Raw genomic sequence first — 115,343 nt, 5'->3', positions numbered from 1 at the left:
CATGGCCTCGATGCCGCCCGGGCCGAGCGCCGGGAAGGCGTCGGTGTCGAGGACGACCTGCTCCACGGCCACCAGCACGCGATGCCGGCGGCTGGGCGGCGAGGTGATCGCGTCGTCCCACTGCTGCCGCCACATGTTCTCGGCCGCCGGGCCGGTCATCTGCTCCAGCGGTCCTTCGGGAAGGAAGTCCCGGTAGCCGTATCTCCACGCGCGGATCTGGGTGCCCGTCACCGCGGCGACATCATCGTGCCGAGCCGCCCGCACGCCTACGTCTGCCATCTCGGCCCGCTCCTTCTCTGCCGTCTGCCGTCGCCTCGGAACGCGCTGTCTCATGGATCTCGTGCCACGCGAGCGGGCATCAGGCGGGTGGATCCGTGAGACAGGCTCTTACACCGTATCGGGGAATCCGACTCAGAGATGACGTGAACCCGGCTCCATCTGCCGCCGGGCCCGATATGCCCTTGTCTTCGTACGGTTGCCGCAGACCTTCATGGAACACCACGAGCGTGAGCGGTTCTTGGAGGAGTCGACGAACGCCCACTGGCAGGTGCTCTCGGTGCAGACCTTCAGGCGTGGCCACATCCCGTCGGAACGGGTGCCCATCACGGCGGCGACGATCCCGGCCAGTCCTCCGGGAACCCCCGTCGCGACCGGTTCGAGCACCGGCCCCGCGGCGGTGAGGGCGACGCGCAGCGGGAGGGCGGCGAAGGGCCTCGACTGCTCCGCCTCGTGGCCGTCGCCGGTCTCGCCGGGACGGTCGTGGTTGCGACGGAGCGCCTCGCGGAGTGCCTCGCGAAGATCGGCGGCCGTCGCCAGATCCCGCTCGTCGGCTTTGTCCCCGGGGCCGATCAGATCCCGCCCGGCCAGCCAGGCGGTGAGCGCGGCCGGGGAGGGGATCGAGTCGGTCCGCTCCTCGACGTCGTACGTGTTCACGAAGTCGATCACCAGGTCGGAGGGGTTGCCCATGGCGTCGCTCACCTCTTCCCTCTTCGCAACCACTGTACGGCATTAGGGGGTTGTGTTACTTTCAACACCTGTATAACGCGATAGATGGTGTTTTCATGAGGGGTGCGCATGTGGTACCTGGTCTATCTCGCGTTCAAGGAGGCCGGCAGGCGCACGTCGTACCGGAGGAGAGATCATGATCATGAGGGTGTGAAGAGGAGGTCTTCGCGGTCGGCTGACCACTCTCGCGGGGGTTCGGGGGCAGGGGGCGCCTCCGAGCCCCCGCGAGGGTGACCAGACGGTCAGTGGTCGTTGAGGGCCGTCGCCAGCCTGCGTACGCCCTCGACCAGCTCGGCCGTGTGGACGGCCGCCGAGTGGGTCACCCTGATGCGCGGGCCCGGCGGCTCGGCCGGGTAGTAGATGCGCCCGGGACTCACCAGGGCTCCCGCCCTCCTGGCGGCCTCCACCGCACTCTCCTCGTCCCGGTCCTCGGGGAGCCGTACCCACAGGTGCAGGCCGCCGCGAGGAACGAGGTGGATCGTGGCGCCGGGCATCCGGGCGGTGAGGGCCGCGGCGAGGGTGTCCCTGCGCAGCCCCAGCTCGGTGCCGAGCGCGGCGAGGTGGCGCCGCCAGGCGGGCGAGCCGACGAACTCCAGCGCCGTCTCCTGGAGCGGCCTGGCGACGAAGAACGACTCCACGAGCTGGCTCGCCCGGAGGCGCCGCGCGGCGGGACCTCGGGCGACGACCCCGGCGACCCGCAGGTTCGGCGACAGGACCTTGGTCAGGGAGTTGATGTGCACGACCGTGCCGTGGGCGTCCAGCGCGACCATCGGCGGAGGTGCGGGGGCGGTGGTGAAGTAGCGCGCGTAGTCGTCCTCGATCACGAACGCCCCGGCGGCGCGGGCGATCGCCAGCACCTGCTCGCGCCGCTCCAGGGGCAGGGTCGCGCCCGTGGGGTTGTGCAGGGTCGGCTGGCAGAGGAACACCCGCGCGCCGGTCACGGCGAACGCCTCCGCGAGGAGTTCGGGCCGCACCCCCTCGCGGTCCATGGGCACGGCCGTCGCGCGAAGCCCCGCGGCCCGCGCGGCCGCGAGCGCGCCCGGGTAGGTGGGGGTCTCGACGAGTACGGGGGTCCCGGGGGCCGCGAGGGCACGGAAGGCGTGAATGAGCGCCGTCTGCCCGCCGCTGACGATCAGGACGTCCGACGGGGTGACGTCACCTCCCAACTCCTGGGCGAACCACCTGCGCAGCTCGGGCAGACCGCTCAGCGGCGGCATCTCCCAGACGTCGGGACGTCGCAGCGCGCGGGAGGCGGCGGCCGACAGCGCCCTGGAGGGGCGCAGAGCCGGGTTGAGGTAGCCGCCGGTGAGCGGGATGACCCCCTCGGGCGGCGAGGCGAGAAGGCCGCTCACCTCGCTGTCGTCCACCACCCTGTCGCCGAGCGCCACCGTCTGCCATGACATGTCGGCGTTGTCGCCGCCCCGTGTGATTGCCGGAGCCACGTAGGCCCCGCTGCCGGGTCTGGTGATCACCCGTCCTTCGGCGGCGAGCCTGCCGATCGCGCGTGACACGGTCACCGGGCTCACGTTGTGCAGCCGGACCAGCTCCCGGCTCGACGGCAGCCGGTCGCCCGGACGGAGCCGCGACACCTCCTCACGGAGCGTGGCGGTGAGCCGGACGATACTGCTATCGTCATTCATGAGTGAAAAGAGTAGCGCTATCGTGCCAAATCGGATAGCGGCGGGTACGGTCCCGCCCGCGGAGGTGCTGTCCGGCCTCGCCTCACCGGGAAAGGCGCGTCACGATCGGCGGCCGGGGGGCGCGACGCCGCCGGAGGCGCCGGGCAGGGCGTGGCGGGGGACCCTGCTGGCCGGGCTCGGGGTGCTGGCCTTCTCGGGGTCGTTCCCGGCGACGGTCTTCGCGATGGAGGGTTTCGACCCCTACCTGGTGGCCGTCGGCCGGGCCGTCGTCGCCGCGGTCGCGGCCGCCGTGTTCCTGCTCGCGGCGAGAGTGCCGTTGCTGCCGCCCAGGTCCCAGCTCCGGTCCTACGGCGTCATCGTGGCGGGCGTGGTGTTCGGCTTCCCGCTTTTCAGCGGTCTCGCGCTTCACGCCGGGGCCTCCACCTCGCACGCCGCAGTGGTGATCGGGCTGCTGCCCGCCGCCACCGCCGCCTGCGCGGTGCTGAGGGCGGGGGAGCGGCCCAGGGCGCTGTTCTGGGTGTCCTGCGGCCTCGGAGCCGTGTCGATCACCGTCTTCACCCTCAGCATGGGCGGCGGTCACGTCACCGGAGCCGACCTGCTGCTCGTCGGCGCGCTGCTGTCGGCCGCCGTCGGCTACACCGAAGGCGGGCGCCTGTCCCGCGACACCCCCGGCTGGAGGGTGATCTCCCACACCCTCGTCCTCGCCGCACCGCTGACCGTGCCGATCACCGTCGCGCTCGCGCTGGCCACCGATCCGCGCCCCACCACCGCCTCACTCGCCGGGTTCGCGTACGTCGGCCTGGTCTCGATGTTCCTCGGCTTCATCCCCTGGTACGCGGGCCTGGCCATGGGCGGCATCGCCCGCGCCGGGCAGACCCAGCTCGCCCAGCCGCTGCTGACGCTGCTGTGGGCCTGGCTGCTGCTCGGCGAGCTCTTCGGTCCCGTCACCATCGCGGCGGCGCTGGCCGTCCTCGCGTGCGTCGCCCTGACGCAGCGGGCCCGCTCCTGAGGCGTCCCTGACGGATGTGACGCACAGCCGCGAAAAGTGAGACGAAGCTGTCACAGTGGTGCGGCCATGGCGGACCCGACGATCCAGGAGGGCGGTTTCCGGGCGCTCCGGCCGTGCTTCCCGCACGATCATCGGGTCCTGGTGGAGCACGCCCGCGACGCGGGTCTCGCCAGGGAGGCGTCGTACCGGCTGCCCGCGAAGGCGAGAAGCCGGGTGAAACCGCTCTGAGCTGGGAAGATCCACCATGCGCGCACCCGCATGACCACGGAGGACGGCAGATGGCCGATCAGCCCCATGACCCACCGTGAGGGGGAGGACCCCTCGGTGCCACCCGCCGGCCCATCCCCCTCGCCCGCGTCCGACGCGCCTTCCGCGCCTGACACGCCCGACGCGCCTTCCGCGTCCGACGTGCCTTCCGCGTCCGACGTGCCTTCCGCGTCCGACGTGCCTTCCGAATCCGTTTCGGCTCCCGCGTCCGGCGAGCCCGTTCCGGACCCCCTGCGCGGCCCGTCGTCCGCGCCCGTTCCGGCTTCCATGCGCGGTGGTGAGCCCGTTCCGGCGCGAACACCCGAGACGAGGTGCGTACAGCGGCGCGGCCATGCCGCTCTCGTGCTGCTGACGCTGGCGGCGGGGGCGATGGACGCGGTCGCCTTCCTCGGGCTCGGTGGTGTCTTCACCGCGAACATGACCGGCAACCTCATCCTCTTCGCCCTCGCCGGCCGCGAGGACTGGGTGCTCCACGCGTTGCGGTCCGGCCTCGCCTGCGCGGGGTTCTGCGCGGGGCTTCTCATCGGCTTCACGATGCCCGGGCGTCACGAGGGGAACGCGTTGTGGCCGTTGGCCGTCATCAGGCTTCTGTGGGCCGACCTGGCCCTCCAGAGCGCCTTTCTCGCCGGCTGGGCGCTCAGCGGGGGCGCACCCGGCCCGGCCGCGATCCTCGCGCTGATCGGGGTGGGATCCTGCGCCATGGGCATGCAGGCCGCGGCGGCCCGCCGGGTCGACCTCGCCGGTATCACGGCAACGTTCGTCACGGGCACCCTCACCTCGCTGTTCGAGAGCTCGGCGTCGGGCTGGTCCACCGACAACCGGCGTCGCGTCGCCATCGTCGTCGCCCTCGTCCTCGGTGCCCTCTGCGCGTCCCTGCTCCTGCGTTTCGCGCCGCCCTGGGCCGGTGTGGTCGCCCCGGCCTTCACGCTCCTCGCGCTCGCCGTCGCGCACCCGTACGGGTTCCGGGGACGACCGGACCGGGGGAGCCGGTGATGATCCGCCGTTTTCCGGTTTCCGGACGGGAAGAATGGATATTCCACGGTGGGTCGGTTGTGGGCCTGTCGCTCGAACGGTGAATCGCTTAGAAATGGGGTTGGGACTCCGACTCTCAGCCTCGCCGATCACGACGGCCGAGGTGAGCGGAGATCCTCCGGTGAACCTAAGGAGATGACTCGTGGGCATGGGCCTCGCGGTGGGAGATGTGGTCGAGGACTTCGAACTCCTCGACGAGACGGGCACGCCGAGGCGGCTCAGCGAGTTTCTGGCCAAGGGGCCGGTGGTGCTCTTCTTCTATCCGGCGGCGATGACCTCCGGGTGCACGCTCGAGAGCTGTCACTTCCGCGACCTGGCCGCCGAGTTCGCGGCCGAGGGAGCGACCAGGATCGGGATCAGTCGCGACCAGGTCGAGCGGCAGGCGAGGTTCGCCACGTCCAACCAGCTGGGCTTTCCCCTGCTCTCCGACCCCGATGGCACCGTCGCCCGTCGCCTCGGCGCCCGCCGTACCGTCGCGGTGGGACCGTTTCTCACCCGCCGGATGACCTTCGTCATCGACGTGGACCACCGCCTCCTGGAAGTGATCCACAGCGAGACCTCCATGGAGGCGCACGCCGACCACGCGCTCGAAGCCCTCCGCTCCCGCCCACGTCCCTGACCTTCACGGGTCCCGCGGTGCCCTCCCGCCGCGGTGGACGCGGCGGTCAGGGGTGCAGGGGGTGGGTGTACACGAGGCGGAAGCGGTCGCCGGGGATGACGATGTCGCTCGTCTCCACCGGGCGGTCCCCCGCCCAGTGGGTGCGTTCGACGTGCAGGACCTGGACGCCCGCGGGCAGGGCGAGGGCATCGCTCTCGGCCGGTTGCGGGACGCGGGTGTAGACCTGCTCGACGATCTCGGTGATCTTGACGCCGACCGCCGACAGGCGGGCGATCAGGCTTCGGGGGCCCTCCTCCGTGATCTCACCGAACTCGGCGGGCTCGTAGGAGGTGGCGAGCTGGATCGGCTTGCCGTCGCCGCGGAAGACGTAGTGGGTGCGGGTGACCGGGGCCGATTCGTCCAGCCGCAGGCGGTGGGCGATGTCGGGGGTGGCGTCGGCGGGTTCGGCCCGCCAGTCCCAGGTGGCCCGGGTGCCCTGTGACTGGATGTCGGCGCCGAAGGGGGTGGGGTGGTCGTGGAAACGCCATCGGTGCAGCGGGAGCAGCACCGGCTGCTCCCGTACGTAGTGGCCCGAGCCGACGCGGCCGACGATGAGGCCCTCGGCGGCGAGCACGCGCAGCGCGTGCCGGGCGGCCGTCTCGCCCACGCCGTATTTCCTGGTCAGCTGGGCGCGCGAGGGGATCGAGGTGCCGGGGGGAAGGGAGCCGTCGACGATCTGGCGCCGGATGTCGGCGACGACGCGCAGGTAGACAGGATCGGAGCTTGCCACGTGTCCATCCCTGGGGGTCTGGGGCGTTGCCCCATCCTGCCGTATTCGATACGCGACGCAGGGTAATGGACCCGATTTGGAGCTCCAACTTTACCGTTGTCCCCAGAGGGATCCAAAAATATCTCAGAGACCCTGTAACGCCCGCGTAAGGACCGCCGATTCAACGGTAGAGGTCGTCGATGTGTGTACCCCCGAGCACATATCGGCGGCCTCTTTCTCGTTCGGGGAAGTCCGTGTCGCCGCCAAAGTGGACAAAAGCCTTATTTGTCTATAAATGGGTCAAGAGTGTGGTTGCCGGGGTCCGCCGCCGTGACGGCGTATATCCACGTGTACGGTGTGCAGCGGGCACCTCGGGGGGATGTTCGCTCTTGGGCTCATCGGTGGACGGAGGTTAGGCGGGGTGGCGGGGTCCACCGTTTCAGCGGATCCGGGTAGCGTTCGGTCTATGGCAGCGCCAACTGGAACCTCCGACGCCCCCTTCGGCCGCATGCTGACCGCCATGGTCACACCGTTCACACGTGACGGAGCGGTCGACTACGAGACAGCGGGGCGCCTCGCCACCTACCTGGTTGACGAGCAGCGCAACGACGGCATCGTCGTGAGCGGTACGACGGGGGAGTCCCCGACGACCACCGACGACGAGAAGGAGCGTCTCCTGCGCGCCGTCGTCGAGGCGGTCGGTGATCGCGCCACGGTCGTCGCCGGAGCCGGGACCAACGACACCCACCACAGCGTGGAGCTCGCCAGGTCCGCCGAGCGCGCCGGGGCCCACGGTCTCCTGCTGGTGACGCCTTACTACAGCAAGCCTCCCCAGGAGGGGATCTACCGCCACTTCGTCACCGTGGCGGACGCGACGGCCCTGCCGGCCATGCTCTACGACATCCCCGGCCGCAGCGGCGTGCCGATCCTGAGCGAGACGCTCGCCAGGCTCGCCCGGCACGAGCGGATCGTCGCGGTGAAGGACGCCAAGGCCGATCTGTTCGAGGGGACGCAGGTCATCGCGTCCACCGGCCTCGCCTACTACTCGGGTGACGACACGCTCAACCTGCCGTGGCTGTCGGTGGGAGCCGTGGGGTGCGTCAGCGTGATCGGCCACGTCGCGGGCGCGGAGATCGCCACGATGATCGAGGCGTACCGCTCGGGGGATGTCGCGGGTGCGCTCGCCGTCCACCGCAGGCTGCTCCCCGTGGTCTCCGGGATCATGATGCAGGCCGGCGGCGCGATCATGGCGAAGGCGGCGCTCTCCCTGGTCGGACGGCCCGCGGGGCCGATGCGGCCACCCCTGGTGGAGGCGACCGGGGAGCAGCTCGCCAGGCTGCGCGAAGACTTGATCGCGGGCGGTGTGAAGCTGCCCGACGAAGTTGTGACGTGAGACAAGACACCGCGGCCCTCACCGGCCGCATCCGGGAGGAACGAGAGTTTGCGCGAGAGAAGACACAAGGGTCCGCTGGGGGACGGAGTGCTCGGCGAGGGAGTAGTCCTGCTGCCCACGAGGGCTTCCGTCGCATGTGAGACCTCTGAGAGAGGTGTGGCCGGATGAGTCACCCCCATCCCGAACTCGGGCTGCCGCCCGCGCTCGTCGACGGTGCCCTGCGCATCGTCGCGCTGGGCGGGCTCGGTGAGATCGGCCGCAACATGGCCGTGTTCGAGTACGAAGGCCGGTTGCTGATCGTCGACTGCGGGGTGCTCTTCCCCGAGCCCGACCAGCCCGGCATCGACCTGATCCTGCCCGACTTCGAGTACATCCGGGACCGCCTGGACGACGTCGAGGCCGTGGTCCTGACCCACGCGCACGAGGACCACATCGGTGCCGTGCCCTATCTGCTGCGCGAGCGCCGCGACATCCCGATCGTGGGATCGAAGCTGACGCTGGCGCTGATCGAGGCCAAGCTCACCGAGCACCGCATCCAGCCGACCAGACGTGAGGTCGTGGAGGGGGAGCGGCACAGGTTCGGGCCGTTCGAGTGCGAGTTCCTCGCCGTCAACCACTCCATTCCCGATGCGCTCGCCGTCGCGATCAGGACGCCCGCGGGCATCGTCCTGCACACCGGTGACTTCCGGATGGACCAGCTGCCCAGTGACGGGCGGCTGACCGACCTGGGCGGGTTCGCCAGGCTCGGCGCCGAGGGCGTCGACCTGCTGATGTCCGACTCGACCAACGCCGAGGTGCCGGGCTTCGTCACCAGTGAGCGGGAGATCGCACCGGTCATCGACGAGGTCATCCGCACCGCGAGCAAGCGGGTGATCGTGGCGAGCTTCGCCTCCCACATCCACCGCGTCCAGCAGGTCATCGACGCGGCGGAGAAGCACGGCCGCAAGGTCGCGCTGGTCGGCCGTTCGATGGTGCGCAACATGGGCGTCGCCCGCGACCTGGGATACCTGAGGGTCTCGCCCGGTTTGATCGTCGACGCCAAGGAGATCGAGGGCCGTCCGCCGGAGGACGTGGTGCTGATCTGCACCGGCTCCCAGGGCGAGCCGATGGCGGCGCTGTCACGCATGGCCAACCGCGACCACCCGATCCGGATCGCCGAAGGCGACACGGTCCTGCTGGCCTCCTCGCTGGTGCCGGGCAACGAGACCGCGGTGAACAACGTGATCAACGGGCTGTCCCGCTGGGGCGCCCGCGTGGTGCACAAGGGCAACGCGAAGGTGCACGTCTCCGGGCACGCCGCCGCGGGCGAACTGCTGTACGTGCTCAACCTGACGCGGCCGTCCAACTTCATGCCGGTGCACGGTGAATGGCGTCACCTGCGGGCACACGCCAAGCTCGCCGCGCTGACCGGGGTTCCCGACGACCACATCGTGATCGCCGAGGACGGCGTCGTGGTGGACCTGATCGACGGCCGGGCCAAGATCGTGGGTGCGGTTCCCGCCGGTTACGTCTACGTGGACGGCACCTCGGTGGGCGACGTCACCGACTTCGCGCTGAAGGACCGCCGCATCCTGGGCGAGGAGGGCTTCATCTCCATCGTCATCGTGGTCGACACCGCCACCGGCAAGCTCGCCGGGGGCCCGGAGATCCACGCCAGGGGATCCGGCATCGACCCGGCCATGTTCGACGACATCCTTCCGCAGGTCGAGAGGGCGCTGCAGGAGAACGCGGCCGACGGGGTGGTGGACATCCAGCAGGTCCGCCGCGTGGTCCGCAGGACCGTGGGGCGCTGGGTGAGCGACACCTACCGCCGTCGCCCGATGATCATTCCCGTGGTGGTCGAGGTCTGACCTTCGCCCCGTACGGCGGCCTCACCGGCCGCCGTACGGGCCCTGCCGGGGCATGGAAGACGCTTTCCGGCAGGCCAATGGGACATTCGTTGCCCTTCATTGCTTTTTGTGAAGTATCGACCGATATGGCGAAATGCGGCCGAGGGTCGATCGCTCCGGCGAGTCGGCGCGCAATCCACCACCCGTCTCGTTAACCTCCCTAGCATGGCCACCCGTACGTCTAAAGGATCCTCAGGAAAGCCCCCCGGGAAGGGGTCCTCCGGTCGTTCGGGCACCTCCCAGGCCCGTACGGCCTCCGCCAGGCGGCCGCCCGCCGCCCGGAAGAGGAGCACGAGCCAGGCCCGCAGGCCCTCGCCCCAGCACGACCCGATCAGCTGGGTGCTCATCATGATCGGCAAGCTGTTCATGGGCATCTGGATGCTCCTGGCGGGGGGCATCGGCAGCGCCGCGCGGGCACTGGGGCAGAACGCGCGTGAGCTCGACCCCGTCCACCGCCGCGACGGGCTCGGCCTGGCGGTGTTCGCCGGAGCGGTCGTGCTCGCCGCCATGACCTGGCGGAAGAACACCGGCACCGTCTCCACCGTGGTCGACGGCGTCATGCGCGGTGTCTTCGGTTCGCTGACCTGGGTGATCCCGATCCTGCTCGTGCTGCTGGCCTGGCGGCTGCTACGCCACCCCGACCAGAACGCCGACACCGGCCGGATGATCATCGGCTGGTCCGCCCTGACCATCGGCGTGCTCGGCGTCGTGCACGTGGTCCACAACACCCCGTACCCGTCCGGGGGAGAATCCGACGGCATGGACAAGGTCTCGGCCGCCGGAGGCATGGTCGGCTTCATCGTCTCCGCGCCCCCGGCGAGCATCCTGCCGTCCTTCATCACCATCCCGCTGCTGCTGATCCTGTCGGGCTTCGGCATCCTGGTGATCACCGCGACGCCGGTGCACCGGGTCCCCGAACGGCTGGCAGAGATCCGGCACATGCTCTTCAACCGGGATATGCCCCCCGCGCCGCGCGTGTCCAGGAAGAAGCCCTCCACCCGTAAGAAGCCGGAGTCCGAGGGCGACGAGCTCGGCGACCACGTCAAGCCCTACGACACGCCCCTGGTCGCCGAGACGCCCGGCGGGTCCCCGGAACACTCCCCGGAGATCGTGCCCGGCCTGGTGGAGGACGAGGCGGCGGAGGAGGCGGTGGTCAGGGCCGCGCCCCCCGAGCCGTCCCCGGCCCCGCGCAAGGTCGAGCAGCTCGTCCTGTCCTCCCAGGCCGGCCCGTACACCCTGCCCGAGCCGCAGCTCCTGCGTCCCGGCACCGCGCCCAAGCCGCAGACGAAGGCCAACACCGTCGTCGTCAACGCGCTGACCAGCGTGCTGGAGCAGTTCGCCATCGACGCCCAGGTGATCGGCTTCACCCGGGGGCCGACGGTGACGCGCTACGAGATCGAACTCGGCCCGGCGGTCAAGGTCGAGAAGGTCACCGCGCTCACCAAGAACATCGCGTACGCGGTCAAGTCGGCCGATGTCCGGATCCTTTCTCCGATCCCCGGGAAGTCGGCGATCGGGGTCGAGATCCCCAACACCGACAAGGACCTCGTCTCGCTGGGCGACATCCTGCGCTCCCCGGTGGCCCAGGCCGACCATCACCCGATGATCGTCGGACTCGGCAAGGACGTCGAGGGGCGCACGATAGTGGCCAACCTGGCGAAGATGCCGCACCTGCTCATCGCGGGCGCCACCGGCGCGGGCAAGTCGGTCTGCGTCAACGGACTGATCACCTCGATCCTGATGCGCGCCACCCCCGACGAGGTCCGCATGGTCCTCGTCGACCCCAAGCGGGTCGAGCTCAGCGTCTACGAGGGCATCCCGCACCTCATCACGCCGATCATCACCAACCCCAAGAAGGCCGCCGAAGCGCTGGAGTGGGTCGTCGGTGAGATGGACCGCCGCTACGACGACCTCGCCGCCAGCGGCTTCCGGCACGTCGACGACTTCAACAAGGCGGTCCGCACCGGCAAGCTGGTGGCGCCGCCGGGCAGCGAGCGCGTCTACCAGCCCTACCCGTACCTGCTGGTGATCGTCGACGAGCTCGCCGACCTGATGATGGTCGCCCCGCGCGACGTCGAGGACTCCATCGTCCGCATCACCCAGCTGGCCCGTGCCGCGGGCATCCACCTGGTCATCGCCACCCAGCGCCCCAGCGTGGACGTGGTCACCGGTCTGATCAAGGCCAACGTGCCCTCCCGGCTCGCCTTCGCCACCTCCTCACTGGCCGACTCCCGGGTCATCCTGGACCAGCCGGGTGCCGAGAAGCTCGTCGGGCAGGGCGACTCGCTCTTCCTGCCGATGGGTGCGAGCAAGCCCATGCGGCTGCAGAACGCCTTCGTCTCCGAGAAGGAGATCGGCGAGATCGTCGGGCACTGCAAGGCCCAGATGACGGTCGAGTACCGCGAGGACGTGTCCGTCGTGGCGACCGCGAAGAAGGAGATCGACGAGGACATCGGCGACGACCTCGACCTGCTGGTCCAGGCGGCCGAGCTCATCGTGACCACCCAGTTCGGCTCGACCTCGATGCTCCAGCGCAAGCTCAGGGTCGGCTTCGCCAAGGCGGGTCGCCTGATGGACCTGCTGGAGAGCAGGAACGTCGTCGGGCCCAGCGAGGGGTCGAAGGCGAGGGAGGTCATGGTCAAACCCGACGATCTGCCCGGCCTCCTGGCCGACCTGCGCGGGGGCTGACGGCACCGTACAGGGAACGGCACCCCCGCCGCACACCTTCCGCCCGGTTACTGATTGAATAGGTACCGCTACGCAACGTCGGGGGCTGGGAGGCGTGCGCCATGGGCATTGGAAGCGATCTGGCGGATGCCAGACGGTCGATGGGGATGACCGTCGGGCAGTTGAGCGCGCGGACACGCATTCGCGAGGTTCTCATCCAGGCGATCGAGAGGAACGACTTCTCGCAATGCGGGGGAGATTTCTACGCGCGAGGCCATATAAGAAACATCGCCAAGGTCGTCGATCTCGATCCCGAGACGCTGGTGCACCGCTACGACGAGCAGCACGGGGGCGTGCCGCTGCCGGTGCGGGCCTCCAGCGTCTTCCAGGCCGACATGCCCCTGAAGATCCGTGAGCGCCGCTCGCCCAACTGGACGACGGCGATGGCGGTGGCGCTGGGCATCGTGGTCATCTTCGGTGTGGTGCGGACCATGGGCGGGGGAGACACTCCCGTGGCGGATCTTCGTCCCATGCCGGTGCCCGCCGTACCGCCGCCCTCGGCGGGCTCGGGTCACGACTCACCGCGCCGGGCGGCGTCGCTGGCCGAGGGGAAGCGGCGCGACATGGTCGTCCTCCAGGTCAAGGCGAAGCGCACCTCCTGGCTCGACGTGCAGGACGCGGGCGGCCGGAGGATCTTCTCGGGGACGCTCGCGGCGGGCAAGACCTCGACCTGGAAGGCGAAGGTCGGCATGAGGGTCACTTTCGGTGACGGAGGAGCCGTCTCGCTGAAGGTGAACGGTAAGGACGTGGGTGCCCCCGGCCGCCGAGGACAGGTCGTCAACCGCTCCTACGAGGCTCCCGCGGCCAAGAAGCGCTAGGTCAGGCCATGGGGAACGCCTCACGCGCCGCGCGTCCGGGAAGGCCCGCGGAGCCCCGGGACCGCCCGCGACGGCGGCGTGCCCGGGGTGGGGCGGTGCCTGAACGGAGGCCTGGGCGGGGCCTCGATGGGGGCCTCAATGGGGGGAGGTGCATCGGGTAGTGGCCAACTCCCGATACCGTAGTGTTCACCATGTCATCCCGCCGAACCGCATCGCTGATCACGCTTGGTTGCGCACGCAACGAGGTCGACTCCGAGGAACTCGCCGCTCGCCTTGAGGCTGCCGGTTGGCAGCTGGGCGACGACGATCCCGACGTCGTCGTCGTCAACACGTGCGGCTTCATCGACTCGGCGAAAAAGGACTCCATCGACACGCTGCTCGCCGCGGCCGACTCCGGGGCCAAGGTGGTCGCCGCGGGCTGCATGGCGGAGCGATACGGCGACCAGCTCGCCGACGCGCTGCCCGAGGCCGCGGCCGTCATCTCCTTCGACGACTACACCGACATCGGCACGCGTCTCGACGATGTGCTGGAGGGCAGGCCGCTCGTCCCGCACAGTCCCCGCGACCGCAGGACCCTGCTGCCCATCTCCCCGGTGGAACGCGCCGCGGCCCCCAGGACCGGCATTCCGGGCCACGGCGAGCTGCCCGAGGGCCTGGCCCCCGCGAGCGGCCCCCGGCCGCTCCGCAAGCGCCTGGGTGACGGCCCGGTGGCGTCACTGAAACTCGCCTCCGGCTGCGACCGGCGCTGTACGTTCTGCGCCATCCCCGCCTTCCGCGGAGCCTACGTCTCGCGCGGTGCCGAGGAGCTCCTCGGCGAGGCCGCCTGGCTGGCCGAGCAGGGCGTGAAGGAGCTGGTGCTGGTCAGCGAGAACTCCACCTCCTACGGCAAGGATCTGGGCGATCTGAGGGCGCTGGAGAAGCTCCTGCCCTCCATCGCCGCGACCGAGGGCGTCGAGCGGGTGCGCGTCAGCTATCTGCAGCCCGCCGAGCTCCGCCCGGGACTGCTGGAGATCATCGCCTCGACCGAGGGGGTGGCCCCCTACTTCGACCTGTCCTTCCAGCACGCGAGTGGCCCGGTGCTGCGCCGGATGCGCCGCTTCGGTGACCCCCGGCGTTTCCTGGACCTCCTGGAGTCGATTCGTGCCCACGCGCCCGAGGCGGGTGTGCGCTCCAACTTCATCGTGGGTTTCCCCGGCGAGACCGAGGAGGAGTTCGGGGAGCTGGTGGGCTTCCTGGAGGAGGCCAGGCTCGACGTCATCGGCGTCTTCGGCTACTCCGACGAGGACGGCACCGAGGCGGCCTCGCTCCCCGGCAAGCTCGACCAGGAGATCGTCGACGCCCGGGTGTCCGCCCTCACCGAACTGGCCGAGGAGCTCATGGCTCAGCGGGCCGAGGAGCGGATCGGGACCGAGGTCGACGTCCTGATCGAGGAGGACCTGGGCGACGGCGGCTACGAGGGCCGCGCCGCTCACCAGGGGCCCGAGGTGGACGGATCCGTGACGGTCCAGGGCATCGGGCTGGTGCCGGGCCAGATCGTCCGGGCCGTCGTGGTCGACTCGGAGGGGGTCGACCTGATCGCCCGCATCAAGGCGGCCCCATGAGTGCGCCGCCGGGCCGGGAGAGCGTATGACCAACACGCCAGAGACCGGCACCGACTCGACAGCGGCATCCGCGCGCCCCAAGGTGAGCGCCTGGAACATCGCCAACGTCGTGACGGTGATACGGCTGGCGATGGTTCCGTTCTTCGCGGCCTGCCTCTTCCTCCCCGGAACCGGCTGGCGGGCCGCGGCGCTGGTGGTCTTTCTGGTGGCCTCGCTCACCGACCTGCTCGACGGCGAACTGGCCCGCCGTTACGGCCTGATCACCGACTTCGGGAAGATCGCCGACCCGATCGCCGACAAGGCCCTCATCGGCGCCGCCCTGGTCAGTCTCTCCATCCTGGGAGAGCTGCCCTGGTGGGTCACCGCCGTGATCCTGGGCAGGGAGTTGGGTGTCACCACGCTGAGGTTCGCGGTCATCCGGCACGGTGTCATCCCGGCCAGTTACGGCGGGAAGGTGAAGACCGTCCTGCAGATCGCCGCGATCGTCTCCTACATCTGGCCGGGCGTGCCCGACCTGATCCGCTGGGTCGTGATGGGCGCGGCGGCCCTCGTCACCGTCGTCACCGGCCTCGACTACGTGATCCGGGCGATCAAGTTGCGGCAGGTCGCGAAGCGGGCGCGGGCCAGATGAGGACGGGCGCCGAGTCTGTGAGGTGGGCCGGATGAGCCGACGCCCGCCCGTGACCGCCGAGATCCTCTCCCTTCTCGTCCGCAGGGGCGAGACGGTGGCGGTGGCCGAGTCGCTGACCGCCGGGCTGATCTGCGCGGCCCTCACCGGCCCTCCCGGGGCTTCGGCGGCCTTTTTGGGCGGGGTCGTCTCCTACGCCACCGAACTCAAGCACCGGCTGCTGAACGTTCCGGCGGACCTGCTCGCCCGTGAGGGGGCGGTGCACCCAGGGGTCGCCGCCGCCATGGCCGAAGGGGTACGCCTCCTCGTCGGTTCCACATACGGTCTGGCGGTCACCGGGGTGGCCGGCCCTGAGCCGCAGGATGGTAAACCGGTCGGCACTGTGCATCTCGCTGTTAGCGGTCCGGGAGGGCGGGTATGGCACCGGGATCCGCGGCTCTCCGGGACGCGCGATCAGATCCGGGAGGCGACCGTGAATGAGGCCGTAGACCTCCTCCGAGGTGTGCTGGAGGCGAACGTGAGGGAACATTCGGGATGATTACCGCGTTACGTCCCCAGCGAACATGCTCCACATGGTCTGCCGCGTTGTCGGTGGATACAGGTACGGTGGAACTGTGAGTGAGGTAAAGGTCAAGCGATGATGACGGCGAGGAGTATGTACCAAGGGTCGCGTTCGAAGAACGGGCGGCACGAACCGATAGCGCGGAGTGTCGTGAAGACGCCCGCGCCGGGGAGGGAGCGACAGATGGTCCTGCTGCGTCAGCTGCTCGGTGACGTGCTGCGGCGGCTTAGGGTGCGCCAGAGTCGCACCCTTCGTGAGGTGTCCACATTGGCTCGGGTTTCTCTCGGATATCTGTCCGAGGTGGAGCGCGGCCAGAAGGAGGCCTCTTCGGAGCTGCTCGCGTCGATCTGCGGTGCCTTGGGCGTGCCGCTTTCACAGGTTCTCCGTGAGGTTTCCGATCAATTTGCCTTGGCCGAGCTGCAGCATGCTCCGGTCCTGGCCAACGATGTTCCCGAACGGGAGCGTCTGCCGATTCCCGAAACCGTGCCTGATTCCGTGTTCCCCGAGGTCAACGACATGGTCGCCGCCTAGCCGGTCGGTTCTTCCGGCTGGCAGTGACGGCACCAGACGATCAGCCGTTCCTGCGGCTGTTCGCCCATCTCCCCACGACTGATCCGACGCCCGCAGCGCAGGCAAGGCCGCCCGGCCCTGCCGTAGACCCAGGTGCTCCGTCCCGGACGGAGGTCGCCCGTCGTCGTTCTACTCGGGCGTTCCTTGTTGGCGTCCAGCAGCCGCCGTGCGATCGACACGATCGCCCCCAGATCCTCAATGGCTCCTACGGGTCGCCACGGCGACACTCCGGCGAGAAAAAGCGTCTCGGCGCGATAGATGGTGCCGATTCCCGCCAGGTTGCGCTGATCGAGCAGCGCGACCCCGATGCTCGTTTCAGGCCGCCGTGCCAGCCGCCGTACGGCTTCGGTCTCGTCCCAGTCCTCCCCGAGCAGATCGGGTCCGAGGTGCCCGACGAGCAGTTCCTCCCGCTCGGTCGCCACCAGATCGACCATGCCCAGCCGTATCCCCGCCGCCTGCCATTTCGCGTTGGCGAGCACCAGGCGGACGACATCGCCGCCGGGCAGCCCACGTCCCGCGGGTGAGATCTGCCAGTGGCCCTCCATCCGCAGGTGGGTGTGGACGGTGAGCCCGCCCTCGACCCTGGTGAGCAGATGCTTGCCGCGCGAGACGGTCTCCAGCACCGCGCGTCCGGTCAGGTCGGCGGTGGAATGGCGGGGCACGCGGAAGTCCGAGCGGGTGAGCACCCGTCCGTCGAGCGCCCGGCCGAGCCGCAGTGCGGAGCGGTGGACGACGTCACCCTCGGGCACGGCGCCCGCCCCGAGACGTGGGCCGCTCCCGTGCGGTGAGCCGGTCGAGTGAGACGGATGGATCCCGCGAGCCGGACCTGTCTCGGGTGGCGGGGCGGTCGAGTGAGACGAGGTCTCCTGAGATGAGCCGGTCTCGGACGGGAGGCCGGTTCCGGAAGGACCCGGCCGGCCGGAACCCTGTGGGCGGCCACCCCGGCACGGTCAGTCCCAGGCCGCGGGGTCCGCGGACAGGCTGCGGACCCGCTCGGGGAGGGCTCCGGTGGCCACGTTCTCCAGGGTCACCTCCTCCAGGATCGCCCGTTCGCTGGCGCGCAGCGCGATCCAGACCTGCTGCAGTGATTCGGCGGGACCTCGGTATCCGACGTGCTCGGGCCGCTCCCCCCTGACATTGGCGAGCGGGCCGTCAACGGCGCGGATCACATCGGCGAGGCTGATCTCGGCGGGCGGGCGGGCCAGTACGTAGCCTCCCTCCGGGCCGCGCTGGCCGCGAACCAGTCCGGCGCGGCGCATCTGAAGCAGGATGTTCTCAAGATACTTGGGAGGCATGTCCTGCTCTTTGGCCAGCTCACCCACCGTGGTAGGGCCGTCACCCGCGGCGGCGAGTTCGGCGGCGGCACGGAGGGCATAGTCGACACGAGCGGATAGGCGCATGTAGCCGATTATCCCGCCTGCTATTGGTTCCTTACGCGCGAGGGGCCGAAGGAGGTGAAATCACCCCCGTCGCTCTCGGTGACGACGGGCACGTAGAGCGACGCGCCGGTGTGTCCCGGCGGGTGCGTGACACGGTGGTGAGGTGCCGTCGCGGGGGTACGGTCCGGCGGCGGAGCGAGGCGGCCGGTGGGGATCTCCTCGGGTTTTCGGAAGTGATGTCGCAGCTCAGAGGTGTGTCGGGGGTGTGTGCCACGAGGATGAGACGCCTTTGGGTGCTCTCGTGGGCCCAGTGGTACCACCGCGCCGCGGCTCACTCGGTAGGGGGCGGTGTGATCCGTTCCAGATCGTGCCAGATAGGCGAAATTCCCGATATATTCGTAATGTCGGAAGCGTGGACACCTCCGCCCCGGCTCCGGACCGGGTCGTGGCGATGGTGTCCGTGTCGAAGTCTGCCCCACCCCGGCCGTGAGGGCTTGCCGGAAAGAATCTCTGCCGCTTCTGGGAGCGTTCCACGCACCGGGCAGGCGTCGCGGCCCCTCGCCCTACGGGCGTCGCGGCGGCGGGTGCGGGAGACGTGCGGTGAAACGGCGACGAGCGGGAGAGGCGGCGCCGGCGTGTCCTCCGTAGCCCTCGCGGGGTGAGGGCGGGGCTAAACTGTCAGGAAGCCTTATTAAGAATAGAGTTCTTATTCTTGATTGAAAGTAATCGCGACGGGGAAGCGACGAGCAAAAGAGGAAGCGGCGAGCAAGAGAGCATGCGTATGGAGCGACGTCCTGGCGTGCCCAGGCTACTGAGGGAGATCAACGACAGGGCCGCCCTGGAGTTGCTGCTCGCTTCCGGACCGCTGACGCGGGGGCAGATCGGCGAGCTCACGGGCCTTTCCAAGGTGACGGCGTCGCAGACACTCGCCCGCCTGGAAGGGCGCGGGCTGGTGGAGGTGGCGGGGGAGCAGGCGGGAGGCCGGGGGCCCAATGCCGCCCTTTATGGGATTATTTCCTCCTCGGCCTATGTGGCGGGTCTGGACGTCGGCCCGGAATTCGTCACGACCGCCATCGCCGATATCCACGGGGAGATCATCGCCGAGGTGCAGGTGGCACCGAAAGGACACGACGATCCGGTGGCCCTCGTGCACAGCGCGGTGGTCAAGGCGTGCCGGTCGGCCAAGGTCGCGCTCTCCAAGCTGCGCTCGGTCGTCATCGGCACCCCCGGCGTGGTCGACCCCCGCACCGGGGACGTGCGGTTCTCCTTCGACCTGCCGGGCTGGCACGAGGGCATCCACGAGGCGCTCGCCCGTGACCTGCGCCGCGACGTCAGGATAGAGAACGACGTGAACCTCGTCGCCATCGCCGAGCGCACCCTCGGTGCCGCCCGCGAGGTCGACGACTTCGTGCTCCTGTGGGTGGGGCGCGGCATCGGTCTCGGTGTCGTGCTCGGAGGCCGGCTGCACCGGGGCCGCTCCGGCAGCGCGGGCGAGATCGGCTACCTGCCGGTGCCCGGGGTGCCGCTGGCCGAGGACGTGCGGGCCGTGCCGGGCAGGTTGCCGTCGCTCGCCGGGGGCCTGCAGTCCCTGGTCAGCGCCGAGGCGGTCGCCGAGCTCGCCGCGACGTACGGCTTCGAGGGGGAGAGTGCCGCCGAGTGCGTCGCGGCGGCGGTCGCGGCGGGGGAGCGGGGGGAGCCCTTGATCAACGACATCGCCGGGCGGCTCGCGCTGGGGGTGGCGTCGGTGTGCGTCGTGCTCGACCCCGGGCTCGTGGTGCTCGCGGGGGAGGTGAGCAGGGCCGGAGGCGACGAGCTCACCTCCAGGATCGAGGAGGCGGTGGCGAGGAGCTGCCCGGTCAGGCCGCAGGTGGTGGCGAGCGAGGTGGAGGGCAACCCGGTGTTGCGCGGGGCCGTCATCGCCGCACTGGAACAGGCGAGGGAAGAGATCTTCACCTCCTGATCCTCCTGATCCTTCTGACTTCTTGAGGGCCCGAGGTTCTGTCGCCGGGCCTTGAGTCCTCGGCGATTCCTTGGCCGGGAGTTCCTGGGGCCCGGTTCCTGGAGCGGGAGTCCTTGGCCGGAAGTTTCCAAGGTCCGGTTCCTGGAGTCGGAATCCCTGGCCGGAAGTTTCCAAGGTCCGGGCTCCCGAAGCTGGAATCGCTTGCCCGCGACCCCCGTGCCGATGAGTCCGGCCGGTTCGGAGCTCGCGCCGTTCGGTGCGCTCTTTCGGGCATCGCGGACGGTCGTCACCGTGCCCTGACCGGTTCGTGGCAGGTCGCTTGTCTCAGGCGTGTCTCGTGTGTAGCATTCTGGTTGTTTAAATAAACAAGAAACTTTCCTAATAATTAAGCGTCGAGATCGCATGCCGGAGGCGAGGAGGCCCCGGCGCCTGCCCGAGGTGAGCCACCCCCGAGGGAGACGGACAGGATGTCGCACAGTCCTTTCGACCTGCGGGGAATTCCGCTGGCGCTCCACCTGAACGGCCCCGTCGACGTCCTCGCGCTGACGGAGGCGTGCGCCGACGTGGCCGGCAGGCATCCGGTGCTCGGGCGCGTCAGAGTCACCCGCGCGGAGTCGACCCCGGAGCGCTACCCCGAGCTCGCCACGGCGGAGGCCACGCGCCCCTTCGACCTGGAACGCGGCCCGTTCGCCCGGTTCACGCTGGTCACGGTGGGTCCCGAGCGCGTCAGGCTGCTCTTCACCGCGCACGGACGAGTGTTCGACGCGGCCTCCAAGGACGTCCTGGTCCGCGACCTCGCCGACGCCTACTTCTCCCGGGCGACCCTGCCGGTGCCGACGCCACACTCCTCGCCGGTCTCGCCGTCGTACGGCTCGGCGCAGGCCGTCCCGTCCACGCGGACGGGACGGCACAGCGGCTCGGAGGCGGACCACGAGGCGTCTCCGGCGACGCCCTGCGGAGCCGAGGAGTTCTGGGAGGAGCGCGACCGCGAGCCCGCGGAACCGATCCTGCCCGGGCTGCGCACAGTCCCGCGCGGCACCGGCCCCGGAGAGATCGTCGAGATGGTCCTCGGTGGCGTGGAGTCCGGGGCCCTCACCGAGGCCGCCACAGAGCTCGGTGCCACCAGGTTCGAGTTGCTGCTCGCGGCTGTGGGCGTGCTGCTGCGCCGCTACGGTACCTCCGCGTCACCGCTCGCCCTCGATCTCGGCACCCGCACGCGCGAGACGCGCGACCGCGTCGGGCCCTTCGTGGCGAGGGTGCCGTTCGTTCCGCACCCCGGCCTCGAAGAGGGTTTTCCCGGCTATCTGCGTGCGGTCCGGACCGAGCTCCAGGCCATGTACCGCTTCCGGCACGCGCCTCCCGAGCCGCCCTCCTCACCGGTGCTGCTCAGCTACCGCAGAAGGACGGCCGTCCCTGAGTTTCCCGGTGTCGGGGCGGGTGTGGAGTGGACCGTCTTCAACGGGGCCGCCCACGGCGCGCTGCACGTCCAGGCCGTGGACGCCGGGTCGAGCCTCACCCTCGGCCTGCGCTTCAACCCCACCGCGATCGGCCACGACGATGTGTCCGCGATCGCGGGTCACCTGCGCGTGCTGCTGCGCGCCGTCTCCGAGCACCCCCGTGCGAAGGTCGCGGATCTGGTGGCATCGGCCGATTCCATGCCCGGAGAATCGGCCGATGCCACGCTTGAGGAGAAGCCTCCCGCGACCGGCCCACTCGTCCCGGACCTCGGGAAGGTGACGTAACCGTCCGTGAGGGAAAGGGCGATCACCCCGCAGGCGAGGGTGGCCGATGCCGTCAGACGCCCAGGAGCTCGGCGGCGGCCTGGGCGTTGGCGCGGGCGGCGCCGTAGGTGGCCAGGTAGGTGACACCCTCGGGACGCCAGATCGGCAGACCCATCTCGACGACCGTGGCGTCGGGGCGGGCGGCCAGCAACGCGGAGACCACCGACTGGCTGGCCTCGTAGCGATGGGCGTCCTTGACGACGACGATCAGGGAGCGGCCCGAGGCGCGCTCCAGGATGTCCGCCACGTCGGCCATCTCCGGCTTGACCCGCAGCACCTCCGCCTGCGGCAGCAGCGGCGTGAAGCCCCACGGTACGTCGCCGACCGCGATGGTCGGCGGGGTGTCCACCTCGACCACCAGCGGGTCGACCGGGGGCGGGGCGGAGCCGGTGAGGCTGACCGCGCGACGGGCGGCGGTGAGACCGATCACGTCCCGCTCGGCCTCGCCGGTGCGTGGCGTGCCGAACCAGGCGCGCAGGGCGGCGACCCGCTCGGCCGCCGCCTCCAGGCGGGCCACGGGAAGCCGCTCGTCGTGGACGGCCGCGACGATCTCGTCCACGATGAGGCGGACGTCGCTCTCCGTGGGGATCGGGCCGAGACAGAGCAGGTCGGCTCCGGCGGCGAGGGAGAGCACCGAGCCCCCGGCGAGACCGTAGGCGGCGGTGACGGCCCCCATGTCGAGGGCGTCGGTGATGATCACGCCCTCGTAGCCCATCTCGCCGCGAAGCAGGCCGGTGAGGGCGGCGGGGGAGAGCGTCGCGGGAAGCGCGCCGGTGACGGCGGGGACGCGTACGTGCGCGGTCATGATGGATCTGGTCCCGGCCTCGATCGCGGCGCGGAAGGGGGCGAGCTCGCGCTCGCGCAGCAATTCCACGGAAGCGTCGACGAGCGGGACCTCCAGGTGGGAGTCCTGCCGGGTCGCACCGTGGCCGGGAAAGTGCTTGACGCAGGCGGCCACTCCGGCCGCCTGCAGGCCGTGGACCGCGGCGACGGTGTGCCGGGCGACGAGCGCGGTCTGTGACCCGAACGAGCGGGTACCGATGACCGGATTGTCGGCGGCGGTGTTGACGTCCGCGGACGGCGCCATGTCCAGGTTGATGCCGCAGCGGGCCAGTTCGTCGCCGATGGATCGGTAGACCCGCCGGGTGAGCTCGACGTCGTCCACCGCGCCGAGGGCGGCGTTGCCGGGGTACGGGCTGCCGACGTGGTAGGCGAGCCGGGTGACGTCACCCCCCTCCTCGTCCAGCGATATGACCGGATCGGCGGACGCGCGCAGCCGGGAGGTGAGAGCGGACAGCTGGGCGGCGTCGGCGATGTTGAAGCCGAAGAGCGTGACGCCGCCGAGACCGTTCTCCAGCTCCCGCAGGACCCACTCGGGTGCCTCGGTGCCCTGGAACGCGGCGAGCAGCGTGCCGGCGGCGAGACGACGCAGCCCCTGGTCGCCGCGATCCGCGATGAACTCAGACATGGCGGTAGGTGTTCCTTACCTGAGATGTGGGGGTGTCGGACATGGAAGTGAGCAACAGGAAAACGGGCAGGGCCGGCACGGCCCGCGCCTTGTGGGTGCGTGCCGTGCCGGCACCGATGGGGTCAGCCCTTGACGGCGCCCGCGACGAGCCCGGAGACCATCCGCCGCTGCACCAGGAGGAAGAAGACGATGACCGGGATGGTCATCAGCGTGGAGGCGGCCATGATGCCGCCCCAGTCCACCGACCGCTGGCTGACGAAGTAGCGCAGCGCCACGGGCATGGTGAAGTTGCTCTGGTCGCCGATGAGCGTCAGCGCGAAGACGAACTCGTTCCACGCGGTGATGAACGAGAAGATGCTGGTCGCCACCAGCCCGGGGGCCACCAGCGGGAACAACACCCTCCAGAAGGTGGCGAACCGGCTCGCGCCGTCGATCCAGGCGGCCTCCTCCAACTCCTTGGGCACCGCCGCGACGAAGGTGCGCAGCATCCAGATGGCGAACGGCAGCGTCATGGCGACGTTCACCACGACGAGGCCGAGGAGCTGGTCGTACAGCCCGGCCCGCCTGACCATCAGGAACAGCGGGATGAGCAGCGCCTCGCCGGGGACCATCTGCACGATGAGCAGCAGGATGAGGAACGAGGTGCGTCCACGGAAACGGAAGCGGGCCACCGCGGTCGCCGCCAGCAGGGCGAACACCGCGCCGACGAGCACGGTGCCGATGGCGACGATGGAACTGTTGAGCAGGTAGCGCCAGATGGAGTGGCCCGCGACGCCCTCGGTGAAGACCCGCTTCACGTGTTCGAGCGTGGGGTCGGTGGGGAACGGGATGAAGTCCGTCGTGAAGATCTGCTCGCTGCTCTTGAAGGCCGTGCTCACCATCCAGTAGACGGGGAACACCGCGAACAGGAACACCAGGACGGCTGTGGTGTTCAGACCGATCTTGCCGAGCGTCCTGCGCCGCTTGGGGCCGCTCCGCGTCCCGGACGCGGGCCGCCGTCGCCGGGATGCCCGTGTGTCGTAGGTGGTCATCGCACGTCCTCCGTCTTCACGATCTGGCGGACGTAGAAGAAGGTGATGACGAGCAGGATCAGCGTCAGCACCACGGCGATCGCCGCGCCCATGCCCATCTTGGGCGGCGCGCTGAATGCCTGGGTGAAGGCGAACAGCGACAGGTTGAACGCCTCCCGGTTGGACGTGCCGCCCGCGAGCACGAACAGCTGGGTGAAGACCTTGAAGTCCCAGATCACCGAGAGCACCGTCAGCACCGCGAAGACCGGCTTCAGCAGCGGGAAGGTGATCCTCCAGAAGATCCGCCACGCGGAGGCGCCGTCCACCCTGGCGGCCTCGTACAGCTCCTGGGAGATGCTTTTCAGCCCGGCCAGCACCGAGACCGCGATGAACGGGAACGACGCCCAGACCACCGCGATGATCAGTACGACGTAGATGGTGAACGCGTCGTTGAGCCACGGCTCGCCGGTCCAGTCGGAACGGCCGAACAACAGGGAGGAGAACCAGTCGGGCAGCGCGTTGAGCACCCAGTTGATCACGCCGGATTCGGCGTCGAACAGCCAGCGCCAGATGATCGCGGTGGCGATCTGCGGGGTGGCCCAGGCGGCCATGATGCCGACGATCAGGAAGGTCGACATCTTCTTGCCCAGCTTGTGCAGGAGCAGGCCGACCAGCGTGCCGAGGATCAGGGTGCACGCCACCGTGACGACGGCGAAGACGACGGTGTTGCGGAGGGACGTCCAGAACAGCTCGGACTCGACCAGCTTCTGGTAGTTCTCGACGCCGACGAACTCGGCCGGTACCCCCCGGATCTGCCGCAGTCCCACGTTCTGGAAGGACATGACGACCATCTGGTACAGCGGGTAGAGCAGCAGGCCGGCGATGACGATCAGGCCGGGGACGAGCAGCGCGTAAGGGACTGCCCAGGCGGGCAGACCCCTGGACCCGCGCGGGGGCGTGGTGCCTCGGTGCCCCCGCGCCGGGACGGAGGGGGAGCCCCCGTCCCGGGCGATGGTTGAGGTGTTCGCCATGGTTACTGGTTCAGGATCTCTTCGAGTTCCTTGTTGGCGTCGGTCAGCGCGGTGTCGACGTCCTTCTTACCCTCGATGACCGAGCGGGCCGCGCTCTGCAGGACCGCCTTGGTGTCGTTCGCCTCGGCCCAGTTGGTGTCGTTCGGGAAGCCCTTGGCGACCTTGAAGGTCTCGGCGAACGGCGCCTGCACCGGGTCGGCGGCGTACTCGGCCAGAGCCTCGGGGTAGAGCGGCAGCAGACCGCCCTCCTTGGCGTAGCGGGTGCCGAACTCCTTGCCGGCGGCGAGCTTGACGTACTCGGCGGACAGCTCGGCGTTCTTGGTGTCCTTCCAGATGGCGATGTCGTTGCCGCCCTGGAAGGCCGGGGCCGGGCCGCTGCCGTCCTTGGCCGGGAGCGAGAAGAAGGCCATCTTCGAGTCGTCGACCTTGCCGCCGCTCTGCTCCTTGATGGTGGTGATGTCCCAGCCGCCGGTCACGTACATGCCGACCTTGCTGTTGGCGAAGCGGGTCGCGATGTCCACCGAGTTCTGGGTGAGGGCGGACTTGCGCGAGACGCCGTGCTTGGTCACCAGGTCGGTGTAGTACTGGAAGCCCTCCTTGAAGCCGGGGTCGGTCAGCTTGCCGACCCACTTGCCGCCCTCGAAGGCGGCGAAGTCGCCACCGGCCGACCAGACGAACGGCGAGAGCGACATGTTGGCGTCGGAACCGCCGTTGAAGGCGAAGCCGTCGACGTCCTTGCCCTTCTCCGCGACGATCTTCTTGCCCGCCGCGACGAGGTCCTCCCAGGTCTTGGGGACCTCGATCTTCAGGTCCTCGAACCAGTCCTTGCGGTAGAGGACGGCGCGGGTGCCGCCACCCCACGGGGCGGCGTAGATCTTGCCGTCCACCGTCTCGTAGCCCCACAGGTTCTGCGGGATCTGCTGGAAGTCGGGTGCGCTCTTGACGACGTCGGTGATGTCGGTCAGCGCGTCCTGCGCGACCCAGGCGGCGACCTGGTCGTTGCCGAACTCGGTGACGTCGGGGCCCTCGCCGCCGGCGAGGGCGGCGGTCCACTTGGCCTGCGCGTCGGGCCAGGGGACCCACTGGACCTTGACGTCTGCGCCGGTGGTCTCCTTGAACTTGGCGTTCAGGTCGGCCATCAGCTTGTCCTGCTTCTCGTCCGGAGCGCCGAGGCGCCAGACGGTCAGCGTCTGACCTGCGAACTTGGGGCCGGACGCGGCGGGGGCCGTCGCGTCGGAGCCGGCGGCCGGAGCGGCAGGCTCGCTGCTGCCACACGCGGCGAGACCCAGGGCGAGGGCGGCCGTGGTGGCCGTCGTGGTGGCGATTCTCGCGAACTTCACTGGAGTTCTCCCTTTCAGGCTTTCGCCGGGGTTTGCGCTCATCTGTTATGGCCGGGGTCCCCGTGACCCTCTGCACTCAATGGGAGCTGTCGGGTTTACCGCAACCCGCGGCTCCGATCGCTTGCCTGCGGGCTGACTAGGGTTAAACTAACAAGAAACTTTCTTAAAAGAAACGATCGTTAGCGGATCGTGACGGGGAGGACGACCTTGCCCACACGCCCGGGGACCCCCCGGCTGCTGCGCCAGCTCAACGACCGCGCAGCGCTGGAACTCCTACTGTCCAGCGGCCCTCTCACCCGGGCCGAACTGGGAGAATATACCGGGCTCTCCAAGGTGACCGCCGGTCAGCTGCTGTCCAGACTCCAGGATCGCGGCCTCGTCGCGGTGGTCGGCGAGCAGGCGGGCGGACGCGGACCCAACGCCGCCCTCTACGGGGTGGTGCCCTCCTGCGCGTACGTGGCCGGGCTCGACGTGCTGCCGGACAGGATCAGCGCCGGGGTCGCCGACATCACCGGCACCCTCGTCGCCGAGGTCGCCGCGGATCCCAGCGGGCACGACGACCCGGTACGGCTCGTGCGGAGCGCGCTCGGCCAGGCGTGCGAGGCGGCGGGCATCGGCGTCGACCGGTTGCGCGCCTTCGTGATCGGCACCCGGGGCGTCGTCGACCCCGGCACTGGTGACGTGCGTTTCTCCTTCGACCTGCCCTCCTGGCACAACGGCGTGCTCGCCGAGCTCCGCCGCGACCTCGGGGTCCCGGTGACGATAGAGAACGACGTGAACCTGGCCGCGCTGGCCGAACGCGCGTACGGAGCGGCGCTGGGCGTCGACGACTTCGTGCTCGTCTGGGCGGGGGTCGGCCAGGGACTCGGCGTCATGCTGGGCGGACGGCTGCACCGCGGCTTCACCGGCGGCGCGGGCGAGATCGGCTGGCTCCCCGTCCCCGGCGAACCGCTCCCCACCGACGTGAGCGAGCCCCAGTCGGGCTCGTTCCAGCGCCTGGTCGGCGGTGACGCCGTGGCCGGGCTCGCGAGCGCCCACGGCATCGGCTTCGCCCCCGGGGCCGACCCCGACGCCGACTCCGTGGGAGAGCACGTCCGTACCGCCGTCGCCCAGGGTGCCGAGGCGTTCCTGGACGAGCTGGCCGGGCGGCTCGCCATCGGCGTCGCCGCCGTCGCGGTGGTCCTGGACCCCGGGCTCATCGTGCTCAGCGGCGACGTCGGCAGGGCCGGGGGAGACGCGCTCGCCGACAGGGTGCAGGACGCGGTGGCCCGGTTCTGCCCGAGCCGGCCCAGGGTCATGGTCTCCCGGGTCAGGGGAAACCCCGTGCTGCGCGGTGCCTTGGTGTCGGCGCTGCACCAGGCCCGTGAGCAGGTGTTCTCGGACACGGTCTGACGTCCCGCGCGATCTTGCCCGCTGTTCCCGGACACGGTCCGATATCCCGCACGATCTTGTCCGCCGCCGGGCCCACTCCCCGGTGCGCCCTCTCGCTCGTGGCGGGCGGGTCCGCGCACGGTGGTGCTTGGGGAAGAATTACGGTCATGCGCGACATCGTTCTGATCTCCGATGCCCGAGTCGTCTCGATCCCCGTCGAGGAGTCGGGCGAGCGGCTGGTGGATGTCCGGGGACGGCTGCGGATGGACGGGCGGCTCGCCGACCCCGCGGGAGCCTTCGCCCACCTCAGGCTCGGGCTGCTCACCCGGCTGGAGGAGGCCCAGGCGCAGCTGCCGGGGGGATACCGGCTGCTGATGGTGGAGGGGTACCGGCCACCGGCGACGCAGAAGGAGATCTTCGACGGCTACTCGGCGGAGCTCAAGACGCTGTATCCGGAAATGTCGCCCGCGGAGCTGCGAGCCGCGGCGAGCCGCTACGTCTCGCCCGTCGAGATCGCCCCGCACACCGCGGGAGCGGCGGTCGACCTCACCCTGTCCACCGAGGACGGGACCGAGGTCGACATGGGCACCCGGCTCAACGCCACCCCCGAGCAGAGCGACGGCGCCTGCTACACCGACGCCCCCGGGCTGTCCCCCGAGGCCCGCCACCACCGCAAGCTCCTCGGCACCGCCCTGGAGGCGGTAGGACTGGTCAACTACCCCACCGAGTGGTGGCACTGGTCCTACGGCGACCGCTACTGGGCCCTGGCCACCGGCTCCCCGGCCGCTCTCTACGGCCCGGTCTCCATCTGACTCCGTACGGCGGTTGGGCGACGGGACTCCGCACGCTTCGCATACTACGAGCCGGTAAGGACGTAGAGCAGCCCAGCCATGCTGGTGCCGCTCACGACGTCGCCCTTGCCGACCAGGTCGCGGAGATCGTTGAGGGGTACCCACTCGATGCGCTCGGCCTCCCACGCCTCGGTCGGTGGGCCGATATAGGTGGCTCTGTCGGCGCGGAAGATGTGGTGGACCGAGTCCGAGATGCCGTTGGTCGGCTCGACGCGCAGCAGCGGGCGCAGCGGTCCGGGCCGCCAACCGGTCTCCTCTTCGACCTCGCGGGCGGCGGCCGTCGCCGGCTCCTCACCGTCTTCGATCTTGCCAATCGGGATTTCCCAGCCCCAGGAGTCGGTGATGAAGCGATGCCGCCAGATCAGCAATACCCGGTGCCGATCGTCGATGACGACGGCTCCGGCCCCCGGCGCGGTACGGATCAGTCGATGGGCCAGGTGCCTGCCATTAGGAAGCTCCACATCCGCCACTCGGACATCAAGCCACGGGTCGCTATAGAGAGGTTCTTCGGAATTGACCTGCCAGCGCATGCGGCGTGCTCCCAGCGTGGTTACCTGATTTCGGCACCACGCTACAAGGGCACATGTGCGTGCTGGTGCGCCCGCGTCAGAAACTCTTCGACCACGCGGGCATCGAAGGGCCGTAGAACGTCGGCCACCATGGCGACCCGTTCGGCGATGCGTCCGGACTCCATGCCCTGTGCGCGGTCGAGCATCGTCCCAGCTGTAGCGACGGCCTGGTCCAGGTCGCCGCGTTCAGCCAGGACAAGGGCGAGAGTTGCCAGTCGGTGGGTCTGGCCGCGCAGATGGCAGGTATCGGCGGAACGAAGCGCTTCCTCGGCATAGGTCTGAGCGGCCATGAGGTCACCAAGCCGCCGTAGGGCTTCTGCATGCTGACACTCCAGCAAACCCGGCTGCACGTATCCGGTTTCGGGCGGCTCGTCGCCTGGGCGAATTTGAGCGGCGGTGACCTCCGAGCGGCGCAGGTGCGCATGACAGCTTGCCCGATCTCCCATTCGTGCGTATGCCTTGGCTTGGAGCGTGTGCAGGTCGGTGATCAGTGCTGGACTCAGGTGGCCCCGCGCGCCGCGCAACGCGGTCTCGGCGTACTGCAGGACGTACCGGTATTTCGCCCGGGACATGGCCTGGTTCGCCAGCAGGGCGACCACGTAACCACCGAACGCCAAGTTTCCTGATGCTTTGGCCATCCGCAGGGCGTGGAACAGATAGCGCTGAGAAAGCGCATGACGATCGGAGTCATAGGCGCAGATACCCGCGAGCGCGACCAAGCCACCGGCTGCCCGAAACAGCTCCCGGCCTGTGCGGTCGTCATGGCCGCCCTTCAGCAGGGGGGTCACGTTGGCGTTGAGGAAGGCCACGACGCGCGGCCGCACCGGTACGCCTCCAACGCGGCGGTACATCTGTTCGTAGCGGCTGCGTGCGTCCTTGAGGATTTGGACGTCATTCATGCTCACGGAGCGTGGGCCTCGGTGGGAGACGTCCAGCTCGTGAGGCGGGTTCTCCCACTCGAAGACAGGTGCGACAGCGGCCGGTCCGTCGATCATCAAAGCACCCGTCAGGAAGACCTTGTTGCTGAGATCCCCACGCCACAACGCGACGGCCTGATCAACTGCTCGTGACAAATCCGGTTCGTCTTGACTCATCCCGTTGCGCACCATGCCGATGTCCGTGAGCGACAGGGGCCGACGGACCTTAGCTCCGATGATCTCGCAGATGATTTCCGGTACGTCTCCTCGGGGGATCGCCCTGTCTCTGATCCATCGGGCGACGGCGGTATGGTCGTAACGCGTCGGGCGTCGGGCGGTGGATGTGGCCCTGTTGATGCGCGCGGCGAGTCCGGCGTGTGAGATCCCCGCCTCAGCGAGCAAAGAGTCAAGCAGGATGTTCGGCTCGCTCATCGACCCGCCTTCCAAGGGCTGCCGCTCTTGCTCGGAGTGTAAACAGGCTCACGTGCTCCGGACAGGTCATCCGTTCAGGGCGCCTGTCACGGCCGGATCGCTTTCACACGGGGTGTGAACCGACTCCCATACCCACGGTCGATCACACGCTTACGCGCTCCCAACTACAGGCGGTCCACTAGGTGCATGAATCCGTCGATGACCGGTATGGATCTTGCCTCGCTGACTCCCGTCGATATGGCCGAGAGGCTTCGGGCCGAACTAGGGCAACTGAACATCAAAGCCGATGTCCATGACGGCTACGGGCTGGCGCTGGTGTCGGTCTGGGTGGGCCTGTCGTCTGGTGCAAGGACGACAGCTACTGGTGGCGCACCGGCTGGGACGCACAGCGTCACCGGCCCGTCTACGCCCGGCATCCGGCGATGGACGTTGCCCGTGCCGCTCGTCGGATCGCGTTTCGCTATGCGGAGTTGCGCGAGGTTCATCCCCCGTCCGAGCTGGCATCGGGAGCGCGTTGTGATCCTGCTTGATGAGTGCGTGAGCCGCACGTGGCGATGGTTCAGCGAGGGCATGTGCGGTTGGAATGGCGGCAACCGTACGCGGATTCTGTGCTTGAGCGGGTTCGCCCGGTGCTGTGGACCTGCCTGTGCCGCGCCACGGTCTACGAGCTGTACGAGGGCGGCGGACAGGCGTTCATCCGGCGAACCGTCCAACTCGACCGCAGTCCCGAAGTCCACGACACCTTCATTCATTCGATCAGCGAAGCTCGGGCCGTCTGGACAGGGCTCCTGTCTGGAAGTGCCCGTTAGACGGCGTGGCGGCGTGGGGTCTGGAGGGACCCACGCTGCCATGCCTGCTGGAAACCACTTACGGACGCAGGTGAGCCGTTCGTCCCCGGCGGGGTGGGGACGCTTCGGGGAGACGCGTGGCGGAGGGAGAACGGTCTTCAGTTGACACCCCTTAAGGAAGGAGCGCTACGAGATGGAAGGACCGTTGGATTTCAATCGGTGGTTCGGCCAGGCCAAGACCCTGGTACTCCAACCGACCACGCTGTGCAACCTTGATTGCGCGTACTGCTATCTGCCGTTCCGGCGACTCGGCAATGAGATGTCACCTGAGGTGGCTCGGGCCGTTGCCGCCTCGGCTGCGGATCTGACCGGCTCTGGTGACGAGCTGGACATCGTGTGGCATGGCGGGGAGCCCTTGACCCTGGGGCGACGCAAGTTCGCCGCTCTACTCGCGCCGTTCGAGAAACTGCGCCAAGCGGGCCGGATACAACACAGCCTGCAGACCAACGCCACCCTCATCGACGACGAGTGGTGCGATCTACTCGCCCGTTACCAGGTCCGCGTCGGCGTCAGCATCGACGGCCCGGCGGCTCTGAACACCCGACGGGTTGATCTTCGCGGCCGTCCTGCCTTCGACCGGACCGTCTGCGGCATCCACCGCCTCGCGAACTACGGCATCCGCTTCTCTCTGATCGCCGTCGTGGGGGCCGAAGGTATCGAGCAGCCCGAATCCCTCCTGGACTTCCTCTCGGAGCTGGGGCCGCACACCATCGGCCTGAACGTGGAGGAGATGGAAGGCGTCAACAACCAGCGGTGCGGGATCACCCAGGATCAGGCCGAACGCTTCTGGCACCGGGTCCTGAACTGGCACAAGACCCACGACGGAGGGCCTGCGCTGCGTGAACTCGACCGGCTCGCCGGTTACCTGCGCCTCGCCCGCAGCGGGCGAGGCGACGAGTGGTGCCGATACGGCCTCGATCCGATCCCGACAGTGTCAGTGGACGGAGACGTGGTGCTGTTCTCGCCCGAGCTGGCCGGCATCAGCGACGACACCTACGGCGACTTCCTTGCCGGGAACGTCCGCGCTCAGAACATCGCCGACATGCTGGACCAGGCGCACCGGCTGCGCTACGCCCGCGAGTTCATGGCCGGTCTGCGACGCTGCGAAGCCGAATGCGAATTCTGGGACTTCTGTCGAGGCGCCCAGGCGTGCAACCGCTATTTCGAGAACGGCAGCTTCGCCACGACGGAGACCGACTACTGCCGACTTACCCGTCAAGCCCTCATCACCGCTCTGTACACCGCAACCAAAAAGGAGAACGTGGCATGACCATGCTGGAATACCTGGCCGCCACGGATGCGAAAGTGATCGACAAGCTGATCGGTAGCAGCACCCGTGAGAGCCCCGATCCGGTTCAGGCCGCCAAGTTCGACAACAAACCAAGCTGGGACAACCTGAAGGGGGGATTCGACAACAAGCCGAGCTGGGACAACTGGAGCAAGAAGAAATAGCGGACGACCGTCGTGGACGCGGTGAGCACCTACGACGGGACCGCTCCTCTCCCCTGGGAAGTAGGACGATGGATACACGTACCGTGCGCGAGACGAGCGTCACGCTGCCGGGGTTGAACGATGCGGATTTGGACGAGGTCGATTCGCTGGAGGGCGAGCACGGCAAACTGCGCGACTTCCGATACGCCGACGCCCGTCTGCGCGAGCTGCCCCTGTCGGGGACCCAGCTCATGGACGGACGCGTCATCGGCCTCACCACCCAGCGCGCCCGCCTGGACGAGCTGCGCCTGCACTCGGTGGAGTTCTCCGACTGCGACCTGTCCGGCCTCCACTGGGATGACAGCAAGCTCTCCCGGGTCACGTTCACCAACTGCAAGATGCTCGGCACCGTGTGGGAGGGGATCACCCTCGATGATGTGGTCTTCGAGAGGTGCAAGCTCGACCTCGCTGTTTTCACCCGCGTACGCGCCACCGGGTCGGTCATCTTCTCGGCCTGCTCCCTGCGGGAGGCGAGTTTTTCCGCAACCGACCTGAGCGGCGGCGTGGCCATCGACGACTGCGATCTCACGCTGGCCGAGTTCAACGACGGCAAGTACCGCAACCTCGACCTTCGCGGCAACGACCTGTCCGGCATTCGCGGAGTGAGCGCGCTCAAGAACATCATCATCGACCGGCCGCAACTCCAGGGCCTCGCCGAGGCGTTCGCGGCCGAGATGGAGATCACCATCGGTTAGGGCCTGGCAACTACTGCGCGAGAGGCGGAGATATGAGCGTACGGCTGTTGTTCGACCGGTTCGACGACATCCGGGGACGCATCGACATCGGAGATGTCAGGCAGGCGGGTGACGTGCCTGGGTATGACGACGGCACGGCCATCATTCCCCAGGGAAACTGGATGGCACTCAGCAAGGAGGAAGCCGAAGGACTTCGGCCTACGGTCGACACGTTGCCCAGCATGACGGTCGAACTGGTCAGCCAGGATTTACCGGCCTTCACCTCCGACGATCTGCCGGGACGACTGGACGCCGCGACTGTTCTCGACCCGCTGGCAGGCCGCTGGCCGCGTAGGCGCCTCGCCTGCGCGGCCAGCCCGCCCGGACAGCTCACCAGCACCGAAGACTCCACGACCGGTCACCGAATCGGGCTGCACGTCGACAACTTCGACCAACAGCCCTACTCGACCAGGCAGGACAGCCGCCGACGCCTCTGCCTCAACCTTGGACCCGGCACCCGCTATCTCCTGGTCGGCGACCTGGATATCAAGGAGATCTGCCGCGTCCTGGGCTGTGACCAGGACGAGTACTACCCACACACCGATGACCTGCGCCGTTACGCCGCGGAGGGGCACCCGCTGCGGTGCCTGCGCATCAGGCTTGACCCCGGCGAGGGGTATATCGCCCCGACGGAGTTCCTGCCGCACGACGGCTCTACAAGCGACGCCCGAACGTGGTCACTTGCCGCCTTCTGGCTGGGCTGAGCCGAACGTACCTCAGCCCTCCACGGTTCTTTTCAATCACGACGCCGTCGAGACGTTCGTCAACGGTCACGGTGTGGGCGCCGCCTTCTTCAGGAGGTTCGCGCGCCGGAGCAGGGGGCGGTCGGCGGCGGTGCCGATCAGGGTGCCCGCGTGCCCGGTCAGCACGGTGCAGCCGCTCGCGTCGCACAGGTCGGTCCATCCGGCCGGGGTCGCCACCGGCAGTCGCGTGCGGATCCTGCCGTCCGCGTCCGCCAGGTACAGCCGGCCGTTCATCGCGGTCAGGGCCACGGCGCCGGAACCGGCCTCGACCAGGCTCCAGGCCGAGGTCTCCGGGTCGAGCAGCCACAGGCCGTCCGCGGCGGCGGCGAACAGCTCGCCGTTCACCATGCCCAGGCCGACCCCGTCGCGGGGCCCGTCGGCGAGGGTGATCCAGCCGTGCTCGGGGTCGCGGTAGACGAGCCGGTCGTCGGCGGTGAGACCGTACAGGCCGATCGGGTGGACGGCGGTGGCCTCCCTGGGGGTGGCGAGGGCGACGAGGGCGGGGGCGGTGCCCGCGGGACGCCAGCGCAGGTTCTGGCCGGAGACCTCGCGGGCGAGCAGCGAGCCGCCGGAGGTGGCGCCGTACAGCAGGGAGTCGAACACGGTCAGCGCCCGGATCTCGTCCGCGGCGCCGATGGTCTCCCAGTCGTCCGCGCGTATCGAGAGCCGGTCCAGCACGTTGCGGGTGATCCGGTCCACGACCGGGTCGTGCAGGGTGTTTCCCCAGTTCACGGTGGAGGCGGTGAAGACCGTCCCGGCGCCGAGGCCGAAGACGCCCATCGTCGCCATGCCACCCTGGCCGTACCGGTGCCAGTGGCGCAGGTCGGCGGTGGCGAGGATGACGAAGGACGGCGGGGTGCCGTCGCGTCCGGTGGCCACCGGCACGCCGTCCTCCTCGACGAAGTCGCAGGCGTCCGTCTCGTAGCCGATGGCGCCCTTGCCGAACGTGTCGCCCTCGTCCAGCTTGGTGCCCTCGAACACCCAGTGTTCGGGGAAGCGGACGGTGTAGGTCTCCTCGTGCATGAGCCGCATGTACGGGCCCCACGTCCCGGCGCCGCGCCGGAAGCTCACCCCGGTCAGGCCGTTCTCCGGGCGGTTCACCGGCGCGCTCGACCACTCGACCGTGGTGAGGGCGGGATCCACCGCGGCCATCGGGTCGGCGACCGCGTCGCGGTAGCAGACCATGGTGCGCCCCTCGTCCTCCAGCCGGAACTGCCACCAGCAGGTGTTGCCGGAGAAGACGGCCATGTTGCCGCCCCGGCGGACGAACTCCTCCACGCTGTCGCGCATCCCCGCCGACCAGTACTCGTCGTGTCCGCTGATCATCAGCAGCCGGTGACCGGAGAGCAGCTCGCGCCCGGAGTGCAGGTCCAGGGCCGAGCAGTAGTCGACGTCGTACCCGGCGGGGCCCAGCCAGCGGATCATGCCCTCCTCCCAGCGCTCGGGCGGCGGCCCGCCGCCCGGCCGGTCGAAGGAGACGCGCGCGGCGCGGGTCGGCTGCTCGGTCCAGTAGATGGACTCGCCGGGGATGCCCGCCCGGTTGTAGGCCTGCCAGGTCGGGAACGGGATCGACAGCAGGACCGGTGAGCGGGGACGGGCGGCCCGTACGACGAAGTAGACCTCGCTGCTCTCCTCGTCGGCGCTGAAGATCGCCCGGTAGAGCGAGCTGCGCCAGCCGGGGGAGACCTCCAGCGTCCACAGCGGCCCGGTGAACTCCCCGTCGAGCACGGCCAGGTCGGTGGCCACGTCCTCGACCAGCACTGAGCCGCGCAGCGGGGCGCGGGAGGCGCGGGCGAGATGGAAGCGGAGCGCGCCGCCCTGGACGCAGGACGTCGACTCGGCGTAGGCGTGGATCGTCAACCGACCGGCTCCAGCACCTCGCGGAACGCGGCCTCGACCAGCAAGGACTCCAGGTCGAGCAGGTAGCGTTCCATGGCGGGGCGGGAAAGACAGCCGGTGTCGGCGGTGAGCGAGACGCCCAGCCCGCCGGGCTCGTCGGTCACGTGCAGGCAGAAGCGGCAGTTGAGCCGTTCCTGGCTGAGCGGCCAGGTGAGGGTCGTCTCGTCCAGCGCCCGCCGCACGCTTCGCTCGTCGGGGGAGGCGTCCACCCGGTCGGTGAAGCGCATGTCGTTGAAGCAGCAGTACGGGTGGATCCGCACCCCCCGCTCCCGGCCGGCCCGCTCGGTGAGCCGGTCCCGGTCGTCCGGGTCGTGGTAGGCGGACCGGTAGGCGCGCAGCGCGGCGGGCTTGGCCGCGCGCAGCAGCTCGGTGAAGCCGCCCTCGCGCAGGTCCAGCACGAACAGGCCCTCCTGGGAGAGCGTGGTGACCGCGTTGACGGTGTCGCCGCGGAAGCGGTTGCTCACGATCGGCAGCATCACGCCCAGGTCGTGGCCGGTCACCCTTCCGGCCAGCGCGGACGCGGCGGCGAGCAGGACGGTCGAGGTGGCCGCGCCGCGCACCGCGGCGATCCGCCGCACGGCCAGGTCCATCGCCCGGGAGACCAGGTGTGCCCGCCAGATCGGGGGATCCTCGGCGGCGCCGTCCGTCCGCCGCTCGAACACGGTCGGGGGGATGCGCCGGTACTCGCTCGCCCAGTGTTCCGCGGCCACCGCCGCGACCTTCAGACCGTGCTGCGAGCCCTGCCAGCGGGCCAGCTCCAGCGGTGAGGGCGGGGTCGGGCCGGGTACGGAGCCGCGCAGCAGGAGCAGCCGCAGGTCCGTGATCGCCACCTCGGCGCCGAGGCCGTCGGCCGCCAGGTGACAGAAGACGAGCACGATGTGGGTGACCTCGTCGCGGTCGACGACGAGCCCGATCCTGAGCGGCCATTCGCCGCCGTAGTCGAACGCGGTCTTCGCCAGCGCGTCCCGCAGCCGCTCGGGGTCGCCCTCCGACACGGTGACCGGGATGGAGCCGTCGGCGATGAGCACCTGCCACGGCTCCGCGCCGTCGTTTGCGCGAGAGCCGCCTTCGCGGGGTGTCGTGCCGCTCGCGTTGACCGCCTTTCCGTACGGCGTCGTGCCGCCCGCGTGCGCCGCGTTCCCGTGCGGCGCCTCGCCGAGCCTGGTGCGCAGGGACTCGTGCCGTTCCACCAGGGTGCGCAGCACCTCGGCCGCTCCCGCCACGGTGAGCGGCCTGGCTCTCCTGGGTACGGCGAGCACGCGGCCGAAGTTGAAGTAGTGGTCGTCCGGTGCCGTCTTTCTGATCGTGTCCCAGATGGCCCGCTGCCCCCAGGTCAGCGGTGCCATTCCCGAGCGGCTCCCCGAGAACCGGATGTCCATGTGTCTCCCCCGTTCGGAGCTGGGTTCAGGAACGCGCGCTTCGCGCCTCGTTGATGTGGCGTTCCAGCGCGTCGAGGTCGTCGAGCAGGTCGAACCCGTCGCCGGACAGGTCGATCTCGATCCCGAACTCGTTCTCCACCGCGTCGATCAGCCGCATCTGCGCCAGGGAGGTGACTCCCAGCGCGGACAGCGGGACCGTGGCGGCGAGTGCCTCCCCGGCCGTGACCGCTCCGTCGGACGCCGAGGCGACCATCGCCGCCAGCCGTTCCCTAACCATTGCGGGCCCCTCTCCTGCGGTCTCCGGCGCCGCTCGCCGGGATCCGGATCCAGTTGTCGAATATTTCCGGACTTTTCATGAACTTCTCGCGCTGAGCGGGCGCAGGTCGGTCCAGACGCGGTCGATGTGGGCGAGGCACTCCTCCTTGCTGCCGGAGACGCCCTCCTCTCGCCAGCCGTCGGGAAGGTCCCGGCCGTCCGGCCAGATCGAGTACTGCTCCTCGTGGTTGACCACGACGCGGTGACCCATCTCAGCTCCCGGTTTTCATGAGGCGCTCGGCCTCCTCGTCGGACATCTCAGCCAGCTCGGCGACGAGCAGCTCCTCCACCGCCGCCGCGAGGTCGGCCACGGTGCTTCTGGCGAACAGGGTGCGGATCGGCACCTCCACCTCGACGGCGGCGCGGAGCCTGGCGACGGCACGGGTGGCGAGCAGCGAGTGCCCGCCCAGCGCGAAGAAGTCGTCGAAGGCGCCGACCTCCTCGACGCCCAGCACCTCGCCGAAGATCTCGGCCACCAGCTCCTCGGCGTCACCGCGCGGGGCGGTCCTCGTCCGGGAGCCGGCCTCGGGCGTGGGCAGCGCGGCCCGGTCGAGCTTGCCGTTCGCGGTCAGCGGCAGGACGGCGAGACTCACCCAGGCGGCCGGGACCATGTAGGCGGGCAACGTCGCCGCCAGGTATCCGGCCAGCTCGTCTCCCGTGGCCGTGCCGACGACGTAGCCGACCAGCGTCTCCCCGCGGACCGCCACCGCCGCCTGGCCGACGCCCGGGTGGGCGAGCAGCCGCGCCTCGATCTCGCCGAGTTCGATCCGGAAGCCGCGTACCTTGACCTGGTCGTCCAGGCGGCCCAGGAACTCCAGCCGCCCGTCGGACCGCCAGCGCGCCAGGTCGCCGGTCCGGTAGATCCGCTCTCCGCCGAGGGCACCGGGGACACCGGGATCACCGGAGACACCGAGGGTGGGGAAGCGCTCGCCCGTGAGGTCCGGTCTGCCCAGGTAGCCGACGGCCACCCCGGCCCCGCCGACGCACAGCTCACCCGGCGCTCCCGGCGGCACGGCCTCACCGGAGCCGTCCAGAAGCAGGACCGAGGTGTCGGCGATCGGGACGCCGATGGGCGGGCGTCCGGGGGAGCCGTCCAGTTCGGCGGCGGTGGCGATGATCGTCGCCTCGGTCGGGCCGTAGGTGTTGATCAGCCGCACCCTGTCGCCGAAGCGTTCCCGCCAGCGGGTCACGGCCGCCTCGTGCACCTGCTCGCCGCCGAGGATCACCAGCCGCAGCGTCGGCGGCCAGGAGATCTCGTCGATGTCGTCGACCAGCGCGTGCCAGTACGCGGTCGGCAGGTCGAGCACGGTGACCTGGTCGAGGTGGTCGGGCAGGGTGACGCCGCCCTCGGGCAGCAACTCCAGCCGGGCCCCGGCGGCCAGCGCCGGATAGATCTCCTCGGCGTGGGTGTCGAAGCTCAGCGAGGCGAACTGGACCACCCGGTCTTCGGGGCCCAGCTCGTACGCTTCGCGCATCCACGCGACGCGGGCGGCCAGGTTGTGGTGCGAGACCACGACCCCCTTGGGCGTTCCGGTGGATCCGGAGGTGTAGATCACGTAAGCGGCCGAGCCGGGCGCGGGGACGTTCACCGTGCCGTTCAGCATGGCGGGAGGGCGTTCGTTCGTGTGCGCGCGTGGCGTTCCAGGCGGCAGGCGGTCGCCCAGGTCCGCCGAGGTGAGGACGAGGGAGGCGGCGCTGTCGTCCAGCATGAAGGCGAGCCGCTCGGCGGGATGGTCCGGGTCGAGCGGCAGGTAGGCCGCCCCCGCCCGCCAGACGGCGAGCAGGGCCGCGATGGCGTCGGGCGACCTGTCCAGGCAGACGCCGACCACGTCGCCGGGCACGACCCCCCGCCCCCGCAGCAGCGCCGCGAGCTCGTCCGCGCGGGCGTCCAGGTCGGCGTAGCCGAGCGTGGCGCCCCCGCATCCGATCGCCGTCGCGTCCGGCGTGTCCCGTACGGTCGCCGCGAACAGGGCGGGCACCGGGAGCGCGGGTGGTCGCGCGGGTCCCCGCGAGAGGCGCCGCAGCAGGGCGTCGTCCTCCCCGGTGCGCAACGGAAGCTCGGAGATCCGGTCGCCGGACGCCTCCGGCAGCGCGGTGAGCAGCAGGCGGAACCGCGCGGCCATCGCCTCGATCGTGGACCGGTCGAACAGTTCGGCGTCGTAGACGAAGCTGAGCGTGAGCTCGTGCTCGTCCTGCCATGCCTCCAGCATCAGTTCGAGCTTGGCCTGCCGCATGCCGTGTTCGAACCCCGTCGTGGTCAGCCCCGCGAAGGCGTCGCGGGGCCGGCCGACGTCCTGGGTGTGCAGGATGAGCATGGTCTGGAACAGCGGCGTGCGGGTGAGGTCGCGCTCGACCCTCAGGGCCGCCACCAGCTCCTCGAACGGCACGCCCTGGTGGGAGAAGGCGTCCAGGACGCCGATCTGGGTCTCACGGAGCAGCTCGGCGAAGGTGGGGTCGGCCGACAGGTCGCCGCGCATGACCAGGGTGTCGCTGAGATAGCCCACGACCGGTTCGAGCTGGACCCGGTCCCGGCCCGCGGTGGCCGTACCGACCAGGATGTCGCTGTGCCCGGTGTGCCGTGACAGCAGGACCTGGTAGGCGGCGAGCAGGACCATGAACATGGTCGCGCCGTGCTCCCTGCCCAGCCGGGCGAGGGCGGCGGCCTCCGCCGCGTCCAGCCGGACGTTCGCCACGTCGCCGCGCCTGGCGGCACCCGCGGTGCGCGGCCGGTCGACCGGAAGGTCCAGCGGGGTGGGGTCGGCGAGCCTGTCCCGCCAGTAGCCGAGCAGGTCGCCGAGATCGCGCCCGCGCTGCCAGAGGGCGACGTCGCCGAACTGGAGCGGAACCGGCGGCAGGGCGCCGGCGCCGGAGTACAGGTGCGACACCTCGTCGAAGATGAGGTTGAGCGACCAGCCGTCGCCGAGGATGTGGTGCAGCACGACGCACAGGACGTGGTCGTCCTCGGCGATCCTGATCAGTGTGACCCGCAGCGGCGGCCTGGCGCCCAGCTCGAAGGGCGCGTTGGTCAGGGTCGCGACCAGCTCCAACGCCCCGGCCTCGCCCGCCGCGTCCGTCTCCTCGACAGCCACCGGCCCCGGCGGGTCGACGACCACGACCGGCACCCCGTCCACCTCGGGAAAGCGGGTGCGCAGGCTCTCGTGCCTCGCGACGGTCCCGGCGAGGGCGCCGGCGAGCGCGTTCCGGTCCAGTGGCCCGCGCAGCCGCCTGACCAGGCACATGTTGTACGACGCGTCATCGGGATCGAGCCGGTTGAGGAACCAGAGCCGCTCCTGCCCGAAGGAGAGCGGCGGGACGGTTCCCTCCGGCCGAGGTCGCGGCCCGTCGCTCCTGTCGCCGGACGCGGTGGCGATCAGTTCTGCCACGGACGCGGTGGCGATCGGTTCTGCCACGGACGCGGTGGCGATCAGGTCCGCCACGGACGCGGTGGCGATCAGATCCGCCAGCGCGGCGACCGTCGGCCGCAGGAACACCTCCCGCACGGGCACCTCCATCCCGGACAGCGCCGTCAGCCGCGCGGTGACCATGGTGGCCAGCAGCGAGTGGCCGCCGAGGGTGAAGAAGTCGTCGTACGCCCCGACCTCCGCGGTCCCGAGCACTTCGGCGAAGACCTGCGCGACCATCCGTTCGCCCGGGGTGCGGGGGGCGATCGCGTCCGGTGAGGGCGCCGCGTCCACGTCGGGGAGCGCGTTGCGGTCGACCTTCCCGTTGGGGGTGAGCGGCAGCGTCTCCACCTCGACGAACACACTGGGCACCATGTAGCCGGGCAGCTCGCGCGCGGCGTGTTCCCGAAGGCCGTCGAGCGCGCCCGCGCCCTGCGCGCGGCCCGTTTCCGTGCCGTCCGTTCCCACGTGACCTGCTCCGGACCCGCCTGTTTCCGCGCGGCCCGTTTCCGTGCCGTCCGGTCCGGTGGCCGCGGTGTCCGCGTCCGTCTCAGAGAGAGCGGCGGGTACGGCGAAGGCGACCAGGCGGTCTCCGCGCACCACGACGACCGCCTGCCGCACGCCGGGGCAGGCGTCGAGCACGGCCTCGATCTCGCCCAGCTCGATACGGTGACCCCGCAGCTTGACCTGGTTGTCGGTCCGGCCGAGAAACTCCAGGGTGCCGTCGTTACGCAGGCGGACACGGTCTCCCGTCCGATAGTGCCGCGAACCGCCGGGGCCGGGGACGAAGCGCTCAGCGGTCAGGGCGGGGCGGCCGAGGTAACCGGTCGCGACCCCCTCGCCGCCGATGAGCAGCTCCCCGGCCACACCGATCGGGCACGACCCGCCGCCGAGGTCGACGACGTGGACGACGGTGTTGGCGATCGGGCGGCCGATGACGATCTCGCCGGGGTCCTCGGGAACGTCCCAGGCCGTGGACCAGATGGTGGTCTCGGTCGGCCCGTAGACGTTGACGAGCCGGTCGACCCGGGGACGCAGCTCGCGGGCGAGCCGGGGGGCGAGCGGCTCGCCGCCGGTCAGGCCCACCACGCGCGGCAGGTCGCCGGTGAGCAGGACGCGCCACCCCGAGGGCGTCGCCTGGACGTGGGTCACGCCCTCGTCCCGCACGAGCCGGGCGAGCCGTACCCCGTCGCGGGCCGTCTCCGCGTCGGCGACGACCACCCGTCCTCCCGTCACCAGCGGCAGGTAGAGCTCCAGGGCGGAGATGTCGAACGACAGCGAGGTCAGCGCGAGCCACACGTCCTGCGGCGAGGACCGTACCAGGTCACGCATGGCCAGCAGGAAGTTGGTCAGTGCCCGGTGGGGTACCACGACGCCTTTCGGCCGGCCGGTGGATCCCGAGGTGTAGAGCACGTACGCGGTGTCGTCGGGAAGCGGCCGGGCGGGTGCCGCGGGGACCAGCGCGCCGGTCGCTGTGCCGGTCGCTGTGCCGGTCATTGGGCCGGTCGCCTCGCCCGTCACCGCGTCCGTCATCGGGGGGAGGTCGTCGAGGCCGGTCAGGACGAGCGCCGCCGCGGAGTCCTCGATCACGTACGAGACGCGGGCCTCGGGGTAGTCGGGGTCGACGGGAAGGTAGGCCGCGCCGCTCATCGCCACGCCCAGCAGGGCGACGAGCATGTCGGCGCCGCGCTCCATCCGGACCGCGACGAGTGAGCCGCGCCCGATCCCGGCCGCGCTCAGCCGCCCGGCCAGCTCCGCCGCCCGCCCGGCCAGCTCCGCGTACGTCAGTTCCCGCGCGGCGGGTCCGTCCACCGGCGCTCCCTCGCGCACCGGTTCGTTCGCGGTGAGCGGGGTGGTCCCGGCCGGCGTCGCGGCGGGGGCGGGTGTGGCGCGTACCGCGATCGCGTCGGGGGTCGCCGCGACCTGTTCGAGCAGCAGGTCGACGAGTGTGAGCTCCGGTAGTTCGGTCGCGGTGTCGTTCCACTCCTCCAGCAGGTCGAGCTCGGCGTCCGGCAGCATCCGCAGCGAGCTCACCGGAGCGCCCGGATCCGCCACGGCGGCCGTGAGCAGCTCCTGGAAGCGGGCGATGATCCGTTCCACGGTCTCGTGGTCGAACAGGTCGGTGCTGTAGATGGCGGTGCCGTTCAGGGCGCCGTCCTCGCCACGGTAGAGGTCCACCGAGAGGTCGAGCCGGGCGCGGGCCCAGCCGTTGGGGAAGTACGTGGCGTCGAGGCCGGGCAGCGGCTCGTCCGGTTCGCCGTGGGTGTGGAAGGCGAACAGGGTCTGGAACAGGGGAGTGCGGCTCAGGTCCCGTTCCACGTCGAGATCGGCCACGAGGCGCTCGAAGGGGACGTCCTGCCGCGAGAGCCCGTCCAGCACGACCCTGCGAGTGCGCCTGAGCAGCTCCTCGAAGGTGGGGTCGCCGGAGACGTCGCAGCGCAGGGCGAGGGTGGTCGAGAGGAAACCGATCATGGTCTCCAGTTCGGTGCTGCCGCGACCGGCCGAGGGGGTGCCCACGCAGAAGTCGCTCTGGCCGGTGTGCCGGTGCATCAGGACCTGGTAGGCGGAGAGCAGCACCATGAACGGTGTGCACCGGGTGCGGCGGGCGAGGTCGCCGATCGAGGCGGTCAGGTCGGGGGCGATCCGGAAGTCGACCTGGGCGCCCGCGCCGGTCCGCCGGGCCGGGCGCGGCCGGTCCGTGGGGAGTTCCAGGGGAGGCACCCCGGCCAGCCGCTCGGTCCACCAGCGCAGCTCGGAGTCCTCGGGACGCTGGGCGCGGGCGTACTCGCCGTACTGCAGGGGCAGTTCGGGCAGCGGGGCGCCGCCCCGGCTTCCGTAGTGGACGGCGACCTCGGAGCGGAGCACGCTCAGCGACCAGCCGTCGCCGTTGATGTGGTGCAGGACGACGCAGAGCACGTGATCGGCGGGGCCGAGCTCGATCAGCGAGACGCGGAACGGCGGCGCGGCGGCCAGGTCGAAGGCCGTGTTGGTGAGCGTCGAGACCAGAGCTGCGGCTTCCCGCTCGCCGGGGGCGGTGAGGTGCTCGACCGTCACCGGCGACGGCGGCTCGACGATCGCGACGGCCTCCCCGGCCACTTCACGGAACCGGGTCCTCAGGCTCTCGTGCCGTGCCGCCACGGCGGTGAAAGCAGCGGCCAAAGCGATCTTGTCAAGGCGACCTTTCAACCTGTAAACATAGGATGTGTTGTAGGCCGAGTCGCTGGGGTCGAGCTTGTGGAGAAACCAAAGCCGTTGCTGACCGTACGACAGGGGGTATTCCGTCCCTGTTTGACCGGTTGGAACGGTCTCCGGTGGGAACACAAAGGGCTCCTTTGTCGGCCACGGGCCCGTTAGTTCACGCAATCGCGTTGGAGGTTGGTACGCAAAAAACCCACTCTGTGCCTATTTGACCAGTTAAGTGGGCGTCGGGAAAGGTCTCTTTCTGGAAAGAAACCTTTCAGTTAGCTCCGCGGTCGTCAGTGTTACACCTTCGTCCTGAGGGCGCAAGGGTCACTTTCGCGCGTTTTCAGTTCCTTTGTGAACCCCCTCCCCAAAGTCTTGTGTGAGCCTTACGATCATGTAAGACTAGCGCTCGATTTTAAATAGTAAAGATTCTTTCCTGTTGCGCCTTCGGTGCTCGCACACATCGAACGCGCATACATCCGATCTTTAATGGGAGGTTCACTTGGTGAACCTGACCGTCCCCCAGTTGCTCAGGGACCGAGCCCTCGCCGACCCCGAGGGGGTCGCGCTGATCGTGCACGGCTCGGCTCGGCTCACCTATCGCGAGTGGCACGAGCGGTCCACCGCGCTCGCGAACAGCCTGGTCGCACGGGGCGTCACCCGAGGCGACCGGGTGGGTCTGGTGTTCGGGGCCGCGGACTGGGCGGACTACGCCGTGGCGTTCTGCGGGGTGCTGGCGGCAGGGGCGGTGGGCGTACCGCTCTCCGACCGCCTCGCCCTCGATGACCTGCGCCTCATGCTGGAGAACTGCCGCGCGACCGGCGTCGTGCACGCCCCGGGTCTCGCGGTGCCCGAGGTCGGCTGGAGCGCCACGGTCGACGGTCTGAACGTCGAAACCTCCTATGAGAAGGCCGATATCGCGCCTCCGGAGCCCGGAGATCTCGCCCAGATCCTCTACACCTCCGGTACGACGGGCCGTCCCAAGGGGGTCTCGGCGACCCATGCCAATCTGGCCTACGGCTGCGGTGCCAAACGCCGCCCGTTCGCGCACTCCCGGCATCTGGTCCACGCCTTCCCGATCGGGACCAACGCCGGGCAGGCGATGCTGATCAACGCGCTCGACGCCCATCCGGCCGTCGTGACGCTGCCGCGCTTCACCCCGGCCCGTTTCGCCTCGCTGATCGAGTCCTACCGTGCGGGAACGGTCTTCCTCGTCCCCGCGATGGCCATCGAGCTGATCAACGCGAAGGTGGCCGAACGGCACGACCTGTCCAGCGTGCTGCTGCTCGGCTCGGCCGCCGCGCCGCTGCCCTCGGCCGTCGCCCAGGCGCTGACCACGGCCTTCCCCAGAGCGACGATCACCAACTACTACACCTCGACCGAGGCGGCCCCGGCCCAGACGGTGATGATGTTCGACCCGGACCGGCCGGGAAGCGTCGGCCGCGCCATCGCCGGAGGACGGGTCAGGATCGCCACCGCGGAGGGGGAGCCACTGGAGGCGGGAGAGACCGGGGAGGTCTGGATGCGATCCCCCGCGGCACCGCGCGCCTACTACGGCGACCCCGAGAACGGGACCTTCCGCGGCGGCTGGGTGCGGATGGGCGATCTCGGCTACATCGACGCCGAAGGCTATCTCTACCTCGTCGACCGCGAGAGCGACGTGGTGAAGTCCGGGGCCTTCAAGGTCTCCACGATCCACATCGAGGAGGTCGTCTACCGGCACCCCGCGGTGATCGAGGCCGCCGCGTTCGGGGTTCCCCACCCCGTGCTCGGAACCGTCGTCGCGGTGGCCCTCGTCACCGAAGAGGCCCTCGCGCCCGAGGATCTGCGGATCTTTCTCAAGGACCGCCTCGCCCCGCACGAGTTGCCCGCGCACGTCATCACGGTCGACGCCCTGCCGCGCAACGCCGGCGGCAAGGTCGACAAGAAGGCCCTGCGCCGGATGACGGAGAGCGAGTGATGGCCGGTCTCGCCGCCGAGAACACTTCACGGAACGAGGTGGCGGAGACCTCGGAGACCTCGCGGGAGAACACGTCCGCGGGCCTGCCGGAGGTCACGTTCACCCAGCAGGGGATGTGGGTGACCGAGCAGAGCGTGGGCGGGGGCGCCGCCTATCACATGCCGATACTCGTCCACCTGCGCGGCGATCTGGACACCGGAGCGCTCCTGGCGGCCTGCGCGGCGGTGGTCGCCCGGCATCCGATGCTGCGCGATGTGGTGGCGGAGGTGGACAACGAGCTGCGGCTGGTGCCGGGAGCCGAGGTTCCCGTACGCCGAGTGACGATCCCCTCTTCCGCCGACGTCGCCGCGGGGGCGGCGGGGGACACGCGCGACCTTTCGCCCTCGCCGCATTCGCCTTCCCGGGACGGCGAGAGCGGTGAGGACGGCGAGCGGTACGGGCGGGCCGTGCGGGAGGAGATCCTGCGCGCGTTCGACCTGGAGAAGGGGCCGCTGGCCAGGTTCACCCTGTTCGAGATCGGTCCCGGACGGAACCTCCTGCTCTTCGTCGCCCACCACCTGATCTTCGACGGGCAGTCGAAGGACATCCTGGTGCGCGATCTGGCCGCCTTCTACAACGGCGAGCCGCCGCCCCCGCTGCCGGAAATCGACCACGGGCGGGCCGAGCGCGACCGGGTGGCCGCCCTGCTTCCCGCCGCGCGCGAGTTCTGGAAGCCCCGCTGGCGCGATCCCGGCGAGACCGTCGTTCTCGGCCGCGCGCTGAGATCCCGGCGAGCGGCCCAGGGCCGGGTACTGCGGTTCACCGTGAACCCGTCGATCGAGCCGGACCCGTCGCGGGACCTCTCCTCCACCCCCCTCCTGACCCGGTTCGAGGTGCTGCTCGCCGGGCTGCACACCCTGCTCCTCGGCTACGGCAACACCGCGGTCACCACCGCCGTCGACCTGTCGACCCGGACCCCCGAGGCCGCGGGACACATCGGGCTGTTCGTCAACGAACTCCCGGTCGCCTCCGGTCCGTCCCCCGAGGCGACCTTCCGCGAGTTCGCCACCGCGCTGCGCACCGAACTGAGGGAGATCTACCGCTTCCGCCAGGTGCCGCTCTCCCGGGCGATGCCCCGCCTCAGACCACACGCCGCGCTCGTCCCCGTCTCCGTCAGCTACCGCACCCGCCGCGACACGGACCCGGTGTTCACCGGGCTCGACGCGTCGGTGGAGTGGACCGTCTTCAACCACGCGGTACGCGGCGCGCTGCACCTGCAGTGCGTGGACGGTCCCGGCGGGCTGGAGATCAGCCTGCGCCACGACCCCGAGACGGTGCCCGACGCCGCCAGGGTCGCCGACGACCTGCGTCTCCTTCTGGAACGCGCCACGCACAACCCCAACCTGACACTGCACGAAATTCTGGAGGACGAGATGGGTTCCGTCACCACGCTGAACGACCAGGTACGCGAGATCTGGGAAGAGGTGCTCGGCATATCACCGATCGCCGATGACGACGACATCTTCGATCTGGGGGGTCACTCCCTCACCATCACGCAGATCATCGCCCGGATGCGCAAGCGCCTGGACATCGAGGTCTCCCTCGACGACTTCTTCGACAACCCGACAATCGCCGGGATCGTGGACTCCCTCGGCGATGACTGAGATCCTCGACGGCCTCCGTCTCTCCCGCCTCGCCGACGACGACCTGGAACTCCTGCTGTTGGTGAGGCACTTCGAGCTCAAGCTCCTGGAGCTGTACGGCAGGGGCGACCTCAACGGCACCACGCACACCTGCCTCGGCCAGGAGTACGTCCCGGTCGCGCTGCGATCCCTGCTCGGCCCGGCCGACCACGTCTTCAGCAACCACCGGGGACACGGCCACTACCTGTCCAGGTTCCGCGACCCGCACGGCCTGCTCGCCGAGATCATGGGCAGGGAGGGCGCGGTCTGCGGGGGCGTCGGCGGCAGCCAGCACATCCACCGCGACCGCTACATGTCCACCGGCGTTCAGGGTGAGAGCATGCCGGTCGCCGCCGGTGTCGCGCTGCACCTCAAGCGCTCCGAGCCCGGCACCCTCGCCTGCGTCCACATCGGCGACGGCACCTGGGGCGAGGGCGCGGTCTACGAGGCGCTGAACCTCGCCGCGCTCTGGCGGCTCCCGCTGCTCGTCGTGGTGGAGAACAACGGCATCGCCCAGTCCACTCCGACCGCCTCGCAGATGGCCGGGACGGTGGCCGGCCGGGCGGCGGCCTTCGGCATCGCGCACCGGCTGGTCGTCTCCACCGACGTCAACGAGATCCGCCTCTCGCTGGAACGCGAGATCGCGCGGGTGCGCGAGGGGCAGCCCCTGGTGGTCGAGTTCGTCACCCACCGCCTCGGGCCGCACAGCAAGGGCGACGACATCCGCCCGGCCGACGTCGTACAGGCCGCGAGGGAGAACGACTGGTACGCCCGCTACGCCCACGACCACCCCGAGCACTTCCACCGGCTCGACGGCGTCGTCAAGGCCGAGGTCGAGGCCGTCGCCGACGAGGTGGCCGCGCGCCCTCTCTCCCGCTGGGAGGGATCGTGCGTGTAGCGGAGAACCTCAACGCGGCCCTGCACGGGCTGCTGAACGACGACCACACCGCCTACGTGCTCGGCGAGGACATCCTCGACCCGTACGGCGGCGCCTTCAAAATCACCAAGGGGCTCTCCACCCGCTTTCCCGAGCGGGTGATCGGCACCCCGATCAGCGAGGGCGCGCTCACCGGCGTCGCGGCGGGACTGGCGCTCGCCGGTAACACGGCCGTGGCCGAGATCATGTTCGGCGACTTCGTGGCGCTCGCCTTCGACCAGCTGTGCAACTTCGCCGGCAAGTCGGTGTCGATGTACGGCAGGCGGCTGCCGCTGCGAATGGTGGTGCGCTGCCCCACCGGTGGCGGCCGGGGCTACGGTCCCACGCACAGCCAGAGCCTGCAGAAGCACTTCGTCGGCATGCCGGGACTGTCGCTGTACGAGATGTCCCCCTTCCATGACAACCGCGCGGTGTTCGCGGCGATGCTGGAACGGGGCGAGCCGTGCGTGTTCTTCGAGGACAAGGTCCTCTACACCCGGCAGATGGAACGGGTGGACCCGCTGTTCCTGATGCGCCGCGACGGGGACCTGGCCGTGGTGGACATCCGCGACGCGGGTGACCGTCCCGACTGCGTGGTCATCGCTCCCGGCGGAATGGTCCACCGGGTGCTGGGCGCGATGCGCTCCCTGATGATGGAGGAGGAGATCTCCGCCCGGCTGCTCGTCCCCTCCCGGCTCTACCCGCTGGACGTCGACACGCTGCTGCCCCACCTCGGGGATGTCGTCCTGGTCGCGGAGGAGAGCACCGCCGGGGGCACCTGGGGCAGCGAGGTCGCCCACCTGCTGCACGCCCGTCTCTGGGACCGTCTGCGAGGACCCGTCCGCCTCGTCCACTCGCAGGACTCCGTGATCCCCACCGCCGCGCACCTGGAGAACGAGGTCCTGGCCGGGGAGTCCACGATCCACCACGCCGTACGGGAGGCTCTGCGTGGCTGACATCCACGTTCCCAAACTCAACAACAACGACACCGAGTACCTGGTCGTCGAGTGGCTCGTCGGGAACGGAAAGCCCGTCGTCGCGGGAGAGCCGATCGCCGTACTGGAGACCTCCAAGGCGGCCGACGAGCTGGAGGCGGGGGAGAGCGGCTACCTGCACCACGTCGCCGCCCTCGACAGCTGGATCGCTCCGGGCGCGCTCCTCGCCCGCATCACCGCCGAGGCGGTTCCGCAGCCCGCCCCGGTCACCGACGTGCCCGCGCCGGTCACCGGCGTGTCCGCCCCGGTGGTCTCCGAGGATGCGGCGCGGCAGCGGGACGCGCCGGTGGCCGAGCCGGTCGTCACCGCTCCCGCGCGGGTGGCGATGGAGGAGCTCGGCGTCTCCCACGCCGAGGTCGCGTCCCTGGGCCTCGCCGTCGTCCGCAGGACCGACGTGGAGGCCCTGGTCCGCCGCCGTACCGGGCAGACGGCCTCCGACGTGCACGAAGACGTGCACGAAGACGTGCACGAAGACGCGCGGAAGGAGCGGCAGGACGCGCGGGAGTCGGCCGCGGACCCGGGCGCGCACCGCCTCTCGCGGGTGCAGCGTGCCGTCGCGCGTGCCGTCACCACCTCGCACGCGACCATCCCCGCCGCGTACACCGTGGTGAAGTTCGAGGTGGGCCCGCTGCTGGAGCGGGCCAAGGGGCTGAGCAGGGAGGTACGCAGGCCGGTCGGGCCGGCGGAGCTGTTCGTCCAGGCCGTGGCCGCGCTGCACCCGGCGTTCCCGCTGTTCTTCGCCTCGGTCGACGGTGACCGGGTACATCCGGCCGACGCCCCGCGCGTCGGCGTCACCTTCGACATGGGAGAGGGCCTGTACGTGCCGGTCGTCCACGACACCGGCTCGCTCAAGGCCATCGCCGACGCGCTCATGCGCTACCGGCTCGCCGCCACCGAGGGGGACTTCCGCGAGAAGGACCTCACCGGTGCCAACATCGCCGTCACCCTGCACACCGACGCCGATGTCATCCTCGCGATCCCCCTCATCTTCCCCGGTACGGTCTGCGCTCTCGCGATCACCTCGCCGCAGCCCGAACCGCGACTCGCCGAGGACGGCACGGTGACGATGAGAACCGTCGCCAACATCGGCCTCGCCTACGACCATCGGCTGATCAACGGACGGGACGCCGCGCTCTTCCTCGCGGCCCTCCGGATGGAGTTACAAGCGTGACCGAGACAACACTGTCGGACGCCAAGAAGGCGCTGCTCGCCAGGCGGCTCAAGAGCCGCGGAGAGTCACGGGCCACCGTCGCCCGCCGCGCCTCAGGAACCGTCCCGCCCCTGTCCCACGCCCAGGAACGCCTGTGGTTCCTTGAGCAGTATCGGCCGGGCACCACCACCTACACCGTCCCCGTCGCGGTGCGTCTGCGCGGTGAGCTGGACGAAGACGCGCTGCGCCGGGCGCTGGACGAGCTCGTCGCGCGCCACGAGGCCCTGCGGACGCGGTTCCTCACCACCGACGACGGCACCCCGGAACTCGTCGTCGACGAGCCGGGTCCGGCCGCGCTGCGCGTCGTCGAGGCGGACGGCGTGGACGCCGCGATCGAGCTGCTCGACGCCGACCTCGCCGTCCCGTTCGACCTGGAGCACGGCCCGCTCTTCCGCACCGTGCTGGTGAGGATCGCGCCCGACGACCACGTCCTTCTCATCGCCGCCCACCACACCGTCATCGACGGCTGGTCCAGCGACCTGCTCATCCGCGAGTTGCTCGTCCTGCACGACGGCGGGACCCCGCCGTCCGCACCGGTCGGCTACGGCGACTACGCCCTCTGGCAGCGGGGCCGCGACCACCGCCGCGAGATCGACCACTGGCGCGACCGGCTCGCCGGGCTGCCCGCGATCGAGCTGCCCACCGACAGGCCGCGCCCCGCCGAGCAGCGCCACGAGGGAGCCGCCCTCGACGTCCGGGTGGACGCCGACCTCACCAGGCGGCTCACCGAGCTGGGCGCCGAGGCCGGCGCCACGCCGTACATGACGCTGCTCGCCGCCTTCCAGGTCCTGCTGGCCCGTTACTCGGGACAGACGGACTTCGCGGTCGGCTCCCCGGTCGCCGGGCGCGGGCTGCCCGAGCTGGACGGGGTCGTCGGCATGTTCGTCAACACCCTGGTCCTGCGCGCGGACCTGGCCGACGACCCGTCGTTCACCACCTTCCTCGCCAGGACGCGCGAGAGCGCCCTGGACGCCTACGCGCACCAGGAGCTCCCGTTCGACCAGCTGGTCAACGAACTGAACGTGGTCCGTGACGTGAGCCGGTCGCCGCTCGCGCAGGTCACCTTCGCGCTGCAGAACTTCAAGGCGGGCGAGGAGGACGGGCGCGTCTCCTACCTCACGCTCCCGGCGAGGACGACCCGCTTCGACCTCGGCCTCTACCTGTTCGAGAGCCCGGACGGGCTGGTCGGCCACCTCGCCTACAGCACCGCGCTCTTCGACCCGGAGACCGTGGAACTGCTGGCGGCGCGCTTCGAGACGCTGCTGCGCTCGATCGTGGCGGACCCGGACACGCGGGTGGGCGAGCTGTCGCTGCTCTCCGACGAGGAGCGGGAGAGGGTCCTGGGCTTCGGCTCGGGTCCCGCGCTCCGGCCGTCGGGTCACGAACTGCTGCACGACCTCGTCACCGCGCGGGCCGCGCTCACACCCGGTGCGACGGCCGTGGTCCACGAGGGCTCGCCCGTCTCGACCACGCTGCCCGCCACGCGCGGCGGCTCAGGGCCGGGTACGGCGTCGACGGCGGGCGGCTCGCTGACGTACGCCGAGCTCGACGAGCGTTCCACCAGGATCGCCGCCCTGCTGAGGAACCGTCACGGCGTGGGCCCCGACACCAGGGTGGGCGTCTTCCTCGACCAGTCCACCGACCTGGCCGCGGCCGTCATCGGCGTGCTGAAGGCCGGTGGCGCCTACGTGCCCCTCGACCCCAAGCAGCCCCGTGACCGGCTGGCGTACATGCTCGCCGACGCCGGAGCCGTCGCCGTCCTGACCACCTCCGCCTTGTGTGACCTGCTTCCCGACGTCGCCGGCGCCGGCGCGCCGACGATCCGCCTGGACTCCGAGGCGCTTGACGAGACCGGGTTCGAGCCACCGGAGGTGTCGCCCGGCCATCTCGCGTACGTGATCTACACGTCGGGGACCACCGGGCGGCCGAAGGGCGTCGGGGTGCAGCACCGGCAGGTGCTCAACTATCTCGCCGGGGTCGAGGAGCGCTTCGAGGTCGAACCCGGCGGGGTCTACACCCTGCTGCAGTCGCTCTCGTTCGACTTCGGGGTGACGATCTTCTACCTGTCGCTCATGACCGGCGGAGAGCTGCACCTGGCCGACCCGCAGGCCCCCGCCGAGGAGCTCGCCGGGCTGCTGAGCGGCACCGACTACCTGAAGATGACCCCCTCCCACCTCGCCTCGCTGCTCGCCGCGGTGGACGACCCCGCGCAGCTGCTCCCGCGCAAGCTCCTCGTCCTCGGCGGCGAGGCCTCCCGGTGGAGCTGGGCCCGTGAGCTGACCGCGCACAGCACGGTGGTCAACCACTACGGCCCCACCGAGGCGACGGTCGGCATCTCCACCCACGCCGTCACCGGCGAGCACGAGCGGGCGCTGAACCTGCCGATCGGCAGACCGCTGCCCGGGGCCGCGGTCTACGTGCTCGACGAGCACCTGCGGCTGGTCCCGCCCGGCATGACCGGCGAGATCTACCTCGGCGGCGACCGGCTCGCCCGCGGATACCTCGGGCGGCCCGGCCTGACGGCCGAGAGATTCCTGCCCGACCCGTACGGCGGGCCCGGCGCCCGCATGTACAGGACCGGTGACCTCGGCCGGTGGCTGCCCTCGGGCGACCTGTGCTTCCTCGGCCGCCGCGACCTGCAGGTCAAGGTCAGGGGCTACCGGGTGGAGCTGCCGGAGATCGAGTCGGTGCTCGCCGACCAGCCGGGGATCGCCCACGCCGTCGTCGACCTGCGCGGGGACCGGCTGGTCGCGTACGTGGTCGGCGAGGTCGCCGGAGACCAGATCAGCGTCAGCGAGCTGCGGGCGCGGCTCGGTGAGCGGCTCCCCGAGTACATGATCCCCGGGCGGTTCGTCTGGCTGGACGAGCTGCCCCTGAAGTCGCACGGCAAGGTCGACCGGGCCAGGCTGCCCGAACCCGACGAGGCGCGGCCCGACCAGGAAGCCGGATTCGTCCCGCCGGAGACGCCTCTCGAAGAGGCGATCGCCGAGGTGTGGGCGAAGGTGCTCGGCCTGGTACAGGTCGGCGTGCTGGACGACTTCTTCGACCTGGGCGGTCATTCGCTGCTCGCCGCACAGGTGGTCGCCCGCCTTCGGAAAGCCATTCCTGAAGGCGGGCGCCAGGTCACGATCCTGGACCTGTTCAAGCACCGGACCGTCCGCGAGCTGGCGCGGCTCGTCGAGACGGCCGACGACGGCCCGCGCATGCTGTTGCACCGGCTCACCCCGGCCCGCGCGGCCACCTCGACCCTGGTCTGCGTGCCGTACGGCGGCGGCAGCGCCGCCATCTACCAGCCGCTGGCCGACAGGCTGCCCCAGAACTGGGCGCTGCACGCGGTCGCCGTCCCCGGCCAGGAGATGGGGCTGATCGAGGAGACCCGGCCGGTGGCGGAGGTCGCGCAGGGCTGCGTGGACGAGATCCTCAAGGACATCCGAGGCCCGCTCGCGCTGTACGGGCACTGCGGGCTCGGCGTCATGCTGACCGTGGAGATCGCCCGTCGTCTGGAGGCCGCGGGCCGCCAGGTCGAGGCGATCTACCTCGGCGGCATCTTCCCCTTCGCCCGCCCCACCTCGGTGCTGGCCAAGCTGTCGAACCTCACCGACCGCCTCCGCAGCGACCAGGTCTGGGCGAACGCCCTGCAGGCCGCGGGTCTCGACGTGGAGGACCTGGAGCGCGACCAGCTCAAGCTGATGATCGACAACCGTCGCAAGGGCACCAAGGAGGCGGAGCGCTACTTCACCCACCTCTTCGAGGAGGGCGTCGAGCCGCTCAAGGCGCCGATCATCTCCGTGGCGGGCGACCGCGACCCGGCCACCGAGTTCTATCAGGAGCGCTACCGCGAGTGGCATCTTCTCACCGGCTCCACGGCCGTGGTCGTCCTCGACGAGGCCGGGCACTTTTTCCTGAAATATCGGGCGGAAGAGCTCGCGACCATCGTCACCGGCACCCACCGGGCCATCGCCTCGGGTGACACGGCCAAGCTGGCCCGCACCGACCGGTCCACCTGGTGGCTCGGCGGCGTCTCCACCCAGGACGACCTCGCCGAAGTCGCCCCGGCGACGACGGCACCCGCGATCACCGGTGCGGGACCGGTCGCCCCCGCCGGTCCTGACTCCGCCGGTCCTGACTCCGCGGCGTCCTCCCTTCCCGGCTCCGGCACGGGCGGCGCGCCACCGGGGACGACAGACCCGCTCGCGACGGGCACCCCGGCGCGCTCGGGACCTCCGCCCAGCATGAAACGGTTCGCCGTCGTGGCGGCCGGGCAGCTCGTCTCGATCGTCGGGTCGTCGCTCACCGAGTTCGCCATCCCGCTGTGGATCTACATCACCACCGACTCGCTCGCCAGGTTCGCCCTCTTCTCCGTCCTCGCGCTCGTTCCCGGCATGCTGGTCTCCCCGCTGGCCGGAGCCCTCGTCGACCGCCACGACCGGCGCAAGATCATGATCGCCGGAGACATCGGCGCGTTCGGCACCCAGCTGACACTGGGCATCCTGCTGTGGACCGGCAACCTGCAGATCTGGCACATCTACCCGCTCCTGGTGCTGCTGTCGATCGCGCTGACCTTCCAGCGCCTCGCCTACAACTCCGCCATCCCGCAACTGGTGCCCAAACGCTTCCTCGGGCACGCCAACGGTGTGGTCCAGATGGTCACCGGTACCGCTCAGCTCGTCGTCCCGCTGGCCGCGGTCGGCCTGATGGCCGCGATCGGGCTGGAGGGCATCCTCGTCCTGGACGTCGCCGCGTACGTCTTCGCGATCAGCGTGCTGCTCTTCGTCCGCTTCCCGAAGACGATGGCGTGGAAGCGCAGGGAGTCGCTGGTCGCCGAGATGGTCGAGGGCTGGAAGTTCTCCTGGGGCAACCGGGGCTTCCGCGGCATGCTGTTCTTCTTCGCGGTGCTGAACATCTTCCTGTCCCCGCTCTTCCTGCTCATCTCACCGCTCGTCCTGGGCTTCGCCACCCTGGACGACGTCGGCCGGATCTCCTTCTTCGGCGGTCTCGGCGTCTTCCTCGGCGGCCTGACCATGACCGTCTGGGGAGGCCCGCGACGGCAGCGGCTGCGCGGCGTCATGCTCTCCACCCTCGTGCTCGGCGTCTTCTGCCTGGTCACCGGTCTGCAGCAGAACCTGATCCTGATCGGGATCGGCGCCTTCGGCATGTCGTTCTGGCTGACCATGCTCAACGGCGTCTACGCGACGATCATCCAGGTCAAGGTGCCGCAACGCTTCCACGGTCGCGTCATCGCGCTCAACACGCTCGTCGCCTGGTCGACCCTGCCGGTCGGCTTCGGCCTGGTCGCCCCGTACGGCAGCGAGCTGTTCGAACCGCTGATGCTCCCCGGAGGGCCGCTGGCCGACACGGTCGGCCTCGTGCTCGGCACCGGCGAGGGCCGGGGCGTCGGCCTGATGTACGTGCTGTTCGCCGTCGCCATCGTGGTCACGGCGCTGGTCGCGATGCGGACCCGCACGCTGTCCAGGTTCGACACCGACGTCCCCGACGCGCTCCCGGACGACCTGGTCGGCTTCCAGGCCATCCAGAGGCGCCAGGAGCGCGAGCGCCAGGAACGCGAGCGCGGCGAGCCGACAGCCGAGGTGATCTCGATTCGGAGATGACGTCCTTCCCACGCCCGAAGGCGGGGTCTCCACGCTGAAAGCGATCACTTCTCCCGGCCGGCCGGTCGGCAGAGGCGCGGTCTTTCATCAGGACTCAAGGCCCGGGAACACAGAGTGCTCACCTGGCGGCGGCCACCACCGGGAGTCCGCCGGATGGCTTACTCCCGGAACCGATCAGGAAGACGACGACCCCGTCCTGAGCGGCGTAACCCCGGCCCTCTTTCGGAGAGGGCCGGAAGGAACGGGCGAAGAGAAAACGGACGGGGCGCGGTCGACGACCACGCCCCGTCCTCTCATGCCTGTCCGGCTACGCGCGCGGCGTCAGTACGCCCAGCCACCGGGGGCGAAGTCCTCCCAGTGGTAGAAATCCCAGTAGTACCCACCGTTGACCTGCGCGAGCTGGCTCTCCTCCAGCTCGGTGCCGATCCCGGCCAGCTCGGACAGCTGAGGCTTGGCCTTGGCCATCGTTGTTTCCCCTTTCGATCTGACAACGCGGCCAATGTCCCAATCTCCGGTTGCGAACCAGTGGTGGACGACTGCAATCGCCTCGCCGAGCACACGCGCCGACACGGGCAAGACCGGATGACAGGTCATGGAGCGCGCGCGTATCGATACGGGCGGGACCGGACAACGGGGCATGGAGCGCACGTATCGATACGCGGGCCGGATGACAGGTCACGTGGCACGCGCGTCGACGCGAGGTGGGGCCGGACCGGACGACAGGTCACGGTGCTCTATGCCCGCAGACGCAGCCCTCTCGGGGTCGGGTGGAACCCGGCGGACTCCAGGGCCGCGCCCAGGGGGGAGTCGTTGACGGCGGTGCCGTCCGCCCGCTCGACGGTGAGCTTGCCCAGGGCGCCGTCGCGCACGGCGAGCGCGAGGGCGTCGACGGCGGGCTGGAGACGATCGTCACCCGAGAAGGAGAGCAGGGTCTTGCCGCCGCGCTCGACGTAGAGGGCGAGGTGCCCGTCGACGAGCACCACCAGGGACCCGGCCTTTCTGCCCGGCTTGTGGGACACCTCCCCGGGATGGGCGGGCCACGGCAGGGCCGCGCCGTACGGATTGGCCGGGTCGGCGGCCGCCAGCACCACCGCCCGCCGGGTGCTCGCCTCCGCCCTCTCCGGCTTCCGCGTGCTCCACGGGTCGGGCGCCGGCGCCGTGTCCGGCCCGGTGGGGGAGAGGGATGTGGAGCGCATCCGGTCGACGGCGCCGGGAAGGGCGAACTGGGCGCCGCCCAGCCCTTCCACGAAGTAACCCCTACGGCATCGGCCGCTCTCCTCGAAGGCGCGAAGCACCTGGTAGACGGCGGCGAACCCGCCCGGCAGCCGCTCGGCGGTCACCGCCCCCCTGGTCACCACGCCGTGTCGCTCCAGCAGCACCTCGGCCTGGGCGTGGGCGCGCTGGGTGGTGTCCTCCGCGAGGGCGGGCAGTGCCCACCAGCGCCCGCTCACGGTGGGCGGGCCGCTCCTCGTCGGCAGCACCGCCCGACGGCGCCTGGTCGGGGCCGGGCGGTGCGCGGGGCGTCCCGTTCCGAGGACGGCCCGCAGCGGCGCGAGCGTGTCACCGGTGATCCGGCCCGACCACACCAGATCCCACACGGCGGCGGACAGGGCGCGGTCATCCGGGACGGAACCGGTCAGGAGCGCCCCGACCCGGCTGCCCAGCTCGCGGAAGAACAGCGCGCCCCCGCCGCCGAGAACCTCCAGCACCGCCTCGTGCACCGGCGTCAGGGTGACGTCGGAGGGAGGGAGCATCAGCAGCGGCGCGGTGTCGGCGAAGTAGAGCGACACCCAGCCGTCACCGCCTGGCAGGGACCCCTGCCCTGCCCAGACCACTTCGCCCGAGGCGGTCAGCTCGTCCAGGAGCGACGGGTCGTATCCGGGCACCCGCGAGGGCAGGATGAGCGTCTCCAACGCCGACGCGGGCACCGCCGCACCCTGCAACTGCTCGATCGCGCCCACCAGCGCGTCGATCGGCGGCCTGCCCCGTGGGGGAGAGCCGCTGATGCCGTGCCAGGCGGGCGCGAAGGCGGCCAGGGTCTCCGGGGAGACCGGCTCCACCTCCTTGCGGAGCCTGGCGAGGGACCGGCGGCGCAGCATCCGCAGCACCCCCGCGTCACACCACTCCTCACCGCGGCCCCCCGGCCTGAACTCCCCGCTCACCACCCGCCCCGAGGCGGCCAGGCGGCGCAGCGCCTCGGTGACGACCGCGGCACCGAGGCCGAACCTGGCCGCGGCGGTGCTCGCGAGGAAGGGGGCGCGCGTACGGGCGTGCCGGGCGAGCAGGTCGCCCAGCGGATCGTCGACCGGCTCCAGGAACGCGTGCGGCACACCCACGGGCAGCGGCACGCCGAGCGCGTCGCGCAGCCGGGCGGCGTCCTCGATCGCCGCCCACCGCTCCTGCCCCGCCACCCGCACCCTGATGGCCCGCCGGGAGCCCTCCAGCGCGGTCAGCCACGCGGGGTCGCCCTCGCGCACGCCGACGTCCTCGGCCACGAGGGGGCCGTGGGAGCGAAGCAGGTCGGCCAGATCCTCGGCGTCGCGCAGCGGCCTGTCCAGCCGGGCCAGCTCCCGCTCGGTGTCGGTGATCACATCGAGGTCGAGCAGCTCGCGCAGGTCCGCCTGGCCGAGCAACTCGGCCAGCAGGCTCGTGTCGAGCGCGAGCGCCTGGGCGCGTCGCTCGGCCAGCGGGGCGTCGCCCTCGTACATGAACGCGCCGATGTAGTTGAACAGCAGCGACGCCGCGAACGGCGACGCCTGGCCGGTCTCGACCTCCACCAGCCGGACCCGCCGCGCCTCGATGTCACGCATCAGCCGGACCAGCCCCGGCACGTCGAACACGTCCTGGAGGCACTCGCGCATCGTCTCCAGCACCACCGGGAACGACCCGTAGCGGCCCGCCACGCTCAGCAGGTGCGAGGCGCGCTGCCGCTGCTGCCAGAGCGGCGACCGCCTGCCCGGCACGCGGCGCGGCAACAGCAGGGATCTTCCCGCGCACTCGCGGAACCGCGCCGCGAACAGCGCCGAGCCGCCCAGCTCCTCGGTGACGATCCGCTCGATCTCGTCCGCGTCGAAGATCGCGACATCGGACGGAGGATCGGAGAGCGTGTCGGGAACACGCAGCACGATCCCGTCGTCGGAGTGCACGGCCTGCACGTCGACGCCGTAGCGCTCCCGCAGCCGCCGCCCGATCGCCAGCGCCCACGGCGCGTGCACCCGGGCACCGTACGGGGAGTGCACCACCACCCGCCAGTCGCCCAGCTCGTCGTGGAAGCGCTCGACCAGCAACGTCCTGTCGTCCGGCACGTAGCCGGTCGCCTGCCGCTGCTCGGCCAGGTAGGAGAGCAGGTTGGCCGCGGCGAACTCGTCCAGTCCCGCCGCCCTGATCCTCTCCAGGGCGCCCTCCCGCGCCGCGTCGCCCGCTTCGGCCTTACCTGTCTTCCCGTTCCCCGCTTTCCTCCTCTCTCCGTCTCCCGTGCCTCCCGCTCCGGCGCTTCTCGCCTCCGCCGCTCCGTCTTCGGCTTTCGCCGCTCCCGTCCCCGGGCTCCGGGCGCCCCCGCCTCCCACTCCGGCGTCCGCGCCCGCCGCCGACATCTCGCGGAGGAACGCGCCGATGGCCCTCCCCAGCTCCGCGGGCCGCCCCGCGGTGTCGCCGTGCCAGAACGGGAGCTTTCCCGGCTGGCCGGGGGCGGGCGTGACCAGCACCCGATCGGCCGTGATCTCCTCGATCCGCCAGGAGGTCGCGCCCAGCACGAACACGTCACCGGCCCGCGACTCGTAGACCATCTCCTCGTCCAGCTCGCCCACCCGGGAGGACTTCTCCCCGACCAGGAACACGCCGAACAATCCCCGGTCGGGGATCGTGCCGCCGTTGGTGACCGCGAGCCGCTGGGCTCCGGGACGGCCCCGCAGGGTGCCGGTCACCCGGTCCCAGACGATGCGCGGCCGCAGCTCGGCGAACTCCTCGCTCGGGTATCGCCCGGCGAGCATGTCGAGCGTCGCCTCCAGCGCGCTCCTGGGCAGCGTCCGGTAGGGGGCGGCCCGCCGCACGACCTCCTCCAGCTCGTCGACCGTCCACTCGTCCAGCGCGGTCATCGCGACGATCTGCTGGGCGAGCACGTCGAGGGGGTTGCGCGGGTAGCGCAGATCCTCGATCTCCCCGCTCCTCATCCGCTCGGCCACCACCGCCGTCTGGACCAGGTCCCCCCGGTATTTGGGGAAGATCACGCCGCGCGAGACGGCCCCCACCTGGTGCCCGGCCCGGCCGATCCGCTGCAGGCCGCTCGCCACGCTCGGCGGTGCCCCGACACACGCCACCAGGTCGACCGCGCCCATGTCGATGCCGAGCTCCAGGCTGGAGGTCGCGACCACGGCGGGCAGCCGCCCGGACTTGAGCGCCTCCTCGATCTGGGAGCGCTCCTCCTTCGACACCGAACCGTGGTGGGCTCTCACGATCTCAGGGACGACCCCCTTGGCCGCACCGGCCTGCGCCATCATCGCCGCAGGGGTGGAGATGGAGGCCGGTGGCACGGGGAACCCCTCGGCCCAGTGCACCGGCTCCGCTCCCACGCCCTCCTCCGCCGCCCGCTCCCCGCCGTCGTCCCGTCGCTCCCACGCCAGCTCGTTGAGGCGGGTGCACAGTCTCTCCGCGAGCCGCCGGGAGTTGGCGAACACGATCGTGGAAGCGTGGTCGCCGATCAGCTCGAACAGCCGCTCCTCCACATGCGGCCAGATCGACCGCCTGGCCGGGGTCTCCGTCAGCCAGCGGTCGTCGTCGGGGGCGGGGGGAGGCGTGTCGAGCTCGGTCATGTCCTCGATCGGGACGACCACCTCGACCGCGATCTCCTTCTCGGAGGGCGGCTGGACCACTGTCGCCGGGCGCGTCCCACCCAGGAAGGCGGCCACCTCGCTCACCGGGCGCACGGTCGCGGACAGGCCGATCCGCTGGGCGGGCCTGGGCAGGAGGGTGTCGAGCCGCTCCAGACTGAGGGCGAGGTGCGCGCCGCGCTTGGTGGCCGCCACCGCGTGCACCTCGTCGACGACGACCGTCTCCACGTCGCGTAACGCCTCACGGGCCTGGCTGGTGAGCAGCAGGAACAGCGACTCGGGGGTGGTGATCAGGATGTCGGACGGCCTGGTCGCGAACCGGCGCCGCTCCTCGGGGGAGGTGTCGCCCGACCGGATCGCCACCGAGATCTCCGGCACCGGCAGACCGAGCCGCCGCGCGGTCTGCCTCAGCCCGGCGAGCGGGGCCCGGAGGTTGCGCTCGACGTCGACGGCGAGAGCCTTGAGCGGCGACACGTACAGGACCCGGCACCGCCTCGCCGGCTCGCCGTCCCCGCGAGAACGCCCCCGCCCGCGTCGCGAGCCCGCACCGCCCGCCTGACCCGTACCGGAGGTCTCGGCGTCGGGGGGAGGGGCGGAGGCGAGCCGGTCGAGCGACCACAGGAAGGCGGCGAGCGTCTTGCCGGAGCCGGTGGGCGCGACCACCAGGGTGTTGTCACCCCGGGCGATCGCCGCCCACGCCCCCTCCTGCGCGGCGGTCGGCGCGGAGAACGCCCCGGTGAACCAGTCTCTGGTCATCCGGGTGAAGTGGTCGAGCGCGCCGCCCGTGCCCGTTGTCTCGCTCATCGCCGCCCCCCTGGCTCCCGGTCCGGCCGACCAACCGGGTCACCGCCCATACTGCACGGTCCCACCGACAGAACCCGCCACCGCCGACCGGCGGGCGGGAGTGGACGGACCGCGCGTCACCTGCGGACACACGAACCGGCCTCGCGGCAGGAACGAGGGAGACCACGCCTCCCGGGGGTCTTCCCGACGCCCTGCGACCATGACATGGCGTCCGGGATAGGTTGGCCCCCTGTCGTCACGGACACGACTTTGACGAACACACGACGCATTGAGTGGTGAGCTAACGGTGAGCATCGACCATCAGGCCATCGAGGCGACACGCGAGCGGATCAAGGCGGAGCACCTCAGGGAGCACCGCCCGCCGAGCAGCGCGAGGGGGTTGCACCACTTCGCGCTGATCTCCTCCGACGTCGAGACGACGATCGCGTTCTACCAGGACCTCCTGGAGTTCCCGCTCACGGAGATCTTCGAGAACCGCGACTACCGGGGGTCGAACCACTTCTTCTTCGACATCGGCAACGGCAACCTCCTCGCCTTCTTCGACTTCCCCGGCCTGGACCTCGGCCCCTACAAAGAGGTTCTCGGCGGGCTCCACCACATCGCCATCTCCGTCGATCCCTCCACGTGGGAGCGCCTGCGGGGCAAGCTGGAGGCGGCGGGAGTGCCGCACCAGGTCGAGAGTGGCGCGTCCATCTACTTCGCCGACCCCGACGGCGCACGCCTGGAGCTGCTCGCCGACCCCCTCGGAGAGATGTACGGCTCCCGAGTGCTCTGACGACTCCGCCTCCTCACCCCGGACCTTGGCCGCCCGCGTTCTCACCGGCGACGGCCCTTCCCCCGTACGTCTCCCGTCCCGGTCCCGGCGGACCTGGACGGGAAATCGGGAGACGGGGTGGTTCGCGGTCAGGCGGCGTCTCGGAACGGGCTCCCCCACCCCGGAGTGGACCCATACTTGGGGTATGCGCCTGTCGGAATTCTGGAAGCGGATGAAGTCACACTTCGGTGACCGGTACGCCGATTCATGGGCCAACGACTACGTCATCGCCGATCTCGGCGGTCGGACCGTGGTCCAGGCGCTGGCCGACGGCGTGGGGGCGAAGGAGGTCTGGCACGCCGTGTGCGGGGTGACCGACGTCTCACCCAGGCTCCGCTGAGAACCGGTCAGGATTCGGGAAGCGGGACGAGGAGCCTCTCCACCACCTCGGCCGCGTGCGCGGGATCGTCGGCGCTCTCCTCGCCGTCCGGTGCCCACAGGAACAGCCAGCCGTCCTTGACCGGCGTGGCGAAGACGATCGTCTGCCGGTGACTGTCGGGATGCCACACCCACAGCACGGGGGCGGTGCCGCCGAGGGTGCGGCTCACCATCCCTCGTTGTCGCAGTTCGGCGGCGAGGGAGTCGAGATGGGCTAGGCGTTGCTGTGTGAACGCGTTGGGCACGTCGGGCACCTCGGGTCGTTTCCCCTCAGGATCACCCCAGGTCAGCCCGGTTACAACAGGCTCCAGGTAATTCTTGGAAATGTCGCCTTTCGGATGGGTTCCGGGTTCTCCGGGGCGGTTCTCCCGCCGCCGGTGCCCACGGCGCCTGGCGCCACGCGCCTCGTCGGCGGCCCCGCCGCCCGTGCCTGGTTGCGTAGACCTATGGCGTTCTATGCCAGTTACCGGCTATTCATGTGTTTCGTAGCCATTCGTGCCCGATGATGCCTGTCGCACCCGGTGTCACGCACGCCTCGCCGGCGGCTCCGCCGTCCGCGCCCCCGTGTTCGTCGGACCGCCACGCGACATCTGGACCGCCAAGGTGGACCCGCCGTCCGCGCCCGCTCGTGTTCGTCCGCGTCCGTCTGTGTTCGTCGGCGTCCGGTCGTGCCCGGTCGTGCGCGGGTGACCTCCGCGATGGTTCGCGACTCCCGCAACCCGTGGTGCCAACGGGCGGCGATCGAACAGTCGTTCGGCTATATTGAACAGGCCACCACTCCTGGCGTGCCCTCCCGAAATTGTCGGCGGCACCCCGTAGCTTTCTGGCAACCGATCCAACCCGCGACCCTTCAGGGGGCTCCCATGGCAGCTAACGACCGCGAGAAGGCGCTTGAGACCGCACTCGCTCAGATCGAGCGTCAGTTCGGCAAGGGCTCGATCATGCGCCTGGGCGACGAGACCCGGGCTCCCATCGAGGTGATTCCCACCGGCTCCATCGCGCTCGACGTGGCCCTCGGCATCGGCGGTTTCCCACGCGGCCGCATCGTCGAGGTCTACGGTCCCGAGTCCTCGGGCAAGACCACGGTCGCCCTGCACGCGGTGGCCAACGCCCAGCGCGGCGGCGGCATCGCCGCGTTCATCGACGCCGAGCACGCGCTCGACCCGGAGTACGCCCAGAAGCTGGGCGTCGACACCGACGCGCTGCTCGTCTCCCAGCCCGACACCGGTGAGCAGGCGCTGGAGATCGCCGACATGCTGATCCGGTCCGGCGCCGTCGACCTGCTGGTCATCGACTCGGTCGCCGCACTGGTGCCCAAGGCCGAGATCGAGGGCGAGATGGGCGACAGCCACGTCGGCCTCCAGGCCCGCCTGATGTCCCAGGCGCTGCGCAAGGTCGCCGGCGCGCTCAACAACACCGGCACCACCGCGATCTTCATCAACCAGCTCCGCGAGAAGATCGGCGTGATGTTCGGTTCGCCCGAGACCACGACCGGTGGAAAGGCGCTGAAGTTCTACGCCTCGGTCCGTCTCGACATCCGCCGCATCGAGACGCTGAAGGACGGCACTGAGGCGGTCGGCAACCGCACCCGGGTGAAGATCGTCAAGAACAAGATGGCCCCGCCCTTCCGGGTGGCCGACTTCGACATCCTCTACGGCGTCGGCATCTCCCGCGAGGGTGGCCTGATCGACATGGGCGTCGAGCACGGTTTCGTCCGCAAGTCCGGCGCCTGGTACACCTACGAGGGTGACCAGCTCGGCCAGGGCAAGGAGAACGCGCGAAACTTCCTCAAGAGCCACCCGGACATGGCGAACGAGATCGAGAAGAAGATCAAGGAGAAGCTGGGTGTCGGCCCGCGCCTTGACAGCCCGGCCGCCCCGTCGCCCGTCCCCGCGGCTTCGGCCCCGGCCGCCGCGTCCGGCCGTGCGGCCGGTGCCGCGTCTTCCGCCGGGTCCGGTCGCGGTTCCAAGGCCGCCACTCCCAAGCCGGGTGACGCCTGAGTCCGGGCTGATCGATGACGACGGGACCTGACTCCGGTCCGGCCGACCAGGCCGGGCCGAGAGACTGGGGCGCCTGGCCCGACGAACCTCGGGCGGCCTCACCGGGCAGACGTGGGCGCGACTTCGGTTCGTCCGCTTCTGAGGAAGGGTTCCGCGAGGAGACCGCGGAACCTGCGGGCGACGCACCCCGCGGCCGGAGGAAACGTGCCTCCCGTCGTGGCGGGCGGCGCTCAGGGAGGGCTACCCCGGGTTTCCTTCCCGAAGGATCCGACGGCCCCGACGGACCAGGCGGGTCCGACGGATCGGCCGAGCGGGCCGGGGCGAGCCGGAAGTCCGAGGCCGACCCGCAGGCGGTGGCGCGAGGCATCTGTCTGCGGCTGCTGACCATGGCGCCGCGCACCCGAGCCCAGCTCGCGGAGGCGCTGCGCAAGCGTGAGGTGCCACAGGAGGCGGCGGACGCCGTGCTGGACCGCTTCTCCGAGGTCGGACTCATCGACGACGAGGCGTTCGCCGCGGCATGGGTGAGTTCACGCCACGCCGGGCGAGGGCTCGCCAGAAAGGCCCTCGCCTCGGAGCTCCGCCACCGCGGGGTGGAAGAGGAGACCGTGAAGGAAGCGGTGGATCAGCTCGATCCCGAGGAGGAGGCGGAGACCGCCCGTCGCCTCGTTCGGCGCAAGCTCTCCTCGACCCGAAGCCTGGAGCCCGCGGTCAGGACTCGCAGACTGGCCGGCATGCTCGCCCGGAAGGGATACGGCCCCGGCCTGGCCTTTCGCGTCATCCGCGAAGTGCTGGAGGACGAGGGTGCGGAAACATCGTCATTCACGGATGATTCGGGCTATTCGCTTGACTAGTCCAAAGCAGCTTGACAGCGGGTCTTTGCTTGCTCGTTACCTCTCTGACGCTTAATCTCAACGGCAGTGAGGAGTTACTCCGCGCAGTGCGGATTGTCATAGCGGTGTAGTACGGGCAAACAGGCTTGGCGGATGAGGACGGAACGACGGACCGGCGGGAAGAGCCGGTAGGTGATCCCCTCTGGGGTCACTTCTGTCCCGACAGCGCCGCCACCTGGACTTTCCGTGCCGTGCGTGTGACCCCTCGTGTGCCTGATATTTGCGACGCGAGGAAGGTGAGGCGCGCATGGATCCGGTCGTGGTCGTCATGTTGGTAGTGACGGTTGTGGCTCTCGCCGTGATGACAGCCGTGCTGGTCGTGTTGCTGCGTCGTATCGGTGGAGCCGGGCCCGTGCAGAAGGGCCCCACCCCCGAGCAGGAGGCCGAGGCCGAGACCCATCTGGAGGAGGCCAGGCGCGAGGCCGCCGACATTCGGGCGAGAGCCAGGGATGACGCCGGAGAGCTCCTGCGCAAGTCGGAGACGGCGGTCGAGGCGGCGGCGGAGATGCGCAAGGAGGCCGAGGCCGAGGGCAAGATCCTGAAGTACGAGCTCAAGGAGCTCCGGTCCGACCTCGAACGCAGGGAGAACCGGCTCGCCGAGCGGGAGCAGCGTCTCGACGAGGAGGCCAGGCGCCAGACCGACCGGGCCCGCAAGCTCGCCGAGACGGAGGTCGAGCTGGCCGACCGCCGTGAGGATCTCGAACGGGTCGCCGAGGAGCGTAAGACCATCCTGGAGCGGGTGTCCGGACTCACCAGCGACCAGGCCAAGGCCGAGTTGGTCCGAGAGATCGAGAACCAGGCCAAGCGCGAGGCCGCGCTGATCATCAGGGAGATCGAGAGCGAGGCCCGCAAGGAGGGTGAGAAGCGCGCCACCAAGATCGTCACATTGGCGGTCCAGCGGGTGGCCACCGAGCAGACCGCCGAGTCCGTGGTGAGCGTTCTGCACCTGCCGGGTGACGAGATGAAGGGGCGCATCATCGGCCGTGAGGGCCGCAACATCCGCGCCTTCGAGTCGACCACCGGCGTCAACCTGATCATCGACGACACACCGGAAGCCGTGTTGCTGTCGTGCTTCGACCCGGTCCGCAGGGAGACCGCGCGACTGACCCTGGAGAAACTCGTCCTCGACGGGCGCATCCATCCGCAGCGCATCGAGGAGGCCCACGAGCGCAGCAAGGCGGAGGTCCAGGAATTGTGCGTGCGCGCCGGTGAGGACGCCCTGGTGGAGCTCGGCATCACCGATATGCATCCCGAGCTGGTCACCCTTCTCGGCCAGCTTCGTTACCGCACCTCCTACGGCCAGAACGTGCTCGGTCACCTCATCGAGTCCGCCCACATCGCCGGAATCATGGCGGCCGAGCTGCGGCTCGACACGACACTGCTCAAGCGCTGCACGCTCCTGCACGACATCGGCAAGGCGCTCACCCATGAGGTCGAGGGCAGCCACGCGCTCATCGGCGCCGAGATCGCCAGACGCTACGGCGAGCACGAGGACGTCGTCCACGCCATCGAGGCCCACCACAACGAGGTCGAGGTCAAGACGGTCGAGGCCGTCCTCACCCAGGCCGCCGACGCGATCAGCGGCGGCCGCCCCGGAGCCCGCCGCGAGTCGCTGGAGGCCTACGTCAAGCGACTGGAGCGGCTTGAGGAGATCGCCACCTCCTATGAGGGCGTCGAGAAGGTCTTCGCCATGCAGGCGGGGCGGGAGATCAGGGTGATGGTGAAGCCCGACGCGGTCGACGACATCCAGGCCCAGGTGATCGCCCGAGATGTCGCCAAACAGGTCGAGGAGGAGCTCACCTACCCCGGCCAGATCCGCATCACGGTCGTCCGTGAATCGCGGGCCACCGAGTTCGCCCGCTGACCCCGCCGAACCGTCGCCCCCGCCGAACCGCTGAAAACCCGTTGAGCCGCTGACCTCGCCGACCGGTCAGGAGTGGAAGATCTGCTGGTAGAAGGCGAGCTCGGTGGCGAGGGCCGCACTACGGGTCTCGGCGCGGCGGAACCCGTGGGCCTCGCCCTCGAACGTGAGGTAGGTGCAGGGGACGCCGCGTTCGGTGAGAGCGTCGACGAAGGCCTGAGACTGCGCCGGAGGGACCACCGGGTCGGACAGCCCCTGCAGGAGCAGCATGGGACAGCTCACCCCCGCCACCTGGCCGACGGGCTCGCGCGAGGCGTACAGGGCGGGATCCTCCGGGCCGATCAGCCACTCGACGTAGCGTGACTCGAAGTCGTGGGTGGTCGCGCTGAAGTTGGCGAGTCCGCTCACGCCGTAGTAGGAGACACCTCCGGCGAACGCCTCGGACGCGCAGCAGGCCGCCATGACCGTCCATCCGCCCGCGCTGCCGCCCCTGATCGCGATCCGCGCCGGGTCGCCCAGACCTTCCGCGGCCAGCCACTCGGCCGCGGCGATCGAGTCTTCGACGTCGACCACGCCCCACTGACCGTGCAGCCGCTCGCGATAGACGCGGCCGTAGCCGGTGGAACCGCCGTAGTTGACGTCGAGCACACCGATGCCCCTGCTGGTGAAGAACGCCTTCTCCAGGTCGAGTGCGCCGACACTGTGCCCGGTCGGCCCGCCGTGCACGAACACGACGTACGGCGCGGGGCCCTCGCCACGCGCCTCGGGGTTGGACGGAGGGTAGAGGAACGCGTGCACCTCGCGCCCGAACCGGGTCTCGAACTCCACGGGCCTGGCGAGTGGCAGGTAACCGGCGTCGGGCAGCTCGTTGACGTCCCTGCGGAGCTCCTCCACCCGCTCGGTCACGGTGTCGACCCGGATGATGGACCGGGGCAGCGCGGGACCGTACCCGATTCCGACCAGGGCGTGCCCGTCGGTGGCGAGCACCGCGTCCCAGCCCTCGTAGGGCACGTCCAGGTCGCTCAGCACGCCGCTGTCCGGGTCGAAGACCCCCAGACGCAGGTTGCCCCGCCCATGCAGGACCGCGAGGCTCCCGTCGGCCATCGGTGCGTACGGCACCGCGCCGAGCTGCCACAGCGGACCCGCGAACTCCTCCTCCGCCGGGTAGAGCGCCCTTGGCTCGGTGCCGTATATCCCGACCAGGTAGAGGTTCCACCAGCCCGACCAGTCGGAGATCAGGTAGAGGCTCTGCTCGTCACGCCACTGCGGGGCGAGCACCGACTCGGAGACGCCGCCCCGCACCTTCCAGGCGGTGCCGTCGGCGAGCCGGGAGACCCACAGCTCGGTGCCGTTCCACGGCATCCGGGGGTGGTCCCAGCAGACGAAGGCGAGGTGCTCGCCGTCGGGGGAGAGGGTGGGGAAGGCGTAGAAGTCGTGGCCGCCGGCCCGCTCGCGCGGCGCGTCCTCGCCGGACAGCGGGATGGACACGATCGACCGGCTCACCCGGCCGTCGTCGTGACGCTCCCTCACGCACCAGATCTGCCCGTCGTGGACGACCAGGTCCGCGTAGCGCAGGCCGGCCGGCTCCTCGGGCTCCGGCGTGAGGGGTCTGGGCTCACCGCCGGCGGGCAGTAGGTAGAGGCGCTGGTCGACGAAGTTGGTGAACACCACGCCCTCGCCGGGCACCACCGCGTACGACCGCCCGCCGTACTCGTGGACCCTGGTCCTGGCGCTCCACGGCGCGCTCAGCAGCTCGCGCTGGGCTCCGTCGGCGCTGCGGTGCATGATGGTGGTCCGTCCGCCCTCGGCGGGACGGTCCTCGGTCCACCAGACCTCCTCGCCGAGAACAGTCGGGTATCCGAGGCGCAGCCCGGAACGGGCGACGTCGGAGGTGGAGACCGGCGACGGCCACGTGGCGTACGGCAGGACGACCTGCTCGGGGGACATGGCGTAATCCTGCCCGATAACCCGTCGCGTGTCGCCGGTATCACGCTCGCGTCATCGGAGATATGCCGTCGGTGAACCGAACGGGCCGTGAGATCAGTGGGAATGATGAGGTGAGGGCGGTTGGCCCGGTCTCTGCCATAAATCGGCTTGCGGAGGTTTTTTTACCCGCCTGTCACACGGAAGGGCGGTCACCGGATCCGATGACCGCGGTCCGTCCGTACCGGGCGGCCTTGTACTCCAGCATCTGGGTGAAGGCCGACCGGCCCGCGTCGTGGACGCTCCTGGCCACTCTCGTGCGCGTCGGCTCACCTCCGAAGCAGGTGACATACCGTCTTCTACCCGAGGTAACCAAGTCCTACCAGCTCGCCTGCGGCAAAGCCATCCCGCTGTGACCGTAGAACTGATCACTGCGACGCGGCGGCTCAACTTTCAGAGGCCAAAGGACGGACGGGTACGTCCAGACGGTCGGTCAGCTTCGCGACGGTGATGCCGTAGGTGTTGACCACGACGACGCCGTCGGGGCCGACGAGGAAGGCGCCGTACTCGGTGTAGACCCGGCTTACGCAGGCGAGGCCGGTGAGCGGGTAGGTGCAGTGGGGGACGAGCTTGGGCGAGCCGTCCTTCGCGAAGAGGGTCATCATCACGAAGACGTTCTTGGCTCCGATGGCGAGGTCCATGGCCCCGCCGACGGCGGGGATGGCGTCCGGGGCGCCGGTGTGCCAGTTGGCGAGGTCGCCGTGCTCGGAGACCTGGAAGGCGCCGAGGACGCAGACGTCGAGGTGCCCGCCGCGCATCATGGCGAACGAGTCGGCATGGTGGAAGTACGAGGCACCGGAGAGCTCGGTGACCGGGACCTTGCCGGCGTTGGTGAGGTCGGGATCGATCTCGTCTCCCTCCGCGACGGGGCCCATGCCGAGCATGCCGTTCTCGGTGTGCAGGACGACACCGGAGCCGGGACGCAGGTGGTTGGAGACCTGGGTGGGCTGGCCGATGCCGAGGTTGACGAAGGATCCGTCGGGGATGTCGCGCGCGACTGCGGCGGCCATCTCGTCGCGGCTCAGGGGTCCGCGGTCGGCGCGCTCGATCGTCCGGTCGACGTTGACGGTGATGGTCATGTGGGTTTCTCCTGTGCGACCTGTACGATGCGGTCGACGTAGATGCCGGGCGTGACGACGGCCTCGGGGTCGAGGTCGCCGGTCGCGACGATGTGGGTCACCTGGGCGATGGTCGTCGCGGCGGCGGTCGCCATGACGGGCCCGAAGTTGCGAGCGGTCTTGCGGTAGACGAGGTTGCCCATCGGGTCGCCGGCGTGGGCGCCGATGAGTGCGACGTCGCCGTGGATCGGCATCTCGAGGACATAGTCGCGCCCGTCGATGGTGCGGGTTTCCTTGCCTTCGGCCAGTGGGGTGCCGACGCCGGTGGGACAGAAGAACGCGCCGATGCCCGCGCCGGCCGCACGCATACGTTCGGCCAGGTTGCCCTGCGGCACGACCTCAAGCTCGATCTTGCCCGCGCGGTAGAGCCCGTCAAAGACGTAGGAGTCGGACTGGCGCGGGAACGAGCACACGATCTTGCTCACGCGGCCGGCCGCGAGGAGCGCCGCCAGGCCGGTGTCACCGTTGCCGGCGTTGTTGGACACAACGGTCAGGTCGGTGGCGCCCTGCTCGATCAGGGCGTCGATCAACGCGACCGGCATGCCGGCCATGCCGAACCCGCCGACCAGCACTGTGGAGCCGTCCTCGATGTCCGCGACGGCCTCGAGCGTCGAGCTCTCGATGGTGGTCATCGGACCCCGCCCTTGGACGAGCCGGTGTTCTCGAGCACGACGGCGAGAGCTTGGCCGACGCCGATGCAGATGCCCGCGACTCCCCAGCGCTCGCCCGACTCGGCCAGGCGGTGGGCCAGCGTGCCGAGGACGCGCGCTCCGGAGGCACCCAGTGGATGACCGATGGCGATCGCGCCGCCCTTGACGTTGACGATCTCCGGGTCGATCTTCCAGGCGTCGACGCACGCGAGCGACTGCACCGCGAACGCCTCGTTGAGCTCGACGGCACCGACGTCCGGCCAGCTGATGCCTGCGCGGGCGAGGGCGGTGTTGGCGGCCTCGACCGGCGCGAACCCGAAGTCCTGCGGGTCGAGCGCGTGCACGCCGCGTCCGGCGAACCGGGCCAGCGGATCGAGACCGATCGTCTCGGCCGCCTCGGCCGAGCCGATCAGCAGCGCGGAGGCGCCGTCGTTCAGCGGTGAGGCGTTGCCGGCGGTGATGGTGCCGTCCACTCGGAAGACCGTTTCGAGACCCGCGAGCTTCTCGAGTGTGGTGTCCTCGCGGATCGACTCGTCACGCGTGAGCTCCACGCCGTCGACCGGCGTGACCAGGGCGTCGTAGAAGCCGGCGTCCCAAGCGGCCACGGCCAGCTCGTGCGAGCGGGCCGCGAACTCGTCCTGCCGCTCGCGACTGATGCCGAACTTCTTCTGCAGCTGCTCGTTGCACTCGCCGAGAGAGACGGTCCACTCGGCCGGCATCCGCACGTTGACCAGGCGCCACCCCAGCGTCGTGGAGACGGCGGTCGTGTCGCCGGCCGGGAAGCCGCGGGCCGGCTTGGGAAGGACCCAGGGGGCCCGCGTCATCGACTCCACGCCGCCGGCGACGACAATGTCGGCGTCGCCCGTCTCGACCGCGCGCGACGCCATGATCGCGGCGTCGAGACTCGACCCGCACAGCCGGTTGACGGTCGTCGCCGGGACGGAGGTGGGCAGCCCCGCGAGCAGCACCGCCATGCGGCCGACGTTGCGGTTGTCCTCGCCCGCGCCGTTGGCGTTGCCCCAGAAGACGTCGCCGATCGCGGTGTGGTCGAGGCCTGGTGCCTTGGCGAGCACGCCCGTGAGTGCCGTCGCGGCGAGGTCGTCGGGTCGCACGTCGGCGAGGGCCCCGCCGAACCTGCCGAAGGGGGTGCGGCCGGCCGCGTAGAGGTGGGCGCTGGTCATGCTTGCTCCTGATCGATCTTGGCCAGGACTTCCTGGGCGATGCGGAAGGCGGTGTTGGCGTCCGGGACGCCGCAGTAGATCGCGGTCTGCAAGAGCAGCTCCCTGATCTCGTCGTTGGTCAGCCCGTTGGTGCGAGCGGCACGGACGTGCATGGCGAACTCCTCGTGGTGCCCCCGGGCGACGAGGGCCGTGAGGGTGATGAGCGAGCGGCTGCGTCGGTCCAGACCGGGGCGGGTCCAGATCGAGCCCCAGGCGTACTGCGTGATGAGCTCCTGGAACTCGGTCGTGAAGTCGGTCGCCGACGCGGTGACGCGATCGACGTGGGCGTCACCCAGCACCTCGCGACGGGTCTTCATACCGGCATCTCGCACCTCGGCGACGGTCAGCGGCTCATCGACCAGGGGCTCGCCCGAGGCGTGGGCGAGGATCAGTCGGGCCACCTCGGCCGGCTGCTCGGCGGGTGCGAGGTGCGCGACGCCGTCGAGCACGACCAGGTGACCGTTCTTCACACCATCGGCGATCTCCTCGAGTGACGCCGGGGGAGTCGGAACGTCCTCACGGCCGGCGATGGCCAGCACGGGCTGCTGGATGTCCGCGAGCCGGTCACGGACGTCATGGCCTGCGATCGCCTCACACACCAGGGCATACCCCTCGGCGTCGGTGTTCTGCAGTGCGTGGAGCAGAGCGGCACCGGTCTCGGGATCGCGCTCGAGGAACCCGTCCGCGAACCAGATGGAGGCCGATCTCTCCAGGACGGCCGGAGTGCCGGACGCCCGGACGGTGGCGGCCCGATCGCGCCAGGCCTGAGCCTCACCGATCTTGGCGCCGGTGCACAACACGACGGCGGAGTCGATGCGCTGCGGTGCGTCGAGCAGGAGATGCAGTCCTACGGCGCCGCCGACGGAGTCGCCGGCGTAGACGAACGAGGTATCGACCGCGTCGCGCTCGGCGAGCACGTCGTCGACCATCGCGAGCACGCCGATGGCGAGCTCGGCCATCGTGAACGGTTCAGCCACGATCGAGTTGGTGCCGTGGCCGGGCAGGTCCCACGCGATGACCTCGAAATGGCCGGAAAGGTGCTTGGCAGTCGACGACCAGAGCGTGCGGGCCGACGTGCCGAGTGAGGGGCCGAGCACCAGGAGCGGCAGTCGGGGAGAGCCGCCGAGCCGGACGGCGGTGATCTGCGGGATGGTCACGCGTTCTCCTCAAGGAAGGTCCGGGCCCGGGCGACCGCGTCGACGACAAGGTCGCCCGAGAAGCCGAGGTAGGTGGTGGGGTCGTCGTCGTGCTTCGCGTCGAGTAGGTCGGCGACACCGCGACGCTCGGCCAGGACGTCGTCCGCCGAGTGGTCGAGCGTCGCGCGCATGCGCTCGGTGTCGACGTGCAGCCCTTCGAGGAGCTCGGTCGTCTGGGAGGCCGCGACGACGGTGCGCCGCGCGAGGGTGCGCAGCGTCGCCCACTCGACGTGCCATGCGCCGTCGGGACGCTGGTCACCTGCCATGGCGGACGCCAGGTGCATCGACGAGCCGAGGCCCGGGGCCGCGAGGGCGGCGCGACGGATGAGCACGGACAGCACCGGGTTGCGTTTGTGCGGCATCGTCGAGGAACCGCCACGCCCGTCGACGGCCGGCTCGGCGAGCTCGCCGATCTCGGTGCGGGACAGGGTCGCGACGTCGGTCGCCATGTGTCCCCAGGCGTCCGTGCACGCGACGAGCGCGTCGGCGGTGCGGGTCAGGGGACCACGCGAGGTGTGCCAGGGCCGGCGGGTTCGAAGACCGAGCGCCTCCGACGTGATCGCCACGACCTCGGCGGCCACGGAGGGCGCATCGGTGAGGTCGCGTAGGCCGGCGAGCTCCGTCGTCGCCGCGAGGGTGCCGACGGCGCCGCCCAGCTGGACCGGCAGCTGGCCACGCGCGTCCACGACCGACTCGGCTGCGTCGACGATGCCGTCCAGCCACGACGCCGCGATGGCGCCGAAAGTCGTGGGCACCGCGTGCTGTGTGAGGGTGCGACCGACCATGGGTGTGGTCGCGTGCTGCTCGGCCAGGACCGACAGGGTCGTGACCTGCGCCCGCAGCTCGTCCAGCAGGCGGTCGAGCACATGGCGCATGGTCAGGACCAGCGCCGTGTCGAGCACATCCTGACTCGTGAGTCCGCGATGGAGCCACGCCGCCGCGTCCTCGCCGACGCGTGAACGCAGCAGCTTCACGAGCGGGATGACCGGGTTGCCCCCGGACTCCGCGCCCAGGGCGATCGCTTCGACGTCATCCGCCGTGACAAGAGCCGTGAGGTCGACGTCGTCTGAGGCCGGAACAAGTCCGGCGTCGACGAGAGCGCTCAGCCAGGCGGCCTCGACCCGCACCATCGCTTGGAGCAGGTAGGCGTCGGACATCAGCTCGCCCGCGCGTTCGTCGCCGGGCCAGAAGAGATCGGTCATGGAGACAGCCTGCCGCTCAATGACCGGGGTAGGTCAGGAAGACCGTCTCGCGGCCCCCCTGCAGGTGGATGTCGAACACGAAGCCGGTCGCGTCGGCCTCGGCGACCAGGGTGCCCCGCCGCTCTGGCGCGACCGACGACAGCAGGGGGTCGTCCGCCAGCCGAGGGTCACCCGGGACGTAGGCGCGGGTGAAGAGCCGGTTGAGCAGGCCGCGGGCGAAGACGGTGACGGCGAAGAACGGTGCACGGCCGGGCTCGGTGGCGCCGGGTACGAGGGTCGAGAACGAGTAGCGTCCCGCGCCGTCGGTCGCCGAGCGTCCCCAGCCGGTGAACGTCCAGCCGTCGCGGTGGAGCGAGCCGGGCCGCTGGGGAATCGTCCCCTCCGGAGCGGCCTGCCAGATCTCGACGAGCGCGTCGGGGACGGGGGTGCCCTCGCCGTCGACCACCAGTCCATGCAGGCGGATCGCGTCGGTGCTGCCGGCCGGCACGAGCTCCGAGTCTCCCCCGAAGGGGAGCGCGTAGTGGAAGAACGGCCCGACGGTCTGGCCGGGCGTGGGGGGCAGGGGGCTCATACGTGGTCCTCGCTCTCGTCTTCCATCCACGTACGGTGGCTGCCCGTCAGGACGATGTCCCAGCGGTAGCCCGTGCTCCACTCCGGCGTCGTCAGGTCGTGGTCGTACGTCGCGATGAGGCGAGCGCGCGCCTTCTCGTCGGTGATCGACTGGTAGATGGGGTCGAGGGCGAACAGGGGGTCGCCCGGGAAGTACATCTGCGTGACCATACGCTGCGTGAAGTCGGTGCCGAACAGCGAGAAGTGGATGTGCGCGGGGCGCCAGGCGTTGCGGTGGTTCTTCCACGGGTACGGGCCCGGCTTGATGGTCTGGAACGTGTACGACCCGTCGTCGCCGGTCAGGAACCGGCCGGCTCCGGTGAAGTTGGGGTCGAGCGGCGCGGGGTGCTGGTCGCGCTTGTGGATGTAGCGCCCACCGGCGTTGGCCTGCCACACTTCGACGAGCTGTCCGCGCACCGGGCGTCCGTCGCCGTCGACGACGCGGCCCGTCACCGTGATGCGCTCGCCGATCGGCTCGCCGCTGTGCTGGATCGTGAGGTCGGCCTCGAGGGGACCGACGTCCTGCGGGCCGAAGCACGGGGCCCACCGCTCGATCGTCTCAGGATCGACGTGGTGCAGGTCCTTCGTCGGGTGGCGCAGGACGCTGCTGCGATAGGGCGGATAGTTGAGCCGCGGCTGGGTCTCGGGCTGGGGGAGGCGCGACTGTCCGTACTCCTTGGAGATCGCCGCGATCTCGCGGCTGATCTCGTCCTGCATCGCGAGGGTGGGTTCGTTCACGCTCCTGACATTAGGTTCGTGAGCTGCGAAGTGAGAGGATGGCCTTTCACTGGATGAAAGGGCGGCTCATGGCCGGACGGACCTCGAACCCCGGGGCGAGCGTGGCCTCGCGGCTGCTGGCCGTCCTCGGTGCCTTCGACGCCGACCACCGGTCTCTGACCCTGAGCGAGATAGGCCGCCGGGCGGACATCCCTCTCCCGACAACGCACCGTCTGGTGGCAGAGCTGACGGACTGGGGTGCCCTGGTTCGACGGTCGTCGGGGGAGTACGTCGTCGGCCGGCGGATCTGGGAACTCGGACTCTTGGCGCCCTTGCAGACGGGTCTCCGCGAGATCGCCTCCCCGTTTCTGCACGACATCTATGCGGCGACGCTCGCGACGGTGCACCTCGCGGTGCGCGACGGCTCCGAGGTCCTCTACCTCGACCGGCTCGCCGGATCGCAGTCCGTACCGATCGTGAGCACGGTCGGATCCCGCCTGCCGATGCATTGCACCGGCGTGGGCAAGGTCCTCCTCACCTATGCGCCCGAGGTCGTGCGGGCCGAGGTGCTCGAGAATCTCACGCGGGTCACGCCCTACACGGTGACCCAGCCAGGACGTCTGGTCGCCGAGCTGCGCCGCGTCGAGCGCGACGGCTACGCCACGACGACTGAGGAGATGAGCCTGGGGGCGTGCTCCGTCGCCGTGCCCGTCCGGGTCGGCGACGGACGGGTCGTCGCGGCCGTGGGCATCGTGGTCCCGAGCCTCAAGCGAGACCGGGTGAAGCTGGTCGCCTCCTTGACCGTCGCGGCGTACGGCATCGGACGCAGCCTCGGGGCCCTGCATGCGCTCGATCGCAATCTCGATCCTTGGGTCGCGGTGACAGTGAGGCGGGCGAACTGAGCGGCCTTGGTCTGCTGGTAGGCGACAAGCTCGGCACCGGCTCCGGGACCCTCCCTCCCTGGGCGGGGTGTGTTTCCTGTTGGCGATGTGCCTGTTTCCGAAAGGTCGGCTACCGGCTTGTCCGAAAGCGGCTGCTGTACTTACATGCTCGTGCCGTGGGAGAAGGGATCAGACGGCAACGACTTTTTCACCACGGTGACGCACGGGAGCCCATGTCGTCGGCCGCCTGCGCATAACCCGCTCCTCCCGGCCAGGTCCGGAGTCGACCGGCACGCCGGCGGACCGCCGCGGGGCACAGGGGTCCTGTACCCCGCCACAGTCCGTCGATCGCAAGGATCAGTAGCGATAGCCTGATAATTCCCTACCTGGTGCCAACAAGTGTGATCCGGTGCCCCAAACCGTCCAGGCCGCGGCCACTCATTGGCTCCGACTATCGCGATCCGGCTCAGTACTCCTACGGTGCGGGGGTGCCGGGGCCGTCCTCGACCGCCGTCGGCGAGTCGGGCCGGGCGATCGGCTTGGCCGCGGTCTTCCTGCTGCGACGGCTCCGTCTCTCCAGCCAGGTGGCGACGGCGCCCACCATCACGTTGATGATGATGTAGATGATCGCGATGACGATCACAGCGGGAATGATGTTGTTGAAGTTGGAGGGCAGCACGCGTGCCCCCGCGTTCAGCAGGTCCTCGAACGACACGATGAAGCCGAGGGCGGTGTCCTTCAGGAGGACCACCAGCTGCGCGACGATCGCCGGCATCATGACCGTGACCGCCTGCGGCAGCAGGATCATCCGCATCACCTGGCCGGGACGCATGCCGACCGCGAGCGCGGCCTCGCTCTGCCCGCGGGGGATCGACAGGATGCCCGCCCGGACGATCTCCGCCAGCACCGAGCCGTTGTAGAGGACGAGGCCGATCACCACCGCCCAGAACGGCGTCACGGTGAGCCCGAAGACCGCGCTGCCGCCGAACATCACCGCGAAGATCATGATCAGCAGCGGGATCGCCCTGAAGAACTCGACGACCGCACCGGCGGCGCGCCGGATCCAGGCGTTCGTGGAGAGCCTGCCGATGCCGAAGACGAACCCGAAGGGCACCGCGATCAGGGCGGCGACCGCGGCCGCGGTGAGCGTGTTCACCAGGCCGGGCAGGATCAGGTTGATCCACACGTCGCCGCGCAGGAACGGCGTCCACAACTCGGCGCTGAGCTGGTTCTTCTCGCCGAGCTTGGTCACCATCACGTACACCGCGAACAGCACGGCGAGGATGACGAGCACGGTGAGAACGTTGTTGCGGATCCGGGCCCTGGGGCCGGGAATGTCGTACAGGACGCTGACGCGTTCCGAGCTCTCGGCGCGCCGCTTGCGCGCCGGGGGCCGTTCTGTGGTCACAGCGGTCATCGGACCACCGCCAGGCGCTTGGCGAGCCAGCCGAACAGCAGTCCGGTCGGCAGGGTCAGGATCAGGAAGCCCAGCGCGAACCCGGCGAAGATCTGGATGACCGCGTCGCCGTGCGCCTCGAACAGGGTCTTCATGGTCAGGGACGCCTCACCCACCCCGATGGCCGCGGCGATCGTGGTGTTCTTGATCAACGCGATCAGGACGCTGCCCAGCGGGGCGATCACCGCGCGGAACGCCTGGGGCAGCACGATCAGCCTCAGGTTCTGCCCGAAGGTGAGCCCGATGGCACGGGCCGCCTCCGCCTGGCCGACCGGGACCGTGTTGATCCCGGCGCGGATCGCCTCACAGACGAACGCCGCCGTGTAGGCGGACAGTCCGATGATGGAGAGCCACAGGTAGTTGGTGGACAGGCTTTCGGAGAACGAGACGTCCAGGACCAGGCCGAGCCCCAGTCCGCAGAACACGATCACCAGGGTCAGCGGGGTGTTCCGCAGGGTGTTCACGTACGTCGTGGCGATCCCGCGAAGGACCGGCAGCGGGCTGACCCGCATGCCCGCGAGGATCGTCCCGAGCACGAGCGCCACCAGCCCGCTGGCGAGGGTGAGCCGGATCGTCAACCAGAAAGCGCCCAGAATGACCTGGTATTCATCGAAGAGTGCCTGCACTCATCCCTCCCGTGGTCACAGGCCGGGGCGTCCGTACGCCCCGGCCGAGGTGTGACCGAATCAGTAGCGCTCGACGGTCGGCGGGTTGGTGAAGAACTTGCCGAACTCGCCGAAGTTGGCGTCGATGGCCTTCTTCCAGCTGCCGTCCGTGAACATCTTCTCCACGGCCGCGTTGACCTTCTCGCGGGTCTCCGTGTCCTCCAGCTTCAGGCCGATGCCGTACTTCTCCTCGGAGAAGGGCTGGCCGACGAGGCGGAACTTGCCGGGAGACTGGGTGGCGAAGCCGGCCAGGATCGTCGCGTCGGTGGAGATCGCGTCGACCTGCTTGTTCTCCAGCAGGGGCAGGCAGGCGCCGTAGCCCTGCTGCTCGGTGAGGAAGCCGCTCTTCCACTCGTCGCCGAACTTCTCGACCAGGCGGGCGGGGGAGGAGGAGCCCTGGGCGCCACAGACCTTCTTGCTCTTGAGGTCCTCGACGCTGTTGATCGTGGTGTCGTCCGCCCGGGTCAGGATGTCCTGGCCGGTGACCAGGTACGGCCCGGCGAAAGCGACCTTCTTCTTGCGGTCGTCGGTGATCGAGTAGGTCGCGATCACGGCGTTGACCTGGCCCTGCTGGATGAAAGACTCACGGTTGGCCGAGATGGCCTCCTTGAACTCAATCTTGTCGTCCGTGTAGCCGAGCTCCTTGGCGATATAGCGGGCGACATCGACGTCGAAACCCTTGAAGGAGCCGTCAGGCTGCTTCTGGCCGAGACCGGGCTGGTCGACCTTGATTCCCACGACGAACTTGTCGCCTCCGCTGCCGCCGTCGTCGCCGCACGCGGTCAGACCAGCCAGCGCCGCCGCGGCTGCGATGACCACGGCTCCAATACGACGTACACGCATTCTTGCTACCTCTTTTTCGTCAGGGACATCAGGAACATCAGGGGTGAGCAGGCCGTCAGTGAGTGAGGATCTTGGAAAGAAAATCCTTGGCCCGGTCGGTCCGGGCGTTGGTGAAGAACTCCTCGGGGGTGTTCTCCTCCACGATCTGGCCCTCGGCCATGAACACCACGCGGTTCGCCGCGCGGCGGGCGAAGCCCATCTCGTGGGTGACGACCATCATCGTCATCCCCTCCTGGGCAAGGCCGATCATGACGTCGAGCACCTCCTGGACCATCTCCGGGTCGAGTGCCGAGGTCGGCTCGTCGAACAGGATCATCTTGGGGTCCATGGCCAGGGCGCGGGCGATCGCCACGCGCTGCTGCTGGCCTCCCGAGAGCTGCGCGGGATACTTCGACGCCTGGGCGCCGATACCGACCCGCTCCAGCAACTCCATGCCCCGCCGCTCCGCGGCCTCCTTCGCGACGCCGCGAACCTTGATCGGCCCAAGGGTGACGTTCTCGAGGATCGTCTTGTGGGCGAACAGGTTGAAGGACTGGAACACCATCCCGACCTCGGACCTGAGCTTGGCCAGGGTCTTGCCCTCCACCGCGAGCGGCTGCCCGTCGAAGGTGATGGTCCCCTCGTCGATCGCCTCCAGCCGGTTGATCGTCCGGCAGAGGGTCGACTTGCCGCCGCCTGAGGGGCCGATGACGACGAGGACCTCGCCGCGGGAGATCGTCAGATTGATGTCCCGAAGGACGTGCAGGCTGCCGAAGTGCTTGTTGACACCTTCAAGCACGACCAGAGGAGTCTTGTCCCCGTTCTCCGTCATGCTGGACAACGTAATTCTGTAAAGGGCACCTGGGGCTAACCCTGCGGTACCGATCAGATCACGTCCTGCTCACGCCTTGATCATCAAATCCTGCTCAAAGCCTCAGGGTCGACTCTGAACTTGAACGGCTCCGTCAGGTCCACGGTCGTTCCGGTGGCGACACGGTGGATGAGCTGGTACTCGCCGTTCTCGTCGAGGGCATATGTGAAGATCACGGGAAGCTCGTCGGATCCCTGCCCTCGGAATGGCTCCATCTCGACGCGCCAGAAGTGAGGTATCCCCGCCTGTGCGTACTTGGCCGGTTTGATGATCCGGTCCATCGCCGTGGTGGATCTGGAAACGATCTCCACGACGATGTGCACCCACTCTGGGTCTATGAGCTGTGCGCCGTTGCGGATCGGCTGCCTCTCCACCACCATGACGTCCGGGATGACGCCCGGCCTGGCATCCAGGAGAAGCCCGGTGGCGGTGATGGCCATCAGTTCCTCGGGTGCGGCGTCTTCCAGAAACCGGCGGAGCCGGTCGCCGATCCACTGATGCTGGGCGGGTGGAGCAGGAGACACAGTGAGGCTCCCGTCGATGAGCTCGTAGCGACCGCCGTCGTCCCGGGAATTGAGCTCGAACCATTCGTCAACACTGAGTTCGCCGGGCGTCTCCCAGAAGTTCGCCGCCGGGGCCGCGGGCGTCTGCGGCTTCTTGCGTGGCTTCTGGGTGGGCTTCTTGGCCTTCAAAGGGGCCTCCGAGGTCTGCACGAGCATCGCCACCGTGGCTCACCACTCTCAGCTGTCGGTCGAGTCCTCATCCTCGCATGCGGCTTCGGAACCCCAGCTCAACGAGATGATTGACGGTGTGTGACCGTTCGATTACCTTGGGTTCGGCTGGGTGAGGGCGTACCTGAAGGTTCCGCGGAGCGCCTACCCTTGTCGTGAGATGACTGCCACCGTGGAGAGCGCCCGCACGTACGAGGTCCGTACCTATGGGTGCCAGATGAACGTGCACGACTCGGAGCGCCTGTCGGGCCTCCTGGAAGACGCGGGATACGTCCCGGCGGCCCAGGGGGAGACGGCCGACGTGGTCGTGTTCAACACCTGTGCCGTGCGGGAGAACGCCGACAACAAGCTTTACGGCAACCTCGGCCACCTGCGTCCCTCGAAGGTGGGCAACCCCGGCATGCAGATCGCCGTGGGCGGTTGCCTGGCGCAGAAGGACCAGGGGGAGATCGTCCGCAGGGCGCCCTGGGTGGACGTGGTGTTCGGCACCCACAACATCGGCTCGCTGCCGGTGCTGCTCGAGCGGGCGCGCGTCCAGCGGGAGGCCCAGGTCGAGATCAAGGAATCCCTGGAGACCTTCCCGAGCACGCTGCCGACCAAGCGCGAGTCCGCCTACGCGGCGTGGGTGTCGGTCTCCGTGGGGTGCAACAACACCTGCACGTTCTGCATCGTGCCCGCGCTGCGCGGCAAGGAGAAGGACCGCCGTCCCGGCGACGTCCTGAACGAGGTGCGAACCCTGGTCGACCAGGGTGTGCTGGAGATCACCCTTCTCGGTCAGAACGTCAACACCTACGGCGTGGAGTTCGGCGACCGGCTCGCCTTCGGCAAGCTCCTGCGGGCCTGCGGCGACATCGAGGGGCTGGAGCGGGTCCGTTTCACCAGCCCGCACCCGGCGGCCTTCACCGACGACGTGATCGCGGCCATGGCCGAGACGCCCAATGTGATGCACCAGCTCCACATGCCGTTGCAGTCGGGCTCCGACCGGGTCCTCAAGGCCATGCGCCGTTCCTATCGGGCCGAACGCTACCTGGGCATCATCGAGCGGGTCCGCGCGGCGATGCCCGACGCGGCGATCTCCACCGACATCATCGTTGGTTTCCCCGGCGAGACCGAGGAGGACTTCCAGGGCACCCTCGACGTGGTGCGCGAGTCGCGGTTCGCCAACGCCTTCACGTTCCAGTACTCCATCCGGCCGGGCACCCCGGCCGCCACCATGGACGACCAGATTCCCAAGGAGGTCGTGCAGGAGCGTTACGAGCGGCTCGTCGCCCTGCAGACCGAGATCTCCTGGGCGGAGAACAAGAAGCAGGTCGGCCGGACGCTCGAGGTGCTGGTCGCCGAGGGCGAGGGCCGTAAGGACGAGGCGACCCATCGCATGTCGGGCCGGGCCCCCGACAACCGTCTGGTGCACTTCACCCCCGGTGCGGAGGTTCCGCGTCCCGGTGACGTGGTGAGCGCCGAGGTCACGTACGCGGCACCGCATCACCTGGTCGCCGACGGTCCGGCTCTGAGGCTTCGCCGCACCCGCGCGGGCGACGCCTGGCAGGCGCGTCAGGGCGCCCCCGCCGGGGCCGGTTCCGGGGTCATGCTCGGCATGCCCTCGATCGGCCGCCCCGCCCCGCTCCCCGAGACCTCGGGCTGCTCCGTCTCCTGAAGGTCCGGTCTCCCGGCCGGGCGTCCGAGGTCCGGTGCTCGCCCCTGCTCCACGAGCTGCTGAGCGCGGTCCGGTCTCTCGCGGCCCCGGCCTGTCTCCTGAGGCCCTGCCCTTCCTGAGAGGGGCACGGGAGACAACTCTCCTGAGGCGCTCCCTCCCGGCGGGTTTTCCGGGGCGTGCGCCCGGAGTGCCCTCTCAGGACGACCCTCGTGACGCGCTCCTTCCCTGGGCCGGGATTTTTCGGAATGCTCCCCCTCTGGGGGAGATCTTCTGATTGTTTTCTGGACGCCTCTCCAGGTGGTGCGAGTCCATGATCGAATCGCCGGAACCCCCGGTGGGGACGGTGATTCCGGTGACGCCGATGCTCCTGCCAGGGAGGACGTGCACGGCGTCGCCGTCGGCCCCTTAACGGATGATATTTCGTGATTCATCCGTGATTGATGTGCGAGCATTTCCCTGCTGTGGCTACTGTGGTTCAGCACCCGCGGAAGCCGTGGAGGTTTCCCCCCGAGAACCGCAGGGAGTTTTCCCCATGCACGTCCCTCCATCTTCGGGCAGTCCCGAGGAACCAGAGATCATCGTCGGACCCGCCGACGAGCCCAGACAGTCACGTAAATCCCGTAAGCCCCGACGGAGAAGCGGCCTGGCCATAGCCGTCTTCTCCGTCCTCGCCGCCGCGCTCCTGGGCGGAGGTGCCGTCTTCGCCTACGTGAACGCCGGAGGCGACGACTCCCGAGTGCCGGCGGTGCCGGACAGCGCCCAGGAGGCGGTCCAGGAGCCCGAGCCGGACCAGAGCTCGCCGCAGGACGAGAAGCAGAAGCCGAAGAAGAGCGCGGACGTCGCCTCCGGAGGCGATGACACGTCCACCGGAGGTGGTGGCTCCAACACCGGAGGCGGCGGTTCCAACGCCAACGCCAACACCGGCGGAACGGGCGGGAACGAGCCGGCCGCGGGGAGACCCGCGGAGGACAAGCCGTCGAAGCAGCGGCAGAGCAGCCCGCAGAAGTCGCAGGGCCCTCAGGAGGGCGATCTGAGCGATGGCCCTGCCGGCTATGTGCATCCCCAGGGGCCCGTCGGCGGCTACTGACCCAGGGGCGATGAGTCAAAGATGATCGGTACGGCCGGGGCGCGGTGCGAGAGGCACCGCGCCCCGGCGCGTTTCCGGATCTTGTACGACCATCCTCGCCGCGAGGCCGCGAGACGGTCGCCGGGGGAGGGCTCCGTTAGTCTGGCGAGGTGCTTGTCGCCGCGGCCGTGTGTCCGCATCCCCCGCTGCTGGTCCCCGAGCTGGCCGGGGCCGCGGCCTCGGAGCTCGACGACCTCAGGGCGGCCTGCGCGGCCGCGGTCGGGGCGTTGCGCGGCGCGGAAGCCGACGAGATCGTGGTGGTGGGAGGCGCCGACCGAACCGCGGCGTACGGCGCGGACGCGGCGGGAAGCCTCGCCCCCTGGGGGGTCGACGTCCGAGGCGGCGAGGGGGAGCCTGTCCTGCCGCTGTCCCTGACGATCGGACGCCGCCTCCTCGACGCGGAGCGCCTGACCGCTTCGGGATTCCACGCGATCTCCTTCGACGCTTCTCCCGGGGAGTGCGCGGCCCTGGGAGAGCGGCTGGCGGCCACGGCCGGTCGCGTGGCGATGCTCGTCATGGCCGACGGTTCGGCCTGCCTCACCGAGAAGTCCCCCGGATATCTGGACTCCCGCGCGAAACCGTACAACCGGGCGATCGTCGAGGCACTGGCCCGCGCCGAGATCCCGGCGCTCGACCCCGGTGAGGCCGCCGGGCTGTGGGTCGCGGGCCGTGCGGCCCTGCAGGTTCTCGGCGGGTGCCGAGGCGCCCTGCGCGGCGAGATCCTCTACGACGACGCGCCTTACGGCGTCGGTTATTTCGTCGCCCGCTGGACGGAGTGATCTCGCAGGGAAGTGGCTATACCGTGGCGGACGAGGACGGCGCCAGGGGCGTCGGTGACGACGATCTCGCGAAGGGAAGACGAGGCCGATGGCGGGGACCGTGGCGTTCGGGAGCATTCCGACGCGGCTGGGGGACATGGCCGTCGCCGTGACCGAGGACGGCGTGGTGAGCGTCGGCTGGGAGGATCCGTCCCGGTTCAGGGCGCGCCTGCTCGAACGGCTGGGGTTGGAGGAGACGGACGATCCCGGCATGACGGCGGCCGTGCTCGGCGAGCTGGGCGACTACTACGCGGGCAGACTGAAGGTCTTCGGGGTGCCGCTGGACTGGCGGCTGACCTCGCCGGTGCAGCGCAGGGTGCTCGGCACGCTGTACGAGACGGTCCCGTACGGCAAGGCGGTGACCTACGGAGAGCTGGCGGCCCGCAGCGGGACGGGTGTTCCCGCGCGGGCCATCGGGTCAATCATGGGAGCCAACCCGATCCCCGTCATCGTGCCGTGCCACCGGGTGGTCGCGGGTAACGGGCTCGGCGGGTTCAGCGGTGGCGACGGCGTGGAGTCGAAGCGCTGGCTGCTGACCCTGGAGGGCTACCTGCAGCCGATGCTCGACTGGGACTGACCGTGGACCGGAATCGGCCACGGTAAATCGTCTGCGGATCGCCTAAGGCCCTGAGGGCGGCGGCGTTGTGCCGGGACCGGACGCGGTGTCGTCCCGCCCGGAAGGCCCGGAAGGTGTGGTGTGTCCGGGCGTGGGCTTCGTATCCGGCGGCGTGGCGCGGCCGGGCTCGTCGATCTTGTCGGCCATCTTCCTGGCCTTCTGCGCGGCGGTGTCGACCTGCTGGGCGTGCTTCGGACCCAGCTTCTTCTTGGCGAACCGTTCCGCCTTGTCGATGCCCTTTTTGGCGAGTTCTTCGGTCTTGGCGCCGCCACCCAGCATGTGCTTGACCTTGTCGAGGATGGACATGGTGAATCCCCCAATTCCGATGCGAGGACACATCGCCTCTCATCCATACCCGGGGAGTTGGCAGACTTACCTCGTGCCTCAACTACCCGTCATCGCCGTCGTCGGCCCGACCGCGGCCGGAAAGTCCGATCTGGCCGTGGATCTCGCCCTCGAACTCGGGGGCGAGGTGATCAACACCGACTCCATGCAGCTTTACCAAGGAATGGACATCGGAACGGCGAAACTGTCCGTGGCGGAGCGCAGGGGAGTGCCCCACCACCTGCTGGACATCTGGGACGTGACCACGACCGCGAGCGTGGCCGAGTACCAGTCGCTGGTCCGGCCGCTCATCGACGACCTGCGGGCGAAGGAGGTCGTGCCCATCCTGGTGGGCGGATCGGGGCTGTACGTGCGGGCCGCCCTGGACGACCTGGAGTTCCCCGGTACCGATCCGGAGGTCCGCGCCCGACTGGAGGCCGAACTCGACCTGCGAGGCCCCGGCCCGCTGTACGAGCGGCTCCGCGAGCGCGATCCGAAGGCCGCCGAGACCATCCTCCCCGGCAACGGGCGCAGGATCGTCCGCGCGCTGGAGGTCATCGAGATCTCCGGGCGGCCGTTCTCGGCCACGATGCCGTCGTACGACGCCGTCTACGAGAGCGTCCAGCTGGGGGTGGAGGTGCCCAGGGCGACGCTGGACGCCCGGGTCGAGGCGCGGGTCGACCACATGTGGCGGGCCGGGCTGGTGGACGAGGTCAGGGAGCTGGCCGCGCGCGGGCTCGCCGGAGGCCGTACGGCGAGCCGTGCCCTCGGGTACGCGCAGGTGCTGCGCTTCCTCGGCGGGGAGTGCACCGAGGAGGAGGCGAAGCAGGAGACGGTACGGGCGACGCGGAGGTTCGTCCGCCGCCAGGAGTCGTGGTTCCGCCGCGATCCTCGCGTGATCTGGCTTCCTCAGCAGGAGCCCGACCTTCTGGGGCGCGCGCTCGCCGCGATTCGCGGCTGACCACTCCGGGGGACCGGCCGGGGAGCGGATACGGGCGTGGGTGAACGGCCGGGGTGCGGACGGAGGCGCGGGTGACCGGCCGGGGTGATGAGGGCGGAAGCGTGCCCGGATAGGGTTGGTGAATGCGATTCGTGAAGGGACACGGCACCGAGAACGACTTCGTCATCCTCCCCGACCCGGACGGTGAGCTGGAGTTGTCCGCGACGACCGTGGCGGCGCTGTGCGACCGGCGCGCGGGGATCGGCGCGGACGGCGTGCTGCGCGTGACGCGGACGAAGCTCAGCCCGGAGGTGTCCGGCCAGGCGGGCGAGGCCGAGTGGTTCATGGACTACCGCAACGCCGACGGCGGCGTCGCCGAGATGTGCGGCAACGGGGTGCGGGTCTTCGCCCGCTACCTGGTCGACGCGGGACTCGCCGTGCCCGGGGAGTTCGGTGTCGCGACCAGGGCGGGCGTCAAGCGGGTGCGGCTGGCGGAGACGGGTGACGTGACCGTCGAGATGGGCCCGCCCAGGGTGCTGGGGTCGAGTCGCACGACCGTCGCGGGCCACGAGTACGAGGGTCTGCACGTCGACATGGGCAACCCCCACCTGGCCTGCGTCATCGGCGACCCGGTGGCCCAGCTCGACCTGAGTCACCAGCCCGCGTTCGACCCCGAGACCTTCCCCGGCGGGGTCAACATCGAGCTGCTCAATCCGGTGGGCCCGCGCCGGGTCGTCATGCGGGTCTTCGAGCGCGGTTCGGGTGAGACGAGGTCCTGCGGCACCGGCGCCGTCGCCTCGGCGGTGGCGGCCGCGCGGCTGGCCGGTGAGAGCGGCGGCACCTGGGCGGTGGAGGTGCTCGGAGGCACGGTCACCGTCACTCTCGACGAACACACCAGTTACCTGGCGGGTCCCGCCGTCCTGGTCGCCTCCGGTGTGGTCACGCTCTGAGCGGTGCGCGTCCTGGGTCGTGTCCGGTGTGGGTCACGCGCCGAACGGCACGTTTCCTCGGCCGTGTCCTGTGTGGTCGCGTTCGGAGTGGTACGTGTCCCGGTCACGTTCCGAGCGGTGCGCATGACGTCGCCGCCTTCGCCGCCTTCGCCGCCCGCACTGTCGCGCGGGCGCGGCGTGCCCGCCGGGGACACGCTCCGGGGCGCGGAGGTGAATCTTTCGTGACCCTCGTGGCGTCGCCGCGGGCCCCGCGCCCGGCGGGGACACGCTCATCCGCACGTGCGGGGCCACACCGTGAGGCCTCGGAGGTGCACGGGATCGCCAAGCCGTTTGGGGCATGCTCCCCGACCTGGCAGACTGACGTCCCATGGACGTGGACATCTGGGCCTGGGTGGGCGACACCCAGCGGCAACTGCATGAGGCAGGCAACACCGGTCTGGCTATGGCGATCGGAGACGTGCCCGCGCAGGCGTTGGAAGGCCGGTACGGGCAGCTCGACGTGCTCGCGCCCGCCATCGCGCAGCAGGCGGAGAACCTGCGACTGCCCTGGTTGGAGTTCTACGCCCGCTACTGGCACCTGATCGGCCGCGTCGGCGACCGCGCGCAGGGGACGGTCGCGATCGCCGACGCCGAGACGCTGGTGGAGTTCACCAAGCGGGAGGACGTCCGCGAGTGCCCGTCCGTGCCCGGTGCCGTCGTGGCGCTGGCCATCGCGCAGGCGAACGCGGACGGTCCCGGTTACGCCTCCGAGCGGCTGGCCGCGCTCTCGGCCCTGGACGTCGAGCCCGGCTCGCTGGCCTTCGCCTCCGTCGCCGAGCAGTACGTCGCGGCGCTCGTCGACGCGGGGCGCGTCGACGAGGCCGTCTCCCACGCCGAGACCGCGGTGGCGGCGCTCGGCGGTGCCGACCGTGAGGCGAGCTGGGAGCTGGGGGCCGCCTCGGCCCGCGCGCTGCTCGCCGCCGGACGAGCCGAGGACGCGCTCACCGCGCTCGACGCCGCGACCGGGTTCAAGCCCGACGACCCGGTGGCCAAGGAGCACCGCGAGGGAGTGCTCCGCTCACTCGTGCTCGCCACCCTCGGCAGGGTTCAGGAGTCCGTCGACGCCCTGCCCGACCTCGACGTGGTCGGCGACCACCCTCGCGTCTGGGTCGAGTGGTCGCACGCCATCCACGCGCTCACCGGAGCGACGCAGATCACCAACACCTGGCAGCTGGGCCGGGTGCTCAAGCAGTGGATCGACTACTTCGCGATGATGGGCGGCTACCGCGCCCGGGTCGAGCTGGCGCTCGTCGCGGGGCACCTGGCGGTCGCGCGCCAGGGAATCTGGCAGGCGCGGCTGTTGGCCGACCTGGCGGAGTCCGCGGCAGGAGAGCTCAGGAGCCCCGGTGACATCACCGAGCGGATCACCGAGCTGCGCGCCGCCGCGGACTCCGCCACCGCGCTTCCTGCCCCGGGTCCCACGGACGAGCTGGTCGGCTACTTCGACGCCGCAGACGGCTTCAACGCCGACCCGGAGCGCTGGGTGGGCTGGCTGGCCCCGCTGTCCGGCCGTGATGTGGAGGCCACCCGGCGCCACACCACCACGCTGGGCTTCCTCGGCTACCCGGCCAAGGGCGCCGACATCTACTGGACCATGCTGGTCGAGTCCGGTGACATCGAGACCGCGGACCCGCAGGACGCCTCGTACCTCAGCGGCCTGCTGATCGAGGCCCGCCAGGACGAGCGCCTGGAGCAGGTGGCGGAGCGGCTGCCGGTCGCGCAGCGCCACATGGCCCTGGGCCGCCTGTACACCTCGCGGGAGCGCTGGGAGCAGGCGGCGGCCGAGGGCGAGGCGGCGGTCGCCGCGGGCGGCGGCATCGAGGCGGTCCGCCTGTGGTCGGCCGCGGCGCAGCAGCTCGGCGACAACGCCAAGGGCGCCGGCGTGCTGCGTGATCTCCTCGACTCGGAGGAGATCGAGCAGCAGGACATCTGGCGAATGATCGTCATGGCGACGGCCGCGGAGGACTGGGAGACCGTCCGTCTGGGCACCGCCAAGATCGGGATGCCGCTGCAGTCGACCGAGGGGCCGATCGAGGAGGAGATGGGCCTGGTGCGCATCATCCTTCCCGCCCCGGACGGCAGCCAGCGCCAGGTCCTGAGCGTGCGCACCGGCCCCGCGACGGCGCGTCTGGCCATCCCCCAGCCTCCCGGTATGGAGTACAACGCCGGTGACCTGGTCGTCTTCGAGCCGCAGCTGCTTGAGCCGATCCCGGAGAGCGCCGAGGAGCAGGAGAGCTTCGTCCCGCCCTTCGCCGCGGTCAGCATGCTCCGTCCGGGTGGCTACACCAGCTGGTTCTTCGACGGCGCCGCTCCCAGCCAGGCCGACTGGACGGAGTTCAACGACGTCATGGTCGAGCGCGGCTGGCCGATGTGGGTCTACAGCGACGACAACTACACCGTGACCCACCCGACCTCGGGCGAGCCGCTGCCCGGCGTTTTCGGCTGGATCGCGGTCCCGCCGGATGTCAGCCCGGTCGAGCTCGACGCGCTTCTGGACGACGCCACCGAGCGCTGGGTGCACCCGCTGGCCTGGCTCGACCTGGCCAAGGCCGTCGACGTCGAGGTGGAGCGGCACGAGCGGATCACCAAGGAGTACGGCCTGTAGGACGGCTCGCCACGGCCGTGCCCGGCGGTCCGTGGCGCCGCCCGCTCTTCGGGAGGTGTGGTCCGCGCGCCGCCTCAGGAAGGGAGGGGCGCGGTCATTCGTGACCCACTCGGAGCCCGTGTCGCCGGTGACCCGCCAGGATCACCGGCGAGCACAGGACACCGCGTCGCCCGCGAGTGGACCGACCCCTCGCGAGCGGTTTCCGGCACGGTCACTAGAATCTCATTCGGCATGTTGGACGGATGAGGGAGGACCCCGATGCTGGAACGATTCCGGCTGGACGGCAAGGTCGCGATCGTCACCGGCGCGTCCTCGGGGCTGGGTGTCGCGTTCGCGAGAGGGCTGGCCGAGGCGGGCGCGGACATCGTGATCGGTGCCCGTAGGAAGGACCGCCTTGAGGAGACCCGCGCACTGGTCGAGGAGACCGGCAGGCGGTGCGTGGCCCTCGCCACCGACGTGACCAGGCCGGAGGACTGCCGGGCACTGGCCGAGACGGCGGTGGCCGAACTCGGCGCGGTGGACATCCTGATCAACAACGCGGGTGTGGGCTCGGCGGTCCCGGCGCTGAAGGAGACGCCCGAGCAGTTTCGGCAGGTCGTGGACATCAACCTGCACGGCACCTACTGGATGGCGCAGGCCTGTGCCAGGGTGATGAGGCCCGGCTCCTCGATCGTCAACATCGGGAGCATTCTGGGCGAGACGACCGCCGGTCTGCCGCAGGCCGCCTACAGCGCCTCCAAGGCGGGGGTCGTCGGCCTCACGCGCGATCTCGCCCAGCAGTGGACGGAGCGGCGCGGCATCCGGGTCAACTGCGTCGAGCCGGGGTTCTTCGCCTCGGAGATGACCGAGCAGTACGCCGAGGGTTATCTGGCCAGGCAGCTTGAGCAGCGGGTGCTGATGAAGCGTGCGGGCGACCCGGCCGAGCTCGTCGCCGCCGCGATCTTCCTCGCCTCGGACGCCGCCTCGTACGTCACCGGTGCGGTGATCCCTGTCGACGGCGGGATCCTGATCACCTGATCCGAGGGGAGTGTCTTTGGTAGCTTTTGTCCGTATCGAGTGAGAAAGATGCTGGTAAGGCATGGATTGATGGGTCAGAAATTCTCTCGTTCTCCCAAAGGCTTCTTAAGGCTTTTAAGATTGAGGGCGGCATCTGAGGTAATTTGCCGCTTCAGTTGGTGAGCACGTGAGAGGTGGCAGGGTGCGGACGGCACTGGTACGAGGCGTGGTCGTCGCGATGATCGCGTTCACGGTGGCGGGCTGCGGCCCGTTTCCCGACGGAGGCGTGGACGAGGGGACGCGGTCCTCGGGAGGGGCTTCCGGGGACAGGAACTCCGCCTCCGAGGCGCTCAAGGACCTGAGGAAACTCGAGGTCAAGGGGCGTGCCCCGATGACGGGATTCAACCGCGACAAGTTCGGTCCCGCGTGGTCGGACGTCGACAAGAACGGCTGTGACACCCGCAACGACATTCTCATTCGCGACCTCAAGGAGGAGGTCTTCAAGAAGGGCGAGGAGGGCTGCATCGTGCAGTCCGGAATTCTTGAGGACCCCTACAGCGGCAAGACCATCAAGTTCGAGCGCGGGACACGGACCAGCATGGCGGTGCAGATCGACCATGTGATCGCGCTCGCCGACGCCTGGCAGAAGGGCGCCCAGCAGTGGCCCGCTTCCAAGCGGAAGGAACTCGCCAACGACCCGCTGAACCTGCTGGCGGTGGACGGGCCGCTGAACAGCCAGAAGGGCGCCGGAGACGCGGCGACCTGGCTGCCGCCGAACCGCGCCTACCGGTGCCCCTATGTGGAACGTCAGATCAAGGTGAAGGTCAAGTACGAGATGTGGGTGACGCCGGGGGAGAAGGACGCCATGGAGGACGTCCTCAAATCCTGCTGATCAGTCGTCGTAGTCGCGCTTCAACTTGATGATCTTTCCGGTCTTCGCGGACACGTAGACGTCGTACTCCCAGGCCCCCTTGTGCAGCTCGACCTTCCAGGCGCGCCGGCCGTGCTCCCACTCGCGCTCGACCTTGCTCACGCGCGCGCCGGGAACGCGCTTCTTGGCGATCTTCACGGCCTGGCCGGAGGAGATGTACGCCGAGGTGGTGACGGGTGCGGTGGCGGCACCCGTGGTGCCGGCCGCGGTCACGCCGGTCGTGCCGGTCGTGGCCGCGGTGGCGGTGATCGCCGCACCGTCCGTCTGGTGCGCGGCGAGGGCGATGCCGCCTCCACCGGTGAGGAGGGCGGCGGTTGCGAGGGCTCCGACGGTGATTCTGGTGATTCGTGTCATGGGTCAAGATTTGCGGAGACTTTGCTAGGGGCACGCTAAGAGATCGTTAACCGACGGTGAGTACGGCCCGCCACCGGATTCCGGCGTGCTCCCCAGCGCCGTTTCCGGCGGTCCGATCAGTGACCGGCGGCCGCGGCCTGCTCCCGGGCCAGCCGCTCCTCGCCCGACAGCGTGTTGAGCGGCTTCTCCTTGATGAACAGGACCGCCACCAGTGCGAGCGCGGTGAGCGGCACGCCGATGAGGAAAAGTTCGGCGGTTGCCGTCGCGTACACGTCCTGGACGATGCGGACGACGGGAGCGGGCAGCTTGGAGATGTCGGGTACGGCCCCGCTTTCGCCACCCGCGCCGCCGCCGGCGGCCATCGGGCCGAGCCTCTCCGTCATGAGCGCGGTGATCCGGTTGGCCAGCACCGCGCCCAGGGCGCTGACGCCGACGGCGCCGCCCATGCTGCGGAAGAAGGTCAGCACCGAGGTGGTGACCCCCAGGTCGTGGGCGGGTACGTCGTTCTGGGCGGCGAGGACCAGGTTCTGCATGAGCATGCCGACACCGATGCCGAGCACCGCCATGTAGATCCCGAGCAGCACCATGCCGGTCTGACCGTCGATGGTGCTGAGCAGGCCCATCCCGGCGAGCATGACGACGCCGCCGGCCACCAGGAAGCCCTTCCAGCGGCCCCACTTGGTGATGAGCTGGCCGGCCACGGTGGAGGAGACGAGCAGGCCGAACACCATCGGCAGGCTCAGCAGGCCGGCGACCGTCGGCGACTTGCCGAGCGCCACCTGGAAGTACTGCGACAGGAAGACCGTGCCGCCGAACATGGCCACGCCGACCAGCACGCTCGCCACGGTGGCGAGGGTGACGGTGCGGTTCCTGAAGATGGTCAAGGGGATGATCGGCTCGGCCGCCCTCGACTCCACCCAGATGGCGAGCGCGAGGGTGACCAGGGCGCCGCTCACCAGGGCGACGGTCCACCAGGAGCCCCACTCGAACTGGTTGCCCGCCAGGGACGACCAGATCAGCAGCGTGGACACACCCAGTGTGATCAGCAGGGCGCCCAGGTAGTCGACCTTGACGTCCCTGCGCACCACCGGCAGGTCGAGCGTGCGCTGCAGCAGGACGATGGCCAGGATCGTGAACGGCACGCCGATGAGGAAGCACCAGCGCCAGCCGAGCCAGGAAGTGTCCACGAGCACGCCGCCGATGAGCGGGCCCGCCACGGTGCCGACGCCGAACACGGCGCCGAAGATGCCGGCGTAGCGGCCGAGCTCACGCGGCGGGATCATGGCCGCCATCACGATCATCGCGAGCGCGGTCATGCCACCGGCGCCGATGCCCTGCACGACGCGGCTGACGATGAGGATCTCCACGTTCGGTGTGAGACCCGCGATCAGCGAGCCCACCACGAACAGCCCCAGCGAGAGCTGGATCAGCAACTTCTTGTTGTAGAGGTCGGCCATCTTGCCCCAGAGCGGCACCGTGGCCGTCATGGCCAGCAGCTCCGAGGTGACGATCCAGGTGTAGACGGTCTGCGTGCCCTGCAGGTCGGTGATGATGCGGGGCAGGGCGTTGGCCACGACGGTCGAGGCCAGGATGGACACGAACATGCCCACCATCAGTCCCGACAGCGCCTGCAGCACCTTTCTCCTGGAGGTGGGCGCCGCGGCCACGGACTCGGGCTGCGCGCTGGTGGATGTCATCTTTCCTCGATTTCTCGGGCGGGGGACCGGCGCTCCGCGTGACTCGCGCGGACGCCTTCCGAACGGGAACGTGTTCGGGGGGTGATCGAAGGAGAACGGTGACCGGGACGGTCACGGATTGGGCAGGCCGGCGGCGAGCTGGGAGAAGGCCTCGTCGACCAGGTCGGCCAGCGCCGGGCGGCCGTCCGCGGCACTCCAGCGCATCATCGCCGCCCGGAAGGCCGCCATGGCCACCGCGGTGGCCAGCTCGGGATAGCCGCTCGTACCCGGTTCGACGCCGATTCTGCGCGCGACGACGGCGGACACGGCGCGCTCGGTCTCGGTGCCGTTGGCGACCAGCCGCGGCAGGAGTGACGGGTTCTGCTCGAACACCTTCAACCGCAGCAGCCACTGCTCGCGGCGCTGCTGGACGTGTTCGGCCTCGACCCGCGACATCAGGCGCAGCGCCTCCAGAACCGGCACCTCGGCCGGCACGGCCTCCAGCCTCTCGCGCAGCTCGGCGACGGACGCCGGGCTCGCTCCGACAAGCGCGTCCTCCTTGGACGGGAAGTAGTTGAAGAACGTGCGCGAGGAGAGGTCCACCGCCGTGGCGATGTCCTCCACCGTGACACCCGCCAGGCCGTGTTCGGCCACCAGCGTCAGGGCGGCGTGCTCCAGCGCCGCACGGGTCTCGAGCTTCTTTCGATCTCTCCGGCCGAGCTCGTCCACGCTCTCCACACTGGTCACGACGTCAACAGTAGGGAGGAACTTTCAGATTGTGCAACATTTCATTGTCTGAAGTGCGGCAGATCACAGATAGGGCGAGCACGCGGGCGTCGCGGGGATGGGCGGGGGCTTCCTCATCGGTTCCGTGAACTCCCCGGCCACCGCGTCCACCTCCGGCCACCGCGGGGGCGAGGGTTCCGGGGTCAGGACGTGACGGCGGGCAGGAACAGGATCACGCTCGCCCCACCGGAGGGGGAGGTGCGCAGGGACAGCGAGCCACCCGCCGACTCCGCCGTGCGGCGGGCGATGTCGAGGCCGAGACCGGTCGATCCGGCCCCGCTCTCGCCACGCTGCAGCGGATCGGGCGTGGCGAAGCCGGGACCCGCGTCGGCGACGGTCAGCAGCGCGCCGTCGCCGGTCGCCTCCAGCCGTACGGAGAACGAGACCCCCTCCGGGGTGTGCGCGAACACGTTGCCGAGCAGGGCGTCCACACAGGCGGCCAGGTCGTCCGCGGCGACCCCGACCGGCAGTGGTCCCGGGGCGAGATCCAGGGTGAAGTCTCGTGACTGGTCCTCGGCGAGCACCGACCAGAACGCGACCCGCGCCCCGGTCACCGCCGCCGCGTCGCACTCGGCTCGATCACGCACCCGCCGCCGCGCCTCGGTGATCACCGAGGTGACGGCGCGTTCCAGGGCGTCCACCCTGGCCTCGATCCTGGCCGACTCCTCGGGATCGGCCAGTGACTCCGCCTCCAGCCTCAACCCGGTGAGCGGGGTGCGCAGCCGGTGGGACAGGTCGGCGGCGCTCTCCCGCTCCTCTGCGAGCAGGCCGGTGATGCGCTCGGCCAGGTGGTTGAGGGCGAGACCGACCGCGTGCACCTCGGGAGGGCCGTCGGGCACCGTCCTGGCGGACAGGTCGCCCGCCGCGAGCCGGTGCGACACCTTCGCCAGCGCGGTGATCGGCCTGATCACCGCGCGGGCCAGCCGGTCGCCGACCAGCACGCCCAGTCCGACCAGGGCCAGGCCGAGCGCCGCCAGCCCGGCCCAGACCTGGGGCACGCCCCTGGTCAGGTCGGCGTCGTCCAGGAAGACCCGGACCACCGCCGTGCCCCCGGGCGCCCCCTGGACCGCGACCAGGATCTCCCGCCCGCCGGGCGCGGCGGCGGTGACGCTGCGGCCGTGGGAGGCCAGCTCCACGGCGGTGGAGCGCGGTGCGGGATCGCCGATCACCTCCCCGCCGGGAAGGAAGACCGTCACCGGATGCCTGGCCTGTTCCGCGGTGAGCCGCAGGGTCTCGGTGTCCACCGCGCCGACCACGACCGCCACCGACTCGGCCTCGCTCTCCGCCTCACTGACCGCTCCGCTCACCGCGACCGTGCGGACCAGCAGGGCGAGCGGGACCAGCAGGGCGATCAGTACGAGAGAGGTGGTCGCCGCGACCAGCAGGGTCAGCCAGCGCCTCATGCCGGGGCGGCCAGTCGCACGCCGACACCCCGGACGGTCTGCAGGTAGCGGGGCTCCTGGGATGTCTCGCCCAGCTTGCGGCGGAGCCAGGAGAGGTGGACGTCCACCGTCTTGTCGGCTCCGCCGTAGGGGATCTGCCAGACGTGGGTGAGCAGTTCCCGCTTGGTGACCACCTCGCCGGGCCTGGCCGCCAGGTAGTGCAGCAGGTCGAACTCGCGAGGACTCAGATCCAGCGGCGTCCCGTCCAGGGTCGCCTCCCGGGTACGGGGGTCGATGCGCAGGCCACCGACGGTGACCGCGCTGTCGGCGCGGCTCTCGCCCGCCACCCGCCGGAGCACGGCCCGGATCCGCGCGTCGAGCTGGGCCGCGCTGAACGGCTTGACCACGTAGTCGTCGGCACCCGCGTCCAGCAGCCTGACCATCTCCGTGTCGCCGTCTCGCGCGGTCGCCACGATCACCGGGACCCGGCTCACCGCGCGGAGCATCCGCAGCAGGTCCAGGCCGTCCATGTCGGGCAGGCCGAGGTCGAGGACGACCAGCTCGGGGTGTTCCTCGACGGCCAGCCGCAGGCCTTCGAGAGCGGTGGGGGCGGACGACACGGCGTGACCGCGATCGCGCAGGCCCCGGGTGAGGGAGGTGCGGATCGCGGCGTCGTCCTCGATGAGCAGCACATTCGACATTTGCCGCCACGTTAGCCTTCTCCGGCACCGCGTCAAAAGCGGGTTAGCCGCTCCTTAGCGTTGTCTTATCGTTCCAGGTGGCACAGTGAGGACATGCGCAAGCGTCTTCCCCTGGTCGTGGCCGGATGGCTGATCACCGGGCTTCTCGCGATCGGAGCGGGTGTGGCGGTGATCGATCGTCTCAGTGAGCCGCTGACGGACACCGGTCTTCGGCCGCTCTCCGCCGCCGAGGTGGATGAGGCGCTCGCCCTCGCCTCGTCCCTTCCCAGTGCCCCGCCCACCGCTCCCTCCCCTTCCGAGAGTGCCCCTTCCGAGACCGACGGCGTCGAGGAGTCCGGTGAGGCCACCCCCGAGCCCGCCACCACCGCCACGCCTGCCGCGGAGCCCGGTGAGAGCCGACTGATCATCACGAAGGGCGGCAGAGTGATCGCCCGGTGCGAGGGCGGCCTCGTCACCCTGCGGTCGTGGAGTCCGGCCCAGGGCTTCCAGGCCGACGACGTGGAGCGCGGACCCGCCGACCGGGCCCGCGTCGAGTTCGAGTCCGAGGAGGACGAGGTCAAGGTCGAGGTCCGCTGCGCGGCCGACGGATCACCCGTCCACCGCCTGCACAGCTGATCCGGGCTCTCATCTCTCACCACTATCGGGTTCCATAAGTTGATATATCTCCTTTGAGCGTCGGTAACGGCCCGCCCCGCTACCCGTGATCGGCCGCCACTAGGATCCGCCTTCACGAAACGGGTGCGAAAGGGAGAGACGATGAGCGCTCAGAAGGCCGGTGGCGGCAGGCGGCTGCTGTTGAAGGGGTTTCTCCTCGCGGTGGTCCTGCTGGTGGTCTCCGGGTTCGCGCTCAGCGCGTGCTCGCGGGTGAGCACCCAGCCCGACGAGGTGGTCCTGCACTACGCGGGCGGTGTCCTGGAGGCCATCAAGTTCGAGAAGTGCATCAATCCCTCCAGCGGCGCCACGCTTCTCGGCCCCGGCGACAAGGGATACTCCTATCCGTTCGGCCAGCGGACCTTCGACTTCTCCGGGGCGGACGACGCCGAGGCCAAGCCGCTGTCGGTGGTCTCCAAGGACAACGTGGAGATGACGGTTTCCGGGGTGGCGACGTTCACGCTGAACACCGACTGCAAAACGCTCCAGCAGTTCCACGAGAAGATCGGTCTGAAGTTCCGCGCCTACTACGAGGGGGGCGAGTCGTCCGGCGGCTGGCGGCGGATGCTCAACATCTACATGCGCGTGCCGCTGGACCGCGCGCTGGACGCCGCCTCGCAGGAGTTCGAGTGGCGAGGGCTGTTCAACGACCCGAAGGTGAAGCAGGCGTGGGAGGCGCGGGTCGGCCAGCTCGCCAGGGAGTTCATCAAGGAGACGTCCGGGGGCGACTACTTCTGCAACCAGAACTACGTGGGCAGCGGGCAGTGCGGTGACATCGTCCTGACCATCCAGAAGCCCGAGCCGCCGGAGGCCCTGGTCTCCGCCCTGGCCGCTGAGCAGGCGGCGAAGGCGGAGAACATCGCGCAGACCCAGCGCAACGCCAAGGTCCGCACCGAGATCGAATCGATCAAGGACCTGGTCAAGGTCCTCGGTCCTGAGGGGGCCGTGCTGTGGCAGGCCATCCAGAAGGGGCAGGTGAGCGTGGTCCCGGTGCCGCAGGGCAGCAACCTCAACATCACCCCTCCCGGACGATGACCCCGGCACCCAACCTCCGGCAACCTCCGTCCGGCCCCGGGACCCCCGTCCGGCCCCCGGTGATCCCGCGGTCGTCTCACGCTCCCTCGCCCTCGCCGGGCGAGCGGAGCGGCGGCCGTCTTCGGTGATCCCGCGGCCGCCCCACGCCGCCCCCTACCAGGGCGGCGATCGGCTCACGAGACGCGCTCGGCTCCGCCGGGCGTGATCGGGCCCAGTTCGGCGCCGAAGTCGTGCGCGATCCTGCGCATGCCCTCGGCGAGGTCCCGCCGGTCGAGCGCGGCGATGCGCTCGGCCGGCCCGGACACCGACAGCGCGGCGATCGTCCGCGTCCCGTCCCGTACGCCCACCGCCAGGCAGTGCACGCCCAGCTCCTCCTCGCCCAGGTCCATCGCGTACCCGTGTTCTCGCACCCGCTCCAGCTCGGCGAGCATCCCGGGCAGGTCGGTGATCGTGTTGGCGGTCCTGCGGGGCATGCCGGTCCGCTCGACCAGCGACGCCACCTCGCTGTCCGCCCTGTCGGCCATCAGGACCTTCCCCACGGCGGTGCTGTGCGGCAGCACCCGCCTGCCGACCTCCGCGAACATCCGCAGCCGCCTCGGCGAGGGCACCTGGGCGACGTAGACCACGAAGTCCCCTTCGAGCACCGCCAGGTTGGCCGTCTCACCCGACAGCTCGACGAGCCTCGTCAGATACGGTTGCGCCCACACGCCCACCATGCGCTCGGCCACCCCGCCGAGCCGCACCAGAGCGCCCCCCAGGGCGTAGCGGCGGTCGGACTCCTGGCGCACGTAGCCCCGGGCGAGCAGCGTGCGCAGCAGCCGGTGGATCGTCCCGTACGGCAGGCCGGTCCTCGCCGCGATCTCCGAGAGGCCGGCCTCCCCGCCCCGCTCGGCCAGCGCCTCCAGCACGTCCAGCGCCCGGTCGACCGACTGCACCGCGCTCATGTGCCCTCCCCACGGGACGGCCCCCGACCTTGGCGCGTCCCGTACCGGCGGGACGGGCCGCTCACGAGATCCCCGCTCGCCCTCACGGCACCCTCGCGAGTCCGCGCAGCGAGGCGTCGAGGACCTGCGCGGTGTGCGCCACGGGGACGGGTTCGGCGCCCCGGCGGCGGATCGCCGAGGCGATCTGCATGGTGCAGCCGGGGTTGGCCGAGACCAGCAGGTCGGCGCCGGTGGCGAGCACCCGTTCCGCCTTGCGGTCACCGAGGTCCTTCGCGGTCTCGGGCTGGAACAGGTTGTAGGTTCCCGCCGAGCCGCAGCAGATCGCCGACTCGGCGATCTCCTTCAGCTTCAGGCCGGGCACGCCGCCCAGGAGCTCGCGGGGCTGGGACCGTACCCCCTGGGCGTGGGCGAGGTGACAGGCGTCGTGGTAGGCCACGGTGAGCGGCAGCGGATGGCGCTCGGCCGCCGGGCCGAGCGCGACGAGATACTCCGCCAGGTCGACGGTCCTGATCGCCCGGGCCCTTTCGACCCACTCGCCGCCCTCGCCCTCGAGGATCTCCGCGTAGTCCTTCATCGTCGATCCGCATCCGGCGGCGTTGACGACGATCGTGTCGACGCCCGCCCGCTCGAAGGTGGCGATCGTCCGCTTCGCGAACCGCAGGGCCTGCCTCTCCTGGCCGGAGTGCAGCGACAGCGCCCCGCAGCAGCCCTGCGAGGGCGGGATCACCACGTCGCAGCCCTCCATCGCGAGCACCCGGGCCGTGGCCTCGTTGACCTGGGGGAAGAACTCCCCCTGCACGCAGCCGGTGAGCATGCCGACCGTGGCCCGGTGCGGGCCCCGCGCCGCGATCCTTCGCGGCAGCCGCGTCCGGTCGGCGGCCGGGGGAGCGAGGTCGGCCATCGCCGCCAGGGACGGGTTGATCCGCTCCAGCCTCGGCGCGACCGCGCGGCGCAGCCCGGCGCTGAGCCGCAGCGGCAGCCGCATCGCCCGCAGCCGCCGGGGATAGGGGAACAGCTGGAAGACCAGCGCCCGCAGCGCCCTGTCGTCGGGCTCTCTCACGTGCACCCGCTCCACCTCGGCCCGGGTCTGCTCGATCAGCCGGTCGTACCTCACCCCGGACGGGCAGGCGGGCACGCACGCCATGCACCCCAGGCACGCGTCGAAGTGCCCGGCCATCTCGGGCGTGAGCGGTGTGCCCTCGACGTGCTGTTTCATCAGGTGGATCCGGCCGCGCGGGGAGTCCATCTCCTCGCCCCACAGGACGTACGTCGGGCACGAGGGCAGGCAGAACCCGCAGTGCACGCAGTCGTTGATCAGCTCAGGGTCCATGTCAGATCCCTCCCGCGAACCGGCCGGGGGACATCCTCCGGCCGGGGTCGAACCGTTCCTTGACCCGCCGCATCAGAGGCAGGGCGCCGGAGGGACCCCAGCGATCGATCCCGCGGGCGAGAGCGGGTGGCACGGCGAGCACCGTGAGCGCGCCACCGAGCCGCCGCAGGTCGTCGCGTACGCCCGTCACGAACCCGGAGAACTCCGCCTCGCCGACGTCCCCCGGCAGGGCGGCCAGCAGAACCGCTGAGGCCACCGACCCGCGCACCCGAGCGGGCAGCCCGCGTGCGGCGACCGCGCGCAGCGCCGGGCAGGCCGCGGCAGGCGGGACCCGCATTTCCAGCAGCACCTCCTCGCCGGGCGGCACCGACCACCAGGCGGGCGCCTCGGCGGTGATCCGCGCGCTCCCGTACTCGTCCATCGAGGTGCGCACGGCCTCCGCGCGGACATCGGCCGCCACTCCCTCGACGAGCGCGCAGACGGTGGCCTCGCCGGTGATGTCCGGCCACTCCAGTTCGACGGCGCTCGGCTCGGCCTGCGAGGCCGCGAGCTCGGCGACCAGTGCGTCCAGCGCGTCCAGTCCGTCCCTCGCGGGGGAACCGGCGGAACCCGGTCCGCCGGCGGGCAGGTCCACGGTGACCCACCGGCGCTCGGCGGGGATCGGGTGGAGGCGGAAGGTGGCCTCGGTGATGACGCCGAGCGTGCCGTAGGAGCCGGTGAAGAGCTTGCCCAGGTCATAGCCCGCGACGTTCTTGACGACGTTGCCGCCCGAGGTGGCGATCGTGCCGTCGGCCAGCACGACCGTGATGCCGATCAGCAGGTCGCGGGCGGTGCCGTAGCGGAACCTGCGGGGACCGGCGACCGCGGTGGCGAGCGTGCCGCCGACCGTGCCGGCACCCAGGGGCGTGTCCAGGACGAGTTCCTGCCGCGACCGCGAGAGCGTGGCGTTGAGGACGCCGAGGGGGAGTCCCGCGCCGACCCGCGTCACGAGATCGCCCGAGGAGTGCTCGACCGCGGATCCGTCCCCGAGGAGCAGGCAGCAGGTGTCGATCAGCAGGTCGCACCGTTCGGGGGGATTGCCCCAGCCGAGCTTGGTGCCGTCTCCCACCGGGACCACGGCCAGGTCGTGGGCGGCCGAGACGCGCATCAGCGCGGCGACCTCCCCGGTGTTCTCCGGCAGGGCCACCCAGCGGGGCGAGACCCCGCCCACCGCGTCGTCGGAGGTCGCCTCCCGGATCGTCACGCCCGTCGCGCGCAGCGCCTGCTGCGCTTCCTGTGCTTTTTGTGCCTTCAAGGGTGCCTCCAGCGGTGCTCCCATCAGAAGTGCTCCGCCTGTCCCGACTCGACCAGCGGGTGCGCGCCCTTGCGGACCCCGGGGACCTCGCCGCACAGCCGGGGGGTCGGGAAGATCTTTCCCGGGTTCGACAGGCCGCGGGGGTCGAAGGCGCAGCGCACCAGCTGCATGGTGTTGAGATCGTCGTCAGAGAACATTTTCGGCATATATCGGGACTTGTCCACGCCGACGCCGTGTTCGCCGGTGATGGAACCGCCGTGCTCGATGCACAGGTCGAGAATTCTCCCCGACACGATCTCCGCCCTCTCCTCCGCACCCGGCTCGGCGTCGTCGAACAGCACCAGCGGGTGCAGGTTGCCGTCACCGGCGTGGAAGACGTTCGCCACCCTGATGCCGTACTCGCGGGAGAGGGCGTCGATGCTCGCCAGCACCCCGCCCAGCGCGGTGCGGGGGACGACACCGTCCTGGACGATGTAGGCGGGGCTGATCCGGCCCACCGCGGCGAACGCCGACTTGCGGCCCCGCCAGATCGCGGCCCGCTCCGCCGGGTCGTCGGCGACCCGTATCTCGAACGCGCCGCTCTCCCGGCAGAGTCGCGTCACCTCGCCGAACTGGTGCGCGACCTCCTCCGCGGGGCCGTCCAGCTCCACGATGAGCACCGCCCCCGCGCCCTCCGGGTAGGCGCACGCCACGGCCGCCTCGGCCGCCTCGACGGCGAGGGCGTCCATCATCTCGATCGCGGCGGGCACGATGCCTCCGCCGATGATCGCCGACACCGCCTGCCCGCCCCGCTCGATGTCCTCGAACGCCGCGAGCAGCGTCGTCACGGCCTCCGGCAGCCTGCTCAGCCGTACGACGATCTTGGTCGCGATACCGAGGGTGCCCTCGGAGCCGATGAACGCGCCCAGCAGGTCGTATCCGGGATCGGTGTCCGACAGCTCGACGATGTCACCGTCGGGGGTGACGATCTCCAGGCCGACCACGTGGTTGACGGTGAAGCCGTACTTCAGGCAGTGGGCGCCGCCGGAGTTCTCGGCCACGTTGCCGCCGATCGTGCAGACCTGCTGGCTGGAGGGGTCGGGCGCGTAGTAGCGGCCCAGGTCGCGGACGGCCTCGGTGATCGCCAGGTTGGTGACCCCCGGCTCCACGGTCGCCCTCCGGTTCGGCAGGTCGACGGAGAGGATCCGCCGCATCTTCGAGGTCACGACCAGCACCCCGTCGGACCGTGGCAGGGCACCGCCCGACAGTCCGGTCCCGGCGCCCCTGGCCACGAACGGCAGGTCGTACTCGTTGCAGATCCTCACCACGGCCGCGACCTGCTCGGTGCTCTCCGGCAGCACCACGACTCCGGGGGTGACCCGGTGGTGGGTCAGCCCGTCGCACTCGTAGGTGCGCAGCCGCACGGGATCGGTGATGACCGACCCGGGTCCGAGGAGTTCCTCGAACCTGCGGGCCGGCTCGTCCAGGGTCTTCGTCGACATCGCTCCTCCTCCGGCGTGCCCGGCGTCCCGGCGCTGTCGCCGGTGCCCGCCGGCCTCCATCGGCCGATCGAGGACGCCGTTCTTGTCATCCTCGTCTCGAATTCTCACTCAGCGCGGCGGCGCCGGCGTTCCTGCCGTGTCTGGGGCCGTCGTCCACGAGGCCGGAGAAGCAGGGCTCTCCGGGCGCCCGCTGCGGGGTACGGCGCTCGGGGGAGGGCGGCGTGCGGACGGGGCCCGGCGGGGAGTGCCGGACGCGCAGGTGGAGCCTTCCTTTGATCATCGTGATCAGGACGCCCCTCGCCCACCCCTCGTCCGCGGTCTTGCGCGCGTAGAACTCCCTGGTCGCCCTGTTGTCGAGCATGTCGAGCAGGACGATGTGATGGCCCCAGGGGATCGGCCGGGTCGTCCTCGGGATGGAGTCCGGCCAGGCGGCCGCGAAGGCCCTCATGTAGAGGAGGTTGGTCCGCGAGTACCCCATCGCCTCGGGGAACGCGCCGCGCAGGTCGGTCGAGAGCCGGGGCACCGCCCTTCTGCCCCAGTCGTCGTCCGGCTGCCGATCGAGGATGTGGCGGCCGATCCGCCAGTACTGCCGGATCAGCTCGGTGTCGGTGGTGAGCAGCGCCACCCGTCCCCTGCTGCCGATGATCTCGCGTTTGACGGCGTCGAGCAGTGCCGCGTACTCGCCCTGGTCGGCTCCTTCGCCGTTCCTGTCATCGCTCATGCACGCAAAGTATCCACTGAGCCCGGCGTCCGCATCCGCCCGCGGGGACCGCCCGGAGTGAGGAATCCCCGCCGGGGGATGAGGATTTCGCACTGTCGGGCTGGTCATGTCACGGCATACGCGCATAGGCCGGGAGGGTAAGGAACTCCGCGAAGTCGTCGTCGAGGGCGACCTCCTTGAACAGGGCGGTGGCCTGACCGTAGCGGGCCTCGTCGTAGCCGGGCTCCGCCTTGATCTTGGCGAGTTCCTCGTCGATGATCCTCTCGACCAGCTCCCTGGTCACCACGGCACCGGTGTCGGCGAGCTCGATGCCGTTGTGGATCCACTGCCAGATCTGGGAACGGGAGATCTCGGCGGTCGCCGCGTCCTCCATCAGGTTGTGGATCGCCACCGCGCCCAGCCCGCCCATCCAGGCGGCCAGGTAGCGCAGCGCCACGTCCACGTTGTTGCGCAGCCCCGCCTCGGTGATGTCGCCGGGGGTCTTGGAGACCGCCAGCAGGTCGGCGGCGGAGACGGAGACGTCCTCGCGCAGGCGGTGGAGCTGGTTCGGCCGGTCCTCCAGGACGGCGTCGAAGACGTCGCGGCAGATCGGCACGAGGTCGGGGTGCGCCACCCACGAGCCGTCGAAACCGTCGCCGGACTCGCGGGTCTTGTCGGCGGTGACCTTCTCCAGGGCGACCTTGTTGACCTCGGGGTCGCGGCGGGAGGGGATGAACGCGGCCATCCCGCCGATGGCGTGGGCCCCGCGCCGGTGGCAGGTGCGGACCAGCAACTCGGTGTAGGCCCGCATGAACGGAGCGGTCATCGTCACGGCGTTGCGCTCGGGCAGCAGGAACTCGCGGCCCCGGGTGCGGAACTTCTTGATCACGCTGAAGAGGTAGTCCCAGCGGCCGGCGTTGAGCCCCGCGGAGTGGTCGCGGAGCTCGTAGAGGATCTCGTCCATCTCGAACGCGGCGGGGTAGGTCTCGATGAGCACCGTCGCCCGGATCGTGCCGTGGGGGATGCCGAGCAGCTCCTGGGCCCTGACGAAGACGTCGTTCCAGAGGCGGGCCTCCAGGTGTGACTCGATCTTCGGCAGGTAGAAGTACGGGCCCCTGCCCTTGGCCATCTGCCGCTGCGCCGAGTGGAAGAGGTAGAGGCCGAAGTCGACGAGGGAGGCGGAGAACGGCCTGTCGTCACAGGTGAGGTGCTTCTCGTTCAGGTGCCATCCGCGGGGCCGGACCACGATGGTGGCGAGCTCGGTGTCCGGTTTGAGGGCGTAGCTCTTCTCCCCGGCGGAGAAGTCCAGGGTCCGATCGAGCGCGTCGCGCAGGTTGAGCTGTCCGTTGATGGTGTTCTCCCAGGTGGGAGCGTTGGCGTCCTCGAAGTCCGCGAGCCACACCTTGGCGCCGGAGTTCAGCGCGTTGATCGTCATCTTCCGGTCGACGGGGCCGGTGATCTCCACGCGGCGGTCCACCAGGCCGGGGGCGGGCGGGGCGACGTGCCACTCGGACTCACGCACGTGCCGGGTCTCGGGCAGGAAGTCGAGGGTGCCTCCCGCCGACAGCTCCGCCTGGCGGGTCTGGCGGGCCTCCAGCAGCTCCAGACGCCGGCCGTCGAACTCGCGCTGGAGGGTGGCCAGGAAGGCCAGTGCCTCCGGCGTGAGGATCTCCTCGAAGCGGTCCTGGAGGGGGCCGCCGATCTCAACGCCGTCCATGGGTCCTCTTTTCCTCGCGGATTTCCATATGGTGGAAAAGTAATTCTGAATTGTGGAATCGACGCTACTTCAGGGCCGGTCACCGGTCAAAGGCAGGGTCCCCCTCAGGGGCTGATCCGGGCGTTCCCCGATGATCTGGGAGGCGGGCTCGGTCAGAGTTGGGTGAGCGCCCTCGGCAGGTCGGCAGAGGGAGAGGACGAACCCGTCGCACGTCGGTTGGGAAGCGAAGGTTTCCCGGAAGGTCGAGGACTGAGCACATGAAGAGGAACATGGTCGTCGCAGGGGCGATCCTGGGGTCGGTGTTCGTGCTCTCGGGGTGCGGCGCACTCGACTTCCGCGACCGGCAGCAGGAGGTCGTCTCCTACGACGTCACCGGCGAGCTGAAGGCCCTGGACGTCGCCACCGGCTCCGGGGACATCGTGGTCGCCGAGTCGGACCGGGAGGCCGTCCGGGTGACCGAGACCATCCACTGGCGTGGCGACAAGCCCACCCTCCGGCACCCGGTGGACGGCGGCACGCTCACCCTGCGCTACGAATGCCGCGGGAACTGCTCGGTCGACTACAAGGTCGAGATCCCGCGGGGCCTCACGGCCAAACTCGACACCGGCTCGGGCACCATCACGATGCGCGGGCTCACCGGGGAGGTCGAGGCCACGAGCGGCTCCGGCGAGATCGAGGCCGGCGCCCTGACCTCCAAGCGGTTCGTCGCCGACACCGGCTCCGGCGACGTCGAGGCGAGGTTCTCCGCCGCGCCCGAGGAGGTGCGGATCGAGACCGGCTCCGGCGACGTGGTCGCCTACCTTCCCAAGGGCGGCTACGACGTCACCACCGACACCGGTTCGGGTCAGGAGACCGTGGAGGTGGTCAGGGACCCCTCCTCACCCCGCAAGGTCACGCTGCGGACCGGCTCGGGCGACGCCTCGGTCCGGCTTCCCTGAGGCCGCGCCTTCGAGCCGTTCCCAGGGCCCCGACCGAGGGGCGTTCACGGCGCGCCGGGACGAGGCGGTGATAACCAGGTGATGACCGGAGGTTCCCGTGGCACCATCAAGGGGAAGAGACCCGGGGTGTCGGGGCGTTCTCTCCTGTGAGAAGAACGCATACGCACCAACCATCTGAATGGAGCGACGACATAGACACTCGTGAGCCGCTGGACATCGACCGATTCGACGACCTGCTCGACAACGGCGAGATGGACCTGGCCGAACGCCAGGCACTCCGCCGGGTGGCGGGCCTCTCCACTGAGCTGGAAGACGTCACCGAGGTCGAATACCGCCAGCTGCGGCTTGAGCGGGTCGTCCTCGTCGGTGTCTGGACCTCCGGTACGTCGACCGACGCGGAAAACTCCCTCCTTGAGCTGAAGCTCCTCGCCGAGACCGCGGGCTCGGAGGTCCTGGAAGGTCTGATCCAGCGCAGGCAGAAGCCCGACACCGCGACCTACATCGGCTCCGGCAAGGCGCAGGAGCTCGCCGACATCGTCTCCGCCACCGGTGCCGACACCGTGGTCTGCGACGGAGAGCTGAGCCCCGGCCAGCTCCGCCAGCTTGAGGAGATCGTCAAGGTCAAGGTCATCGACCGGACCATGTTGATCCTCGACATCTTCGCCCAGCACGCCAAGAGCCGCGAGGGCAAGGCGCAGGTCGAGCTCGCGCAGCTCAACTACCTGCTGCCGCGCCTGCGAGGCTGGGGTGGAAACCTGTCACGCCAGGTCGGCGGTCGCGCCGCGGGCGGCGTCGGCATGGGAGGCCGCGGACCCGGTGAGACCAAGATCGAGCTGGACCGCCGCCGGATCCGCGAGCGGATGGCCAAGCTGCGCCGCCAGATCGGCGAGATGACCACCGCCCGCGTGACCAAGCGCTCGCGGCGCCTGCAGCGCGAGGTTCCCGCCGTGGCCATCGCCGGATACACCAACGCGGGCAAGTCCTCGCTGCTGAACCGGCTGACCGGCGCGGGGGTGCTGGTCGAGGACGCCCTGTTCGCCACGCTCGATCCGACGGTCCGTAAGGCGCACACGCCCGACGGCCGCCTGTTCACGCTCGCCGACACCGTCGGATTCGTCCGGCACCTGCCGCACCAGCTCGTCGAGGCGTTCCGCTCCACGCTGGAGGAGGTCGGCGACGCCGACCTGATCCTGCACGTGGTCGACGGCTCGCACCCCGACCCCGAGTCGCAGCTCGCCGCGGTACGCGAGGTGATCGGCGACATCGAGGGCGCCCGCGACATCCCCGAGATCGTGGTCGTGAACAAGGCCGACGCCGCCGACCCGGTGGTGCTGGCCCAGCTGACCGCGAAGGAGAAGCACACCGTCGTGGTCTCGGCCCGCACCGGCGCCGGACTCGACGAGCTGAGGGCCGTGATCGAGCGGGAGCTGCCCCGCTTCGACCAGGAGGTCAGGCTTCTCGTGCCGTACGAGCGCGGTGACCTGATCTCCAGGGCGCACAAGGAGGGCGAGGTCCTCGGCGTCGAGCACACCGGAGACGGCACGGTGCTGCACGCCAGGGTCCTGCCCGGCCTCTTCGCCGAGCTGGAGAAGACCGCCAAACCGGTCGAGACCGCAGTCTGACCCGCCGGTGCGCCGTACCGTCCTCTTGTGGCGGTACGGCGCATCTAGCACATCCGGACGCGTCCGCCGCCTCCCGGACGTCGTTCAGCGCTTCTCGCGCCGGAACATCACCAGCGCCACGTCGTCCTCCCTGGCGCCGAACCGCTCGATCAGCCGGTCGCAGAAGGCCTCCTGGTCTCCCTCCAGGCTCTCCGCCAGGTGCCGTACGATCTCCAGGCTCTCGTCGAGCAGCTTGTCGCGATCCTCGATGAGCCCGTCGGTGAACAGCAGCACCGAGGCTCCCTCGGGGATGTTCACCCGGTCGACCCGGTAGGTCTCCTCGGCCACCCCAAGCAGGAGGTTGCCCAGAGCGTGGTAGCGGGCGTGGCCGTCGGCGATGACGAGAGGCGGGATGTGCCCCGCGTTCGAGATCTCCATCTCCCCGGTCACCGGATCGATCAGGAACAGGGCGACGGTGGCGGTCATGCCGGGGTGGTAGCGCCGCAGCACGTTGTTGAGCAGCGCCATCGACGCGCCGAGGTCCTGGGCGCCGATGACGGAGGCACGCAGCGCGTGGCGCAACTCCGCCATGACGGTGGCGGCGAGCAGCGAGTGCCCCTGGACGTCGCCGATGGCGATGAGCACCCGGTGGTCCATCCGCAGGACCTCGTAGAAGTCGCCGCCGACCTCGACGTTGTCGACCGCGGGCTGGTACCGCCAGCTGATCGCGATTCCGGGGATCTCGGGGATCCGCGCCGGCAGCAGGCTGCGCTGCAGGGTGAGGGCGATCGCGTGCTCCTCGGCGTACGCCCGCAGCGCGTCCACGGCGAGGGCGAGGGCCTGGCCGAGCTGGCGCAGCACGTTGGACTCGTCGGGGTCGAGCGGCGGCGTCTCCACCACCCCGAGATAGACGGGGGGCCTGCCCAGCTTGGTGCGGCAGATCACCGCCGAGACGGCACCGTCGAGCGTCGCGTCGGGCATCAACTTCATCCACTCGGCGGCCGGCACCGTGAGGACCTGGGTGCCCGCGGCGGCACCCAGGGACATCGCGCTCAGCCTGGGCAGCGTGTCCGGCGCCGCGACCTTGGCCTGGGCGACGTTCTCCGAAGGAGTCGCGGCGAACCTGCGGGTCCGGCCGTCGGGGGGCAGGGCGAGCGCGCCCGCGTGCCGTCCCAGGATCCGTGAGGTTCCCTCGACGGCCGTGGCGAGGAGCTCGTCGAACGTCTCGGCGGAGTTCATGGAGAGCGTGACCTCGGTGAGGGCGGCGAGTCGTCCGGCCATCAGCTCGGCCCGCTGCCGGGCACGGTAGTAGCGCAGCGTGGCCTCGACCGTCGCGGCGAACTCGTCCGGCTCTACCGGCTCCGCCAGGTAGGCGTCCGCCCCGCGTTCGAGCCCCTGTGCCCGGTCGGCGGGGGCGATCGCGGCCCCGGAGATCTGGATGACCGGGATGGAGGATGTCGCCGGATCCGCCTTGATCTGCTCGCAGACCTCGTAGCCGCTGATGTCGGGCAGCCGTACGTCCAGGACGACGAGGTCGGGGAGGAGCTCCCGCACCTTGGCGAGTGCCTCCATGCCGCCGGTGGCCTGCACGACCTGGTGACCCGAGCGCCGCAACCAGCTCGACAGGATGTACAGCTTGGTCGGGGTGTCGTCCACGACCAGTACGGTCGCCTCCTTCCTCGCGGTTTTCCTAGTCATCGACGTGTCCCAGGGCGCTCTCGATCGCCTCCAGCAGGGTGTCGCGGCGGAGGCCGTGCTTGGGGACCATCATGTGCGCCCTCTCGGGGACCTGGCGCGCCGTGGCGACGGTCACGACGATCACCGGCACCTTGCGCAACCGCTCGTCGTCGGACATCCGCAGCATCAGCGCGGTGCCGTCGAGCCGGGGCATCAGCAGGTCCACCAGGGCGACGTCGGGTGGATTCTCCTCCATCATCTCCAGGGCTCTCAGGCCGTCGGAGGCCTCGTCGATGTGGGCGGCGAATCCGGTAAGCATCCGGCGCACGACGGCGCGGAACTCCTCGTCGTCGTCCACGACGAGCAACCGGTCGACCACGGGGGCCCCGTCGTGCCGGTAGGGCAGCCTCAGGGTGGCCGTGGTGCCGGAGCCCGCGACGCTGGTCAGGTGCAGCCCGCCGCCCATTGCCTCGGCCAGCCGACGCGCGTACGGCAGGCCGAGCCCGGTCCCTTTGCTCCGCACCTGGATCGGTCCGGGAACCTGGAAGAACTCCTCGAAGACGCGCTCCAGATACTCCTCGGGCACGCCTATTCCCGTGTCGGTCACGGTGAAGACCAGATCCTGGGTGGTCTCGTCCAGCCTCGCCTCCAGCTTGACCTCACCCTGCTCGGTGAACTTCAGTCCGTTGGTGAGCAGGTTGCGCAGGATCCGGGTGAGCATCACCTCGTCCACCAGCATCTCCACCGGTGCCTGCGAGACCTCCACGGTGAGCCGCACCCCGTCGTGGCCGGTGGTGGGGCGCAACGTCATGCGCAGCCGTTCGGCCAGGGCCGTCAGATCGACCATGGAGGGCTGAGGGTCGAGCCTGCCCGCCTCGGCCTTCGCCATGTCGAGCAACTCGCTCACCAGCGACAGGAGCGTCTCCGCGGAGGAACCGATGAGGTTGATCTGGTGGAGCTGCTCGTCGGCGAGGGGGTCCCCGCCGGGGCCCACCAGGAGGCGGACCAGGCCGATGATCGAGTTGAGGGGGGTGCGCAGCTCGTGGCTGACGGTGGCCCAGAACCTGTTCTTCGCGTCGCTCGCCGCCCGGAGCTGCGCGGACTTCTCGTCCAGCTCCGCGTAGAGCGCCACGACGCCGCGGTTGGTCTCCTCCAACTCCTCCGACAGCTGGTTGTAGAGCGCGAGCACTCCCTGGTTGGTCTCCTGCAGTTCGGTGTTGAGCTGCAGGACCTCCTCCAGGGTCTCGGCGAGCTCGCGGTTCTGCCTGCGCAGCTCGTCGAGGGCCGTCGTGGGCGCGACCGCGGCGAGCTTGGCGCGGATCTCCTCCGCCGAAAATCTCGGCTTGCGGCCCTGCGGGAGCCGTTTGACCATACTTATTCTTCCCTCGGCGGAATCGAGCTCGATGCGGTCGACGAGACGCCCCGCCAGGGTCATGCCGTCGGAAGGACGGAAGTCGGCCTTCGAGAAGTCGATCGCGATGCGCAGGGCGTCCCGCTCCAGCCGGAAGGCGACGAAGGTGTCGCTCCCCGCCTCCACGAGTTCTCTGCCGATCTCGCTCAGCGCGGTGGCCACCCGGATCTGGTCCTGGGTCTCCATCCCGACGTTCTCCGCCACCTCACGGCCCAGCTTGCGCATGGCGAAGACATCCTGGTCGTCCCGGACATGGATCTGGATCAGCTCGTCCCCGGTCATGTGCCCGGCCTGACGGCGACCACGCAGGCGTCGTCCCTGCGGGTCCCGGCCTCACGCAGCAGCGTGCCGGCGACGACGGAGGGAAGGCGTGTGACAAGACCCGGATAGGAGGTGATGTTCCACCGCTCGGACAGACCGTCGGAGTGGAGCAGGACGACGCTGTGCGGTGGCAGGGCGTACTCGTACTGGCGCAGTGTCCTGGCCTTGTGACCGGCGATGCCGGGAACCGAGATCATCCCCTGACGGCCGTCGTTGTGGGCGATCCACGCGGAGACGTTGCCGAGGCCGGCGAAGCTCACCGTGCCGGCGGTGCCGTCGACGCGGGCCACGGCGACCGCGCCGCCCCTGGTGTGGCCGAGACCGGTGTGGATGCGCTCCAGGGCGGTGACCGGAGCGAGGTCGGCGTGCCGCAGGAACAGCCGTGCCGCCTCCTGGGAGGCATGGGCGGCCGCGGGGCCGTGGCCGAGGCCGTCACAGAGCATCACGGTCGTCACGGCGCCCTCATCGGTGATCACGAACGCGTCGCCGCAGACGGTCTCGTCGCCGATCGGGCGGGTGAGGCCGCTCACCCGGCACCGGGGCCGCGGGGCGCCCTGCGCGACGAAGTACATACCGAGCACGGTGCCCCGGCCGGGCATGGAGTGAACCTCGTATCCACTCGCCATCCTGGCGATGCCCCCCAGGCCGATGCCGAGGGTGCCGGTGGTGGAGTAGCCGTCGCGCAGGGCGCGGGAGACGTCCCGCATTCCCGGCCCCTGGTCGATCGCGAGGACCTCCACCGCCGAGTCCAGTTCCAGATGGGGGCGAATCAGCATGACCCCGTTGGTCGCGTGCTTGACCAGGTTCGAGGCGGCCTCGCTCACCGCGACGGCGACCCGTCCGCTGTCCTCCTCGCTGAATCCCCGCGCCTCGGCGAGTGTCACGGCGGTGCGGCGGAGGGCGCCGATCGCGCTGGCGTCCTCGGCCCTTACCCAGTTGTCACGCTGTGAGTGGATCAGCGCGCCCATTTCGTCACCGTGATCAACGTTCCCTCACCGGGAGTCGATTCGAGGTCGAACTCGTCGACCAGGCGACGCGAACCACTGAGGCCGAGCCCCAGGCCTCCGCCGGTGGTCCACCCGTCGGTCAGTGCCTGCTCGATGTCCGAGATGCCGGGGCCGTTGTCGCTGAAGACCATCCGCAGGCCCCGCCGCATGCCCTTGTGGACGACCTCGACCCGTACCTGCCCGCCTCCCGCGTAGACCAGGGCGTTGCGGGCCAGCTCACTGGCCGCGGTCACCACCTTGGTCTGGTCGACCAGGGAGAGGCCCACGTCCACCGCGACGGTCCTGACGTGCTGGCGGACCAGCACGACATCGCCGTTGACGTTGATGGGCAGTTCCTTCGCGGTCGTCACCGGGAGGCCTCGAAGTGCTGGGATTCTTCGATCTGGTTCAGCAGGGCGACGCCCTTCTCGAGGTTGAGCGCCGTGCGTACGCCGCCGAGGGAGAGGCCGAGCTCGACGAGGGTGATCGCCACCGCCGGTCGCATGCCGACGACGATCGTCTCGGCGTCGAGCATGCGGGAGATCGCCGCGATGGTGGCGAGCATCCGGCCGATGAAGGAGTCGACGATCTCCACGGCGGTGATGTCGATGATCACCCCTCGTGCTCCGGTCTCGACGACCTTCTCCGACAGGTCCTCCTGCAGGGCGAGCACGCTCATGTCCTGCAGGTCGATCTGGATGGAG

The 115,343-nt window shown here is 70.1% G+C and carries 97 protein-coding genes (2 of these 97 only partly in view); 47 read left to right on the top strand and 50 right to left on the bottom strand.

From position 1 onward, the window contains the following. From ACFY3V_RS04770 to ACFY3V_RS04760, 3 genes are all read right to left on the bottom strand, one after another. Positions 1-279: the start of a GNAT family N-acetyltransferase gene (locus ACFY3V_RS04770; protein WP_362501163.1), read on the bottom strand. 333 nt of this gene lie to the left of the window's left edge; only the first 279 of its 612 coding nucleotides appear in the window; it begins with the start codon at positions 277-279; the stop codon falls past the left edge of the window. A 132-nt stretch (positions 280-411) separates the two neighbouring features. Continuing rightward, complete coding sequence (locus ACFY3V_RS04765) at positions 412-978, bottom strand: CGNR zinc finger domain-containing protein (protein WP_362898577.1); 567 nt, start codon at positions 976-978, stop codon at positions 412-414. 269 nt (positions 979-1,247) lie between these two features. Then, entirely contained in the window at positions 1,248-2,645 is a 1,398-nt protein-coding gene (locus tag ACFY3V_RS04760) for a PLP-dependent aminotransferase family protein (protein ID WP_350944694.1), read from the bottom strand. 22 nt (positions 2,646-2,667) lie between these two features. Between ACFY3V_RS04760 and ACFY3V_RS04755 the strand changes: the two genes are divergently transcribed. The 4 genes from ACFY3V_RS04755 to ACFY3V_RS04740 all read left to right on the top strand — a co-directional run bounded on the left by ACFY3V_RS04755 (position 2,668) and on the right by ACFY3V_RS04740 (position 5,572). Then, on the top strand, positions 2,668-3,654 hold the full coding sequence (locus ACFY3V_RS04755) for a DMT family transporter (protein ID WP_362898574.1): 987 nt from the start codon (positions 2,668-2,670) through the stop codon (positions 3,652-3,654). A 66-nt stretch (positions 3,655-3,720) separates the two neighbouring features. Next, entirely contained in the window at positions 3,721-3,882 is a 162-nt protein-coding gene (locus ACFY3V_RS04750) for a hypothetical protein (RefSeq protein WP_389769984.1), read from the top strand. Positions 3,883-4,263: 381 nt separating this feature from the next. Continuing rightward, on the top strand, positions 4,264-4,914 hold the full coding sequence (locus ACFY3V_RS04745) for a YoaK family protein (RefSeq protein WP_362898570.1): 651 nt from the start codon (positions 4,264-4,266) through the stop codon (positions 4,912-4,914). A 187-nt stretch (positions 4,915-5,101) separates the two neighbouring features. Further along, the gene (locus tag ACFY3V_RS04740; RefSeq protein WP_362898768.1) at positions 5,102-5,572 is read left to right on the top strand and encodes a peroxiredoxin; all 471 of its coding nucleotides are present in this window, start codon (positions 5,102-5,104) and stop codon (positions 5,570-5,572) included. A gap of 46 nt (positions 5,573-5,618) precedes the next feature. Here ACFY3V_RS04740 and ACFY3V_RS04735 read toward each other — a convergent pair whose 3' ends face one another. Then, on the bottom strand, positions 5,619-6,341 hold the full coding sequence (locus ACFY3V_RS04735) for a GntR family transcriptional regulator (protein ID WP_362898568.1): 723 nt from the start codon (positions 6,339-6,341) through the stop codon (positions 5,619-5,621). A 445-nt stretch (positions 6,342-6,786) separates the two neighbouring features. Here ACFY3V_RS04735 and dapA point away from each other — a divergent pair, with 445 nt between their 5' ends. The 8 genes from dapA (at position 6,787) to ACFY3V_RS04695 (ending at position 16,469) form a co-directional block, all read left to right on the top strand. Beyond that, on the top strand, positions 6,787-7,713 hold the full coding sequence (dapA, locus tag ACFY3V_RS04730) for a 4-hydroxy-tetrahydrodipicolinate synthase (protein ID WP_362898566.1): 927 nt from the start codon (positions 6,787-6,789) through the stop codon (positions 7,711-7,713). 164 nt (positions 7,714-7,877) lie between these two features. Next, entirely contained in the window at positions 7,878-9,563 is a 1,686-nt protein-coding gene (locus tag ACFY3V_RS04725; protein WP_350944687.1) for a ribonuclease J, read from the top strand. Between the two features lie 204 nt (positions 9,564-9,767). Beyond that, positions 9,768-12,290, top strand: coding sequence for a DNA translocase FtsK (locus ACFY3V_RS04720; protein ID WP_362898563.1), 2,523 nt, complete (start codon positions 9,768-9,770; stop codon positions 12,288-12,290). A 101-nt stretch (positions 12,291-12,391) separates the two neighbouring features. Then, positions 12,392-13,147, top strand: a complete 756-nt coding sequence (locus ACFY3V_RS04715) for a RodZ domain-containing protein (RefSeq protein WP_350944684.1) — start codon at positions 12,392-12,394, stop codon at positions 13,145-13,147. 191 nt (positions 13,148-13,338) lie between these two features. Continuing rightward, complete coding sequence (gene rimO, locus ACFY3V_RS04710; protein ID WP_350944682.1) at positions 13,339-14,748, top strand: 30S ribosomal protein S12 methylthiotransferase RimO; 1,410 nt, start codon at positions 13,339-13,341, stop codon at positions 14,746-14,748. Positions 14,749-14,773: 25 nt separating this feature from the next. After that, positions 14,774-15,379 carry a CDP-diacylglycerol--glycerol-3-phosphate 3-phosphatidyltransferase gene (gene pgsA, locus ACFY3V_RS04705; RefSeq protein WP_362898559.1) on the top strand — a complete coding sequence of 202 codons (606 nt, stop codon included), beginning with the start codon at positions 14,774-14,776 and terminating at the stop codon, positions 15,377-15,379. 31 nt (positions 15,380-15,410) lie between these two features. Then, on the top strand, positions 15,411-15,914 hold the full coding sequence (locus ACFY3V_RS04700; RefSeq protein ID WP_362898557.1) for a nicotinamide-nucleotide amidohydrolase family protein: 504 nt from the start codon (positions 15,411-15,413) through the stop codon (positions 15,912-15,914). Between the two features lie 207 nt (positions 15,915-16,121). Further along, complete coding sequence (locus ACFY3V_RS04695) at positions 16,122-16,469, top strand: helix-turn-helix transcriptional regulator (protein WP_350944677.1); 348 nt, start codon at positions 16,122-16,124, stop codon at positions 16,467-16,469. Here the strand turns inward: ACFY3V_RS04695 and ACFY3V_RS04690 are convergent. Beyond that, complete coding sequence (locus tag ACFY3V_RS04690; RefSeq protein WP_362898555.1) at positions 16,466-17,257, bottom strand: DNA-formamidopyrimidine glycosylase family protein; 792 nt, start codon at positions 17,255-17,257, stop codon at positions 16,466-16,468. The genes ACFY3V_RS04695 and ACFY3V_RS04690 overlap by 4 nt on opposite strands. A 201-nt stretch (positions 17,258-17,458) precedes the next feature. Next, entirely contained in the window at positions 17,459-17,908 is a 450-nt protein-coding gene (locus tag ACFY3V_RS04685; protein ID WP_326637143.1) for an Rrf2 family transcriptional regulator, read from the bottom strand. Between the two features lie 760 nt (positions 17,909-18,668). Here ACFY3V_RS04685 and ACFY3V_RS04680 point away from each other — a divergent pair. Then, the gene (locus ACFY3V_RS04680) at positions 18,669-19,847 is read left to right on the top strand and encodes an ROK family transcriptional regulator (protein ID WP_350944675.1); all 1,179 of its coding nucleotides are present in this window, start codon (positions 18,669-18,671) and stop codon (positions 19,845-19,847) included. A gap of 467 nt (positions 19,848-20,314) precedes the next feature. Further along, positions 20,315-21,589 carry a condensation domain-containing protein gene (locus ACFY3V_RS04675; RefSeq protein ID WP_362898553.1) on the top strand — a complete coding sequence of 425 codons (1,275 nt, stop codon included), beginning with the start codon at positions 20,315-20,317 and terminating at the stop codon, positions 21,587-21,589. Between the two features lie 52 nt (positions 21,590-21,641). Here the strand turns inward: ACFY3V_RS04675 and ACFY3V_RS04670 are convergent, their stop codons facing one another. From ACFY3V_RS04670 to ACFY3V_RS04655, 4 genes are all read right to left on the bottom strand, one after another. Further along, a complete protein-coding gene (locus tag ACFY3V_RS04670) occupies positions 21,642-23,096 on the bottom strand; it encodes a glycoside hydrolase family 3 protein (protein ID WP_362898551.1) in 1,455 nt (484 codons plus the stop codon). A gap of 122 nt (positions 23,097-23,218) precedes the next feature. Then, positions 23,219-24,127 (bottom strand): carbohydrate ABC transporter permease, encoded by a 909-nt coding sequence (locus ACFY3V_RS04665; protein ID WP_362898549.1) that lies wholly within the window; start codon positions 24,125-24,127, stop codon positions 23,219-23,221. Next, on the bottom strand, positions 24,124-25,137 hold the full coding sequence (locus tag ACFY3V_RS04660; protein ID WP_362898547.1) for a sugar ABC transporter permease: 1,014 nt from the start codon (positions 25,135-25,137) through the stop codon (positions 24,124-24,126). The genes ACFY3V_RS04665 and ACFY3V_RS04660 overlap by 4 nt, the downstream gene beginning before the upstream one ends. A 2-nt stretch (positions 25,138-25,139) precedes the next feature. Then, positions 25,140-26,477, bottom strand: a complete 1,338-nt coding sequence (locus tag ACFY3V_RS04655; RefSeq protein ID WP_350944669.1) for an extracellular solute-binding protein — start codon at positions 26,475-26,477, stop codon at positions 25,140-25,142. A gap of 207 nt (positions 26,478-26,684) precedes the next feature. Between ACFY3V_RS04655 and ACFY3V_RS04650 the strand changes: the two genes are divergently transcribed. Both ACFY3V_RS04650 and ACFY3V_RS04645 read left to right on the top strand, forming a co-directional pair. Then, positions 26,685-27,869, top strand: coding sequence for an ROK family transcriptional regulator (locus ACFY3V_RS04650; RefSeq protein WP_362898544.1), 1,185 nt, complete (start codon positions 26,685-26,687; stop codon positions 27,867-27,869). A 146-nt stretch (positions 27,870-28,015) separates the two neighbouring features. Further along, on the top strand, positions 28,016-28,660 hold the full coding sequence (locus tag ACFY3V_RS04645; protein WP_362898542.1) for a M15 family metallopeptidase: 645 nt from the start codon (positions 28,016-28,018) through the stop codon (positions 28,658-28,660). A 44-nt stretch (positions 28,661-28,704) separates the two neighbouring features. Here ACFY3V_RS04645 and ACFY3V_RS04640 read toward each other — a convergent pair whose 3' ends face one another. Both ACFY3V_RS04640 and ACFY3V_RS04635 read right to left on the bottom strand, forming a co-directional pair. Further along, positions 28,705-29,229 (bottom strand): NUDIX hydrolase, encoded by a 525-nt coding sequence (locus ACFY3V_RS04640; RefSeq protein ID WP_362920792.1) that lies wholly within the window; start codon positions 29,227-29,229, stop codon positions 28,705-28,707. Between the two features lie 41 nt (positions 29,230-29,270). Further along, positions 29,271-30,617, bottom strand: coding sequence for a transcriptional regulator (locus ACFY3V_RS04635; protein ID WP_389769963.1), 1,347 nt, complete (start codon positions 30,615-30,617; stop codon positions 29,271-29,273). A 608-nt stretch (positions 30,618-31,225) separates the two neighbouring features. Between ACFY3V_RS04635 and ACFY3V_RS04630 the strand changes: the two genes are divergently transcribed. From ACFY3V_RS04630 to ACFY3V_RS04610, 5 genes are all read left to right on the top strand, one after another. Further along, the gene (locus ACFY3V_RS04630) at positions 31,226-31,426 is read left to right on the top strand and encodes a hypothetical protein (protein WP_389769960.1); all 201 of its coding nucleotides are present in this window, start codon (positions 31,226-31,228) and stop codon (positions 31,424-31,426) included. A gap of 172 nt (positions 31,427-31,598) precedes the next feature. Further along, positions 31,599-32,735, top strand: coding sequence for a cyclophane-forming radical SAM peptide maturase AmcB (amcB, locus tag ACFY3V_RS04625; protein ID WP_389769957.1), 1,137 nt, complete (start codon positions 31,599-31,601; stop codon positions 32,733-32,735). After that, positions 32,732-32,917 carry a multiple cyclophane-containing RiPP AmcA gene (amcA, locus tag ACFY3V_RS04620; protein WP_389769954.1) on the top strand — a complete coding sequence of 62 codons (186 nt, stop codon included), beginning with the start codon at positions 32,732-32,734 and terminating at the stop codon, positions 32,915-32,917. The genes amcB and amcA overlap by 4 nt, the downstream gene beginning before the upstream one ends. Positions 32,918-32,985: 68 nt before the next feature. Further along, positions 32,986-33,651, top strand: a complete 666-nt coding sequence (locus ACFY3V_RS04615) for a pentapeptide repeat-containing protein (protein ID WP_389769951.1) — start codon at positions 32,986-32,988, stop codon at positions 33,649-33,651. Between the two features lie 32 nt (positions 33,652-33,683). After that, complete coding sequence (locus ACFY3V_RS04610; protein WP_389769948.1) at positions 33,684-34,394, top strand: hypothetical protein; 711 nt, start codon at positions 33,684-33,686, stop codon at positions 34,392-34,394. 66 nt (positions 34,395-34,460) lie between these two features. Here the strand turns inward: ACFY3V_RS04610 and ACFY3V_RS04605 are convergent, their stop codons facing one another. From ACFY3V_RS04605 to ACFY3V_RS04585, 5 genes are all read right to left on the bottom strand, one after another. Beyond that, a complete protein-coding gene (locus tag ACFY3V_RS04605; RefSeq protein ID WP_389769945.1) occupies positions 34,461-36,293 on the bottom strand; it encodes a N,N-dimethylformamidase beta subunit family domain-containing protein in 1,833 nt (610 codons plus the stop codon). Continuing rightward, positions 36,290-37,711 (bottom strand): hypothetical protein, encoded by a 1,422-nt coding sequence (locus ACFY3V_RS04600; protein WP_389769943.1) that lies wholly within the window; start codon positions 37,709-37,711, stop codon positions 36,290-36,292. Before ACFY3V_RS04600 ends, ACFY3V_RS04605 begins: the two co-directional genes overlap by 4 nt. Before the next feature lie 25 nt (positions 37,712-37,736). Then, positions 37,737-37,988 (bottom strand): acyl carrier protein, encoded by a 252-nt coding sequence (locus tag ACFY3V_RS04595; protein ID WP_389769940.1) that lies wholly within the window; start codon positions 37,986-37,988, stop codon positions 37,737-37,739. Positions 37,989-38,063: 75 nt separating this feature from the next. Further along, a complete protein-coding gene (locus tag ACFY3V_RS04590) occupies positions 38,064-38,237 on the bottom strand; it encodes an MbtH family protein (RefSeq protein WP_350944658.1) in 174 nt (57 codons plus the stop codon). Between the two features lies 1 nt (position 38,238). Then, entirely contained in the window at positions 38,239-44,748 is a 6,510-nt protein-coding gene (locus tag ACFY3V_RS04585) for an amino acid adenylation domain-containing protein (protein WP_389769937.1), read from the bottom strand. Positions 44,749-45,115: 367 nt separating this feature from the next. On the opposite strand from ACFY3V_RS04585, the gene ACFY3V_RS04580 reads away from it, so the two are divergent. From ACFY3V_RS04580 to ACFY3V_RS04555, 6 genes are read left to right on the top strand one after another with little or no spacing between them, the layout of a single operon-like run. Next, positions 45,116-46,570, top strand: a complete 1,455-nt coding sequence (locus tag ACFY3V_RS04580; RefSeq protein WP_362898532.1) for a class I adenylate-forming enzyme family protein — start codon at positions 45,116-45,118, stop codon at positions 46,568-46,570. Beyond that, on the top strand, positions 46,570-48,213 hold the full coding sequence (locus ACFY3V_RS04575; protein WP_389769933.1) for a condensation domain-containing protein: 1,644 nt from the start codon (positions 46,570-46,572) through the stop codon (positions 48,211-48,213). Before ACFY3V_RS04580 ends, ACFY3V_RS04575 begins: the two co-directional genes overlap by 1 nt. Next, positions 48,206-49,129 (top strand): thiamine pyrophosphate-dependent dehydrogenase E1 component subunit alpha, encoded by a 924-nt coding sequence (locus ACFY3V_RS04570; protein ID WP_350944652.1) that lies wholly within the window; start codon positions 48,206-48,208, stop codon positions 49,127-49,129. Before ACFY3V_RS04575 ends, ACFY3V_RS04570 begins: the two co-directional genes overlap by 8 nt. After that, on the top strand, positions 49,120-50,103 hold the full coding sequence (locus tag ACFY3V_RS04565; protein ID WP_389769929.1) for an alpha-ketoacid dehydrogenase subunit beta: 984 nt from the start codon (positions 49,120-49,122) through the stop codon (positions 50,101-50,103). Before ACFY3V_RS04570 ends, ACFY3V_RS04565 begins: the two co-directional genes overlap by 10 nt. Next, entirely contained in the window at positions 50,096-51,313 is a 1,218-nt protein-coding gene (locus tag ACFY3V_RS04560; RefSeq protein ID WP_389769926.1) for a 2-oxo acid dehydrogenase subunit E2, read from the top strand. The genes ACFY3V_RS04565 and ACFY3V_RS04560 overlap by 8 nt, the downstream gene beginning before the upstream one ends. Then, a complete protein-coding gene (locus ACFY3V_RS04555) occupies positions 51,310-56,961 on the top strand; it encodes an amino acid adenylation domain-containing protein (RefSeq protein WP_389769923.1) in 5,652 nt (1,883 codons plus the stop codon). The genes ACFY3V_RS04560 and ACFY3V_RS04555 overlap by 4 nt, the downstream gene beginning before the upstream one ends. Positions 56,962-57,282: 321 nt before the next feature. Here the strand turns inward: ACFY3V_RS04555 and ACFY3V_RS04550 are convergent, their stop codons facing one another. Both ACFY3V_RS04550 and ACFY3V_RS04545 read right to left on the bottom strand, forming a co-directional pair. Continuing rightward, positions 57,283-57,426: a hypothetical protein gene (locus ACFY3V_RS04550; protein ID WP_350944646.1), complete on the bottom strand. Its 144-nt coding sequence runs from the start codon at positions 57,424-57,426 to the stop codon at positions 57,283-57,285. 269 nt (positions 57,427-57,695) lie between these two features. Beyond that, a complete protein-coding gene (locus ACFY3V_RS04545) occupies positions 57,696-62,591 on the bottom strand; it encodes an ATP-dependent helicase (RefSeq protein ID WP_389769918.1) in 4,896 nt (1,631 codons plus the stop codon). A 286-nt stretch (positions 62,592-62,877) separates the two neighbouring features. Here ACFY3V_RS04545 and ACFY3V_RS04540 point away from each other — a divergent pair, with 286 nt between their 5' ends. Both ACFY3V_RS04540 and ACFY3V_RS04535 read left to right on the top strand, forming a co-directional pair. Next, the gene (locus tag ACFY3V_RS04540; protein WP_350944643.1) at positions 62,878-63,366 is read left to right on the top strand and encodes a VOC family protein; all 489 of its coding nucleotides are present in this window, start codon (positions 62,878-62,880) and stop codon (positions 63,364-63,366) included. A 184-nt stretch (positions 63,367-63,550) separates the two neighbouring features. Continuing rightward, positions 63,551-63,745: a DUF3046 domain-containing protein gene (locus tag ACFY3V_RS04535; protein WP_350944641.1), complete on the top strand. Its 195-nt coding sequence runs from the start codon at positions 63,551-63,553 to the stop codon at positions 63,743-63,745. Positions 63,746-63,752: 7 nt separating this feature from the next. Here ACFY3V_RS04535 and ACFY3V_RS04530 read toward each other — a convergent pair whose 3' ends face one another. Beyond that, positions 63,753-64,028: a hypothetical protein gene (locus tag ACFY3V_RS04530; protein WP_362898520.1), complete on the bottom strand. Its 276-nt coding sequence runs from the start codon at positions 64,026-64,028 to the stop codon at positions 63,753-63,755. Between the two features lie 618 nt (positions 64,029-64,646). Between ACFY3V_RS04530 and recA the strand changes: the two genes are divergently transcribed. The 3 genes from recA (at position 64,647) to rny (ending at position 68,537) form a co-directional block, all read left to right on the top strand. Continuing rightward, positions 64,647-65,783 (top strand): recombinase RecA, encoded by a 1,137-nt coding sequence (gene recA, locus ACFY3V_RS04525; RefSeq protein ID WP_389769913.1) that lies wholly within the window; start codon positions 64,647-64,649, stop codon positions 65,781-65,783. A gap of 14 nt (positions 65,784-65,797) precedes the next feature. Beyond that, the gene (recX, locus tag ACFY3V_RS04520) at positions 65,798-66,634 is read left to right on the top strand and encodes a recombination regulator RecX (protein WP_389769910.1); all 837 of its coding nucleotides are present in this window, start codon (positions 65,798-65,800) and stop codon (positions 66,632-66,634) included. A 286-nt stretch (positions 66,635-66,920) separates the two neighbouring features. Further along, a complete protein-coding gene (gene rny / locus ACFY3V_RS04515) occupies positions 66,921-68,537 on the top strand; it encodes a ribonuclease Y (protein WP_350944636.1) in 1,617 nt (538 codons plus the stop codon). Between the two features lie 66 nt (positions 68,538-68,603). On the opposite strand, the gene ACFY3V_RS04510 is transcribed toward rny, so the two are convergent. Then, positions 68,604-70,481 (bottom strand): S9 family peptidase, encoded by a 1,878-nt coding sequence (locus ACFY3V_RS04510; protein ID WP_389769906.1) that lies wholly within the window; start codon positions 70,479-70,481, stop codon positions 68,604-68,606. A gap of 200 nt (positions 70,482-70,681) precedes the next feature. Here ACFY3V_RS04510 and ACFY3V_RS04505 point away from each other — a divergent pair, with 200 nt between their 5' ends. After that, positions 70,682-70,873, top strand: coding sequence for a hypothetical protein (locus ACFY3V_RS04505; RefSeq protein ID WP_389769903.1), 192 nt, complete (start codon positions 70,682-70,684; stop codon positions 70,871-70,873). 30 nt (positions 70,874-70,903) lie between these two features. Here ACFY3V_RS04505 and ACFY3V_RS04500 read toward each other — a convergent pair whose 3' ends face one another. The 7 genes from ACFY3V_RS04500 to pcaH are packed head-to-tail and all read right to left on the bottom strand — an operon-like array spanning position 70,904 to position 77,250. Then, positions 70,904-71,596: a 3-oxoacid CoA-transferase subunit B gene (locus ACFY3V_RS04500; protein ID WP_362898514.1), complete on the bottom strand. Its 693-nt coding sequence runs from the start codon at positions 71,594-71,596 to the stop codon at positions 70,904-70,906. Continuing rightward, the gene (locus tag ACFY3V_RS04495; protein WP_362898512.1) at positions 71,593-72,267 is read right to left on the bottom strand and encodes a 3-oxoacid CoA-transferase subunit A; all 675 of its coding nucleotides are present in this window, start codon (positions 72,265-72,267) and stop codon (positions 71,593-71,595) included. The genes ACFY3V_RS04500 and ACFY3V_RS04495 overlap by 4 nt, the downstream gene beginning before the upstream one ends. Further along, the gene (locus ACFY3V_RS04490) at positions 72,264-73,466 is read right to left on the bottom strand and encodes a thiolase family protein (protein WP_389769899.1); all 1,203 of its coding nucleotides are present in this window, start codon (positions 73,464-73,466) and stop codon (positions 72,264-72,266) included. The genes ACFY3V_RS04495 and ACFY3V_RS04490 overlap by 4 nt, the downstream gene beginning before the upstream one ends. Next, positions 73,463-74,662 (bottom strand): 4-carboxymuconolactone decarboxylase, encoded by a 1,200-nt coding sequence (gene pcaC, locus ACFY3V_RS04485; protein ID WP_389769896.1) that lies wholly within the window; start codon positions 74,660-74,662, stop codon positions 73,463-73,465. Before pcaC ends, ACFY3V_RS04490 begins: the two co-directional genes overlap by 4 nt. After that, the gene (locus ACFY3V_RS04480) at positions 74,659-75,903 is read right to left on the bottom strand and encodes a lyase family protein (protein ID WP_389769893.1); all 1,245 of its coding nucleotides are present in this window, start codon (positions 75,901-75,903) and stop codon (positions 74,659-74,661) included. The genes pcaC and ACFY3V_RS04480 overlap by 4 nt, the downstream gene beginning before the upstream one ends. Positions 75,904-75,919: 16 nt before the next feature. Next, positions 75,920-76,474: a protocatechuate 3,4-dioxygenase subunit alpha gene (gene pcaG / locus ACFY3V_RS04475; protein ID WP_362898504.1), complete on the bottom strand. Its 555-nt coding sequence runs from the start codon at positions 76,472-76,474 to the stop codon at positions 75,920-75,922. Continuing rightward, complete coding sequence (pcaH, locus tag ACFY3V_RS04470; protein WP_389769890.1) at positions 76,471-77,250, bottom strand: protocatechuate 3,4-dioxygenase subunit beta; 780 nt, start codon at positions 77,248-77,250, stop codon at positions 76,471-76,473. The genes pcaG and pcaH overlap by 4 nt, the downstream gene beginning before the upstream one ends. Before the next feature lie 101 nt (positions 77,251-77,351). Here pcaH and ACFY3V_RS04465 point away from each other — a divergent pair, with 101 nt between their 5' ends. Continuing rightward, positions 77,352-78,131: an IclR family transcriptional regulator gene (locus ACFY3V_RS04465; RefSeq protein WP_389769887.1), complete on the top strand. Its 780-nt coding sequence runs from the start codon at positions 77,352-77,354 to the stop codon at positions 78,129-78,131. Positions 78,132-78,585: 454 nt separating this feature from the next. On the opposite strand, the gene ACFY3V_RS04460 is transcribed toward ACFY3V_RS04465, so the two are convergent. From ACFY3V_RS04460 to ACFY3V_RS04440, 5 genes are all read right to left on the bottom strand, one after another. Then, positions 78,586-79,518, bottom strand: a complete 933-nt coding sequence (locus ACFY3V_RS04460) for an amino acid ABC transporter permease (protein ID WP_389769883.1) — start codon at positions 79,516-79,518, stop codon at positions 78,586-78,588. 5 nt (positions 79,519-79,523) lie between these two features. Beyond that, entirely contained in the window at positions 79,524-80,192 is a 669-nt protein-coding gene (locus ACFY3V_RS04455; RefSeq protein ID WP_362898495.1) for an amino acid ABC transporter permease, read from the bottom strand. Positions 80,193-80,252: 60 nt separating this feature from the next. Next, a complete protein-coding gene (locus tag ACFY3V_RS04450; protein WP_389769878.1) occupies positions 80,253-81,074 on the bottom strand; it encodes a glutamate ABC transporter substrate-binding protein in 822 nt (273 codons plus the stop codon). 55 nt (positions 81,075-81,129) lie between these two features. Next, positions 81,130-81,885, bottom strand: a complete 756-nt coding sequence (locus ACFY3V_RS04445) for an amino acid ABC transporter ATP-binding protein (RefSeq protein ID WP_350944629.1) — start codon at positions 81,883-81,885, stop codon at positions 81,130-81,132. Between the two features lie 83 nt (positions 81,886-81,968). Next, entirely contained in the window at positions 81,969-82,643 is a 675-nt protein-coding gene (locus ACFY3V_RS04440) for a Uma2 family endonuclease (protein ID WP_389770238.1), read from the bottom strand. A gap of 172 nt (positions 82,644-82,815) precedes the next feature. On the opposite strand from ACFY3V_RS04440, the gene miaB reads away from it, so the two are divergent. The 4 genes from miaB to ACFY3V_RS04420 all read left to right on the top strand — a co-directional run bounded on the left by miaB (position 82,816) and on the right by ACFY3V_RS04420 (position 86,830). Next, positions 82,816-84,309, top strand: coding sequence for a tRNA (N6-isopentenyl adenosine(37)-C2)-methylthiotransferase MiaB (gene miaB, locus ACFY3V_RS04435; protein ID WP_362898490.1), 1,494 nt, complete (start codon positions 82,816-82,818; stop codon positions 84,307-84,309). A 532-nt stretch (positions 84,310-84,841) separates the two neighbouring features. Further along, complete coding sequence (locus ACFY3V_RS04430) at positions 84,842-85,396, top strand: hypothetical protein (RefSeq protein WP_389769873.1); 555 nt, start codon at positions 84,842-84,844, stop codon at positions 85,394-85,396. Positions 85,397-85,545: 149 nt separating this feature from the next. Then, positions 85,546-86,214: a hypothetical protein gene (locus ACFY3V_RS04425; RefSeq protein ID WP_362898486.1), complete on the top strand. Its 669-nt coding sequence runs from the start codon at positions 85,546-85,548 to the stop codon at positions 86,212-86,214. Positions 86,215-86,302: 88 nt separating this feature from the next. Further along, positions 86,303-86,830: a methylated-DNA--[protein]-cysteine S-methyltransferase gene (locus tag ACFY3V_RS04420; protein ID WP_362898484.1), complete on the top strand. Its 528-nt coding sequence runs from the start codon at positions 86,303-86,305 to the stop codon at positions 86,828-86,830. A gap of 42 nt (positions 86,831-86,872) precedes the next feature. Here ACFY3V_RS04420 and ACFY3V_RS04415 read toward each other — a convergent pair whose 3' ends face one another. Continuing rightward, positions 86,873-87,175 (bottom strand): antitoxin, encoded by a 303-nt coding sequence (locus ACFY3V_RS04415; RefSeq protein WP_362898482.1) that lies wholly within the window; start codon positions 87,173-87,175, stop codon positions 86,873-86,875. Positions 87,176-87,248: 73 nt separating this feature from the next. Between ACFY3V_RS04415 and miaA the strand changes: the two genes are divergently transcribed. From miaA to ACFY3V_RS04390, 5 genes are all read left to right on the top strand, one after another. Beyond that, on the top strand, positions 87,249-88,154 hold the full coding sequence (gene miaA / locus ACFY3V_RS04410) for a tRNA (adenosine(37)-N6)-dimethylallyltransferase MiaA (protein ID WP_350944620.1): 906 nt from the start codon (positions 87,249-87,251) through the stop codon (positions 88,152-88,154). A 122-nt stretch (positions 88,155-88,276) separates the two neighbouring features. Next, positions 88,277-89,083 (top strand): diaminopimelate epimerase, encoded by an 807-nt coding sequence (dapF, locus tag ACFY3V_RS04405; protein WP_362898480.1) that lies wholly within the window; start codon positions 88,277-88,279, stop codon positions 89,081-89,083. 367 nt (positions 89,084-89,450) lie between these two features. Next, positions 89,451-91,727 (top strand): tetratricopeptide repeat protein, encoded by a 2,277-nt coding sequence (locus ACFY3V_RS04400; RefSeq protein ID WP_362898478.1) that lies wholly within the window; start codon positions 89,451-89,453, stop codon positions 91,725-91,727. Positions 91,728-91,985: 258 nt separating this feature from the next. Continuing rightward, positions 91,986-92,744: an SDR family oxidoreductase gene (locus ACFY3V_RS04395; protein WP_350944616.1), complete on the top strand. Its 759-nt coding sequence runs from the start codon at positions 91,986-91,988 to the stop codon at positions 92,742-92,744. Between the two features lie 181 nt (positions 92,745-92,925). Further along, positions 92,926-93,615 carry an HNH endonuclease family protein gene (locus tag ACFY3V_RS04390; protein ID WP_389769864.1) on the top strand — a complete coding sequence of 230 codons (690 nt, stop codon included), beginning with the start codon at positions 92,926-92,928 and terminating at the stop codon, positions 93,613-93,615. Here ACFY3V_RS04390 and ACFY3V_RS04385 read toward each other — a convergent pair whose 3' ends face one another. From ACFY3V_RS04385 to ACFY3V_RS04365, 5 genes are all read right to left on the bottom strand, one after another. After that, a complete protein-coding gene (locus ACFY3V_RS04385; RefSeq protein ID WP_362898474.1) occupies positions 93,616-94,008 on the bottom strand; it encodes a PepSY domain-containing protein in 393 nt (130 codons plus the stop codon). Between the two features lie 116 nt (positions 94,009-94,124). Beyond that, complete coding sequence (locus ACFY3V_RS04380) at positions 94,125-95,705, bottom strand: MDR family MFS transporter (RefSeq protein ID WP_362898472.1); 1,581 nt, start codon at positions 95,703-95,705, stop codon at positions 94,125-94,127. Between the two features lie 111 nt (positions 95,706-95,816). Beyond that, a complete protein-coding gene (locus ACFY3V_RS04375) occupies positions 95,817-96,431 on the bottom strand; it encodes a TetR family transcriptional regulator (protein WP_350944611.1) in 615 nt (204 codons plus the stop codon). A 182-nt stretch (positions 96,432-96,613) separates the two neighbouring features. Further along, positions 96,614-97,873, bottom strand: coding sequence for a HAMP domain-containing sensor histidine kinase (locus ACFY3V_RS04370; protein WP_362898470.1), 1,260 nt, complete (start codon positions 97,871-97,873; stop codon positions 96,614-96,616). Beyond that, on the bottom strand, positions 97,870-98,553 hold the full coding sequence (locus ACFY3V_RS04365) for a response regulator transcription factor (protein ID WP_350944608.1): 684 nt from the start codon (positions 98,551-98,553) through the stop codon (positions 97,870-97,872). The genes ACFY3V_RS04370 and ACFY3V_RS04365 overlap by 4 nt, the downstream gene beginning before the upstream one ends. Positions 98,554-98,646: 93 nt before the next feature. On the opposite strand from ACFY3V_RS04365, the gene ACFY3V_RS04360 reads away from it, so the two are divergent. Together ACFY3V_RS04360 and ACFY3V_RS04355 are read left to right on the top strand one after the other, a co-directional pair. Then, a complete protein-coding gene (locus ACFY3V_RS04360) occupies positions 98,647-99,168 on the top strand; it encodes a hypothetical protein (protein WP_389769856.1) in 522 nt (173 codons plus the stop codon). A gap of 141 nt (positions 99,169-99,309) precedes the next feature. Beyond that, on the top strand, positions 99,310-100,239 hold the full coding sequence (locus tag ACFY3V_RS04355) for a hypothetical protein (RefSeq protein ID WP_362898465.1): 930 nt from the start codon (positions 99,310-99,312) through the stop codon (positions 100,237-100,239). Between the two features lie 173 nt (positions 100,240-100,412). Here ACFY3V_RS04355 and ACFY3V_RS04350 read toward each other — a convergent pair whose 3' ends face one another. The 6 genes from ACFY3V_RS04350 to aceB all read right to left on the bottom strand — a co-directional run bounded on the left by ACFY3V_RS04350 (position 100,413) and on the right by aceB (position 107,705). Beyond that, positions 100,413-101,183: an IclR family transcriptional regulator gene (locus ACFY3V_RS04350; protein ID WP_389769851.1), complete on the bottom strand. Its 771-nt coding sequence runs from the start codon at positions 101,181-101,183 to the stop codon at positions 100,413-100,415. Positions 101,184-101,265: 82 nt separating this feature from the next. Then, positions 101,266-102,513 (bottom strand): heterodisulfide reductase-related iron-sulfur binding cluster, encoded by a 1,248-nt coding sequence (locus tag ACFY3V_RS04345; protein ID WP_350944604.1) that lies wholly within the window; start codon positions 102,511-102,513, stop codon positions 101,266-101,268. A 1-nt stretch (position 102,514) separates the two neighbouring features. Then, positions 102,515-103,831 carry an FAD-binding oxidoreductase gene (locus ACFY3V_RS04340; protein ID WP_389769847.1) on the bottom strand — a complete coding sequence of 439 codons (1,317 nt, stop codon included), beginning with the start codon at positions 103,829-103,831 and terminating at the stop codon, positions 102,515-102,517. Continuing rightward, positions 103,831-105,288, bottom strand: coding sequence for an FAD-binding oxidoreductase (locus tag ACFY3V_RS04335; protein ID WP_389769844.1), 1,458 nt, complete (start codon positions 105,286-105,288; stop codon positions 103,831-103,833). The genes ACFY3V_RS04340 and ACFY3V_RS04335 overlap by 1 nt, the downstream gene beginning before the upstream one ends. 85 nt (positions 105,289-105,373) lie before the next feature. Beyond that, entirely contained in the window at positions 105,374-106,009 is a 636-nt protein-coding gene (locus ACFY3V_RS04330) for a DUF1016 N-terminal domain-containing protein (protein ID WP_362898458.1), read from the bottom strand. 109 nt (positions 106,010-106,118) lie between these two features. Continuing rightward, a complete protein-coding gene (aceB, locus tag ACFY3V_RS04325; RefSeq protein ID WP_389769840.1) occupies positions 106,119-107,705 on the bottom strand; it encodes a malate synthase A in 1,587 nt (528 codons plus the stop codon). Positions 107,706-107,962: 257 nt separating this feature from the next. Between aceB and ACFY3V_RS04320 the strand changes: the two genes are divergently transcribed. Both ACFY3V_RS04320 and hflX read left to right on the top strand, forming a co-directional pair. Next, entirely contained in the window at positions 107,963-108,643 is a 681-nt protein-coding gene (locus tag ACFY3V_RS04320) for a DUF4097 family beta strand repeat-containing protein (protein WP_350944597.1), read from the top strand. 251 nt (positions 108,644-108,894) lie between these two features. Next, positions 108,895-110,265 (top strand): GTPase HflX, encoded by a 1,371-nt coding sequence (gene hflX, locus ACFY3V_RS04315; protein ID WP_362502212.1) that lies wholly within the window; start codon positions 108,895-108,897, stop codon positions 110,263-110,265. Positions 110,266-110,349: 84 nt separating this feature from the next. On the opposite strand, the gene ACFY3V_RS04310 is transcribed toward hflX, so the two are convergent. The 5 genes in view from ACFY3V_RS04310 to ACFY3V_RS04290 are tightly spaced (each overlapping or abutting the next) and all read right to left on the bottom strand, a layout consistent with a single transcriptional unit that may run on beyond the window. Next, on the bottom strand, positions 110,350-111,942 hold the full coding sequence (locus tag ACFY3V_RS04310; RefSeq protein ID WP_362898453.1) for a SpoIIE family protein phosphatase: 1,593 nt from the start codon (positions 111,940-111,942) through the stop codon (positions 110,350-110,352). Then, complete coding sequence (locus ACFY3V_RS04305; RefSeq protein WP_362898451.1) at positions 111,935-113,614, bottom strand: ATP-binding protein; 1,680 nt, start codon at positions 113,612-113,614, stop codon at positions 111,935-111,937. Before ACFY3V_RS04305 ends, ACFY3V_RS04310 begins: the two co-directional genes overlap by 8 nt. Then, positions 113,611-114,621, bottom strand: coding sequence for an ATP-binding protein (locus tag ACFY3V_RS04300; RefSeq protein WP_362898449.1), 1,011 nt, complete (start codon positions 114,619-114,621; stop codon positions 113,611-113,613). The genes ACFY3V_RS04305 and ACFY3V_RS04300 overlap by 4 nt, the downstream gene beginning before the upstream one ends. Then, positions 114,609-115,010: an anti-sigma regulatory factor gene (locus tag ACFY3V_RS04295; protein WP_362898447.1), complete on the bottom strand. Its 402-nt coding sequence runs from the start codon at positions 115,008-115,010 to the stop codon at positions 114,609-114,611. Before ACFY3V_RS04295 ends, ACFY3V_RS04300 begins: the two co-directional genes overlap by 13 nt. After that, on the bottom strand, positions 115,007-115,343 hold the 3' portion of the coding sequence (locus ACFY3V_RS04290; RefSeq protein ID WP_350944590.1) for an STAS domain-containing protein. It continues 44 nt past the right edge of the window; 337 of the gene's 381 nt are visible here — the last part of the coding sequence; its start codon lies off the right edge, out of view; its stop codon occupies positions 115,007-115,009. The genes ACFY3V_RS04295 and ACFY3V_RS04290 overlap by 4 nt, the downstream gene beginning before the upstream one ends.

Source organism: Streptosporangium sp. NPDC000095 (assembly GCF_042899335.1).
Lineage (GTDB): Bacteria > Actinomycetota > Actinomycetes > Streptosporangiales > Streptosporangiaceae > Streptosporangium.
Note: the sequence above shows the minus strand (reverse complement) of the source record. Positions and strands in the feature narration are given on the sequence as shown.

Excerpts from the sequence above, each read along its gene's own strand:
- ACFY3V_RS04335 (WP_389769844.1), bottom strand. The coding sequence starts at position 105,288 with ATGTCGACGAAGACCCTGGACGAGCCGGCCCGCAGGTTCGAGGAACTC.
- ACFY3V_RS04440 (WP_389770238.1), bottom strand. The coding sequence starts at position 82,643 with ATGCTCGTGCAGACCTCGGAGGCCCCTTTGAAGGCCAAGAAGCCCACC.
- miaB (WP_362898490.1), top strand. The coding sequence starts at position 82,816 with ATGACTGCCACCGTGGAGAGCGCCCGCACGTACGAGGTCCGTACCTAT.
- ACFY3V_RS04660 (WP_362898547.1), bottom strand. The coding sequence starts at position 25,137 with ATGGCGAACACCTCAACCATCGCCCGGGACGGGGGCTCCCCCTCCGTC.
- ACFY3V_RS04350 (WP_389769851.1), bottom strand. The coding sequence starts at position 101,183 with ATGAGCGCGGTGCAGTCGGTCGACCGGGCGCTGGACGTGCTGGAGGCG.
- ACFY3V_RS04665 (WP_362898549.1), bottom strand. The coding sequence starts at position 24,127 with ATGACCACCTACGACACACGGGCATCCCGGCGACGGCGGCCCGCGTCC.
- recX (WP_389769910.1), top strand. The coding sequence starts at position 65,798 with ATGACGACGGGACCTGACTCCGGTCCGGCCGACCAGGCCGGGCCGAGA.
- ACFY3V_RS04570 (WP_350944652.1), top strand. The coding sequence starts at position 48,206 with ATGACTGAGATCCTCGACGGCCTCCGTCTCTCCCGCCTCGCCGACGAC.
- ACFY3V_RS04670 (WP_362898551.1), bottom strand. The coding sequence starts at position 23,096 with ATGTCTGAGTTCATCGCGGATCGCGGCGACCAGGGGCTGCGTCGTCTC.
- ACFY3V_RS04615 (WP_389769951.1), top strand. The coding sequence starts at position 32,986 with ATGGATACACGTACCGTGCGCGAGACGAGCGTCACGCTGCCGGGGTTG.
- ACFY3V_RS04750 (WP_389769984.1), top strand. The coding sequence starts at position 3,721 with ATGGCGGACCCGACGATCCAGGAGGGCGGTTTCCGGGCGCTCCGGCCG.
- ACFY3V_RS04420 (WP_362898484.1), top strand. The coding sequence starts at position 86,303 with ATGGCGGGGACCGTGGCGTTCGGGAGCATTCCGACGCGGCTGGGGGAC.
- ACFY3V_RS04610 (WP_389769948.1), top strand. The coding sequence starts at position 33,684 with ATGAGCGTACGGCTGTTGTTCGACCGGTTCGACGACATCCGGGGACGC.
- ACFY3V_RS04330 (WP_362898458.1), bottom strand. The coding sequence starts at position 106,009 with ATGAGCGATGACAGGAACGGCGAAGGAGCCGACCAGGGCGAGTACGCG.
- aceB (WP_389769840.1), bottom strand. The coding sequence starts at position 107,705 with ATGGACGGCGTTGAGATCGGCGGCCCCCTCCAGGACCGCTTCGAGGAG.
- ACFY3V_RS04675 (WP_362898553.1), top strand. The coding sequence starts at position 20,315 with ATGTCGCACAGTCCTTTCGACCTGCGGGGAATTCCGCTGGCGCTCCAC.
- ACFY3V_RS04575 (WP_389769933.1), top strand. The coding sequence starts at position 46,570 with ATGGCCGGTCTCGCCGCCGAGAACACTTCACGGAACGAGGTGGCGGAG.
- dapF (WP_362898480.1), top strand. The coding sequence starts at position 88,277 with ATGCGATTCGTGAAGGGACACGGCACCGAGAACGACTTCGTCATCCTC.
- ACFY3V_RS04545 (WP_389769918.1), bottom strand. The coding sequence starts at position 62,591 with ATGAGCGAGACAACGGGCACGGGCGGCGCGCTCGACCACTTCACCCGG.
- ACFY3V_RS04450 (WP_389769878.1), bottom strand. The coding sequence starts at position 81,074 with ATGCGTGTACGTCGTATTGGAGCCGTGGTCATCGCAGCCGCGGCGGCG.
- ACFY3V_RS04495 (WP_362898512.1), bottom strand. The coding sequence starts at position 72,267 with ATGACCACCATCGAGAGCTCGACGCTCGAGGCCGTCGCGGACATCGAG.
- ACFY3V_RS04600 (WP_389769943.1), bottom strand. The coding sequence starts at position 37,711 with ATGGACATCCGGTTCTCGGGGAGCCGCTCGGGAATGGCACCGCTGACC.
- ACFY3V_RS04310 (WP_362898453.1), bottom strand. The coding sequence starts at position 111,942 with ATGACTAGGAAAACCGCGAGGAAGGAGGCGACCGTACTGGTCGTGGAC.
- ACFY3V_RS04635 (WP_389769963.1), bottom strand. The coding sequence starts at position 30,617 with ATGAGCGAGCCGAACATCCTGCTTGACTCTTTGCTCGCTGAGGCGGGG.
- ACFY3V_RS04685 (WP_326637143.1), bottom strand. The coding sequence starts at position 17,908 with ATGCGCCTATCCGCTCGTGTCGACTATGCCCTCCGTGCCGCCGCCGAA.
- ACFY3V_RS04695 (WP_350944677.1), top strand. The coding sequence starts at position 16,122 with ATGGTCCTGCTGCGTCAGCTGCTCGGTGACGTGCTGCGGCGGCTTAGG.
- ACFY3V_RS04595 (WP_389769940.1), bottom strand. The coding sequence starts at position 37,988 with ATGGTTAGGGAACGGCTGGCGGCGATGGTCGCCTCGGCGTCCGACGGA.
- ACFY3V_RS04490 (WP_389769899.1), bottom strand. The coding sequence starts at position 73,466 with ATGACCAGCGCCCACCTCTACGCGGCCGGCCGCACCCCCTTCGGCAGG.
- ACFY3V_RS04365 (WP_350944608.1), bottom strand. The coding sequence starts at position 98,553 with ATGTCGAATGTGCTGCTCATCGAGGACGACGCCGCGATCCGCACCTCC.
- ACFY3V_RS04430 (WP_389769873.1), top strand. The coding sequence starts at position 84,842 with ATGCACGTCCCTCCATCTTCGGGCAGTCCCGAGGAACCAGAGATCATC.
- ACFY3V_RS04550 (WP_350944646.1), bottom strand. The coding sequence starts at position 57,426 with ATGGCCAAGGCCAAGCCTCAGCTGTCCGAGCTGGCCGGGATCGGCACC.
- ACFY3V_RS04305 (WP_362898451.1), bottom strand. The coding sequence starts at position 113,614 with ATGACCGGGGACGAGCTGATCCAGATCCATGTCCGGGACGACCAGGAT.
- hflX (WP_362502212.1), top strand. The coding sequence starts at position 108,895 with ATGGACCTGGCCGAACGCCAGGCACTCCGCCGGGTGGCGGGCCTCTCC.
- ACFY3V_RS04645 (WP_362898542.1), top strand. The coding sequence starts at position 28,016 with ATGCGCGACATCGTTCTGATCTCCGATGCCCGAGTCGTCTCGATCCCC.
- ACFY3V_RS04300 (WP_362898449.1), bottom strand. The coding sequence starts at position 114,621 with ATGGGCGCGCTGATCCACTCACAGCGTGACAACTGGGTAAGGGCCGAG.
- ACFY3V_RS04355 (WP_362898465.1), top strand. The coding sequence starts at position 99,310 with ATGAGCGCTCAGAAGGCCGGTGGCGGCAGGCGGCTGCTGTTGAAGGGG.
- rny (WP_350944636.1), top strand. The coding sequence starts at position 66,921 with ATGGATCCGGTCGTGGTCGTCATGTTGGTAGTGACGGTTGTGGCTCTC.
- ACFY3V_RS04510 (WP_389769906.1), bottom strand. The coding sequence starts at position 70,481 with ATGTCCCCCGAGCAGGTCGTCCTGCCGTACGCCACGTGGCCGTCGCCG.
- ACFY3V_RS04480 (WP_389769893.1), bottom strand. The coding sequence starts at position 75,903 with ATGACCGATCTCTTCTGGCCCGGCGACGAACGCGCGGGCGAGCTGATG.
- pgsA (WP_362898559.1), top strand. The coding sequence starts at position 14,774 with ATGACCAACACGCCAGAGACCGGCACCGACTCGACAGCGGCATCCGCG.
- pcaG (WP_362898504.1), bottom strand. The coding sequence starts at position 76,474 with ATGAGCCCCCTGCCCCCCACGCCCGGCCAGACCGTCGGGCCGTTCTTC.
- amcB (WP_389769957.1), top strand. The coding sequence starts at position 31,599 with ATGGAAGGACCGTTGGATTTCAATCGGTGGTTCGGCCAGGCCAAGACC.
- ACFY3V_RS04340 (WP_389769847.1), bottom strand. The coding sequence starts at position 103,831 with ATGGGAGCACCGCTGGAGGCACCCTTGAAGGCACAAAAAGCACAGGAA.
- ACFY3V_RS04715 (WP_350944684.1), top strand. The coding sequence starts at position 12,392 with ATGGGCATTGGAAGCGATCTGGCGGATGCCAGACGGTCGATGGGGATG.
- ACFY3V_RS04445 (WP_350944629.1), bottom strand. The coding sequence starts at position 81,885 with ATGACGGAGAACGGGGACAAGACTCCTCTGGTCGTGCTTGAAGGTGTC.
- ACFY3V_RS04680 (WP_350944675.1), top strand. The coding sequence starts at position 18,669 with ATGGAGCGACGTCCTGGCGTGCCCAGGCTACTGAGGGAGATCAACGAC.
- ACFY3V_RS04590 (WP_350944658.1), bottom strand. The coding sequence starts at position 38,237 with ATGGGTCACCGCGTCGTGGTCAACCACGAGGAGCAGTACTCGATCTGG.
- recA (WP_389769913.1), top strand. The coding sequence starts at position 64,647 with ATGGCAGCTAACGACCGCGAGAAGGCGCTTGAGACCGCACTCGCTCAG.
- ACFY3V_RS04500 (WP_362898514.1), bottom strand. The coding sequence starts at position 71,596 with ATGACCATCACCGTCAACGTCGACCGGACGATCGAGCGCGCCGACCGC.
- ACFY3V_RS04740 (WP_362898768.1), top strand. The coding sequence starts at position 5,102 with ATGGGCCTCGCGGTGGGAGATGTGGTCGAGGACTTCGAACTCCTCGAC.
- ACFY3V_RS04725 (WP_350944687.1), top strand. The coding sequence starts at position 7,878 with ATGAGTCACCCCCATCCCGAACTCGGGCTGCCGCCCGCGCTCGTCGAC.
- ACFY3V_RS04700 (WP_362898557.1), top strand. The coding sequence starts at position 15,411 with ATGAGCCGACGCCCGCCCGTGACCGCCGAGATCCTCTCCCTTCTCGTC.
- ACFY3V_RS04380 (WP_362898472.1), bottom strand. The coding sequence starts at position 95,705 with ATGACATCCACCAGCGCGCAGCCCGAGTCCGTGGCCGCGGCGCCCACC.
- dapA (WP_362898566.1), top strand. The coding sequence starts at position 6,787 with ATGGCAGCGCCAACTGGAACCTCCGACGCCCCCTTCGGCCGCATGCTG.
- ACFY3V_RS04415 (WP_362898482.1), bottom strand. The coding sequence starts at position 87,175 with ATGTCCATCCTCGACAAGGTCAAGCACATGCTGGGTGGCGGCGCCAAG.
- ACFY3V_RS04395 (WP_350944616.1), top strand. The coding sequence starts at position 91,986 with ATGCTGGAACGATTCCGGCTGGACGGCAAGGTCGCGATCGTCACCGGC.
- ACFY3V_RS04345 (WP_350944604.1), bottom strand. The coding sequence starts at position 102,513 with ATGGACCCTGAGCTGATCAACGACTGCGTGCACTGCGGGTTCTGCCTG.
- ACFY3V_RS04385 (WP_362898474.1), bottom strand. The coding sequence starts at position 94,008 with ATGACACGAATCACCAGAATCACCGTCGGAGCCCTCGCAACCGCCGCC.
- ACFY3V_RS04640 (WP_362920792.1), bottom strand. The coding sequence starts at position 29,229 with ATGCGCTGGCAGGTCAATTCCGAAGAACCTCTCTATAGCGACCCGTGG.
- ACFY3V_RS04505 (WP_389769903.1), top strand. The coding sequence starts at position 70,682 with ATGACCGCGGTCCGTCCGTACCGGGCGGCCTTGTACTCCAGCATCTGG.
- ACFY3V_RS04760 (WP_350944694.1), bottom strand. The coding sequence starts at position 2,645 with ATGAATGACGATAGCAGTATCGTCCGGCTCACCGCCACGCTCCGTGAG.
- amcA (WP_389769954.1), top strand. The coding sequence starts at position 32,732 with ATGACCATGCTGGAATACCTGGCCGCCACGGATGCGAAAGTGATCGAC.
- ACFY3V_RS04400 (WP_362898478.1), top strand. The coding sequence starts at position 89,451 with ATGGACGTGGACATCTGGGCCTGGGTGGGCGACACCCAGCGGCAACTG.
- ACFY3V_RS04370 (WP_362898470.1), bottom strand. The coding sequence starts at position 97,873 with ATGAGGCGCTGGCTGACCCTGCTGGTCGCGGCGACCACCTCTCTCGTA.
- ACFY3V_RS04720 (WP_362898563.1), top strand. The coding sequence starts at position 9,768 with ATGGCCACCCGTACGTCTAAAGGATCCTCAGGAAAGCCCCCCGGGAAG.
- rimO (WP_350944682.1), top strand. The coding sequence starts at position 13,339 with ATGTCATCCCGCCGAACCGCATCGCTGATCACGCTTGGTTGCGCACGC.
- ACFY3V_RS04360 (WP_389769856.1), top strand. The coding sequence starts at position 98,647 with ATGCGCAAGCGTCTTCCCCTGGTCGTGGCCGGATGGCTGATCACCGGG.
- ACFY3V_RS04535 (WP_350944641.1), top strand. The coding sequence starts at position 63,551 with ATGCGCCTGTCGGAATTCTGGAAGCGGATGAAGTCACACTTCGGTGAC.
- ACFY3V_RS04320 (WP_350944597.1), top strand. The coding sequence starts at position 107,963 with ATGAAGAGGAACATGGTCGTCGCAGGGGCGATCCTGGGGTCGGTGTTC.